This window comes from Rickettsia akari str. Hartford (assembly GCF_000018205.1).
GTDB lineage: Bacteria > Pseudomonadota > Alphaproteobacteria > Rickettsiales > Rickettsiaceae > Rickettsia > Rickettsia akari.
Genome location: NC_009881.1, coordinates 173015 through 288357 on the forward strand (window position 1 = coordinate 173015; position 115343 = coordinate 288357).

The following is a 115343-nucleotide window of genomic DNA, read 5'->3' on the forward strand; positions in this document are numbered from 1 at the left end:
GAAAATGTAAATCTTGTACTTGAAGAACTAATAAAGCTAACAGGTCCCAAAGATGTGAACGTTAAAATAAATTATAGTGATGTTCATCCTTTTCAAAAGTTGAAGGTAAGGCTTAAGAAAGAGATCGTAGCGATGAATGTTGAAGGTTTGAATGTGGATTTATTTAAAGGCGAATATATAGAGCCGAAAGATTGGGACGAATTTATCACAAAACAAAATGTTATAGTAATAGATACCCGTAATGATTATGAAGTAGAGGTTGGTACATTTAAATCGGCAATTAGTCCTAATACTAAAACATTTAAGCAGTTTCCTGCTTGGGTTCAGAAGAATCAAGGATTGCTCAAAGGTAAAAGAATTGCTATGGTTTGTACAGGTGGTATTAGGTGTGAAAAATCCACCAGCTTACTTAAAAGCATAGGTTATGATGAGGTGTATCATTTGAAAGGTGGTATATTGCAATATCTAGAAGATACGCAAAATAAGAATAATTTATGGCAAGGTGCATGTTTCGTCTTTGATGATAGAAGAGCAGTAGCGGATGATTTATCGCCCGTAGCAGGGCATTGGTTACAGAGATAGATGTCAGTGACATAGTGGTGTATATGAAAATGTATAAGATGTCATTCCATACCTGATCGTCATTGTGAGCAGCCGTAGGCTGCGTGGCAATCTCATGAAATAATAACACACTCATGAGATTGCTTCCTCAAAACTTGCAGTTTTTCTTCGCAATGACGTTATGTAAGTTTTTTATTATTAATATTATGACTAAAACCAAACAAGAAATTTATAATAAGCGTCCGATTTCGCCGCATTTAACTATATATAAGCCGCAAATAAGCTCTACTTTGTCGATTTTGCATCGTATAACCGGCGTAGCTTTGTTTTTTGCGGTGTCAATCTTGGTGTGGTGGTTGATTCTTAGTAAATATGATAATAATTATTTACAATTTGCTAAATGCTGTATTATAAAAATATGCTTAGTAGCAGTAAGCTACTCTTGGTTTTATCATTTATGTAATGGTATCCGTCATTTATTTTGGGATATCGGTTACGGATTTTCTATAAAAGCAGTGAATATCACCGGTTGGTGTGTAGTGGTAGGATCTTTATTATTAACTATGTTACTATGGGTATGAAAGTATACTTGGTGAATTTCAAAAATTGGCTACGTCGTTCTCAAAGAGCTGTGGTGCTAACGTATTAAGTGTACGTTCTGTTCCTCGCCTTATGAACTTCTTGCTCTTTGTAAAATGGACCTTAGTCTACCGATTCTTCATTTACTCGGAGTATATAGATATGATTGTAATTGTAAGGTTTTACAAAGTTTTTGGTGTCATTCCAGCGAAAGCGGGAATGACACCAATACAAAATATGTTTAGAGAAAATTAATGGTATATGATTTTAAAGTAGAAATTGTAAAAGCCAAAAATAGCGGTTCTGCTAAAAGTGGTTCTCATCGTTGGTTGTCGCAAAGAATAACGGGGATTATATTAGCTTTATGTTCTATATGGTTAATATATTTTATGCTAACTAACAAAAATAATGACATAAATATTATTATGTGGGAGCTTAAAAAGCCTTTTAACGTAGTAGCATTGTTAATTACGGTGGCTATTTCGTTGTATCATTCAATGCTTGGTATGCGTGTAGTGATTGAGGATTATATAAGTTGTCACAAATTACATAATATCTTGATTATAATAGTGCAATTATTTTGCATTGTGACTATTACTACTTTTGTAGTAGCGATGTTTTATATTGGATGAATTATAAGGTAATTTATTATGGATATAATAGTAATCGCAAAAAAGTTAATTCAGGAATGTATAGTAATGCGAGTGCGGTAGTAGCAGAAGCTTTAGGATTGATAGATAAATTTGAAAAAGCACAAAGTATTAAATGCGACTTGCTGTGTTAAGCTGTAGGTGTAGTAATATATCAAGCAGAGAATAACATATTTAGTGAGAAATCAATTTTAGATTTGATGGATGATGAGTAAGATAGTGTCTTATAACTTAACTAAAATTGCTGAAAATGATTTGCTGCAAATAAAGTATTGTAGTGCAGAAGTATTTTGGCAAGAGATAGCAAGAAAATATTTAATTCAAATACATAATAGATGTATAGAAATTTGTAATTTTCCAAATATAGGGATAAATCGTCCGGAAATTTTTAAAAATATAAAATCAATAATTTTTAATAGCAATATAATACTGTATTTCGTGATTGAAAATGAAATTAGTATACTTAGGATGTGCATAAAAATATAGATATAACTGGAATATAGAGTAACAAATTAATTTAATGAACAAAGCATATAATATCATACATCATAAATTTGACGTAGTAGTTGTAGGTGCAGGCGGAGCTGGTCTTCGTTCTGCATTTGGTATGGCTCAAGAAGGGCTAGACACCGCCTGTATAACTAAGCTATTTCCGACTCGTAGTCATACTGTGGCTGCTCAGGGCGGAATCAGTGCAGCTCTTGGGAATATGGGCGAAGATGATTGGCGTTGGCATATGTATGATACAGTAAAAGGTTCAGACTGGTTAGGTGATCAGGATGCCATCGAGTATATGTGCAAGAATGCTCCCGATGCGATTTTAGAGCTTGAGCATTACGGAGTACCTTTTTCAAGAACTAAAGAGGGAAAAATTTATCAGCGTCCTTTTGGCGGTATGACAACAGAGTACGGTAAAGGAAAAGCGGCTCAGCGTACATGTGCTGCGGCAGATCGTACTGGGCATGCCATACTCCATACGTTATATCAGCAGTCACTAAAGCATAAAGTGCAGTTTTTTGTTGAGTATTTTGCTATTGATCTATTGATGGAAGACGGCGAATGTAGAGGCGTAGTTGCTTGGAATTTAGATGATGGGAGACTGCATTGTTTTAGAGCTCATAATGTAGTGCTTGCAACGGGAGGATATGGGCGTGCTTATTTTTCAGCAACGTCTGCTCATACTTGTACGGGCGACGGGGGAGGTATGGCGATTAGAGCAGGTTTGCCGCTGCAAGATATGGAGTTTGTACAGTTCCATCCGACAGGCATATATTCGGCTGGCTGTCTTATTACCGAGGGAGCTAGAGGTGAAGGGGGATATCTTGTTAATGTAAACGGAGAGCGTTTTATGGAGCGTTACGCTCCTGCTGCAAAGGATTTAGCTTCAAGAGACGTGGTTTCAAGAGCGATGACTATCGAGATTCGTGAAGGGCGAGGAGTCGGCGAGCATAAAGATCATGTATTCCTGCATTTAAATCATTTATCGCCTGAGATTTTACATAGTCGTTTGCCAGGTATTGTGGAGACGGCTAAAATTTTTGCCGGTGTTGATGTCACTAAAGAGCCGATACCAGTACTTCCTACAGTTCATTATAATATGGGAGGGATACCGACTAATTACCACGGTCAAGTCATAATCAAAGACGGTAAAAATCACAATAGCGTAGTAAAAGGACTTATGGCAATCGGTGAAGCAGCTTGTGTATCGGTACACGGTGCTAACAGGCTTGGGTCAAATTCTTTGCTTGATTTGGTGGTATTTGGTAGAAGCTCTGCATTAAAAGCAGCTGAACTTATCAAACCGGCAAGTCCACATAAGCCATTAAAAGAAGAAAGCCTTGAGAAAATTATAAATAGATTTGATAAAATTCGTTATAATAACGGTAATATTTTAACTGCAGATTTAAGGCTTAAAATGCAAAGAACTATGCAAAGTCACGCTTCGGTATTTAGAACTCAAGAGGTACTAGACGAAGGAGCAGGAATGATTAGTGAGATAAGAAGCGGCTATAAAGATATAAAAATTAACGATAAATCTTTAATTTGGAATAGTGATTTAGTAGAAGCCTTAGAGCTAGATAATCTACTTGATCAAGCTTTGGTTACAGTATATTCGGCAGCTGCAAGGAAAGAAAGCAGAGGAGCTCATGCTAGGGAAGATTATCCTGGTCGTAATGATGAAGATTGGATGAAACATACTCTTAGTTCTATCGATGCAGCAGGTAAAGTAGTTCTTGATTATAAACCTGTAACGCTAACCACTTTAACCGATGAGATAAGTACAATTCCACCAGCAAAAAGAGTGTATTAATGTATTATATACTCGGTGAATTTCAAAAATTGGCCTCTCGTTGTTTCGTAGATATCAAATCGTCATTGTGAGGAGGCATTGTTGCGTAGACTCCCAGTCGTCATTGCTAAGAAGAATTACGTAGTAATTCGAAGAAGCAATCCGGTTAAAAAATACTAATTTATAGCATTTTTTGTTTTTTCCTAGATTGCCACGTCGCTTCGCTCCTTGCAATGACGATAAGGCTGATTCGTATTGGAATAAATCTATAATAATTTATGTTTGAGTATTTAATAAAATTTTATCCAAAAATCCTCTTTATTGTAGAGGGGACTCTAGTAACTTTAAAATATAGCATTATTGCCGTTATATTGGGTTTAGTGATAGGGATGCTGCTCGCTATTTGTAAGGTAAATAAGAATCGTGCTTTAAGGCTCTGTGCAAATTTCTATACTTCTATTTTCAGAGGTACTCCTTTATTAATTCAATTAACTATTATTTATTTTGCTTCACCTTATATCATAGGCGTTAAATTTAGTGTGTTTATGGCTGGAGCTATTGCTTTTTCCCTTAATTCGGGAGCATATGTTTCCGAAGTAATCAGGGCTGGTATTAATGCAGTTGATAAAGGGCAATTTGAAGCGGCTGAAGCTCTTGCTATTCCAAAGTTTTTAATAATGAAAGATATCATTCTGCCACAAGCAGTTAAAAATATCTTTCCGTCATTAGTAAATGAGCTTGTAAATTTGATTAAAGAATCAGCAATTATTTCTATGCTTGGAGAAATGGATTTAATGCGTAGAGCACAAATTGTATCAATTGAAACATATAATTATTTTTTTCCAATGTCTATTGCTGCTTGCTGTTATTATATTTTAGTGATGTTAATCAGCTTTATAGCGAAAATAATTGAGAAAAAAATGATTGTTAATTAAAACATACTTGCTTTTATGGAAAAAGTCATTATAATCTGAATCTAGTGTATTTTACAAATTCTTATAATTTGTATTTAGAAATTATTCAAAATAAAGGGTGGAAGTATTTTGCTCCCTTTATTTATCTGTATATATAAGTTTTTTGGAGTATTTTTTAATGCCGACATATAATCAGTTAGTACGTTTTGGGAGAAAGTCAAAAACTCGTAAGAGCAAATCTCCTGCCTTAGAATCTAATCCTTTTAAAAGTGGTGTTTGCCTAGTTGTAAAAACCGTTACCCCTAAAAAGCCTAACTCTGCACTTCGTAAGATTGCAACGGTGCGTTTAAGTAATAAAAGAACAGTAAATGCATATATTCCCGGTGAAAAGCATAGTGTAAAGGAGCATGATAGGGTATTAGTAAGAGGCGGTCAGGTGCCTGATCTTCCGGGTGTGAAATATCATATCGTACTCGGTGCATATGATATTTCTGGAGTTAAAGGACGTAAGCAAGGTCGTTCACGTTATGGTGCTCCTTGTAAACAAATTGCAGTTACAAAAAAATAAATGATTAGTTAGAGAGAAAAAATAAAATGTCACGTCGTCACGCCGCCGAAAAGCGGGTAATTTTACCTGATATGAAATATAACAGTATTTTACTGTCAAGATTTATCAATAATATTATGAAAAAAGGGAAGAAGGCCCTTGCAGAGAAAATTGTTTATTCAGCCTTTAATAAAATCGAAAAGAAGCATCGAGTCGATCCGTATCAAACCTTTAATAATGCTATGCATAACGTGAAGCCACATTTAGAAGTAACTTCGGTGAGGGTTGGAGGAGCTAATTATCAAGTTCCGACGCATGTTGATGAAAGAAGGGGGTATGCTCTTGCTAGCCGTTGGATTATTAATGCTGCGTCAAAACGTTCTGAAAAAATGATGATTGATAAACTTGCCGAAGAGCTGTTTGAAGCTTCTAATAATAGAGGCGTCGCTATTAAGAAGAAAGAAGATACTCATAAAATGGCTGAAGCGAATAAAGCTTTCTCTCATTTTAGCCCTAAAAAAATGCAATAAGGTAGGGTATATAATGAGTAAAATGAATAAACTTGAGCATATTCGTAATATAGGAATATGTGCTCACATTGATGCTGGTAAAACCACAACTACCGAACGTATTTTATATTATACAGGTAAATCACATAAAATAGGTGAAGTTCATGATGGCGGTGCTACCATGGACTGGATGGAGCAGGAGCAAGAACGCGGTATAACTATTACCTCAGCTGCTACCACTTGTAGATGGCAAGATAAGATAATTAATATTATTGATACTCCCGGACACGTTGATTTTACTATCGAAGTAGAACGTTCGCTTCGTGTTCTTGACGGTGCGGTTGCAGTATTTGACGGTGTAGCAGGTGTTGAACCTCAGTCTGAAACAGTTTGGAGGCAAGCAGATAAATATAATGTGCCTAGAATGTGTTTTGTCAATAAAATGGACAGAATGGGAGCGGATTTTTATAGATGCGTTGAAATGATCAAAGATCGTTTAGGGGCAAAACCGCTTGTTCTTCAGTTGCCTGTGGGGATTGAAGAAAATTTTAAAGGTATAATTGATCTTGTTAAAATGAAAGCAGTGATTTGGAAAGATGAATCACTTGGTGCTGAGTATTGTGAAGAAGATATACCTGCAGATATGAAAGACAAGGCTGAAGAATATCGTGCTAAATTGCTTGATATGGTTGTTGAGTTAGATGACACGATTATGGAAAAATATTTATCAGGTGAAGAAGTAACAGAAGAAGAGATTAAAAGATTAATCAGAAAAGGTACTATTTCAGCAGCATTTTATCCAGTTTTATGCGGTAGTGCTTTTAAAAATAAAGGAGTACAGCCTTTACTTGATGCTGTAGTATACTTCCTACCTTCGCCTATTGATATAGGTATAGTAAAAGGTATAGAAGTAAGTACCGGTGAAGAAAAAGATTTTCCTGTTTCGGTAATTGAGCCTTTTGCAGCTTTAGCATTTAAAATTATGAATGACCCGTTTGTCGGTTCATTAACTTTTATTAGAATATATTCAGGTAAAATTGCTTCAGGAATTACTGTTATTAATACCGTAAAGAATAAAAAAGAAAAAATCGGTAGAATGCTATTAATGCATGCTAATAATCGTGAAGACGTAAAAGAAGCATCAGCAGGTGATATAGTAGCTTTAGCAGGTCTTAAAGATACTACCACCGGTGATACGTTGTCTGATGTGGATAAGCAAGTAATCTTAGAAAGAATGGAATTTCCGGAGCCGGTTATTGAGCTTGCGGTAGAACCTAAATCAACAGCAGATCAAGAAAAAATGGGTCTAGCACTTTCTCGTTTAGCAGCTGAAGATCCATCATTTAGAGTTTCAATGGATCATGAAACAGGGCAAACAGTGATAAAAGGAATGGGAGAACTCCATTTAGAAATTATCATTGATCGTATGAGAAGAGAGTTTAAGGTCGAAGCAAATATTGGAGCTCCTCAAGTCGCATATCGTGAAACTATAACAAAAGCTTGCGAGATCGATTATACACATAAGAAACAATCCGGCGGTGCAGGACAATTTGCTCGTGTAAAAATTATTTTTGAGCCTTTAAAAGAGGTAAAAGATCTAGAAGATGAAGACAAAAATAAAACTTTTGTCTTTGCAAGTAAAATCGTTGGTGGTGCCGTGCCTAAAGAATATATACCGGGTGTTGAAAAAGGTTTAAATAATATTAGAGAAACCGGTGTTATTGCCGGTTATCCTATGATTGACTTTAAAGCGACTTTAGTTGACGGTGCGTTTCATGATGTAGATTCTAGTGTATTGGCGTTTGAAATTGCAGCAAAAGCGGCGTTTAGAGAGGGGATGCCGAAAGGTGACCCTAAATTACTTGAGCCGATTATGAAAGTTGAAGTTATCACTCCTGATGAATATATGGGTGATATTATAGGTGACTTAAATAGTCGTAGAGGACAAATTCAAAGCATGGATCCAAGAGGAAACGCTCAAGTAGTTACTGCGAACGTTCCTTTAGCAGAAATGTTTGGTTATGTTAATACGCTTAGGTCTTTATCTCAAGGTAGAGCTCAGTTTAGTATGATATTCTCTCATTATGATCAAGTGCCGAGTCAGGTAGCTGATATTATTAAAGCTAAAAAATAATTGATGGATCTAATTAGATATAATTAATGTCATGTCTTGCGAAGGTAAATGTTGTTTTACTAATGAATATTTTTAATAAATTCATTGATTTTTTATTAAAAGTATGATAGGAGTGTAGCTCAATTGGTAGAGCGCCGGTCTCCAAAACCGGAGGTTGCGGGTTCGATGCCTGTCGCTCCTGCCATGATAGGTTTAGAGTTTTTTTGCTATAAAATGTAGAATTTTTACAAAATTTGCTTATAGAGAAGCAGTTGCAAGAGATATTTCACCGCGAATTGAAGCGTACATGTTAGTATGTAAGAATTCCAGTGTTGGATCATTGTCTCTAGAAGTAGAGTGTTGTAAGAAGTCTAATAAATTACCTAACAAAAATATGTTTAAAGAATATAAAATTTATAAGTTGTGTGAACAAGTTAAACAAGAAATTTATAAGGTAGTTTGGCCAACTAAAAAAGAGCTTGTTGCTTCAACATTGGTAGTAGTAGCAGCAGTTTTTATTTTTAGCCTAATTTGTTTGGTACTTGATTATAGTATACATAACATAATGCAGCTTTTGCTTAATATCGGCAAATTAGTATAAGGAATAAATTGTGACAGAACAGAGTATAGATAATGTATTGTCTTCTTCTGAAAGAAATGTAAAGCAGTGGTATGTAGTACATACGGTATCAGGAGCAGAGAAACGTATAAAAGAAGATCTGCTGAGAAAAATCGCTAAACAGAAAATGACAGATTTTTTTGAAGATATATTAATACCTGTTTTTGGAGTTTCTGAAGTTAAACGCGGTAAAAATGTCAAGGTAGAAAAAAAACTAATGCCGAGTTATATCTTGATAAAGATGAATATAACTGATAAATCTTGGCATTTAGTAAAAAATATATCTGGGGTAACCGGCTTTTTAGGAAGTAAAACCACGCCAAAAGCTCTTACGGACAGCGAAATACAGAATATTTTTAATAATCTGGAAGCAGAAGCTAAAGAAGCAAAGAATTCTAAAGTGTATGAAGTTGGTGAAATCGTGATTGTTACAGACGGTCCTTTTGAAACTTTCACCGGTATGGTAGAAGAAATAGATCAAGAAAAAAATAGGTTAAAAGTTTCAGTATCAATATTTGGTAAAGCAACTCCAATAGAACTAAATTTTAACCAAGTAAAGAAAAATAATTAAAAGTAATTAGATTTTTGTACTAATCGGTATATTGTGTTGTATGTTGTTGCTATTGGTCTAATAAAGATCGCTGGTGTCATTCTTGTGAAAGCAGGAATCCGGCACAACGTATAAAACACTTGTTTTTAAGATATATTTTATTTTAGATTCCTGCTCTCGCAGGAATGACAAATGTATACACTATTAATTTAAGAGAAAATAAGGATATTTATAAATGTCTCAGAAGGCAATAAAAGGTTATATTAACTTGATAATTCCAGCCGGTGGCGCTACTCCTGCTCCTCCTATAGGACCGGCCCTTGGGCAAAGAAAAGTTAATATTAAAACATTTTGTGATGAATTTAATAATAGTACAAAAGATATGGACAAAGGAGTACCTTTGCCAACTTTAATTACTGTTTATGAAGATAGTAGTTTTTCTTTTAAAATCAAAACTCCTCCTGCCTCTTATTTTTTAAAGAAATATGCTAAAATTACTAAAGGTTCTAGTGCTACTAAGAAAGAAGCCGTGGTAGGTAAAGTTACTATGGATGATTGTCGTGAAATTGCAAAATTAAAAATGCCTGATTTAAATACAAAAGATATTGAAGCAGCAACAAAAATTATTTGTGGTAGCGCTGCATCTATGGGACTTGAAGTGGTAGGGAATTAATTATTATGTCAAATAAGAAAGATATTACCGTAAAAATGAGCGGCGGTAAAAAAATAAGAGAAGCTCGAGAAAAAGTAAAACCAGATACTTTATATAATTTGACAAATGCAGTTGAGCAATTAAAATCAGCATCATATGTTAAATTTGATCCAACCTTAGAAATAGTTATGAAGCTTGGAATTGATCCTAGGCATTCCGATCAAATGGTACGTGGTGTAGTTAATTTACCTGCCGGTACAGGTAAAATCGTAAGAGTTGCCGTTATTTGTAAAGAAGAAAGAGAAGAAGAAGCTAAAAGTGCAGGTGCAGATTTAGTAGGTTCAACAAATATAATTGATGAAATTAAATCAGGGAAAATTAATTTTGATGTATGTATAGCTACTCCCGATATGATGGCAGCTATAGGTTCAGTTGCAAGGATTTTAGGACCAAAAGGTTTAATGCCTAACCCTAAACTTGGTACCGTAACTTTGGATATTAAAAATGCTATTAAAAATGCTAAAAGCGGTCAGGTAGAATATAGAGCAGAGAAATCAGGTATAATTCATGCAGGGCTTGGAAAATTGTCTTTTTCAGACCAAGATTTATTAAAAAATTTAAATGCGTTTATTGAGGCAGTAATTAAAGCGAAACCTTCCGGATTAAAAGGAAGTTATTTAAAAGCAATGTATTTATCTTCTACTATGGGAGCATCGGTACAAATAGATTTGACTAGTATAGCATAATGTTTATAGCGGTTTAACGGTAGTATAGTAAAAAATTTGTTATTTAAGTATTTGTATCAGTTTAAATATATTAAACTGTGTTATAAAAGGAGAATTAAAAGGTGTTAAGATCAGAAAAACCGGTAGCAGTAGGGGATGTTGTAAATATTTATAAAGAATCGCCATCCATAATTATTACTCGTTATCATGGGTTAACCGTTAGTCAAGTGAGTTCACTTAGAGAATCACTTAAATCTAGAGAAGCAGGTTTTAAAGTAGTTAAAAATACTTTAGCAAAAATAGCTGCAAAGCAAACAGGGCTTGATAGTATTGCTAATTTATTTGCAGGCCCTACTGCTATTGTTTATTCTAAAGAACCGGTTGAGATGGCAAAATTAGTAGTTAATTTTGCTAAGTCTAATGGTAATCTCAAGATTGTTGGTGGAATAGTCGATAATCGCGTATTAGATGAATATTCAATAAAAGAACTTTCTAAGCTACCTTCACTTAATGAGCTTAGAGGTAAAATTGTTTGGTTATTACAAGCACCGTCTACTAAGGTTGTAGGTGTTTTACAAGCCCCGTCTGTGAGTATGGCGAGAGTACTACAAGCACATGCTAGTAAAAATTAATTTAAAGGTTACTGCACTAGGGATTTTAATTGATAATTAAAGAGCTTTTAGAGTGAAAATTAATAAGGTTTTGTAGGCGTGTTCTTATGTTAAAAAATCTTATCATTTGCAGCAAAAAAGAGTGTAATTAACTTTGAAATACCTGATGCAGTAATCACTCAATATAAAAAAAGTAAAAAGGAAAAAATTATGGCAGATTTAGCTAAAATTGAAGAACAATTATCATCATTAACATTAATGCAAGCAGCTGAGCTTGTGAAAATGCTAGAAGAAAAATGGTGCGTATCTGCAGCAGCACCTGTAGCTGTAGCAGCTGCCGGAGCAGCCCCTGCGGCTGAAGCAGTTGCTGAAAAAACTGAGTTTGAGATAGTTTTAATTGCTGCAGGTGATAAGAAAGTTGAAGTAATCAAAGCCGTAAAAGATATTACGGGTCTTGGTTTAATTGAAGCTAAGAAATTAGTTGATGAAGCTCCAAAGCTTATGAAAAGCAATGTGAAGAAAGCAGAAGCTGAAGAAATCAAAGGTAAGTTAGAAGCTGCCGGAGCAAAAGTTGAATTAAAATAATTATTTTTAGGTTCTTTAAAGAAAAATTAAATGATTAGTATTTTTAGATATTTTTAGGTAAAAATTAATAAGATTCTTGTTGGAGCAGTTATCTGTATTCAAAAAAATCTTGTGGTTTTTAATCGAAAATAACTAAATATAGATTAATTTTTTTACAGAACCTAATATTTTTTGCATTACATGATAAAATATTTTATAGATTTAAATTAACTTTTTAAAAGCTAAAAAGCCTTATTTTAGTAATGAAATTCGAATAAGGCTTTTTTGTTTAAAAATTATTTTAAATCTAATTTAAGTTATTTTTTTGAAATAGGTTAAAGCTATTACATTGAAAATCTTATTGATTAAAATAGTTTTGTTAGTACCATACGTCTAGAAATTTAAATTATTGAACTTTTCTAGGTGTTGTGAACATTTATAATTGATTGTTAATAAAAATTAATGAGATTTTTGAATGAATAGTACCTAATTTTTTGTAACAAACAAATAACCAAAATCAAATCTTTTTGGAAATGTTCGCAGAGCCTACACAAGATCTAAATAGGACACTTATTAGGTTTCTTTAATTTAAGTGCTATGTAAAAAAATTTAAAGCAGTATATTGTATTTTACTGCAAATTATAGGCATTTTATCGTTTAAAATATAAATAATTTAAATTTTATATACAGAACTTATGTTTTGAACACTTGTGATTAATTATTATAATTAGAAGATATTTTAAAGCAAAAATTAATAAGATTTTTGAGAGGAGAGTTTATTACTAATTTCACAAAAAACTTATGATTTACAGCTAAAAAGAGTCATAATTATAATTGTTCTATTAAAAATGCATAGGACCTAATCACTTCAATACGGGCAGTAATTTTATCAGTCGGGAGATTATATGGTTTCATTAAGGGATAATATAGAAGCACAACCCTTGTCACATAATAGAAGAATAAGAAAAAATTTCGGTCACATAAATTTAGTAGCAGATATACCAAATTTGATTGAAATTCAAAAAAATTCATATGAAAAAAACTTTCTACAGTTAAATATTAAAGATTCTGAAAGAAAAAATAAAGGTTTACAATCTATATTAAACTCAATTTTTCCTATTTCAGATTCCTCCAATATTGCTAATTTAGAATTTGTAAAATATGAATTCGATACTCCAAAATATGATGTAGAAGAATGTAGTCAAAGAAGTTTAAGTTATGCTGCTCCTCTTAAAGTTACTTTAAGGTTAAGTATTTGGGATATAGATGAGGATACCGGTACTAGAGAAATTAAAGGGATTAAAGAGCAAGAAGTATATATGGGTGATATCCCATTAATGACTAAAAACGGTACTTTTATCATTAATGGTACAGAAAGGGTAGTTGTGTCGCAAATGCATCGCTCACCTGGTGTATTCTTTTATCATGATGAAGGAAAAGTCCACTCTTCCGGCAAGCTTTTATATTCTGCTCGTGTTATTCCATATAGAGGATCTTGGCTTGATTTAGAATTCGATGCTAAAGATGTTCTTTATTTCAGGATTGATAGAAAAAGAAAGCTTTATGCTACTACTTTGCTTAGAGCTATAGGTATGAGTACTGAAGAAATTATAAAATTTTATTATAATTCAGTAACTTATAAGCTTGTTAAAAAGAAAGGTTGGGCGGTTAAATTTATACCTAAGCATATTACTGCTCATCGTTTAACCAGTGATTTAGTAGATGCAGATACTGGAAATGTTCTACTGAAGGCAGGACAAAAAATTACCCCGCGTTTGGCTCAAAAATATTGTGCTGAAGGTATTAATAATATTTTAGTAGCTCATGAAACTTTAATCGGCAAATATCTATCCGAAGATTTAAGAGATCCTGCAAGCGATGAAGTATTAGCAAAAATCGGTGAAATAATAACTAGCGATATGCTAAATGTTATTAATGATCTTAAAATTAAAAATGTTAACGTATTAGTAATCAACCCTCAGTCCGGTCCATATATAAGAAATACCTTATTTGCTGATAAGAATCAGGACCGTGAGGCAGCATTATGTGACATTTTTAGAGTTTTAAGACCAGGTGAACCTACTAATATAGAAGCGGCTGAAAGCCTGTTTTATAATTTATTCTTTGATTCTGAAAGATATGATCTTTCAGAAGTCGGACGAATAAAAATGAATTCTAGGTTAGGGCTTAGTATTTCTGAAGAAGTTACGGTTTTAACAATTGATGATATTAAAAATATCGTAAGAGTTTTGGTAGAGCTTAAAGATGGTAAAGGTATAATAGACGATATTGATCATTTAGGTAATAGAAGGGTTAGATCGGTAGGTGAATTGATAGAAAATCAATTTAGAATAGGTTTAGTCCGAATGGAAAAATCTGTAATTGAAAGGATGTCGGCAGGTGATGTTGATACCGTAATGCCTCATGATTTAGTAAATTCCAAGATTTTAGTTTCAGTCGTAAAAGAATTTTTTAGTACCTCCCAATTATCACAATTTATGGATCAAACAAATCCATTATCGGAAATAACACATAAAAGAAGGCTGTCGGCACTCGGTCCTGGAGGTCTTAGTCGAGATCGAGCAGGTTTTGAGGTGCGTGATGTACATCCTACTCATTACGGGCGTATTTGTCCTATTGAAACACCTGAAGGTCAGAATATCGGGTTAATTAACTCTATGGCTACTTACGCTAGGATAAATAAACACGGTTTTATAGAGAGTCCGTATAGAAAAGTTAAAGATGGGCGTGTAATCGATGAAGTGATATATCTTTCTGCTATTGAAGAAGGTAAATACAAAATCGGACAGGCAAATTCTAAAGTTGATCGAGATGGAAAGCTGCAAGGAGAGTTTATTAATTGTCGTGTTGAAGGCGGTAATTTTGTAATGGTAGAACCGCATGAGGTAGATTTTATTGATGTGACTCCTATGCAGGTAGTATCGGTTGCGGCTTCTCTTATACCGTTCTTAGAAAACGATGATGCTAACCGTGCTTTGATGGGGTCAAACATGCAAAGACAAGCTGTTCCTTTAATTAAAACGGATGCACCTTTTGTAGGTACCGGAGTTGAAGGGGTAGTAGCTAAAGATTCTGGAGCGTCTGTGCTTGCATTACATGACGGTATTGTTGAGCAGGTAGATTCAAATAGAATCGTGATTAGAACTCTAGAACAAAAAATTGATGGTTCTCCTTCTGTTTATATTTATAATTTATTAAAATTCCAAAAGTCCAATCATAATACTTGTATAAATCAAAAGCCTTTAGTTCAGGTTGGTCATTATGTTAAGAAAAACGATATTATAGCTGACGGTCCTAGTACGGATAACGGTGAAATTGCTTTAGGTAGAAACGTGCTTGTGGCTTTCTTACCTTGGAACGGTTACAATTTTGAAGATTCAATTTTAATATCTGAACGTATAGTAAAAGAGGATATATTTACATCGATTCATATTGAAGAATTTGAAGTAATAGCTAGAGATACACGCCTTGGTCCTGAAGAAATTACCCGTGATATACCGAATGTAAGTGAAGAAGCGTTGCGTCATCTTGATGAAGTCGGAATAATTTATGTAGGTGCAGAAGTAAAAGCCGGTGATATTTTAGTCGGAAAAGTAACACCGAAAAGTGAATCGCCTATTACTCCTGAAGAGAAGCTACTACGTGCTATTTTTGGGGAGAAAGCTTTTGATGTAAAAGATTCATCGCTGCATGTACCTTCTGGAGTGAGCGGAACTGTAGTAGAAGTAAGGGTCTTTTCTCGTAGGGGTGTAGAAAAAGACCAGCGAGCTATTGCTATTGAAAAACAACAAATTGAAAAATTAGCAAAAGACAGAGATGATGAATTAGAAATTATTGAGCATTTTGTGTTTAGTTTGCTTGAAAAGCTTTTAGTAGGGCAGGTGATTATTAACGGTCTTAAGCAAGTAAAAGCAGGACAAACTATTACTACTGAAATGCTAAAAGGTTTATCTAAAGGGCAGTTTTGGCAGCTTACTGTGGAAGATGCAAATGTAATGAATGAAATAGAGCAGATAAAGATTCATTATGATGAGAAAAAAGATGCCCTCAATAAAAGATTTGCTACTAAGGTAGAGAAATTGCAAAGCGGTGATGATTTACCTCAGGGAGCTTTAAAAGTAGTAAAAGTATTTATCGCAACTAAGCATAAATTACAGCCTGGTGATAAGATGGCAGGAAGGCACGGAAATAAAGGTGTTGTTTCACGTATCGTACCTGAAGAAGATATGCCATTTTTAGAAGATGGAACTGTGGTAGATATTGTTCTAAATCCTCTAGGTCTTCCGTCACGTATGAATATAGGACAGATTTTAGAAACGCATCTTGGGTGGGCATCAATAAATTTAGCACAAAAAATATCTACATTAGTAAAGGAATATAAAAATAAAAATATAGGTATTGAGAAAATTAAGAAATTCTTACTTGAGCTATACGGAGAGAATATTAATTATATACTTGAAAGATCTGAAGAAGAGATTATCTCCTTCTGTAATAAAGTAGGTAAAGGCGTATATTTTGCAACTCCTGTATTTGACGGAGCAAAAGTTCAGGACGTTAAAGATATGTTAAAACTTGCCGGTCAAGATCCTTCAGGACAAGTAAAATTAATTGATGGTAGAACCGGTGAATATTTTGACCGTCTAGTGACTGTTGGACAGAAATATTTGCTGAAGCTGCATCACTTAGTCGATAATAAAATTCACTCTCGTTCTATAGGACCTTATAGCTTAGTAACGCAGCAACCGCTTGGAGGTAAGTCTCATTTCGGTGGACAGCGTTTCGGAGAAATGGAATGCTGGGCATTACAAGCTTACGGTGCGGCCTATACGTTACAGGAAATGTTAACTGTTAAGTCAGATGACGTAAACGGTAGGATTAAAACTTATGATTCTATAGTACGTGGTGAAAATAATTTTGAATCAGGTATTCCTGAATCATTTAATGTGATGATAAAAGAATTTAGATCTTTATGTCTTAACGTAAAGCTTGAAGTAACTTCGAGTTAAATGTGTACTCGGTGAATTTCAAAAATTGGCTACGTCGTCTAGCAAATTTTGTGGTGCTAACGTATTAAGTATACGCTCCGCTCCTCGTCTTACGGACTCCTTGCTCTTTTTGAAATTGATCTTCGTATGCCTACTATTTATTTACTCGAAGTATGTATATTGTTCTGCATAGTATTGGTCTTGTTGCATGACTCGAAAATCGTCATTGCAAACGAACGAAGTGGGTGTGGCAATCCAGAAAAATAAATTAATGTTATCTTGTGGTCAAGCCACGGAGTGACATTTTAGAATACGAGTAATTTTTAAGGAAAAGTATTTATGAGCGTAGTAAATTTTTACGGACAATTAAGTAATACTCAACAATTTGATCAAATAAGGATTAATATAGCAAGTCCTGATCAAGTACGTTCGTGGTCTTTCGGTGAAGTAACAAAACCTGAAACAATTAACTATCGAACTTTTAAACCTGAGAAAGATGGTTTATTTTGTGCAAGAATTTTTGGTCCGGTAAAAGATTATGAATGTCTCTGCGGTAAATATAAGCGTATGAAAAACCGTGGCATTACGTGTGAGAAATGCGGTGTTGAAGTTACGGTTTCTAGAGTAAGACGTGAAAGAATGGGGCATATTGAACTTGCGGCTCCCGTTGCTCATATTTGGTTTTTAAAGTCACTACCTTCAAGAATTAGTACGCTTCTTGATATGACAATGCGAGATGTAGAAAAGATTCTTTATTTTGAAAATTATGTAGTAATTGATCCAGGGTTATCGATTTTACAAAAAGGCGAACTCTTAACAGAGGAAGAATTACAGAAAGCAAAAGATAAGTACGGTGAAGATGCGTTTACTGCTTCTATAGGTGCAGAAGTAATACAACAAATGCTTAAAGAGCTTGATTTTGCAAAGTTAAAGCACGAATTATATGAGGAATTACAAACTACTTCTTCAGAAGTCAAAAAGAAAAAAATAGTCAAGCGTTTAAAATTAGTAGAGGATTTTTTAGAGTCAGAAAACAAGCCGGAATGGATGATTATGGATGTTTTACCGGTTATTCCTCCTGAAATTAGACCGCTTGTTATGCTTGATGGTGGAAGATTTGCTACTTCAGATTTAAATGAACTCTATAGAAGAGTAATTAATAGAAATAATCGTTTAAAGAAATTAATAGAGTCAAAAGCTCCTGATATAATAGTCAGAAACGAAAAAAGAATGTTACAAGAAGCAGTGGATGCGTTATTTGATAACGGTCGTCGCGGTAGAGCAGCAAAAAATGCTAATAAGCGTCCATTTAAGTCATTAAGTGATATGCTTAAAGGTAAGCAGGGTCGTTTCCGTCAGAACCTACTTGGTAAAAGGGTTGACTATTCAGGACGTTCGGTTATCGTGGTCGGGCCTGAGCTTAAGCTCCATCAGTGCGGTTTACCTAAAAAAATGGCATTGGAGCTGTTTAAGCCGTTTATATATTCTAAGCTTGAGTTGTACGGTATTGCTACGACTATTAAAGCCGCAAAAAGAATGGTGGAAGCTGAAAAGCCTGAAGTTTGGGATGTGCTTGAAGAAGTCATAAGAGAGCATCCCGTTTTACTTAATAGAGCTCCGACATTGCATAGATTAGGTATTCAAGCATTTGAACCACTATTAATCGAGGGTAAAGCGATTCAGCTTCATCCGCTTGTTTGTGCTGCGTTTAATGCAGACTTTGACGGTGATCAGATGGCGGTACATATTCCGTTATCGATTGAAGCACAGCTTGAAGCTAGGGTATTTATGATGTCTACAAATAATATCTTAAGCCCTGCAAACGGACGTCCAATTATTGTACCGGATAAAGATATAGTACTCGGTTTATACTATCTAACCCTTGCATTTGATAATGAAGTAGGCGAAGGGATGATGTTCTCAGATTTAGCTGAGATGGAACATGCTTTATATAATAAATTTATCACTATTCATACAAAGATAAAATATCGTAGAAATCAGCTAAATGCTGAAGGTAAAATGGTCCATGTTATTATTGATACTACTTACGGTCGGTTAATGGTCGGTGAATTACTGCCTTCTAATCCTAATATAGAATTCAAGTTTATTAATAAACAACTAACTAAAAAAGATATATCATTAGTTATAGATTTAGTTTATCGCCACTGCGGTCAAAAAGCTACAGTAATTTTTGCCGATCAGCTAATGAAACTAGGTTTTAAATATGCTTGTTCTTCAGGTATTTCTTTTGGAATGGACGATATGGTAGTACCAGAATCTAAGAGTACTCATATCAATGAAACTCAGCTTGAAATAAAAGAGTTTGAACAACAATATTCAAACGGTTTAATTACTTATGGAGAGAAATACAATAAAGTAGTTGATGCTTGGTCAAGATGTACCGATAGAGTAGCAAACGACATGATGAAAGAGATTGCTACGCCACGGGTTAGTGATGAACCGAATCATCAAAAAATAAATGCTATATATATGATGGCTATCTCCGGAGCAAGAGGTTCTTTCCAGCAAATTAAGCAGTTAGGGGGTATGCGAGGGTTAATGACCAAATCAAACGGTCAAATTATACAAACTCCTATTATCTCTAACTTTAAGGAAGGATTAACTGAATTTGAGTGTTTTAATTCTGCTAACGGAATGCGTAAAGGGCAAATAGATACGGCTTTAAAAACTGCAAGCTCAGGTTACTTAACAAGAAAATTAGTAGACGTTGCACAAGATTGTATTATTACCGAAAAAGATTGTGGAACTGATAAAGGGATTGAAGTTAAGAGTGTTATTGAAGGGGGAGAAGTTATAGTACCTTCATCTGAAAAGATTTTAGGTCGTACTGCTGCTATCGATATATTTCATCCTGTAACTAATGCTCTAATTCTCAACAAAGGCGAGCTTATTAATGAAGCAAAGTTAGAACAGATTGAGTCGGCTGGACTCGACAGAATTATGATAAAATCCGTATTAACTTGTGAAAGTACTACCGGTATATGTAGCATATGTTACGGTAGGGATCTTGCTACCGGTACGTTGGTGTCGGAGGGTGAGGCAATCGGGGTTATTGCTGCTCAATCTATCGGTGAACCAGGTACGCAGCTTACAATGAGAACTTTCCATATTGGAGGAGCGGCAACAAAAGGTGCTGAAGTTTCTTCCGTTGAAGCTTCCTATGGCGCAAAAGTGAAAATTATAAGTCGTAACGTTGTTATTAATTCCGAAGAACGCAAAATTGTTATGAGCCGAAATTGTGAATTATTATTACTTGATAATAATGGTAATGAAAAGGCTCGTCATAAGATTCCATACGGTGCTAGATTACTTGTTGATGACGGCGATATGGTTGTTAAAACTCAAAAACTAGCGGAGTGGGATCCTTATACTATACCGATTATCACGGAGAAATCAGGTAAAGTTTTATTCAAAGATATGGTTGAGGGTATTTCTATTCGTGACGTAACTGACGAAGCTACTGGAATACCAAGTAAAGTTATTATTGAATCAAAGCAGTATTCACGCGGTGCAGAATTACGTCCGCGTATACAGCTTTTAGATGCTGAAGGTGCAGTTATAACCTTATCAAACGGTTTAGAAGCTAGATATTACTTACCGGTTGGAGCAGTTTTAAGCGTAGAAGATGGAGTACAAATCTCTGTAGGTGATATTATTGCACGTATACCGAAAGAATCAACCACTACTAAAGATATTACCGGTGGTTTACCGAGAGTTGCCGAGCTTGTAGAAGCAAGACGCCCTAAAGATCATGCAGTTATTGCCGAGGTTGACGGTAGAGTAGAATTCGGTAAAGACTATAAATCTAAGAGACGTATTATTATACATCCGATTGATGAAACAATGTCTATTGAGTATATGGTACCTAAAGGTAAGCATGTTGTAGTTAACGAAGGTGACTTTGTTAAAAAAGGCGATTTATTGATTGATGGTAATCCAGTACTTCAAGATATTTTAAAAGTAATGGGTGTAGAGGTTCTTGCAAATTATATTGTTAAAGAGGTTCAAGCTGTTTATCGTCTACAAGGTGTAAAGATTGATGATAAGCACATAGAGGTTATTATTCGTCAGATGTTACAAAAAGTAGAAATCACGGATTCAGGTGGAACTACCTTATTAGCAGGTGAAAAAATAGATAGACATGAATTCGAGGAGATAAATAAAAAAGCTATTAAAAACGGTTTAAAACCTGCTGCAGCACAATTAATATTACAAGGTATTACTAAAGCTTCTCTGCAAACTAGATCGTTTATCTCTGCTGCATCATTCCAAGAGACTACTAGAGTTTTAACGGAAGCAGCTATTGCGGGTAAAGTAGATAAGTTACGAGGATTAAAAGAAAATGTGATAGTTGGACGATTAGTACCTGCTGGAACCGGTTATTTTATGGATAAAATGCGTAAAGCAGCCGTGAAGCTTGATGAAGAAAATATATAAATATACTTGATGCTTGTAAGGCTTTATTGCGTGTATACTGAAAGTTGTCATTGCGAAGAACCTCATCGTTTGTTGCATGGCTCAATTTCACCACTGTTATCCCGTGGCTTTGACCCACGGGATAACAGTAAAAAGTTCTGATTGACAGAATTTTATTATTTTCTAGATTGCCACGTCGCTCTTCGCAATGACAATCTTTAGTATCTACGCGGGTATAACTATAGTACAGGAAAATTTTTATTCTATGTCATTTTTACAAAAGCGGAAATGACATAGAGAGCATTTATTAGTTCGCACAACAATGCTTTTCTAGCTAGAAGCTGAGGGGAAAACCAAGAGAAACATAATCTTCACGCATTATTGACAAAAAAGCCTACAAAAACTAAGTTTTTGTAGGCTTTTTCTTAGTTTCGTAGGAATGATTTTTTAATAACAAGCAATCATCGGTGGTGCTAAATGCTCGTAGGTTTGACCTAAATAAGATACTGATTGTTCCAAGATACACGTATTATTGTCATCATAGTTATAATCACTGCATAATTGTAATCTTGCTAAAGAATCTTCATATCGGCACGCCTGATTTTTAGATATCTGAATTTCTGCTATACAACGCTCAACACAAGTTTGCAGTGCCTCCTGACACATTTCATCACGTAAAGCTTTTAACATGAATAAGTTTAATAATGGGTTAATACCATTATTTGCATTAGTAGTAACCGTAGCTTCTTCGTGTTTTTGATTAATATACATCTCAGAAACTAAATGCTCTTCATTGTTTACTTCTACTTTCTCTATTTCAAGATTTGCTGATTTAGTATTGATTTTGTCTTCAAAATCTATCTCGGGGAACAGTGCTTTCACATCCGTTATTTCAAGCTTTTCTATTTCAAGATTTGCTGATTTAGTACTGATTTTGTCTTCAAAATCTATCTCGGGGAACAGTGCTTTCACATCCGTTATTTCAAGCTTTCCTCCTTTTTTACCTACTTCATAAGCTTTAGAAACAATTTGTTTATAAATAACGTTAATTAACTCTCGTTTTGTTTGTATTTCATCAGAATAACTAATTCCTCCTGCATTCCAAAAGTTTACTATTTTAGAGAAAGCAGGAATACATTTATCGATCTTTGCTAAAAATTTTTGCATAAATGTATGTTCAACAAGAGGGATTAATGTAGGGTTTTCTTCATATTTTTTCAATACATACTCGACAATTTTAGGTATATTCTGACCTGCTGCTGTTTCATCAGGTAAGCCGTGTAATATTTTTTTGGCTATCGCTTGATCCATCTTCTTATACAAAATATCAAACCCTATCCATGTCCATACAGGATTAGCTGTAAAACAAAGCTTTGTTACATAAAATGCTAGCGATATAGGTAGAGATAATAACTGTAAATAGTGAAGACAAGCATACCGCATTGGATGCGGCGTGAGGCTATAAACATCCTCCATATCTTTGCTTAGTTTACATGATGTTTGAATCATTGTATATCTCTGCTTAATTAGATAAGAAGTGATGTCATGTACTGTCATATTATTACTTTCTACTTAAATTAACTGAATTTCAGCAAAACAAAATATAAAAAATACTAACATTTGTCAAATGATATTTAATAGATTTTATTTTAAATCAATTAATAATACTTGCAAAGCTTTATCAAGATAAATAGAATTGTCCAAAGTCAAAAATAATATCAGGGATAAGTATGCTTAACATAAACTTTGTGAATGAAGAATCATCTATTAATCAAGGTCTAGTAGTTTTTATTGATGAACAGTTAAAGCTTGATAGTAATTTAATAGGACTTGATCAACAACATCACGGATTAATTGCTAAAACTATTCAGAATAAGCTGCAATTTACCGGTAAATATGGACAAATCAATGTGATTCCATCTGTCATTAAATCAGGTGAGGTGAAATATTTGATAATAGTAGGTCTTGGGAATGAAGAAAAATTAACTGAAGCCAAAATCGAAGAGTTAGGCGGTAAAATCTTACAGCATGCAACCGTTTGTAAAATTTCTACTATCGGCTTAAAACTTACAAATAGAATTAGTAGGTTTACATCTCAAACATTTGCATCTTTAGTCGCTAGTGGGGCGTTTCTTGCTTCTTACAGATTTGATAAATATAGAACTACCTTAAAAGAAGCAGAGAAGTTCGCAGTAGAGTCAATTGAAATTTTTACCGATAATAGCACTGAAACAGCAAAATTATTTAAAGTTAAAAAATTAATTGCTGAGGCAGTATTTTTTACAAGAGATATATGTAATGAACCGTCAAATATTAAAACTCCGCAGGTTTATGCTGAAAGAATAGTTGATATACTTGAACCATTTGGAGTAGATGTTGATGTTATCGGTGAACGTGAGATGAAAAACCTTGGTATGGGTGCATTACTTGGGGTTGGTCAAGGTTCACAAAACGAGTCAAAATTAGTAGTGATGGAATATAAAGGCGGCAGTAAAGAGGCTCCGATTATTGCTTTGGTTGGTAAAGGAGTGATTTTTGACACCGGTGGCATTTCATTAAAACCGTCAAGTAATATGCATTTAATGAGATACGATATGGGAGGTTCTGCAGCAGTCGCGGGTGCTATGATTGCGGTTGCTGGTCAAAAATTACCTGTAAATATAGTCGGTGTTATAGGGCTTGTAGAAAATATGCCGTCCGGTAATGCACAGCGTCCAGGGGATGTGGTAACTACTATGTCAGGGCAAACTGCCGAAGTTTTAAATACCGATGCAGAAGGGCGTTTAGTACTTGCTGATGCAGTTTGGTATGCACAAGAAAAATTTAAGCCTAAATACGTGATTGACGTTGCAACTCTAACAGGAGCAATAACTGTAGCACTAGGTAGTACATATGCCGGTTGTTTTTCCAATAATGATGAGTTAGCTGATAAGTTAATAAAAGTAGGGAAAGAAGTTAATGAAAAACTTTGGAGAATGCCTCTGCATGATGAGTACGATGCAATGATTAACTCCGACATAGCCGATATGGCAAATATAGGGAACGTACCTGGAGCTGCTGGCAGCTGTATTGCTGCACATTTCATTAAACGTTTCATTAAAGATGGAGTATATTGGGCTCATTTAGATATAGCAGGCGTTGCAAATAGTAATAAAGCTTCAGCACTCGGTCCGAAAGGGGCAGTGGGGTATGGTGTTAGATTACTTGAAAAGTTTATCAAAGAATATATTTAACGTGATTCTTGCTTTTAGTGGCGTTTGTGGCATGGCTCGTTTTTTTGTTGTCATACCATGGCTTGACCGCTGGATCCAATAATAATTAAGAACTTTATTAGTATTTTTAGTTGTTTTCTAGATACTGTAGTCAAGTCACGGTATGATACCGAGCAGATTTTGTTTATTCTGAATATAATTATGAACACAATAAATAAACCTTATATATTTGTTATAGGTAATGAAAAAGGCGGGGCAGGTAAAACTACCTGCTGCATGCATCTGATAATAGCTCTGCTTTATCAAAATTACTCGGTAGTAAGTATTGATACCGATTCAAGGCAAGGTTCTTTAACAAGCTATTTAAAGAATCGAGATTTATATAATCAACAAAATCCTGATAAAGCCGTATTAGTACCAAAACATTTTCATATATCTGAAGGCGAGATAGAAGAGCAAACAAAGAATTTTGAGCAGGTACTCAAAAATAATCCGGATTCCGATTATATAGTGATTGATACCCCAGGTAGTCATACTCCTTTATCAAGCGTTGCTCATTCTTACGCCGATACAATTATTACACCGATTAATGATAGTTTTCTAGATTTAGACGTAATAGCAATAATTGATAGCAATGATGAAATTATTAGCCCATCAATATATAGTCAAATGATTTGGGAACAGAAAATGGAGCGTGCTAGTCGTGATAAAATTAGTATAGATTGGGTAATACTTCGTAATCGTTTAAGTAATCTTGATGCATTAAATAAAAGACGCGTATGGAATGTATTATCTAAACTTGCTAAAAGAATTAATTTTAAACTCGTGGAAGGCTTTAGTGAACGTGTAATATATAGGGAGTTATTTTTACAAGGTCTAACATTACTTGATCTAAAAACTGCAAAATATGATAGAGCTTTTAATAGCTCACACGTGCTTGCACGTCAAGAATTACGAAATTTTTTAGCCTTTCTAGGTATTAAGGATACGTTCAAAGCGTAATTTCTCTACAAGTTTTTCTTGTATAAAGTTAAAAAATATATATAATGAGCAAAATTAATATGTTGTAATTTTATAAGAGAAACAAATGCCAAATATTGCTGAAAATATTTCCAAACTACCGGAAGAACAAGAAAAAGTTAATAAGATTGTTGATCAATACAAAAATTTAACTCCGGAAGAACAAAAAATTGTTGATAGAAAACTTAAGTTGCATTTTACAAAAGAAGAGCGAGAACAAGATGAGCTTAAATCAAGAATGCATAACATACGTAGTAATTTGTCCAATAAAGACCAAGAAAAACTACAAGCAGGTAGTAATTCTATAGGTGAAATAGCAAAAGATGTATTATCGTTAGTTAAGGGAATAATAAACCTAGTAGAAAATGTTGCAGAGATAATGAAAAACCCTAAGAAAGCAATATATGAATGGATTAAAGGTGAGTTAAATCAAGTAAAACCTCAACAACAAAATTATCCGCAACTTCCATCAAAGCCAAAAGCTGCTGCAATATCAAGATAAAACTTTAGTTGCTATTTGTAAAAATTTGCGATTTTATGTATATATAATATAGGGGAAATCTATAATAAAGAAATAGAAATGCATAAATACAGGACTCATAATTGTAGCGAATTACAAATATCCGATGTTGGGCAAGAAGTTAAATTATCCGGCTGGGTACATAGAAGAAGAGATCACGGTAATCTGGTTTTCATAGATCTGCGTGATCATTACGGTATAATTCAAATCGTATTTACCGATCAAAATCCACAGCTTATGGAGGATGCTAGCCGTTTGCGTTATGAGTCGGTAGTTACGGTACGTGGTACAGTTGTAGCAAGGTCAGAGGACACAATTAATAATACGCTGCCGACAGGTCATGTTGAAGTGCTAGCTGTAGAATTTATTGTTGAGTCAGCTGCAGACACTTTACCTTTTGTTATTAATACCGAAAAAGACGCTCCGGAAGATTCAAGGCTTAAACATCGTTTTTTAGATCTTAGACGTGAGAAATTGCATAATAATATAATACTCCGCTCACAAATTATTTCGCATATTCGTCACTTGATGATGGCAAGAGGTTTTACCGAATTTCAAACGCCAATCCTAACTGCTAGCTCTCCTGAAGGTGCTAGGGATTTCTTAGTACCGAGTAGAATGCATCCTGGTAAGTTCTATGCATTACCGCAAGCACCTCAGCAATTCAAGCAACTCTTGATGGTTTCAGGCTTTGATCGTTATTTCCAAATTGCTCCTTGCTTTCGGGATGAAGATGCAAGAGCAGATAGATCACCAGGCGAGTTTTATCAGCTAGATTTAGAAATGTCGTTTGTTACACAGGAAGATGTATTTAGTACTATTGAGCCTGTGATGTATGATTTATTTAATAAATTTACGGATAAGAAAGTATCAGCGACTCCTTTCGTTCGTATTCCATATAATGAATCTATGCTAAAATACGGCTCTGATAAACCTGACTTACGTAACACTATTATAATTTCCGATGTAACTGAGATATTTAGAGATTCCGATTTTACTATTTTCAGGGAAAATATTAGAAAAGGAAGCATAGTGCGTGCAATTCCTGCACCTAAGGCAGCTACAATGCCTCGTAGTTTCTTCGATAAAATGATAGAGTTTGCGATATCAGAAGGAGCAGGTGGACTTGGCTACATTCAGTTTAGTGAAACCGGTGAAACAAAAGGAGCGGTAGCAAAATTCTTAAGCACGCAGCAATTAGATAGTCTAAAAGCTACAGCTAGTATTAGTAACGGTGATGCCGTATTTTTTGTTAGCGATAAAAAAGAAAAAGCTGCAAGGCTTGCAGGTAAGGTTAGAATAAGACTTGGTGAAGAGCTTGATTTACTTGAAAAAGATTGCTTTAAATTCTGTTGGATTACTGATTTTCCATTTTATGAATTAAATGAAGAAACAGGTAAGATTGATTTTAGCCATAATCCATTTTCTATGCCACAAGGTGGTTTGGAAGCCTTAGAAAATGCTAAAACAACTGAAGCACTACTTGAACTTAATGCATACCAATATGATATTGTTTGTAACGGTATTGAGCTTTCCAGCGGTGCTATTAGAAACCATAAGCCAGACATTATGTATAAAGCATTTTCCATAGCAGGTTATAGTGAGGAAGAAGTTAATAAAAGATTTGGTGGTATGATTAGAGCGTTTAAGTTCGGTGCTCCACCGCATGGCGGAATAGCTCCCGGTATTGACAGAATCGTTATGCTACTCGCAGAAGCGACTAATATAAGAGAAGTAATTGCATTTCCTTTAAATCAGCAAGCTGAAGATTTACTAATGAACGCTCCAAGCTATGTAGAAGATAAAGCTCTGAAAGAGCTCAGCATTATGCTATCACCGTCAGCTAGAAAAAACGCAAAGAAAGAATAAGCATTTATAATTGTTGCTTAGGGGTTATATGACACTGTTGTATGACTAGCTCAGTCGTCATTGTGAGCAAGCATTGTTTTGCGTGGACCGGCAAAAAACCCACTGTGTCACTACGTATCCTGCTAACTAGGTCCATAAAAATAATCAACAAATACTAATGATTGTAGTATTTTAACTGGATCCCGTGATCAAGACATGGGATGACAGAGGTAAAATTGATCAACGCCTCCTTGCAATGACGTTCAAGGCATATCCTTAACAATGCCTATCTTTGTCTATGATTTTCACTTTTAGCTTGTAATTGAGAGAATGCAATTACTTTTATTGCTTCTACTCTTTTTGGCTTAATGCCTCGATTTCCTTTTTCTTGTAATATGTTGCCAATTTTTATACTTGCTGCTATCAGCTTCTGTGTATCATGAATTTTACTTAAATTGTTAGGAGAAATTTGTCTCATACAATAGTTTGCAATGTTAGATAAACCTATCTTTTCACAAAAATTTCCTACCTTGTAATATGTAGTATCTTTGACATTTAATTTGAAAGATTTAGCATTTAATAAGTTGGTTGTATTTTCGATATTATCCCAATATTTTAAATCTTTCTTTATACCCTCAATATCTTGCTCAGTAAGATACTTTTCTTTTTTTAGTGTTTTCATTATATTGTCGTAGAATTTTGTTACTTTTTTATCGGTTACGTGTTGAGTTATTGCCTGCTTTGTAAAAGCAACGATTAGTGACTCCAACTTTGCACCTACAGATTTATCTTGTTCACGCATTGATTTTACAGGATCAGTAATTTTTACTTCTACTGTATCTTTCTGAACCTCAACTTCTTTTTCTGTCCATTTTCCTTCTAAATCTTTGCACCATTGTTGTTCCTTGACTACTGCTTGTTTCAAGCCTATATAAGTGTGAATTTGGTAATTATGTTCATACGCCCAATCTTTAGCATTTATGCCTTCAATTTTAATGTTATTATATATTGCATAGAGTACCGGGTCTTTTACAGGTGAGTGAGCGAAAGCCTCTAACCAACCCCCATTATTAAATTTAGGTGAAACATTAGTGAATTTTGTTACTATCTCAGCTCCTTTGGCAATTTCTTGCATATTAATAAGATTTGCTTTTATACTGCTTTTATAGTATTGCCTCAAATCATCAAAATTGTTAATCTTAGTGGGTAACGCAACATTTTTTGGATCAAACCCAGCTTGTTTTAATTCATCAATTTTTTGATCAACTATTGCTGCCATCTGTTGCTCATCGAATTGACTTATCATTTGATTTAACGACTCGCTATATTTATCAATACTAAATGATAAATTACCTTTTTTAATAGCAGCACTGTAGCCGACTCCAGGATGTGAAAACATTCTATTTGTTGATTGTGTCATACTGCCAAAATCCTTATGAAATGCTAAAAAAGAGCGGCCATGATCAATTTTAGTTATTGTTTTACCATCCTGCACCATTAAATTACCAGCATGATAATCTGCCTCCCCCAGCATATGACAAGCAGCTATGGCTTTTTCAAACCCTTTCAGTTTTTTTAAATTTTGATCATCAGATCTGACTTTGGTGTGGTCTGATAAACCGGAAAACTCTGTTAGTGTTACAGCATTATCAAAAAATTTAGAACGTACATAAAGTGCATCAGGATGTTTTTCATCCGCTTTTACCAGCCCTTCTTTTGGTGCTCGATCATGTAATAAAAATTGATACATGGTGGAGCCTATCAATTCTTGCATCCCGTCTCTTCGGTCATCAATAGCCTGTTGTCGTGCATTATTATCTTGTATTTTTTCGCACGCAGCATGAGTTCTATAAAAATGTTTTAAAATAAAAGTATTGCCTAGCTCATCTTGAGCGACATAACCGGCAGAAACTCCTGCTGCCTTTTTTCTTTTCTTCTCAAACTCAGTTTGCTTTGCCACTTTCTTATCACGTAGCATAGCATCAATTGCTTTTTTAGGATCATTCGGATTGCTTATTTCTTCAAATTTTTTGTAATCCGAGTTATATCGGCTATTCTCTAATTCAACTTGTCGTTTAATTGACTCTTCCATAACTAAATGCTGTAAAAGAGGTGCATCGATTATTTCTCTAAATTTCCTGTATTTATCACCTGGAAATGCATCTTTTATTATTGTTGTGACTTTAGCCAAACCACGACCATCCAAATCAGCTAATGCTATTTGATTAACGTATAGACTTGCAGCAGTATGGGACTGGTCCTTAGAAAGATCAATAGCAGATGAGGCAATGGCCTCGCAGGCTCTAGATATTTTGGCATTCAATTCCGTACCTTCTGTTTTCAGGGCTTTAAAAAGCTGCTCTTGTAATAATAACTCCTGTTGAGTTTTTTCTTTATACATAAAATAACCTGATCATATTAATTAATCCCTTCTATTGCCTAAAAATTTCATTAGATATAGGAAAAGATTTATAAAATCTAAGTATAAAGTAAAGGCTGCCATAATAGAAAACTTTTGTCCTACTTCATCGTTTCCTGCCATGTAATACATAGACTTAATCTTTTGTGTGTCCCAAGCAATTAATCCCATAAATACTACTATTCCAATAAGAGAAGTAGCAAAAGAAATAGCTGAGCTTTTCAGAAACAAGTTGACTAATGAAGCAATGATAAGACCCATAAGACCCATTGCAAAAAATGAACCCATAGATGTTAAATCTCTACTTGTATTATAACCGTACAAACTCATTGCTCCAAAAACGGAAGAGCAAATAAAGAAAGTACGAGCTATTGAGGTACCGGTATAAACAAGAGCTAAATATGCAAGCGACATACCGGTTAAACCGGCATAAACCCAAAATAATATTTGTGCTGTGTTTAGGTTCATTCGTCCGAAGCCCATAAAGAAATATAACGCAATACCGAGCGGGGCAAACATTATAACAGTGCCGAAACCTGTTTGAAACATTAAATTATAAATAGGTTCAACTGATATAGTTGTTATGGCTGTTATACCGGTTAGTAAAAGTGCTAAAGCCATATAATTATATACTTTAAGCATGTATTTTCTTAAGCCTTCATCAAAAGTTTTATTCTTTGAAGTAGCAGTTAAAGTTTTTGTATAATCGATCATAAGTAACCTTAGGATTATGTTATTTACATAATAAAATATACTCTGTTAGAGCTGTTTTTGCAAGCTATAATTATAAATATCTTGCATTGAATATAAAGCTGGTGATTTATCTTGTAGCCAAATAGCGGATTTAATTGCACCAATGACAAAAGAATTTTTATTCAGAGCTTCGTGTTTTAAAGTGATTATTTCATCGTCACCTAGTAAAGATATTTCGTGTATACTGTGAACATTTCCACCACGAAGTGAGGAAATACCTATTTCTTTTTCGCTTCTTGGTCTGTTACCACGATTAAATACTATATTTAATCCTTTTTCTCTTGCAATCGTTTCAGCAAGCATAATAGCAGTTCCTGAGGGTGAATCTTTTTTATTACGGTGATGGGTTTCTAGAATTTCAATATCGTAATCATCTAGTATTTTTGTTGCCTTTTTTGCTAGATAGCTGAGCAAATTAGCCCCGGTACTCATATTTGCAGAATATAGAATAGGTAAAGTTTTAGCTGCTTTTTCTAAAAGCTTAAAATGTTTAGGCTGAAGTCCTGTGGTTCCGATTACTAATTTTGTATTATGTTTTAATGCATAATTAATTAATTTTTCTAATATTTCAGGAGTGGAAAAATCGATGATTACATCAGAATTTTTACAAAAATTATTTAAATCATCTAAATCATCAGTACTATTAAATTTTGCTGAAATTTTGCAATCTTTAAATTTATCTATTCTCGCTAGAATAGTTTTTCCCATTTTACCGGTAGAACCGCTAAGACCTATATTTATCATATTGGTAATAATATATTTTTAACAAATGCAACGAGCATACAATTTATGAAAATATAATAGAGGCTTTAAGTCATTTTTAATAGTAGTATTTATTACTTCACCGATAAATATAACATGATCACCGGCATCGTAAGAATCATATTTATTACATTCTATATGACAAGTTGCACCGTTTATTAACGGACAATCAGTTTTATTGCCAAGCTCATAAGCAATTTTTGTAAATTTATTAGGTTGTGATTTAGCAAAATGTCTTGAGATATCAATTTGATTCTCTGCTAAAATACTAACTGCAAACTTATCACTTTTTTGAAAACTGTTTATACTAAAAGAGTTTTTATTAATGCAAAATAATATTAACGGCGGTTTTAAAGATACAGAAGTAAAAGAACTAGCAGTAAAGCCAAAAAGCTCGTTGTTACAATTTGTTGTTATAATAGTCACTCCTTTAGGGAAGCGGCTCATAGCATCTTTAAATTGACTTGCTGTTACTGTCCCAGCCATTTTTTCATAATTTTATTAATGGTTCCATCTTTTTTTAATGAATCGATTGCTTCATTAACTTCACTAATTAGTCCTGAGTTTTTAGACATACCTATAGCAAAATTGGATGAAAATTCTTCTAAAGGACTGCTTTCTAAATTTGAATTATTTTCTTTTAATTTTTTGCCTTGAAATTCCTCAGAAATAATAGCATCTATGACTCTAGCTTTTAATTCTTCAACTAACATTAAATGATTTGCTAAAGAATGAACTTTAATATTCATCGTCTGTGATAGATCTTGTGCTTTTTTTTCTAAAACACTACCGAGCTGTACTCCTACTATTTTATTCTCTAGATCTTTGCTATTTTTTATATTATCACCTGTTCTATATATTATAGCAAATCTTGCAGTAGCGTAATGATCGGAAAAGCTGATATATTCGGCACGCTCAGGTGTTATAGAAAGCTCTGCCACCGCAACATCAATATTTTCACTAACTAGAGCTGCAAGTAAACCATTAAAGTCAAAGTTTTTTATAATAACTTTTTTATTTAGACGTTCGCTTATTGCTTTGATAATATCAATATCAATCCCGACAATCTCTCCGTCTTGGATGAATTCATAAGGAGGATTATCTGCGGCAGTACCAACTATTAAAGTTTTGTCAGTTTCTTTTTTGTTACAAGAAACTAATAAGAAAGATAGTAAAAATATTTTCAGAAATTTCATAAAAATAATGTTTTAAGTTTGAGTATGTCCTCTATCTAGCGAGGCATTGGTCCTGTTGTATGGTTTGAAAAACCCGTTTTGTGTCATACCGTGGCTTGACCGCGGTATGACATAGGCGAAATTGACCAGCGTTGGCAACGCCTCCTCGCAATGACGGTTCCGATATATGTATCCGTGCAACAAAGCATGATATTACCACAAACATCAAGAACTTAATTTCTCATTTAAAAGCTGATTCAGAAGCGTCGGATTAGCCTTACCGCCAGTTTTTTTCATTACTTGCCCTACAAAGAAACCGAATAATTTATCCTTACCACTTCTATAACCCTCTACCAATTCAGGATTTTCAGCTATCACCTCGTCAATGACCGTTTTTAGCACGTTATTATCCGAAACTTGTACAAGTCCTTGTTCCTCTACTATTTTATCAGGTGCTTTACCGGTTGCAAACATAATTTCAAAAACAGTTTTTGCAATTTTACCGGAAATAATACCATTTTCTATTAATTTTATTAGTTTTGCAAAGTCACTAGGAGTAATTTTGCATTCATTTATTCCAATCGATGCTTTGTTTAATTGTCCGAACAACTCACTAGTTAGCCAATTAGTAAGCATTTTAGGGTTACATTCATTTACTGCTTTCTCAAAATAGTCAGCAACTGATTCATCGGCTACTATTACTTCGGCCTCATATTTACTTAAGCCAAATTCCTTCGTATATTTTTCAATCTTTTGATCAGGTAGCTCAGGTAAATTTGCTTTTAGCTCGTCTATTAACTTATCGGAAATAACAAGCGGTAATAAATCAGGATCAGGAAAATATCTATAATCAAGTGCTTCTTCTTTGAAACGCATAGTTCTTGTTTCACCGCTATCGGCATTAAATAAGCGTGTTTCTTGAATTATTGCTTCACCGCTTTCAAGCAAATCTACTTGTCTTTTAGCTTCAAATTCTATTGCTTTAACAATATTACGAATTGAATTAATATTTTTAATTTCACATCTTGTGCCGAGTGGTTCGCCGCTACGTCGTACTGAAATATTAGCATCACAACGCATTGAGCCTTTTTCCATATCACCGTCGCAGCTGCCTATATAACGTAACAAATTTCTCAGCTTTTTTACAAATTCAGCCGCTTCATACGGTGATGATATATCAGGTTCGGTTACAATTTCCATAAGCCCAATACCGGCACGGTTTAAATCGATAAAGCTGTAATGTGGTGATTGATCATGCATAGATTTACCAGCATCTTGCTCTAAATGCAAACGGTTAATACGAATAGTTTTAAGATCGCCGGTACTAGTCGGTATTTCCATAGTGCCGTTTTGTACTATAGGATAGTAAAATTGTGAAATTTGGTAACCTTGCGGCAGATCGGCATAAAAATAATTTTTACGATCAAATACCGAATATTTATTTATTTTAGCTTTAAGCCCAAGTCCTGTTTTAATTGCTTGGTGTACACAGTGCTGATTTAATACCGGTAACATCCCGGGCATTGCTGCATCAACATAGGAAACCTGCGAATTTGGACTTGCTGCAAAAATAGTACTACTTCCTGAAAAAAGCTTAGATTTTGAGGAAATTTGAGCATGGATTTCAAGTCCTATTACATATTCCCATTTCCCCGTATTACCTTCAATATATGCCATAATTAAAAACCCATAAGAACGCCCAGTTAGCAATTACTAAAGTCATTACTAACTGAATAAAATACTTTAGGAACCAAGCTTTGAACACTCCTACGCTTGATTTCAAAGTAAAAAATTAATATACAGTACAATACATTAAATTACTAAAACTTTATAAAATCAATTACTAGCTTTGGTTAAAACCCTGCTGGCTCAAATTTAATATGTTTTACACCTGACTCAATTGTCGATGCTACTTTCAAAACATTATATTCATCTAATTGTTTACCTATAATCTGCATCCCAAGAGGTAAACCTCGTGCAGATAATCCAGCAGGAATTGATGCACAAGGTAAACCGGCTAAACTTGCGGGAATAGTAAATAAATCGTTTAAATACATAATAGTTGGATCATTTTGTTTTTCAGCAATCTTAAATGCTTCAGTCGGTGCTGCAGGTAACACAATGGCATCAACTTTTTCAAAAGCATTATTAAAATCGTTTGCAACTAAACGACGTACTTTTTGAGCTTTTAGATAATATGCATCCATACAATTAGATGAAAGCACATATGTTCCAATCATAATACGACGTTTTACTTCCTCCCCAAATCCGGCTGATCTAGTCATTTCATACATTTCGTCAAGTGTCATATTTTCACGTTCTACTCGAAGACCGTATCTAACGCCGTCATATCTAGATAAATTTGAAGAAGCTTCAGCCGGTGCTATTACGTAATAAACGGCAACACCGTATTTAGCATGCGGCAAAATAATATCCACTATTTCAGCACCGGCGTTTTTAAGTAGCTCTATGGTATCCTGCCATATTTTCATAACATCAGGTTCAATACCACCTTCACCAAGGTTAAGAGGTACGCCTATCTTTATATTTTTCATAGAACTTCCGATAGCGGATTGTAATTCTGGCACTTCTGCTTTAATCGAAGTAGAATCTTTTGCATCAAACCCCATCATCGCTTCAAGCATAATGCTACTGTCTAAAACGCTTCTAGTGAATATGCCTGCTTGATCAAGTGAGCTAGCAAACGATACCATCCCGTATCTTGAGCAACGACCATATGTCGGTTTAAATCCAACTAAACCCGTAAAGCTTGCAGGTTGACGTACCGAGCCACCAGTATCGCTACCAAGAGCCGCGGAGGCCATAAATCCACTAACTGCCGCAGCTGAACCACCTGAAGAACCGCCAGGAACTAAATCAGCATTATCATCATTTGCTTTCCAAGGGCTAATTACATTTCCGAAACAACTAGTAATATTTGCTGAACCCATCGCAAATTCATCCATATTTGTTTTGCCGAGCATCACGCCGCCCTTATCAAAAATATTTTGTGTAACGCTTGATTCATAATTAGGTACAAAATTTTTCAGTATATTAGAACATGCCGTAGTTCTAATGCCTTTTGTACAGAAAAGATCTTTAGCAGCAAATGGGATACCCTCAAGTGTTCGCGGTTGATTTTGAGCATAATTTTGATCGGCCGCTTCAGCCTGTTTTAAAGCTAAATCAAAAGTTTCGGTAACATAAGCATTTAGATTTCTATGTTTTTCTATTTGTGTAATATGTGCATTAACTAATTCTTTACTTGTAAAATCTTTATTTTTTAAACCTTTTATACTGTCTGCTACTGTTAATTTGTTTAGTTCTGTCATAATTATTCAACAACCTTTGGAGTGATAAAATATTTTACTTCTTTAGCAAGCTGCGCACTATTTCCGCTTACATTATCAAATAATTTGTTTGATAAATCAGAACTTGTAACGGCGTCCTCTCGCATTCTAGCATTCATATTAGACACTGAGGTTAGAGGCTCTATATCTTTGCAATCTATTTCATTTAAAATATCGATCATATCCATAATAGTGCCAAGCTGAGTAGAAAATTTTTCTACAGTATCTTTTTCAAATTTTAATCTAGCTAATTTTGCTATTTTTCGTGCTTCTTCTTTTGTAATCATAGTTTTATTATTTTGAGTAGTAGAATATAATGTTATTTACGTGAAGTCTTGCTTGCGTAGCTACGATGTCATGCCTGCGACTTGTACGCTAGATCTTCGATATAGCCTGTGATCCAAGATTCTATAGCCAATTTTATTCCATGAAGCCATAAAAGCTAATTAATTATTTTTTCTAAAACTATCTTATTATCAAAACCACCATTAACTTCCTTTTTTTGTTTTTTTAATATATCTTGTAGTTTATAGCCATTAATATTACAGATTGTTTCAGGTACTTCTAATATATACGCAACTTCTTCCATATACTCATCTTGTAAAAATTCCTCTACTTCTTTTAGTAGTTTATTTTTTAATAATTCTTTATACTCATATGATTCAGCAATATGAGCAACTGGTATCCGCCTGATTTTAAGATAATTTATGGAATTAAATCTCTAACTAATTTTGTCAGTATAGAGCCAATTTATGTCATTCTCTCGTAGCATTGTTGCGTGGACCGGTAAAATCAATTTTGTCACCTAGTGCGCCTGACCACAGGATGACATGTGTAACATTATCAAACAGTCATTATGTCTTGTTCTTTTTGTTTTATTGCCGAGTCAACTTTACTGCTATATTCATCAGTTAACTTTTGTACTTGTTCAGATAAGTTATGATGCTCATCTTTTGCAATAATATTATCCTTTTCTAGCTTTTTAAGTTCTTCATTGCCATCTCTTCTAATATTACGTAATGAAATTTTAGCATCCTCACCGTATTTATGAGCAAGCTTTACCAGTTCTTTACGTCTTTCTTCAGTTAAAGCCGGTATCGGTAGTCTGATTAATTGACCGTCTGTTGCTGGAGTTAAGCCAAGATTTGCTATAGTAATCCCTTTTTCTACTGAGGATACCATAGATTTGTCCCAAACCTGCACGTTAATTGTTCGTGCATCAGGGGTGGATAGAGAAGCAACTTGTGAAAGCAGCATTTTACTACCGTAAGCTTCCACGGTTACGCTATCAAGCAAATTAACTGAAGCTCTACCGGTACGTAGCCCTTTAAGCTCATGATCCAAAACTTTGAGAGCTTTATCCATTTTTTCTTGTAAAATTTTCTTTAACGTTTCTGTATCCATATTATTTGATCCGTATATTATTAATTGAGACATTGTGATGTATATTTGGAAATACCCACAATGTTACTCCCGCAAAGGCGGGAATCCAGTACTTAAAAAATACAAACATGGTAAGTTTTTAAAATCAAAAGCTCGCTTTATGCTGGATTCCCGCCTTCGCGGGAATAACATAAAGCGAGTCATGCAACAACACCATAAAAATCATACCACAATTCACACTACTGATTCCTCAATTGTCGTATATTCGCCTTTATCTTGTATTACTCTAGCAAAATTTCCTTGTTCTTTTATCGAAAATATTCTTATAGGTAATTTATTCTCTCTTGCCACTGCAATAGCTGCCGTATCCATGACTTGCAGGTTATTAGTTATAACATCTTTATAGTTAATAGTGCAATATTTTTTAGCATCAGGATTTTTTTTAGGGTCGGCATCATATACACCGTCAACCTGAGTTGCTTTTAATAACATATCACAATTCATTTCGATTGCACGAAGTACTGCGGCACTATCGGTTGTACAAAACGGGTTACCCGTACCACCGGCAAAAATTACTACACGCTTTTTTTCCATATGTCTTTTAGCTTTACGGCGAATATAAGGTTCGCACACGCTCATCATAGGAATAGCCGATAGAACTCTTGTATAGATATCTAGGCTTTCCATAACGTTCTGTAAAGTTAATGCATTAATCACCGTTGCAAGCATACCTATATAATCCGCTGAAGCTCGGTCCATACCTACTAGTGCTGCATTAATCCCACGGTAAATATTTCCGCCACCGACTACGATAGCGACTTCTACTCCTAAATCAATGACCTCCTTAATATCGCTGGAAATCTTTTTTATTACCTCATATTCATGCCCAAATTGCTTATCCCCCATTAAAGCTTCCCCTGAAACTTTAAGCAAAACTTTTTTATACTTTAGAGCATTTATATTTGATATCATTTCCTACTTCAAGTTGTTCTGTATTTTTTTAATCATTCTATCTCTTTGTAGGTCGGTAATCGATGATTTATTGAGTGCATGTACTAATAACATATTATTATTTATATCAAGTGTTACCGTACCAGGTGTTAATGTAATCGAGTTACTATAAATTACTTTACCGATTTCTTCTAGCCCTTCTGCATCAATCCATTCAAAAATCGGCTCTATCTCTATCTTTCTTTGCCAAATTATTTTGATAACCGAGAAAGCTGATTTCCATATTTCTAATAATAACCAGGGAAAATATAATATAAATTTAATTTTAGTGAGCATTAACATTGCCGGTTAATTTGATATTTGAAGTAAAAGGTATTAGTAGCATTATAAATACAAATAACAGTCCTATCATATTAAATATATTATTTATTGCAATTACAAAAGCATCATTATTTAATTTGTTTGCTAATAACAAATATGATGCTGTGTCAGGATGCAGCGCTTTTCCGCTTAATAATTCAGTATAAGAATCTAGGTATTCTAATGCAATTATAGAAGTAGACGAGATATTTTCCGATAAATATTGCATAAAGATTTTAGTATCATTAGTAAGTATAGTGCTGATTATTGCAAGCCCTACCGCTCCTCCTAAATTACGAGTAAGATTATAAAGCCCGCTAGCGTTACCTACTCGTTCTTTTGGCATATTGCCAAGCGCTACATTATTAGTCGGTATAAAACAAAACATTAAGGAAAGCCCTCTAACAACTTGAGGCAGCACAAAGGCAGCAAATTTAGAATCAGGTGTTAGAAAACTATTCAAATGGCATCCAAGAGCAAACCCTCCAAGCCCTATAATAAGCATCAGGCGTAAATCTACCCCTAGCCCTAACATCCTACCGGCAAGTGGTGCAGATAAAAATTGTGCTCCGCCCGTTACCATCATAGTAGCCCCGATTTGTAATGTATTATATCCGGCAATAGTAAAGAGAAATAGCGGCAATATATATACTGCCCCGTATAATCCAATACCCATAACGAATGAATAAAGGCAACCAAAAGTAAAGTCTTTATCAAGGAATGTTTTTAAATCTAAAATTGGATTAATACAGGTTAGTTCTCTAATGATTAATAGAATAAAACCTAAAGCTACTGCAATACTTAAGAATAATATTAAATTATCCTCAAGCCAACCTTTTTTATTTCCTTCTTCTAAAACATATTGTAATAAGCCGAGCGTTAAAGCCATTAATAATATACCGAGAAAATCAAAATTTTTCAGTAATTTATAATTTGGTTTATCAAAATCCCCATATAAAAATACTACCGTGCATACAAAAATACCGGGTATGACGTTTAGTACAAACATAAAATGCCATGATAAAATCTCTGTAATATATCCACCGAGTGTAGGTCCTAAAGTAGGGGCAACAGTTACGACAAGTCCAATTAAGATAGTAACAGTAGGACGTTGTGATGCAGGAAAAATTATAAAAACGGTACTAAAGACCGTTGGTATCATAGCACCGCCAAAAAATCCTTGTAATGCTCTAAAGATAATAATGGATTCAATATTAGTTGCAAGCGCACATAACACGCTCATAACAGTAAACCCTAAAGCTGCAATGAAATAAGAAACTCTAGTAGAAAGTAACCTTGCTAAAAAGCCGGTAATAGGAATAATGATAACTTCAGCTATTAAGTAAGATGTTTGAACCCAAGAAAGTTCATCGCTTGAAGCGGCAAGACCTGCAGCTATTACAGATAATGAGCTAGCGACAATTTGAATATCAAGTACCGACATGAACATTCCGACAACCATACCAAAAAAAGCAAACAATTGCTTTTTAGAAAGGGCAGGTGGTTGTAAATTATCATTTGACATAATTAAATTATACAGTTTGCATTAAATAAAGTTAATAAGTGACATCAAAATATATGTTTAAAATAAAAAATTGTTGTACAACTTTTAATTTTTAATCTAACTATTTATTAGGATATAAGTAGACAAGACCTATGTATAATCGTTTTATTTATATTTAGCAAATAATAAATATGTAATTGATTTATTAAAAAATATTTACTACAATGCCAAGATTTATTAACTATAATTGATTTATCAATATGCAAAGTCCAGCACAAAAAGTGATATCTTTTTCAGAGCATAAATCTGATATAGAACGCATAACGAAATCAATAGAAGAAGGGTGGGCGATAGTAAAGCTAGTACCTAATAAAGACCGTTTTATCGGACTTTTAGAAAAGATTTCGCATGCTGAAGATGAAACAATCTATATTCCTCCAATAAAAAAGATAATAGTTAATTAATACAAATAGTGAGTTATTACATAATCTGCTATTCGGCTAAAAAGTTGAATATAAAAGGTGAAAGGTAGATTCCATCTTTTATACAAAGCTGAGTATATATTATTTTTTAGCAAAAACTTGTAATTCTTTACAAAGTATAATAGAATTGCCTAAAAAGTGATTTTGTTTATACTTTTCTTAAAAAGATCTTATTATCATTCGCGTGTAGCATTATTGTGTGGACCTGTAAGACCCATTGTGTCACCTAGTTCGCTTGACCATGTAGTCCATAAAAACAATAAAAAAGACTAAGGTCCTTGCTATCTTATTCTCAATCTTCTGCTCTAACCTCGACAAAGCATTGTCATTTACTTCCTTTATTTCTAGTTCCGTGAGTTGCTCTATTGTTATTTAAGGCTTGTATCTCTTTTAAATAAGGTGATTTTATTTTTTTAGATAAGGTATTACTTTTTCTCTTAGTGCAGATATCATAATTGCTATATTAACTAAACAAGAGTATGTATAAATATGAACACAACTTTTATCTAGATTTATAAATGTTTTAATAAATGGTAATATAATATCAAAATCTATTTTTTTTAAATCTGATTACTATATAAATCAATCCTTGAAAAGCAGTTTTATATATTTATTCACTTGCTTTTGTTGCAAGAAAATGCAGGTACACCTCTAATGCTTCTTTAAATTTAAAGAATTTTGACAAAAACTTAAAATAAACTCTATTTTTTCTTCATCATTATTTAAGTAGAGCATTAATGTTTTATCTGTATATCTCGTTAAAATTTTTCCAGTCAAAAAATCAATTCCATTTTTAAAATATTCCAAATAAATCTTTCTTCTTAATCTTATTACATGGTAAGTAATCTGCTATAAGGTATCTTGAGTTTCATATGATATTCTCTCATTTTTACTATTTAAGTTGTTGAACAAAATTAGGTAATATTAATTTTGCTTTAATATTGCTAAACCTAAAAGCTAAGATTCTTAAAGTTTGAAGTGCCGCAGCTTGTATTAATGTGCCGATTTGGGATGAACAATCAATCGCCTTTAGTCGAATGTAAGATATAATGAAGTTGCCTTGGCGGACGAATTTATAAAGAGATATGAGAAGTTATAGAAAAAAAATAGCCATATCCAGTATGATTTAAAAGTACACAATATGTGGGTACCAAAGTATAGCAAGAGTGTATTAACGTGAAAGGTAGCGAAGAGAGATCTAGAGATTTATTTAGGAGTATTTGTATGGAACATGAAGTACAGATAATTTCAGGCAAAGTAGCTTGTGATCATGTTCATATGTTTATCTAGTATAGACCGCAAATAACACCTAGCAAACTTGTGCAGTATTGAAAATGCAGTAGCTCAAGAATATTATTGCAAGAATTTGCTTATTTGAGAAAGCAGTATTGGGGCAATCATTTTTGGGCTAGAGGTTATATGGCAGTTAATTTGGGTAATATTACTGATGAAATGATACAGCAGTATATTGATGAGCAAGAAGGTGAAACTATTAATGATGACCTATTTCTAATCGATTACACTTCTATTTATAACATCTCAGCTTATAGCCGAGAGTTGTTTAGTTATTCAGGATGATTTTAATTTTTAATAATACAATCCATTGCTGCATCATAATTTTCATAATGCCCTACACTTATTATATAATAGAAAGATTTTTCCCATTTTGGAAGATTAATCACATCAGATTGCTTAATAAATGCTTCTTCGTTAACTATCATAACTAATGTCATTATTGTATCATTTTACCATTATATTTTAATAACCATTATTTATATTTTTCAGGTAATCTAGCTTGAATCAATTTTTCAAAACTTTTTATTGTTTCTAAGTGAGTATGTACTTCCGTTTATTTTATTTTTTATCATTATTAGTATTTTAAGTTATTTGTCTGGATACTGTGAAAGGAGCACGGTATGACACGAACGCGTTAGGTTCTACACGTCTATCACAAAATATGGCTATAGTTTTATTTAGAAAATGGTGCCAATGTGGGGATTTGAACCCCAGACCTACGCATTACGAATGCGCCGCTCTACCAGCTGAGCTACATCGGCTGAAATGTAGTTATGTTATTTGTGATATGTCATTCCTGTGAGGTATTGTTGCGTGGACTGGCTTTGTTGTCATTGCAAGAAGAATTACATAGTAATTCGACGAAGTAATCCAGTCAAAAATCCTGATTTACAGAATGTTTTTAATTATTTTTTGGATTGCCACGTCGCTTTGCTCCTCGCAACGATGATTTGGCACCCATGCAACAACGTAGACGAGCCACGAGGTGACAATGAAGCGTTTTTATAAATGCGTCGAAAACCTTAAATGGAAGTGCTGCGTATCATCGTATTTCTTCTTCTTAACCGGGAAGCCCCAATCCATTCTAATCGGTGCAAAACGTGTTACCCAAATAAAGCCGAAACCAATGGAAGTTCTAAGCGATTTGTCGTTATAAAAACCGTTTGGAGTTTTATATTGTTTCTTATTTAGACCTACCCCCCAAACACTTCCTAAATCCATAAAGACTGCACCGGTTAAATTAAATTCCTCAGGTACAGGAGTAGGAAAATTAAGCTCTGTTGAGAATGTATAATACCTCTCACCGCCAAGCCCTTCATTAGTGTTTTTTTCACGAGGTCCGACACCACCGCTTGCAAAACCTCTTAAACTATAATCACCTAAATTAAAACGATCTGAGATTCTAACGATTTTTCCTCCAAGCCCTGCAATATCACCACCGGCAGCAGATAGTTTTAAAGTAAGCTTGTTATGTATGAAAGATTTATAATATTTACCGTCAACTTCATGTTTTATATATTTATTATCGCCTCCAACGCCAGCAAATTCTTGCGTGCCGCTTATCAAATAACCGTTCTTTGGAACAATTTTACTATCGGTTTGATCATAAGTAATAGTATGTCCTATAGCAGAAGTGATAAATCTTCCCATTTGCTCATTTAAGAATATTGAGCTTGATTGGGATGGGGCACTTAAAATATCACGTTTGATTAAATAATCTATTTCGTGACCTAAAGTTTCTTTAATTTCATAACCAAGAGAGATTTTGACTCCTGTAGAGTTTAATTTATAGTTTTGATCTGTTGTATTTAATACACTGGCACCGCGCCCGGTATAGTTTCTAAATGCGTTTACACCAAGTGATAAATCGCGATCTAAAAAATTGGGTTCAGTAATACCGCCATAATAGCTTGTACTGTTTTTACTTACTTGTACACCGGTGTTAAGAAGTTTACCGGTACCGACCAAATTACGCTCTAGGAAAGAGAAACGTCCGAATAAACCACCGGCAGTATTATATCCTAAATCAAAACCTATAGAGGAAGTAGATTTTTCATCAACTTCAACATCAACATCATATTTATCTTTAGCTTTAGTCGGAGCCAAGCTAATTGCTACTTTCTCAAAATAATCTAAATTTCTAAGATTACGCTCACCTTTTTCAATATATGAACGGTTAATTATGTCACCTTCTTCTGTTTTAAATTCTCTTCTTATAACATAGTCTTCGGTTTTAAGGTTATTAATAATATTAATTTTATTAATATAAACCTTATCGGCTTTCTCAATAATAAATTTAATATCTGCAGTATGATTAGCATTTTTTATTATATCCGGATAAACATTTACAGCATGGTAACCGTTTGCCGTAAAATATTCTCCGATTTTTTTAGCCATATCATCAACCGTTTTCATATTGAAAACCTTACCTTGCTTAATAGTAACAATTTTATTAAGCGATGTTATATTTATATTAGGTAATTTATTGTCTATCGTAACATTACCGAAGCTATATTTTTCTCCCTCGTCAATGGAGTAGGTAATGGTGAAATATTCTTTAGTATTATTGAGTTCTGCCGATGCTGAAATTACTCTAAAATCTGCAAAACCTACAGATTGATAAAACTCTCTCAGTAATTCTTGATCATATTCCACTCTATCAGGATCGTACGTATCGTTACTTTCTAAAAAACGAAACCAACGAGATTCTTTAGTTAAGATAACAGATTTAAGTTCTGAATCACTATAATTTTCATTACCACTAAAATAAATATACTTAATAGCGGTTTTTGGCCCTTCTGCTATATCAAAAATAACCTTAACTCTGTTGTTTTCTAAATGTTCGATTTTAGGTGTTACTGTAGTAGCAAAACGTCCGCTACGTTTATAAATTTCTAATATTTTTTTTACGTCTAATTCGATTTTAGCTTGGCTAAGAGATTCGCCAGACATTGTATAAATTTCTTTAGCGAGCATATGGGTTTTGATTTTAGAATTACCGCTAAATACTACACTACTTATAAAAGGAGTTTCAGTAACGCCAACTATTAAATTACCCTCATTTGTTATATGCATATTTATATTTCTAAAAAGTGAGGTGGCATATAAACGTTTTATTGCCTCATCTTCTTTAGAATTATTATAGGTTTCTCCTACCTTAAGCTTTAAATAGCTCTCAATAGTAGAACGCTCAACCCTATGGTTACCTTCGATAGTTATTTTATGAATTACAGAGTCAGCTAATGCAATATGATAATAAAAAATTGTTAATAATAAAATTGTTAACTTACTACTCATTGATCTGATTTTCACCTAAAACCTTCTTTAAGATTTAATTTAAATTTCTAATGTTATAAATACGATGTCATACCGGGGCTTGATCATGGTATCCAAAAATAATAAATTAGACACTGCGATCAAGTCGCGGTGTGACAAGAACTGGAGTCCCGCTTACGTGGGAATGACATTGAACACGTACAACAATACCAGCCACTCCACGGGATGACAGGTGCATTTAAACGTAATTAATGTACCCCACTATAGTAGATAATATAAACGAGAGCAAGCAAATCTATAATTTAGGAAAGTAAATTTTGTATATCGTTGAAAACAGAGAGTATAATAAGAAAAATTATTATTGCTGCTCCTAATTGTAACAAAATATTTTTAGTTTGAGGATTCGGTAATCTATCGGTAATTGCTTCATAGATTATAAATATCAAATGTCCGCCGTCAAGCACCGGTATAGGTAGTAAGTTCAGTAATCCTAAGTTAACGGAAAGCATAGCTATAAATAATAGATACATTTGGGTTCCACCCGCTATAGATTTTCCTGACTCTTTAGCAATAGCTACCGGCCCTCCTATCTCATCTAATGAACGTTTTCCTACAATCATTTGCGATATTGCTTTTAGAGTTAAAGCGGACATATCTATAGTAGTATTAATAGCTTCCCAAAATCCTCTTAAAATTCCTATTTTAGTATGAATAGGTTCATTTTTAGCTATAATACCGATGTGAAGAGTTTTCTTAACTTTCTTTTCTTCGTGAGGCGATATAATTATTTCTTGAGGCATTATATTAACAGTAAATTCCTCACTTTTTCTTTCTATAGTTAAAGTAGAAGAGCTAAAGCCGTTAATTAATATTTCTTTCTGTACGTCCACGAAATCTTTAACAGATTTATTGTTAACCTTAACAATTTTATCTCCTTCTCTTAAGTCTGCTCTTTCTGCCGGTGATAAAGCTACTACATCGCTTATTATAGGAGGAATCTCGGTTTTTCCAAAGTAACAATAAAAACCTGCAAATATTATTATGGCAAGTAAATAATTAATTAACGGACCTGCCGCAACTATTAAAAAACGTTCTAAACAAGATTTAGCATAAAAAGCTACTTTTTCGTTAACTTCTTTAGTCTGCTCCACAAGGCTGCGATCATAGCCGTAAATCTTGACATAACCACCAAGAGGTATAAGACAAATCTTCCACCTAACTCCTTTTGTATCGGTAATGCCTATTAGTTCTTTACCGAAACCTATCGAGAAATCTTCAACTTTTACATTGAAATATCTAGCAATACAATAATGCCCAAATTCATGGATAAATACCAAGATGCTGATGGTTATAATAAACCCGATTATAGATAGCATAAAAATTTTATAAGTTTACTAATAAATTAGTTTAAGGTATAAATTGTAAGGTTATAGATGTCATTGCGTTGTTGTGATTGCTATTGTTACTGTTTGGTGATGTAATTCCCGCTTAGGCGGGAATGACATCAAGCCATCTCATACTCACAATAACGAAAATTAAATTTTAAATTGCTTTCTTTATGAGTTCAAATAAAATTAATAAAAAATCGATTGCACGTATTGCAGCAGTGCAAGCTATTTATCAAAACATATTGCAAAATAACGACGATATGGATGATATCATGCAAAATGTACTTTCTTTTTATCGAAATGATAGTTCTATAACAAATTTAACGGGCAATTTAAAAATATCATTAAGTATAAGTCATTTTAAAATCCTGGTAAAGTCAGTATTTGAAAATATTAATAAACTAGACGAAATTATCGACAATCATTTGACAAATGATAAAGATCCCGCACATATGCCGATCTTACTACGAGCTTTATTGCGTGCTGGTATATATGAGCTATTGTTCTATCCTACTACGCCTGCTAAAGTAGTAATTAACGAATATACGGATATAGCAAATGATATGTTAAATGGATACGAGATCGGTTTTGTTAATTCGGTATTAGACACAATAGCCAAAGAGAAGAATAAAATTTCATGACAAATAATTTAAGCGGCTATAGAAATAAATTCGTTAGAGTTAAGACTTCTAAAAAACGTACTGTTTCTTCTGGTAATTGGCTTAGACGCCAATTAAACGATCCATATGTTGCAAAAGCACGTATAGAAGGCTTTAGGTCGAGAGCGGCATATAAACTACTTGAAATTCATGAAAAATTTAAACTTTTTACTCCTAATATGAAAATTGTTGATCTAGGAGCAGCCCCTGGGGGATGGAGCCAAGTAGCTTCCAAGCTCATTAAAGCTTCGGATAATAGCCTCAATAATAAAATAATCTCTATCGATTTGTTAGAAATCGAACCTATTATCGGAGTTGAGTTTCTTCAAAAAGACTTTTTTGAAGAAAATACGGAAGAATTAATTATTCAGGTTTTAGACGGTAAAGCTGATATAGTAATGAGTGATATGGCATCAAATACCACAGGTCATAAAGCTACAGACCACATACGAACCTTACTGTTATGTGAGCAAGCTTTTGAATTTGCTTTAAAAGTATTAAAGCCATCTGGTCATTTTATTGCTAAAATTTTTCGTGGCGGTGCAGAAAATGAATTATTAAATAAAGTGAAGTGTGAATTTAAAACGGTAAAACATTTTAAACCTTCGTCCAGCCGCAGCGAATCTACAGAAATATATTTAGTTGCTATAAATAAAAAATAACATATATAAATTTACTATATATATGTTATTTTTTTATTTAACATACTAGATGATAATTACTTATATCCCCCGTTGTTTTGACTTCCTGAGCATATTCTTGACTGCAGCTTTGAAAATTATTATATATCTCAACTAAATTAGCTCCGGTTTCAGTTTCAACTATTTGATTATATAAATTTTTTTTAAAATTTAGAGTATGTTTAGCATATTTTTGTGTTTCTGTTTCCCAATCATCTATGGTCAAAGTAATATTCTGTTTCAAATCAGAAAAATTAACAAGCCCATGCCTACTGATCCCGGCTATTATTTCCTCAAAGCCTTCGACTATTCCATTAATTCCTAGATATTTTATAGCTTTTTGCTTGGCAAAATTGTATAAATATGATGCCCATGCTTCTAATTGTGATAGTTCTGTTGTTTTACTAGGAAGAACCATTATTGTTTTCCCCAAATGCTTATTAGTAATATTAACAAGATTATGTTTTGCATTATATATTTTAGAATGGGTAGCTAGCTCCTCTATTGGAGTTGTTACTTTTTCTGTAAAGACATTTTTTTTGATGGCTCTTTCAATGATCGGTTTTGAGCCAGGGCTGTCAAAAGTTGTAGATTTATTAAAAGGTAGGTTACGAGAATGTATTTCTACCAAGCTTAAATCTGCATATATTGCTCCAAGTGAATGACCGCTAGTATTAAAAATATATTCTGTGGCTTTATTTAAGCCGCCTAATTTATTAATTACTTCATTAACAAATTCCTGAAGTGGAGTTAGTTTAGTAGGTAAATAATGAAGAGCGATTAGTAAGTCGTCTAGGAAATCAGATATATTGAATTTTGTACCGGCACTAGTAATATGAACTTCTTTAGTTTCTTTATTTATAAATGCAACGGCTTTATAACCATATTTAGCGGTGTTGACATAATCACATGAAGCAGTTAATATTTCCCAGCCGCTATCTGTTAATTGTGCATTGACCTTTGATGCTTCTAGATTATAAGTATTTAAATCATCTGTTTTATATGCGAGGTCTAACCCTATATAAGCAAGCTTTTTAGTACTAATATGTTTAGAATTTTTGTACTTAGACATATCTGCCTCTTTATTTATCGGTATTACCATAAAATGTGGTTTTTTCTAAAAAATGTCAAGTATTAATACTCATTAAACTTATTATTAAATAAAGGTTTACATTATAAACAAAACCATAAAACATGGTAATTAAAAACAAGGATATAGGCTATGTTGACATTATTAGTACGTAATTTATTCGTAAGTAATAAACCTATTACTTACGTATCTTTAATAGCAAAAGCAAAAGCAGATTATAGTTTTTATACGAAATTAGCATCAGGAAGCTTTCTGGCAGGAATAGGTAGTTTTTTTCATCTAGTAGTTGGCTAAGCAAAATACCTTTAATAACAGGGGCTTTTTTTGGTACTAGTTATTGGGCAAAAGGCATTATGGATAGTAATGAACAAATAAAGCTTTTTACTAAAGCTCATGAAGCAACTAAATCTGAAGAGTATTTAGCTACTTCGTCGTTAGGAAGTTTTGTATACGGTACTGCTGTAGATAAAAACGGTGTAGATCAATTGACTGGTAAATATATTGAAGGAACAAACGGTAAGATAATATCTAATGCAATAACTCGTGTACCAACCTTAAGTTTAACGGAAGACGGCGTTGGTTACAAGCATAATGGTGGTTATGAAATAGTAGAATCAACAGATCGTGCGTTATATCAGGAAATACCTGGCGTGAAAGGACAATATACAAATAAATTAGTTATGGATACCAGTATTCTTTCTTTACATGGTTGTATTATTCAGCAGTTAATACAAAATTGCTATTCAAGCGACGATATTGAAAAAGCTTTAAGTTTAGGAACTATTGAAAAGAGAGAAAGTTATAAAAATAAGAAATTAGCAGAATACAAGCCAAATTTGACAAGTACGCTATGGCATGGTACAGAGCAAGCTATGAAAAATAAAGAAGTAGAACTTTCACAAGAAATACAGAAATATGCCGCAATAAATGAAGCTTATAAAGCATTATTTAATTATCATACTTCCGGTACTAGCGAAGAACAAGAAGAGCAGTTTTATAGCCTTGATTATAATAATCTTAATGATGATCAAACTCAAATCTTAGGAGATGAGGGAGATGAAGGATATATATCTGATATTGCCTAGTCACTAGATACAAAATTTTCTAGAGAGTAATGTTATAGATCTATAACATTACTCTGTTTTATTTAATAACCTCTTTAGCTCTCTTTTCAAAAGCTATAATCATTTTTTCGGTTGCTTTGCTAAAATAAGTGCCGATTAATTTATCCAGTATTACGGATTTCATTTTAAAATCAATAAAGAATTTTAATTCCGTTCCTGCTGTGCATGGAACAAATTGCCAAGTACTTGTTAAATATTCAAAAGGTCCTGAAATAGCTACCGTATTAATCAAATATATTCCATCATCTGTTATTTCGCTTGTAACTCGTGAGTTATATTTTTCTGAAAAGCCTTTTAACTGAATTACTAATTCAGCAATAACCTCTTGATTGTTTGCTGAAATGATTCTAGAAGCAGAACACCAAGGTAAGAATTTAGGATAAGACTCTACATCCCACACCAAATCAAACAATTTCTGCAGTTGGTAAGGTAAAACCTTAATTTGCTCAAATGATGCCATAATATTAGAAATCAGTGACTTTACCTTTATGTTGCCAATCGTCGTATCTTGTCGGTTCTAGACCTTTCACACCGCCGATTTCTTTTGCTTTTGGTACAGCGTCATTCACAAAGCTTGATACAGGCGAATTTTTGGAGTTAAGTCTGTACTCACGGACATAAGTACGCTCCGTAGATTTACTCTTAAATTCATCCTGTCTGAAGCTTTCTGAATTTAGCTGTAAATTGTCTTCTTCTGATATATTATTATATTTTTCATTCGTCATGGTAATAATATGAGATTTAATCGTATTTATATTAATAGTCGTTTAGCTGAAAATAGCAAGATAGAATTAGCAAGTGATCATGTTCATTATGTTAAAACGGTGCTACGCCTTAAAGTAAATGATGGTTTGCGTATCTTTAACGGTACGGAAGGAGAATTTTTAGCACACATTACCGCTATAGGTAAGCATAACATATCGGTTAGGCTTAAAGAACAGTTAAAAAAGCCTTATACAGAATCTGCATTAACTCTTGCTGTTGCTATAATAAAGCAAGATAAATTAATGCTTGCAATAAATATGGCTACGCAACTCGGTATAACTAAAATTATTCCGTTAATTACTAGTCGGTGTCAATTTAGAACAGTAAATATAGAACGTTTAACGAAATGTGTTATTGAGGCTACAGAGCAATCAGAACGTCTTATTCCCCCGATAATTGAAAAAGCTATCACAATACAAGATTGTCTTAAAAAGCATAATAATTTTATGTTATATGCTAATGAACATGAAAAAGAAGAAAATTCTATATTACGAATTTCATCATTACTGGATAATAATATAGCTATTATTATTGGACCGGAGGGAGGTTTTACTAATGATGAACTGGAACTTCTTGCTTCATACAAGAATACAAAATCCGTCAGTTTAGGAAGTAATATATTACGTGCTGAAACAGCAGTAATAACTGCTATAGTACAAGTGAAGTTGTTAGGTCGTAATTGCGAGGAGCAAAGCGACGTGGTAATCCAGAAAAATAATAAAAAAATGCTATAAATTAGCATTTTTTACTGGATTGCTTCGTCGAATTACTGTGTAATTCTTCTCGTAATGACGAAAAGGTAGAGTTACTTCGCTTTCTCTATTACGGGTTTACAAAATAGTTGACCTAAATAAAGGCAAGCATATACAGCACAAAAGCCTATAATTATATAAAGTATTGTAACAATAATTGGAAATGAGCCAAATAAAAGTGTTACTAAATTAAAATTAAATAACCCGACTAAGCCACAATTTATAGCACCTATGGAAGATAATAAATGTATAGTAGTAAATAAGCGGATTATTAGAAGTATTTATTAACATATTTTGACCTCATATTCATTAAACGTAAAAGAATCATTTCTAATTTTGAGCTATATGTCTACTAAATTTTATAATTCTATAAGTTATTAATCCTTCTTAACAGTTTGATATATTAAAGGTATAACAAAAATTGTAAATATAGTACTGATGCTTAATCCTCCAACTATTAACAAGCCTATAGAATTACGAGCAGCAGCAACGGCTCCATCCGCAAAGACTAGAGGTAAAGCTCCGACTACAGCAGCCACGGTAGTCATAATAATTGGACGCAAGCGAAGTCTTGAGGATTCTATTATATCTTCTTGAAGATTTACTCATTTTTCTCTTAGTTGATTAGCAAATTCTACTATCATAATAGAATTCTTAGTAATTAACCCAATTAAAGTAATAAGTCCGATATTAATATACATATTAAGGCTATTACCGGGAAGCTAGAGAGCAAGTACACCGCCGGTTATTGAGAAAGGTACGGCTAGTAATATTAATAAAGGGTCAGTAAAGCTTTCAAATTGAGCTGCAAGCACTAAATAGATAAATACAAGAGCAAACACAAATGTAAGCATATTACTGTCTGCATCTCTCATTTGTTTAATCTCACCGATATATTCAATTATAGTATTACTAGGGTCGAGTAACTTAGCGGCTATTTTATTGATTTCATTAATTGCATCATTAATTTTTCCGTCAGGAGCAAGATCAGAAGAAATAGTAACGGATTTTGAATTATTATAATGACTATATGATTTTATTGATATTTTTTTCCGTAATATTAGCTATTGATTCAAGCGGTAACATATTATTATTTTTTGCTCTAATTGAAATTTTACTAAAATCGCTAATATTTTTGTGATCTTTTTGATTAAAGTGCAATATAACGTCATATAAATCATTACCCATTCTAAAATCCCCAATTTGTTGACCTGCAAGTAAATATTGTACCGTTTTGCCTATATTGGCCAAATCCATTCCGTATCAATAAGCCTTATCACGGTTGACTTCTATACTTATAGTCGGCATTGCTGATTGTAAATTTCTATTGACGTTTAAGAAAATAGGATTTGTTTTCATTATATCAATAAATTGTTGTGATATTTTATCTAAATCATCATATTTAAGGTTTGTTTGAATAGTAAACTCAATAGGACTACTTGCATTACCGCTAACCATTGAACGTGGATCCATAGCGAAAATCGACATGCCCGGTATTTCGGAAAACTGATTATTTAACATATTTTTAACAGTTGCTTGGGAACGAGAACGCTCACCCCAATCTTTTAACTGAATAAATCCAAAAACATTATCACTACCGCCTGCACCTATTACCATCAGATAACCTAATATATCTTGATAATTAGCAAGGATTTTTTCGGCTTCTTTCACTACTTTAGTAGAAGATTCTAAACTAGAACCCTCAGGACCTTTAAGAGAAACTTGTAAAAATCCATCATCTTTTTGTGGTACGAAAATTTTTTGAGTAAATTTAAAACTAATAATCAGCACTATAAATGATGATACAATAATGATCACAAATTTCTTTTTATTGTCAAAAGTTAGCTTGAGATAGTAAATAATATTTATTTTGAATAAATTGTAGAATGTCGTGAAACTTTACTAAGAATTTCGATAAGTCCGTATTATGTTTTGTAACCATACGACTTGACATCATTGGAGTTAAAGCAACAAATCCTGAAAACAAAACGCAAAATGCTACAGTCCAAGCAAATTCAATAAATAATTTTCCGATAAAACCCTCTATAAAACCGACGGGTAAAAATACGGCAGCAATGGTAATAGTCATAGCAATGATTGCAAAGCCGATTTCTTTAGAAGCAAGTAAAACTGCTTCCATGGGTTTATTCCCCATTTCATTATATCTAAAAATGTTTTCAAGCATAACTATCGCATCATCGACAACTAAACATATAGCAAGTATCATAGCAAGGAGCGTAAAGATATTAATAGAAAATCCAAAAATATACATTACGCTACAAGTACCGATCAACGATACCGGAATCGTCACAAACGGAATTAAGGTAATTTTAGCAGAAGCAAGAAATAAATATGTGACTAAAAATACTAATATTACAGATTCAAAAATTGTTTGAAATATCGCATAAATTGATGCTTTTACAGGGATTGCTCCATCATATGCGATATCCATGTGTATTCCTTTGGGCATTGATTCTTTAATTCTTTCTAGCTCTTTAGTTACTTCATTTGATAAATCTATGACATTAGCTTTTGATGCTTTTATAAGACCAAGAGCAATGGAGCTTTTTCCGTTATATCGGAAAATTATGTCCTCATCGTGAGAAGTGAAAGATATTTTCGCTATATCGCGTAATTTTATGATACCTCCGTTTTGTACTTTTAGCATAATATTGCCGAATTCTTCCGGTGTAGATAAAGAGCCTTCAAGCGTTACTATAAAATTATTACTTTTTGTTTTAATTATACCTATTGGCTAATCTTTATTTTGCTCTTTTATTGCAGATTCAATCTTCAATAAAGAAATTTTATGTTGATATAATTTTTTGGAATCTGGTTCTATTCTCATTATATATTCCCGATAGCCGTAAATTTGCGATTGTCCTAGGCTTTCAAGTTTATCTAACGGTCTTTGTAGATTATATTCGACGATCTTTGTCAATTCTAAATCGCTATATTGATCACTTTCAACACTTATGAAGAGGCTTGTCAAACTATCGGCATCAAGTTTTGCAACTGATGGGGCTTTCATATCTTGCGGGAACATATAAGTGATATCCGATATTTTAGAACGCACATCGTTTAATGCTACTGCGATATCGGTAGATAATAGAAACGATAAAGTAATACTATTTGCGTCTGTAGAACTTTGAGAAGTTATATAATCTAAGTTTTAACCGTCTTTAAAGCTTTTTCTATACGTGTCGTTATTTCTTTTTTCATATATGAAGCACCGGCACATGCATAATGAGCTTCGACGTTATATAATGGGCACTGAAATATCACGAGTTCCTCTAATTTGTAGTTTGGTAAAAATTGTCACAAGAGCTAGATAACCAAACTCAAAACTGTAGCAAAGACAGGGCGTTTAATACAAATTTCAGACAATAACATTGGATTTAATATATTTTGCCTTAAAAATTTTATTCTAAATTAATGTGAATAGCCGCATTATTACATAAATCTGCCATTTGGTTAGAAATATTCTATATAAAAAGTGAAAGATGGTTTCCAACTTATTATATAAATTAAGTATATATTGTTTTTTATGTAAAACTTATAATTTTTTACAAAGTAGAAAATTAGCTTTTGTAATTTACTACTGACAATAAATTAGGGTTTGAATGATAAATTTTCACTTTAGTTACTTGATTAAGATAGTCTTAACAGTATTACTGATGTAAAATGGCTACATTTTTTTATAAATTAATATAATAACGTATATATTTTAAACTTTGTAAATAACTGGTATTTGCAGTATGTGGGTAGTTTGTTATAATTAACTCACATAAAAAATATATTGATGTATATTATTGCCAGTTGTATATATTGTTTTATAAAAAAACATCAATACATATTAACCCATTAAAGGAGAGTTGATTTTATTATGAGTACACATAACAAAAGCGAACCAAAAAAAATGAATAAAACCGAATTTATAGCATTTATGACAGACCATGCTCATAATCATAAACATGCTTCACATAAAACATTAACAAAAGCTGATGCTGAGAAAGCACTTAATTTAGTTCTTGATAGTGTGATTAGTGCTATAAGGAGCCACTATAATATTAATATAACAGGTTTTGGTTCATTTGAAATACATCATAGAAAAGCACGTGAGGGCCGTAACCCAAAAACTGGAGCAAAAATGAAAATAGATGCTTACAATCAACCTACTTTTAGAGCTGGAAGAAAAATGAAAGAAGCTTGTAATTAAAAAAGTAACTTATTACAGTACTGATAGTTTCCAAACCACGTTATAAGTTTGCAGGGTGATACTAGAAAAACCGGCTCATGCAACAATGCTCTGCAAAAGCCGGAATGATATAGAACAATTCTTAACGATATTACAACCATTGATAATTGAACGCCTAAAGTTTAACTTAAAGCATAATAAGCTATATCATAGTTGGCTTATCGAAGCTGAAAATATAGAGCAAGCTTTAAAAGATTTAGAAGATTTCGTATATAGTACGCTTTTTAAGAATAGCATTCCGCTTGAAAACAATCCTGATTATCATTTTATCTCTAGAGAAACTTCATATACATCTAATGCTAAAAATATTTCTATTGAACAAATAAGAAAATTACAAGACTTCTTAAGTAAAACTTCTGCAATCTCAGGTTATAAAGTTGTAGTAATTTATGCGGCAGATCTTATGAATTTGAATGCAGCGAATTCATGTTTAAAAATTCTTGAAGATGCACCAAAGAATAGTTACATTTTTTTAATTACTTCAAGAGCTGCAAGTATTATATCTACGATTAGATCAAGATGTTTTAAAGTTAATATTAGATCTACTCTACCTCATGCTCGAAATGACTTATATCTTCAGTTTATTCAACCGATAGCAGATAATGAAACATTAGATTTTATTCATCGTTTTACTAATAAAGACCGAGAATTATGGCTAGATTTTATTGACAATTTATTATTATTAATGAATAGAATGCTTAAAAAAGCTGCTAACGTTAATATTGAACTGCTAGATTTAGAAAATAAGATTTTTAATAAATTATCAAATAAGCATCCTTCCTATTTACTACAAAAATTTACCGGTATAAAAAAGTTAATATATAATACCATTGATTATGATTTGGACTTAAAAACAAGTTATATATTAGTGGTGAATGAGTTTACTAGTAATTAACACGACATCACTACGTTCCTTTCAATGTTATTCATAAAAGGCGTTATTGTATGGATAGGTAAAATCAGTTGTGTCACCCTGTGGCTCGACCACTTTGTCCATAAAAACAACTTGCAATACTAATAATTTTAGTATTTTTAACTGGATCCCGCGATCAAGTTAATTAGGATGACAACGGAAAATCGATTCATGCAACAACGCCTACATAAAACCATAAAATATTATTGTTGCTAAAACATATTGGGCAAAATATATTAGAACTTTATAAATTAAATTACTTACATGTTTAAAACTTTAACACAAAATTTAACGAAGATTTTTGATAAATTAGCCAGTTCAGGCATTTTAACGGAAGCTCAAATAGATAACGCTATGCGTGATATCAGAGTGGCTCTTTTAGAGTCGGATGTTGCATTACCGGTGATAAAAGATTTTATAGCAGAAGTTAAAAAGAACGCTTTAGGGCATGAGGTTATTAAATCCGTTTCACCGGGGCAGATGATAATTAAAATTATTCATGAAGAGATGATAAATCTCTTAGCTTCAAGTGAAAGTGAGACAAAGCTAAATTTAAATTCAAAGCCGCCCATAAATTTCCTAATGGTAGGGCTGCAAGGGAGCGGTAAAACTACCGCAAGTGGCAAGCTTGCTCTGCGACTTAAAAATCAAAATAAAAAAGTTTTACTTGTTTCTTTGGATACTTACAGACCGGCCGCCCAAGAGCAACTTGCTATACTGGCAAACTCAGTACAGATTAATTCATTACCTATTGTGCAAGGTGAGCAACCTCTTGATATTGTCACAAGAGCTATTGCCGAGGCTAAAATTTCTGCTTATGACGTTGTAATTTATGATACGGCAGGTCGTACACAAATTGATCAAGAGATGATGGAGGAAGCGCTTGCAATAAAAAATATAGTGGAGCCTACAGAAACTTTGCTAGTAATTGATAGTATGACAGGGCAGGATGCGGTAGTTACGGCAAGCAACTTTAATAAAAAGTTAGAAATTTCAGGATTAATTTTATCTAGAATTGACGGCGATTCTAAAGGCGGTGCAGCACTTAGTGTAAAATATATTACTAAAAAGCCGATTAAATTTTTAAGTAGCGGTGAAAAACTAACTGATTTAGAAGAATTCAATGCTGAACGTTTAGCTTCTCGAATACTTGATATGGGCGATATTATATCTTTTGTTGAAAAAGCAGCTAGTATCGTTGATAGAGAAGAAGCTGAAAAAACTGCAGCTAAATTAAAAAAAGGTAAGTTTGATTTAAATGATTATCTTCAGCAAATGAGAAGTATAAAAAAAATGGGAGGTTTTGGAAGTATACTTAGTATGTTACCGGGTAGCGGTAAAATTATGGATCAAATAGATCAATCAAAATTAAATAGTAAAATAATTGAACATCAAGAAGCAATGATTTTATCTATGACTCTGAAAGAACGTAAGAATCCGGATATAATTAATGCATCTCGTAGAAAACGTATAGCTGCTGGAGCAGGGACTACAGTACAAAAAGTCAATATTTTGCTAAAGCAATATAAGCAAATAAGTGAGATGATGAAAAAAGCCAGTAAAATGAATCCTAAAAATCTATTACGTAGCGGAATTGGAAAATTGTTTTCATAAAACGGCATTATTGCCTGGAGTGGTAAAATCCACTGTGTCACCCCGTGGCTTGACAAAGGTGAAATTAATCCACACGGGCAATGCACACGTGAAGTAAAATTTAATTAATTTTCAATTTCAAAGCATTTGCAAAAAATGTATAGATTTTGATAAAATAATTGGCACTATCTTTTAAATCACTAACACTACAATGCCAACTATCTCAACTTTCTAGAAAGTAAGTTCTAGTATTTGAGTTTTGCTCAAGTACATACTCAAAAATTCTTCCATGCCATGTGGTTTACACGCTGATCTAATACTGAATCTGTAACTAACACAGTTGGGTATTTGTACGTTAAAGATAAATTCTCTAGCGGTGCATTTTTTAATATGTACTAAATCATTTGGATTGTCCGGATCTCCATATTCAGTTATCCATGAATGTCCTGCTTCGAATTTTTTATAGCGTACCATATCAAGTATAGGTACTTCACACGTTATAGCTCCAAATAAATCGGTACGCTGCGTCATAGCAACACTTACTAACAATCCGCCATTACTTCCTCCTTTAATTCCTAAATATTCAGTGCTAGTAATATTTTGCTTTATTAAATCCTCTGCTATTGCAATTAAATCATTAAAGCTGGTTTTGACGTTTTATTCCTTGAGCCGCCTTATGCCACTCAGGACCAAATTCTCCGCCGCCTCTGATATTAGTAAGTACATTAACGCCGCCATTTTAAACCCATAGTTCATTTACTCTAGAACAATACGGAGAATTTATTACTTGAAATACTCCATATGCGGTGAGTAATGTTGGGTTTTACCGTCAAATTTTGTACCTTTCTTATAAACAACAAAATACGGTATTTGGACTCCATCAAAGTTTGCCATTTTCTCTTTCTGAGCTACAACATAATTTTTACTATCAAACGGATATAAATCTTGCCTCATTATGCTTAATTGGTTAGTTGTGTCCCATAAATATATAGTTGGTGGCACTATAGAATTTTCTATAGTAATTAATACATCTTATGCCTGGTCATCAGAATATATACCAAAAATTGTGTTCTCATAAGGCAATTTTAAGGTTACCGTTTTTGTCCATTTGCTATTTTCTAAAGTAAACGTAATAACTTTTGAAATAACATTCTCGTAGCTAGCCAACAATACTGTATCTTTAGTTACTACTATAGAATCAAAAACCTCACGGTCAGTTTATGACAATAAAATTTTAAAACTAGCCTTATCGCTATCAGCCTTTAGTAAATCTTACCCATGTAAGGCAACAAGCGCAGCGCTTTATATTATTACCTTGAAATTTCCAATCATAACGTAGCAACCAAAATACATATTCTTTAAAAGAACCTTGAGGAGTTGCATCTGATGGCATATTTATTTTTTGTAATTTTAAGTTCTCATCTTTAGTATCTAAAATATTATTATCATAATTATAAAAAGCCTTATCTGCAGATATAAATATTAAAGATGAAGAAATATTATCGGATCAACGCTTACCGGCTGACACTAGTATATATTCTTTTGGTATTTCAAATATTTTTTTGCTTTCTCTACAGGTTATCCTCGCTTCCATATGTAGAGCGAGTTAGGATATAAAGAGTCGGTAACATCCTCTTTATGCAAAACTGGATTAAATATAATAGTATCTTGGTCGATCAAAGCATGATAAGTAAATTTGCCTTCTAATAATTTTCTGCTACTTGTTGTTGGTTCAAAGCAATTTTTTACAAAATCTTTTTTGTCTAAATCCCATATTCTCTAAAGAATATCTCATCCTTATCACCAAAGGACATAGTAATTAAGTAACGCTTAGGGTTTTGAAAACAATCACTTCCACCTCGATACATTACTTTTTTACCGAGTTTTTTGGATAATTTATCAAAATCGATTAGAACTTCCCAATTTGGTTTATCTTTAGAGTAATTCTCAACTAATAATGTCCTACGCCATAACCCTTGCGGATTTTTATCATCTATCCCAAAATGATACACATAACCTTTACAGATAATACCATATGGAATTTTTCTTTGGTCATAAAATATTGATTCTATTTCTTTTTTGATCGGTTTATATTCCGGCATAGATTGGAAAGCTTGTTCTTTTTTATCAGTATGCTCTTTTGTCCATTTTAGAGCTTCAGCTCCTTCAGAGTCTTCTAGAATTTGGTATTTTTCGTGTGATATAATTTGTGCCTTATTATTCCCATAGCTTGAACACAAAAAGTTAATAAAATAATTATAAAATAGCAGGTAAGTTTTTTCATCATTTTAATAATATCTCTGAAATTAAAAATATTGATTATTGAAATCTCGGCCAATCGATTTTATTCTATGTACATAATATATTTATCCTTATAATCTTCTGGTACAAGAATTGTATATTTGAGTGATATATATTGGATTAATAAACAAAAATTGTAAAGCTGAGTTTACTTCAATTTATACTTATAAAAGTAATATTAATGATGTACTGATAATGGTAGTATATCATTGATATTTATGTCTAAAAACCTTAAGCATGATGAGATGATATGAAGTGCATTGGAAAATCCAATGGTAGCCAAAGAGTTTTTTCAAATGCACTTACCATCACGTATATAAAGTTTGGTTTCTTTTAAAACCATTAAAATGGAAAAAGATAGTTTTGTAGATAAAACAGTTAAGAAATCCATATTAGATATTGTATTTTCTGTTAAATTTGATAGTGAAGACGGTTACGTATTTTTATTATTAGAACATCAAAGTAAACCTGATTATTATATATATGGATTTTCGCTTGTTTAACTACACGTTAAACATTGCCGAGTATTGTATGAAAGCAATAAAAAGCAAGAAATGTCCTTGCATGTATCATTTAGTATTTGATAATGGTATACAACAATATAATGTTTCTCGAAATCTTTGGGAAGTATTTAAAAATAGCGAATTGGTAAAAGCTACTTGGAGTAATGATTAACGTGCATGATATATATGAACAAGCATTGAAAGAAAATGCTCTGTCGGGTATTTTGCAATTTTTTATGAAGCATATTCACGAACGAGATTTACTAAAAATATGGCAAGAAGTAGCTGATCTTTTACCTAAATTTGCTAAGGTTAACATAGGCATTGATTATATAGAGCTAATTTTATTCTATACTTTGACCAAAATTAGGCAAAGTGATATTCTAGAAGTAGAAAGGATGCTCAAGTCACATTTAAATCCTAAGAAAAGAGAAAAAATTATTGGCAGTATCGCACATTATTGGGAAAAGCAAGCTATAGACAAGGGGATAAGAAAAGAAAAAATGATTATAGCAAAAAATTTAATCAAAGCCGGTTTAAAAACTGAATTAATAATTGCATTAATCGGATTAAAAAAAGAAGAGATTGAGAAATTAGAGCAAATTGCCTAAATTCTTTAAAAATATGAAAGTTATGGCAGATGATTTAAGCATTTATATTCATTGGCCTTTTTGTTTATCAAAATGTCCGTATTGTGATTTTAATTCTCATGTGGCTAGCACTATAGATCATAATCAATGGATTAAATCGTATGAAACCGAAATTGAGTATTTTAAGAATATTATTCAAAATAAATATATAAAATCCATTTTTTTTGGTGGCGGAACTCCTTCATTAATGAATCCCGTATTAGTTGAATTGATAATCAATAAAATCAATAATCTAGCAATTCTTGATAATCGAACTGAAATAACTCTAGAAACCAATCCCACATCATTTGAAACTGAAAAATTTAAAGCGTTCAAATCTGCCGGAATTAACCGTGTGTCCATTGGAGTACAATCCTTAAAAGAAGACGATTTAAAAAAATTAGGCAGAACTCATGATGCTTTGCAAGCCATCAAAACAATTGAGCAGGCAAATGGGATTTTTCCAAGAGTTTCATTCGATTTAATATATGCACGTAGCGGTCAAAAATTAAAAGACTGGCAAGAAGAATTAAAGCAAGCTATGCAACTCGCAAATGGGCATATCTCTCTTTATCAATTGACTATCGAAAAAGGTACACCTTTTTATAAATTATTTAATGAGGGTAATCTGATTGTGCCGCATTCAGATGCGGCAGCTGAAATGTACGAATGGACAAATCATTATCTAGCATCTAAAAAATATTTTAGATATGAGATATCTAATTATGCTCTAGCAAATCAGAAATGTTTGCATAATTTGACTTATTGGCATTATAATAGTTGCTTAGGTATAGGTCCCGGGGCTCATAGTAGAATCATTGAACCGTCAGGTTCGGTAGCGGCAATTATGATGTGGCACAAGCCAGAAAAATGGTTAGACTCAGTTAAAACAAAAAATGTCGGTATTCAAACTAACGCTAAGCTAACACATCAAGAAATAATCGAAGAGATTTTAATGATGGGTTTACGTCTTAGCAAAGGCATAAATATTTCTACATTAGAGCAGAAAATAAACGCAAAATTAATGGATATTTTAGACATGAATAACCTTAAACATTATCAAGCGTTAGATTTAATTAAACTAGATAAAAATATCTATCTTACCGACAAAGGTTTAATGCTACATAGTTACATAGTACCTAGATTAATTATATGAAAATTATTCAAGCAATTTTAAAGTTTATAATTATTTTTCTAGATTGCCACGTTGCTTTGCACATCGTCAGGCATTGCACACGACGTTTTTATATGATTTCCATACAATCGCCATATTTATTATACCCATATCCAAGGTTGAGCAGAATTTGCTAATATACCTTGGTTTATATCTTCACTGAATATATTCTAATAAAATAATGGTCTTTTCCATCCCATTTATGGCTATAGCTATCTCTTTTATGTACAACCGTTTTATTGCTTAATACAACAATATTACCGGAAGTAACATATATATAGTTTTGCATAGATTCTTGATCTACAATTTCTCTAATTTTATTTAAAAACCCTGCTGCTCTTTGTGTTTCAGGAATAGCATCAATTGTTATTCTGCTATAATAGCCGGTAGCGTATTCTACTAATAAAGGTATGTTGTTGCTTAATATTTTACATGAAAAAGAATCTGCCCTTGTTACTGTAAATTCATTACTACACCCGATTAAGATATCTTGGTAGCTCAATTGATTTAATATATCTTTAAGGCTAATATATATTATAGCTAGATTATCATGTCCTTTATGTAGAATCCCAAAAATTAAATAAAATATAAGAGATCAGTTATCACTCTTATCTGCTATTGGACGGTATGCAGCATCTACATTCCGATCTCAATCATTATACGTCGATTGAGAACTACATTCATTATAAGAATTATGTTTTGGTGCTGCTTCTCTAATAATATTCGTATCTCCATCTTTAATATAATACAGGGAAACTACCAATTATCCCTATTTACTCTAAATTAGCTCTTCTATTACGCTAACCCGTACCTCACCGTCATATGGAGTAATTATATTATAATTTTTTTGATCAATATTGTTTATATGTATAATTTCTGCATTATTATTTAGAGCGTCTTTAATTTCTTTTGTATAATTTACATATTTTTTTCTAAAAAATGTTTAAAAAATACAATAGATTTATATGGATTTTAGTAAAATTGTTTAAAACCTCATCGCTATTAATATTAAAATTTTTTAGATAAATTTCCTTTCTAATAATACACAGTCATTATCTTTAAATCTTTTTTATAACTGAGTTCCAATTTTTAGAAGCATTAATAATGCCGCAAGGATCTACATATTGTATATATACTAAATATAAATCTTTTTTTCTTTCAACCAGCTAATTAATCTAATGATTTTATTGTTTAAATTTTCTAATTTTGCTATACAAGTTTTTTCATCTAAAGTTTTCCTCCAAACATCATAACAAGCATTATTATGATCACTATTAGTATCTTCAATGATGAAATAATCCCATTTTTTCAAGATATTATTATGAAAATATTCTAAAATACCTATCATATTAATATGAGTATCTTCTATTAAAAGTATGGGATGTACTCTTTCAGATATTTTTTCTTTTAGGAAGATGGCCTATACTTTATGGGAATCGCCTTGCAAACATTCTATTCTATTATCACCTTTTACGGCTTGATCAATATTTCAAAATCGATATCTATAAAAATCAAGTAAATAAATAGGGAGAGTATTGTTTGTTAATACCCAAGCCGTCATTATAAGCGTGCATATTGCATAGATATCACTACGTCATTGCTAGTAGTCGTAGTACTCGCGTAGCAATCTCATGAAATAATAAGAAACTCCTGAGATTGTGGACGAAACTTATAGTTTTTCCTCGCAATGATGGCCTTTAGTATCCATGCAACGATGCCTATAGTCAAGAATATCCGACCTCATTAAGATAAATATACTTCCTTATCTAAAGTATTTTCGCTGTTATCTATAATCATAGTAATTGTTGCATCGCCGGTAATATTGATAGTAGTACGTAGCATATCAAGTATTCGATCAATACCGGCAATAATTGCGACTCCCTCTATAGGTAAGTGAACGGAAGAAAGCACCATTGGAAGCATTATCAAAGAGGCACCTGGAATACCTGCACCGCCGATAGATCCAAGTGTTGAGGTGAGAATAATTACTAAATAGTCGTGAGGAGCAAGCGTTACTCCCATCATTTGAGCAAAGAATATAGTAGTAAGAGATAAATTTATAGCAAAACCGTCCATATTAATTGATGCCCCTATCGGAAGTACGAACGAAGTACTAGACTCTGAAATTCCAAGCTTTGCACGACAAACTTGCATAGTAGTTGCAAGAGTAGCTTTGCTACTTGAAGTAGAAAAAGCAAGTATCTGATACTCAAAACTTTTCTTATAAAACGGTATAGGTGAAACACGACAAAATACATATATAAGTAAACCAAAAACTAAATATTGGAATGTCATTGCCACAACTACCGCTACAACAAGTTTTGATAAACTAATCATGACTTCAATTCCCTGCATCCCTACAATCCAGCCAGTTAAAGCAAAAGCACCGTAAGGGGATAATTGAATAACAAACGATATCATTTTTAATATTAATTTTGACATTACATGAATTAAATCAGTCACAGGCCCACCGATAGATTTCATTTTGTTTAAGGTAATCCCAACAAAAATAGCAAAAAATACAACTTGCAAGACATCACCGTTTGCAAAAGCACCAACCGCATTCTCAGGGACGATATTGACAAAAAAATCAACTATATTAAATGCAGTTCTATTTGTCATTCCTGAATAGGTAAAATCTATATGTATGCCTACTCCCGGCTTTAATACTAAGGCAACAGTGAGTCCAAAAACCGTAGCAAAAAAAGTAGTACCTAAAAAAGCAGCTACCGCTTTCATTCCTACTCTACCCAGGGCAGAAGTATCATTCATACTAGTGATACCTGAAACCAAACTAAAGAAAATTAAAGGGGTAATGATCATTTTTATCAAACGTAAGAAAATGTCACCGATAGGTTTAATATAACTAACATATTGTGGTAAGTATATACCAAATATAATACCTAAGCTTAACCCTAAGGTAACTTTTTGCCATAATTTCATAATTTACTTACTTAATTTTAAATTTATTTACTATTTTGATCAATCCACTCTAAGTACTTTTGAAAGCCATACGCAATACTTATTTTTATTATTTGTGGCAATTCATAATTGTGAATTTCAAGGATTTTATTTTCAATTTTGTTATAATTAGCAGATTTTGTTTTAATTACAAGTCTATATTCGGTTGCTAAAGTTATTCTACTATCCCATCTAAAGTAACTTTTGACATCGTCAATTTGAATGCAGGCAGCAAGATTTAATTCTAACAAAACAGATGCTATTTTCTCGGCAATTTGCAAATCATTAGTAGTTGTTAAAATTAAACAGCAATCTTGCATGCTTAAACCTCAACAAAACAATTAGGTGTTTCATATAGTTTGAGGCTTGCTACGAAGAAGTTTTGACCTACGAACAGTTTAGGCAAAATTTCATTCTTTAAATGTGTCGCTATATTTTCTGCAGTCGGGTTATTTTGCATGTAATATATTTTTTGACCGGTACAATTTGCTATTTGCTGCCCCATTTCCTTATCGTCTTGATGTAGAATTAAGCTATGATCGAAATGTTCGTCAATCCATTTTTTAGCTAAATCCTTAATTAAACCAAAATCTACTATCATACCGAGTTTATCGGTTTCGTGTGCGGCTATAGTTATCTCAAGAACATAGCGATGACCGTGCAGGAACTGACATTTATTTTGATGTCCTATAATTCTATGTCCTGCATCGAACTCAATACGACGAGTACATTTGATCATTATTATATACTTTTTTTCTATTGTCATGCTGTGGCTCACCGATACCGTATGTTTCTCATTTATGTCAATCCCGCGTAGGCGGATATTCAAGGCTTTGGGGTGGCACCCTATGGCTTGACCACGGCATGACAATTTTTTACAAATTCAGTAGTAACTTCTCAGGGTTCTCAATAAGCTGCTTAATTTTTACCAAGAACGATACTCCTTCTTTTCCGTCAATTATACGATGATCGTAAGATAAAGCTATATACATCATCGGATGTATTTCAATTTTACCGTCTATAACTACAGCTCTTTCCTCAGTTTTATGTAATCCTAAAATACCTGATTGAGGAGGATTAATAATCGGTGTAGATAATAATGAGCCATATACGCCTCCGTTAGAAATCGAAAATGTTCCCCCTGACAAATCAGCCATAGAAAGTTTACCCTCACGAGCTTTTTTAGCCAAAGTTCCTATAGCTTTTTCTACCTCAGCAAATCCCATTTGATCGGCATCCCTAACAACCGGTACAACAAGTCCTTGCTCTGTTCCGACAGCTACACCTATATCATAGTAATTTTTATATACTAAATCATCACCATCTATTTCAGCATTGACCGATGGAATAAGCTTTAAAGCTTCAATTGTTGCTTTAACAAAAAACGACATAAAGCCAAGTTTCACATCGTGCTTTTTCTCGAACTCTTCCTTATATTGATTACGCAATGCAATTACTTTTGACATATCGATTTCATTAAAAGTAGTCAAAATAGCTGCTGTATTTTGTGAATCTTTTAAACGCTGTGCAATAGTTTTACGTAAGCGTGACATACGAACACGCTGTACTCTTTCTTCGTTAGTTTTGTTTACTGTAGTAGAAGTAGCAGCAGACTTTGTGTTTATTGTTTCAAGCACGTCGCTTTTGGTAATTCTAGCATCTTTACCTGTTCCTTTTATATTATTGGGGTCAAGCTTATTTTCGGTAACTAATTTTTGTACGGAAGGAGCAAGAATATTATTAACCATGGCAGGTCTGTCTACAGGCTTTTCTGAAGTAGGTTGCGTAACTTCTTGAGCTTTAGCAGATTCAGTATGAGTACCGGCAGTATTAACAGCTGCACCTTCATTTATATCTCCTATTTCTTCTCCAACTGCTACATTTGCACCATCAGTTTTCGATATTTTACCTATAGTACCGTTACAAGGAGCATTAACTTCTAAAGTCACTTTTTCGGTTTCAATTTCTAACAGTAATTCATCGGTTTTAACCGAATCACCTTCTTTCTTATACCATTTGGCAATAGTTGCTTCTGTTACGGACTCTCCAAGCAACGGTACTATAATTTTAACGCTCATAATTTATTTTACTCCTAAAAAATCGAAAAACGTATTCGGTATTATCCCGTGGATTGTTGCATGGATCGGTAAAACCCACGGGGTGAAACAGACGTTTTTACCGATCCATGAATCAATCCACGGGATAACACTAAGAATCACATCCCCAATGCTTCCCTTAATAGCTTCTCTTGCTGCTTATTATGTACTTGCAGCGAACCTACTGCCGGAGAAGCTGATTCCTCTCTACCTACATATTTAAATTCATTATTAATTCCTGCTTCTTTTAAAGCATCATTTAAGTAAGAAGCTATATAACGCCAAGCGCCCATATTCTTTGGTTCTTCCTGACACCAAACAAATTCCTGCGTCCTATTATATTTTTTTAATAGCGATGCTACAAGTTTTTTTTCAAAAGGGTATAATTGCTCAAGCCTGACAATTACTATATTACTATTATTGCCACGCATTTCAAATAGATCGTAATATACCTTACCGCTACATAAAATGACTTTAGTAATATTGTTTGTATCTATTTTAGTTACTTCATCTAAAACCGGTAAGAAAGCAGTATTGTCGCCTAGCTCATCAAGTTTAGATACGGCATATTTATGACGTAATAATGATTTCGGCGACATTACGATTAACGGTTTGCGTGTATCACCAAGTATTTGACGACGTAGCAGGTGGAAAATCGAGGCAGGAGTAGTTGGATATGTAACATACATATTATCCTCAGCTGCTAGCTGCAAGAGCCTCTCAAGTCTTGCTGAACTATGCTCCGGTCCTTGTCCTTCAAATGCATGCGGAAGTAGTACCACAAGCCCGCTCATACGAAGCCATTTAGTTTCGCCGCTTGAAATAAACTGGTCAAAAATAATCTGAGCTCCATTAGCAAAATCACCGAATTGTGCTTCCCATAAAACTAAATTTTTTGGATTTGCAAGTGAATAACCATACTCAAAACCAAGCACCGCATATTCAGATAAATTACTATCGGCTACCTCATATTTTGCTTGTTCTTTAGATAAATTATTGAGAGGTATATAGGTAGTATCGTCACTTTGGTTATGCAATACTGAATGACGATGCGAGAAAGTACCGCGTCCGCAGTCTTGTCCGGTTAGTCTGATATTTGTACCTGAAGCAAGCAAGCTTGCAAAAGCTAGCTGCTCAGCTGTTGCCCAATCAATAGGCTGATCAGCTATTAGATTGGCTTTTCGTGCTTCAAATAGTTTTACAAGTTTTGGATTAACGACAAAATCTTTCGGTATTTCGCATAGTTTAGTTCCTAAATCTTGTAATGTTTTTTTTTCGACGCCAGTTATTGCAGCTTGTGTAGATGTGCGAGAAATGCCTTGCCATAACCCACCTAAGAAATGTACTTCCGGCTTATAACTTTGTGCCTGTTCATATTCCTTATCTAGTCTTGTTTTAAATTCTTCTTTTAACTTAGCATAATAATTATTATCAATTATACCGCGTTTTACTAACTCATTTGCGTAAATATTTCCAGGAGTAGGTTTGCTTTTAATAATGTTATACATCTTGCCTTGAGTATACATCGGCTCATCGCCCTCATTATGCCCGTATTTACGGTAACAAATAATTTCTACTACAACATCCTTACTGAATTTTTGCCTATATTCTAACGCAATATTGGTGGCTTTTAACACTGCTTCTATATCATCACCGTTAACGTGTAAAATCGGAGCAGCACTGATTTTAGCAAACTCTGTAGAATATCTGCTAGCTCTAGTATCCGTAGCATTAGCCGTAAAACCTAGCTGATTGTTAATAACGAAATGTAATATTCCGCCGATATCATAAGCAGTGAGCTGTGACATTGATAGACTTTCAGCAACTACGCCTTGACCGCAAAAAGCAGCATCACCATGCACTAAAATAGCCTTAACTTTACTGCGTTGAGTATCTAAAAGAATATCCTGTTTTGCTCTTACTTTGCCTGCAACTATAGGATTTACTGCTTCCAAATGTGATGGATTATAGGCAAGCGATAAATGTATTTTCTTATCCTCTATGACTCTATCTGATGAATAGCCTAAGTGATATTTCACATCACCTGAAACATTTAGCTCATCAGGAAATACACTACTGTTTATGAAACCCGCAATAACAGCTTTATATGGTTTACCTACTACTTTAGTCAGAGTGTTTAATCTCCCTCGATGTGCCATACCGATAACGATTTCTTCAATGCCTTGATTCATGGATAAATCTATAGCTTTACTCATAGCAACTATAGCAGCATCCCCACCCTCAACAGAAAAACGCTTAGCTCCGGGAAATTTTGTATGTAGATATTGCTCAAACCCTTCTACCTCTACTAAATCATTTAAGATAGTTTTATTGTCTTCAGCAGAAAATGTAATGTCGTTTTCTATCTGACTATATAACCAGCTTTTTTCTTCTACATTTTCTATTTGTTCAAATTCAACCCCGATAGAACCTGTATAAACTTTATCGAGCTTGGTAACTAATGCAGATAATTTACAGTTCCAAGTACCGACAAATTCATCCGTAATATTGATATTTTCTTCTAACTGGCTACTATCAAGACCAAAAGTTTCTATATTAAGTTTTAAATCATTTTTTGTTTTACGTAGCTCAAGACCAAGCGGGTCAAGATTCGCTAAGTAATGAGCATGCTTGCGATAAGCATTAATCATTTCCTTAGCTTTTAAACTACTTAGGACTGCAGAAGATAGATTATTATGTAACGGCTCTTTTTTTATTTCATAAGGAATAATTATCTTGGCCGTACTTTTATTAAGCACAGCACTATTATCCTTAATACCGGCAAAAAATTCTTGCCAAGTTTGATCAACCGAGGCGGAATTGGCTAAATATTGCCTATATAGCTCTTCAACAAAAACAGCGTTCCCAGCAAATAAATAACCTGTTTTTTTTAAATATTCTTCCATATTATTGTTTCTATTATTTGTTTGTGGCATAAGCCGTCATTGCGAGCGACTGTAAGGAGCGTGGCAATCTCAGGAATTTGTGAGCTTGCTTCATCAATTTACTATAGTCAATTTCCTCGCAATGACGATTTATTACTATAAATATTTCTCCTCTAAATACCTTATATACACTTCAGGGTTAATTTTTTCCTCACCGCTTGCTGCTTTTAGTAAATCAGCGGAATTTTTTAATGAACCTAGATTTCTAAAATTCTTATTTAGATAATTATTTATATTACTAAAATCGCCTTTTAATATATTATCTTTTATATTAGAATGCCTCTCTTTTACTTTCTTCATCACCATTGATGCGATAATTGCACCGTTTGTATAGGCGGGAAAGTAACCGAAATTTCCATGTGACCAGTGAATATCTTGAAGACAGCCGTTACTGAAATTTACCGGTTTAACGCCTAAATATTCCTGCATCTTACTATCCCAAAAGCTTGGTAACTCATCAAGATTCAAGTCACCATTGATAAGCATTTCCTCTATCTCAAAACGTAATATTACATGCATCGGGTAAGTTAGCTCATCTGCATCCACTCTTATAACATCAGGTTTAACTCTAGTAATTTTTCTATATAAATTTTCTGCTGAATATTCTTCGCTTTTTAAAGCAAAGTCATCTCGAAGTAATTTAGCTAAAAATGCTGTAAACTCTCGTGATCTACCTACTTGCATTTCCATAAATAAAGATTGGCTCTCATGGAAGGCAATACCTTTAGCCAGGCCAACCGGCTGTCCTTTATACATTTCCGGTAGATTCTGTTCATATAAAGCATGTCCTGTTTCGTGAATAATTCCCATTAAACCGCTTATGAAATTATCTTTATCATACCTAGTAGTTAAACGTATATCATTTGGCGTTCCGCCGCAAAAAGGATGAGTCGATTCGTCTAATCGTCCTTTTTTTAGATCAAACTGCATAATTGCCATCATGCGTTTTCCGATACGCTTTTGCATTTCAGGAGCTAGTTCGATGTTCTTTACTAACTCTTTCGCGTTTTTCTGTTTTTCTAAAACTTTATTTATAAGCTGTGGGAGTTCTTTTTTAAGTACTGAAAAAATTTGTTTGATTTCGCTACTTTTTCTGCTTGGATCAAACATATCGATTAATGAGTCGTATAATTCGCAATTAAAAACATCTGCTCGTACTTTAGCAACCTCTTGCATATAATCTAAAACTTTTTGTAAATGCGGTTTGAATAAATTATAGTCATTATTTTTTCTTGCTTCTCGCCAAACAAGTTCGGCTTTAGTGGTAGCAGCAACCAATTGCTTTTGCAGCTGTTCGTCAATACAATTTGCATCTGTTATTTTTCTTTCAATCTCTCTAATATTAACATTCTGCCATTCATCAAGGTTCGTTGATTCTTCTTTTGCCTTGCTAAGTAACTCTTTTAGTATAGGGGATTTGAGCATAGAATGAACAATCGACGTTAAAGTTACTATTTCATTTGTTCTGCTCTCACCTGAGCCTATAGGCATATTTACGGCAACATCCCAGTATAATATGCTTAAGATATTATTAAAATGTGAGATGGTCGCAAACTCGTTTTCTAATTTTGTGTAGTTGTTCATATGTTCCTTGTTTTGTGTCATTGCTAGTGGACATAATCCGCATTGATACCAAATCGTCATTGCGAGAATAATTACGTAACAATTCGACGAACCAATCTAGTTAAAAACTCTGTAAATCAGAATTTTTTAATTATTGGTCTGGATTGCCGTGTCGTTTCGCTCCTCGCAATGACGTTGATTACAAATGCAATAACTCCTTTGCTGCTTTTAAACTTGCCTCGGTGATTGTTTTACCTGAAATCATGCGAGCGAGTTCCTCCTGTCTTTCAGCTGAATTTAAAGTTTTTACCGTGACTTTCGTTTCTTTCTCTAGCTGTGTTTTCTCGATTTTTATATGCAAATCCGCTTTACCTGCTATTTGCGGCTGGTGCGTAATAACTATTACCTGAGTAACTGAGCTAAGCTTTTTTAACCGCTCACCTACTTTATCTGCGACCTCTCCGCTAATCCCGACATCTATTTCATCAAATATAATAGCCGGTTTTACCATTTTATCAAACAAAGAAGTTTTTAAAGCAAGCATGAACCTTGATAATTCACCGCCGGAAGCGATTTTATTCATTGCTTCCGCTCTTGTTCCTGGGTTAGTAGAAGCTTTAAACACAATATCGTCATTGCCGCTGGCTGTCGGCTCTTTTTTAGCTTCTATCTTAATCTCAAAAATTGCTTTCGCCATTTTAAGCTGTTTTAGCTCCTGATGCAACGATTCTTCTAGACGTTTTGCGGCAATAAGACGCTTTGCAGATAAATCGCTCGCTAGTTCATAATATTGTTTCTGTAATAGCACTTCTTGAGCTTTTAACTCGTTACTATTTGCTATTTTATTTTTTAATATACCGAGCTGTTCTGAAGCTTTATCTAAAAATACGCCTAACTCATCCGCAGGAACATTATATTTACGGCTAATAGCTTTGATTAAAAATAATCGTTCTTCTGTTTCTTCAAGATTATATTCTTCATAATTAAAACTATCCAACAGATTTGATAATTCTTGGCGTGCTTCTTCTAGATTATTATATGCTTCCTCTAAACTTGTAGCGACAGCTTCAAAATGCTCATTATTGCCTTGCCTTGCTAATAATTTCTCTGCTCTATTAATCGATGTATTTATTTCAGGGTTATTAATCTGTTCCAGAATATCTTTTATTAGCTGTAAATCCTTATCTTTATTTTTCAAATTTTTTCGTAGATTTGTTAATTTTTCCTCCTCTCCTGTTTGAATGTTCAGTTTAGTTAATTCTTCCGTTGCAAAGCTCAAATAATCAATTTCCTGTTCTATAGCATTTTGTTTAAGTGTTATTTCGGCAATTTCGTTTTTGATATTTTGCCAAGTTTGATAGCATTTGGAAAGTCTTGCACGAAAATCCAAAAAATTTCCATAACTATCTAAAATATCACGCTGCGTACTTGCTTCTAGAAGGGAAATATTATTATTTTGTCCATGCAGTTCGAATAAATAAGTAGCTAATTGCTGCATTATAGCCTTATTAACTACTTGATTATTAATGAAAAATTTTTTTCGTCCTTTGGCTTTTTGCAAACATTTTACAAGCAATAATTCTTCAGGTTCAATCAAATTTTGAATCAGAAAATTTTTTATTTCCTCATTTAAAGAGAATATTATATTAACAACAGCGTAGTCTTTTCCACGCTTTATTATATTATTTGAAGTTTTATAACCAAGGCAAAATAAAATAGCATCAAGTAAAATAGATTTACCGGCTCCCGTTTCGCCGGTAATAACGCATAAACCTTTATTAAACTCAATTTCCAGCTCGTCTATCAGAATGAAGTGTTTAACTGAGAGACTATGAAACATACACTACTCTTTAATTTTTATAAGTGTTATTGCATGGATCGTTTTTTTTACCGTCATCCCGTGACTTGACCACGGGGTCCAGTTTAAAATACTAAGTTATTAGTATTTTCAAGTTGTTTTTATGGATCACGTTGTCAAGCCACGGGATGACATCTAGTGGGTTTTAAGCACTATGAATATCTCACTACTTAACCAACTTATATGCATAACTATACCACGGACTATCAGGATAGTTATAACCTAGCACCGAGGCATATTTTTGTGCTTCATCAGGTAACCCAAGCATCATATAGATTTCGACTAAACGGTAAAGAGCTTCTACTGAGTGAGAAGTAGTTTGATAATTATCAATTACCTCTTCAAATCTATTAATAGCTGCCATTGGGTTCTGTTTCTTTAAGTAAAACCGACCTACCATCATCTCTTTACCTGCTAAATGATCGTTTACTAGGTCGATTTTTAAAGATGAATCAATAGCATATTTAGTATTTGGGAATCTCGCTATTACGTCTTCAAAACTATCTTTAGCTAAGGAAGTTCTAGATTGATCATGATTTACGTCTGAAACTAACATATAATATGATAATGCTTTAAGGTAATACGCATAAGCAATGTCAACATTTGCAGGGTGCAAATTAATGAACATCTCAAGTACATCAACCGCTTCTTCATATTGAGCGGCAAGGAACAAAGAATAAGCCTGCATCAATTCGGCTTGCGGCGTCATTGCATTACCTGGATGCTGGTAAAATACTCTTCCGAATTCTTCCGCAGCTTTCTTATATTTTTGCTTTGCTAACAAAGTAACACCTTCGTTATAAAGAGTTGGAATAGGAACTACTATGTCATCACTGGTTTTTTTGCTTTTACACCCGCTAAAAACTAATCCTATAACCAAAAGAGTACTCAATAATTTTGTTAATTTCATAAGAACTTAAATTCAGTTAATAACTAAATATACATATAGGCTTAAAGAATTTCAAGGATTCAATTTAAAATCTTACTAACTTATAAATTAGATCTATTCAGAAACGAAGATTTAGGAAAGAATTTGAAGGAGACACGGAAATGCTTACCACAGAAGCGTACACTTGTACGCAAGGATTCGAGTACTGCATTGACATACAAATTACCACTAGAAGGAATAGGTCTATATTCTTGGACTTATTTTTCTACCCAGTGTTCTTTATCATTTTTATGATATTTTTTCTACGGTTGACCATGCTAATTTATGAGCAACTGCCTCTTTAGAGCCATTTCCACGTTTTTTATCGGCATCCTTATATTGTGCAAATGCATGATTAAAAGCTTCGCGATAAATATCCTTAGCATGACTTGGAAGATGATTTTTAACTGAATTAGGTAAATCGTTATTATTGTTATAAGGCATAGAGACCTACGGATCATATTATGCAAATAGACTTCTTGCGTAACATCCTTCTAAAGGTAATTTATACATCAATCCGGTACCCGAATCTGTGCGATTGTTTATATACGCTGTGATGCTGCGCTCCGTGTTTCCTTCAAATCGCTCTTTACAAGATAGGTTCTACAAGAAGCATAATAATATTTTATAACATCGGAGGTTTATTTCTATATGAAAGTTAAATAAAATTCATGACCATAGACTTTTCATTTTATTAAAAAAGCTGCCGTCATTTTCTTTTTCACTTATGGATTCTTTTTTGAATTCTTCTAGTAACTCACATTGTCTTTTAGATAAATTTTTAGGTACCTCAATATGAATATGTGTAATCATATCACCCCTAATAGTTGATCTCATTTTAGGCATACCTTTGCTGCGTAACCTTAATTGATCACCGTTTTGTGTTCCTGCTGGAATTGTTAAGTTGACTTTCCTTCCTTCAATTACCGGTACTTCTATCTCCCCTCCAAGAGCGGCATTCACAAAACTAATAGGTAGTTTACAATGTAGATTTGCTCCGTCTACCTTATAAATATCATGTGGTGTTATTGCTATATCAACATATAAATCACCACTATTTCCTCCTCTAATACCTGCTTCTCCTTCTCCGGTATGTCTTATTCTAGTACCGTTTTCAACACCGGCAGGAATATTTACCGATAAATTTCGTTGTTTATGGCAACGTCCCATGCCATGACATTTTTTACAAGGATTTTTTATAATTTGTCCGTTACCTTTGCATTTATGACAAGCTTGTTCGATTGTAAAGAATCCTTGCTGAATTCTAGTCGCTCCAACACCGCCGCAAGCATCGCAAGTAGTGACTGTTTCACCTTTTTCAGAACCGCTACCATGGCAAGTATCGCATTTTACTTCGCTAGAAAAACTAATATTTTTTTCTATACCGTGAAACGCTTCCTCTAGGTTAATTGTCAGATCATATTTTAAATCCGAACCTCTAGCCTTACTTGATGTAGGCTTTCTTCTACCACCCCCCATAAAATCACTAAAGAAGTCGCCGAAAATATCGTTAATATCATGATGAAAACCAGCGTGACTTCCTCCGCCACCTCGTGACTGTTGATTTTGAAAAGTATCATGCCCAAAGCGGTCGTAAGCTGCTCTTTTTTGTTCGTCTTTTAGAACATCATAAGCACGATTTATTTCTTTAAATTTCTTTTCAGCATCTTTATCGTCAGTAGTATCAGGATGATATTGCTTGGCTAATTTGAGATAGGCTTTTTTAAGATCCGCTTGGCTAGCTGTCTTACTAACGCCTAGTATTTTGTAATAATCTTGTGACATAATTTAATTTATAAAATTGGTTGTCATCGGAGCAGCCTTCTTGTCATTGCAAGGAAATTACGAAGGAATGGACTAAGCAATCCAGTTAAAAAATGCTAATTTATAGTCTTTTTTATTATTTTTTCTGGATTGCCACGGCTCATTGCAGTCGCTCGTAATGACGTTAATGACGTTTTGTGCAATAGTCTTTACTTCTTCGCTACATCCTGAAAATCGGCATCTACTACTTTGTCATCGTTAGCAGTATTTTCGCCAGCAGGCTGATTTTCGCTTTGTGCTTTATACATTGCTTCACCGATTTTCATACTAGCTGCAGTTAATCTCTCTGTCTTTTCTTTAATTAAAGCAGCATCTTCCGATTCAAGAACAGCTTTTAAAGCAGATAGTGCTTCTTCAGCAGCGCCTTTATCTTCTGATGATAATTTATCACCGTACTCCGTAAGACTCTTTTCAGTAGAATAAACTAAACTATCTGCAGCATTTTTCGCTTCAATAAGTTCCTTACGTTTTTTATCTTCATAGGCATTCTGTTCAGCATCTTTAACCATTTGTTCGATTTCGGCATCGCTAAGACCGCCGGAAGCCTGAATAGTTACTTTCTGCTCCTTACCGCTTGCTTTATCTTTAGCTGAAACATGCACTATTCCATTAACGTCAATATCAAATGTTACCTCTATTTGTGGAACACCTCTCGGTGCAGGAGGTATGCCTTCAAGATTAAATTGACCAAGTAATTTATTACTCGCTGCCATTTCACGTTCACCTTGAAACACTCTAATAGTTACGGCATGCTGATTATCATCCGCAGTTGAGAATACCTGACTTTTTTTAGTAGGTATAGTAGTATTACGATCGATTAACCTTGTAAATACGCCGCCAAGGGTTTCAATACCAAGGGATAGAGGCGTAACGTCTAATAATAATATATCCGTTACTTCTTTATTAAGTACCCCTCCCTGAATAGCAGCACCAAGAGCTACAACCTCATCAGGATTCACGCCCTTATGAGGTTCGCGCCCAAAAAATTTCTTTACAGCTTCTTGTACTTTCGGCATTCTAGTCATACCGCCGACAAGCACTACCTCCTGAATATCAGAAGCCTTTAAACCTGCATCCTTTAATGCTGTAATACAAGGCTCAACGGTTTTTTCAATTAAATCATCTACTAATTTTTCGAATTCTGCTCTAGTAAATTTAATATTTAAATGTTTTGGTCCTGTACTATCAGCTGTAATATAAGGTAAATTAATATCAGTAGTTACTGCGGAAGATAGCTCTTTTTTAGCCTTTTCTGCCGCTTCTTTTAAACGTTGAAGTGCTAAAGGATCATTACGTAAATCTATACCGCTTTCTTTTTTGAATACATCTATTAAATGGTTTAATATTCTTGTATCAAAATCCTCGCCGCCAAGGAATGTATCACCGTTCGTTGATTTTACTTCAAAAACACCGTCACCGATTTCAAGAATTGAAACATCGAACGTTCCGCCGCCAAGATCGTATACTGCAATAGTTTTACTGGCCGCTTTATCGAAACCGTAAGCAAGAGCTGCGGCAGTCGGCTCGTTAATTATTCTAAGTACCTCAAGACCTGCTATTTTACCTGCATCTTTCGTTGCTTGACGCTGTGCATCATTAAAATAAGCAGGTACGGTAATTACTGCTTGCGTTACTTTTTCGCCTAAATAATTTTCGGCAGTTTCTTTCATTTTTTGTAAAATAAAAGCACTAATTTGGCTTGGTGAATATTTATTGCTATCCGCTTCGACCCATGCGTCACCGTTATCGGCTTTAACTATATTATATGGTACGATATCCTGGTCTTTCTTAACCATAGGATCGGTAAAATTTCTACCGATTAATCGCTTTACCGCATATATAGTATTGCTAGGATTGGTTACTGCTTGTCTCTTAGCTGATTGTCCAACTAATTTTTCGCCATTTGCAAAAGCTATTATTGACGGCGTAGTTCTCTCACCTTCTGCATTTTCTATTACTTTCGGCTCTTTACCTTCCATGACTGCAACACAAGAGTTAGTAGTCCCAAGGTCAATACCTATTACTTTTCCCATAAGATTCCTCGTTTTCTTTTTTATTTTTGCTTATTATTCAGCGTTGTGCTTCGTATGTCATTCCCGCGTAGGTAGGTGGTAATCTAGAAAACAAACTTAATATTGCCTGTTGACAAAATAAACCTAAAAAACAAGTTTTTACAAGTTCTACTGGCTTCCCACCTACGCGGGAATGACGCCGTGTGCAACAAGCCATTTATTATTGTGCTATGACTTTTCATTTGATATAGTACGGCTTAAATGATTTTACAAGAGGTGAAAATGAAAAAACTATCGATTTTACTAAAACTTGTATGTATTATTAATTTAGTTTTCATAAATAATATAGTTTTAGCATCTTTTGAAGCAAGCAGTGCTATATTTGAAAAAGCGAAGAAAGCAATCGTAACGATTGATACTAGAATTGCTGTATCGGCATATGATGATACAAGTAGTTGGACAGGAACAGGATTTATTAATGATAAGAACAACGGTTATATAATTACTAATACTCATGTTGTCGGCGGTGCATCTATCGGAACTTATTTTGTGACGTTTTATAATGGTGAGCAGGCAGAAGCAAAACTTATCTATTACGATATTTGGCAAGATTATGCCGTTTTAAAAGTAGAGAGCAAAGATATACCGGCATCGGCAACACAAATATCTTTCTCAAATGAGATTTCAACATTAAATCAAAAAGTTTTTGTAGTCGGTAACATGGAAGCAAAAGGCTTTTCTTTCCATACAGGTTATTTGTCTGATCTTTATAATATTGAAGGTTTAATGCCGCAATGTACTTATGTTATTAACCTAAATAGTACCGGTGGTGCTAGCGGTTCACCGGTATTAAACGATAAAATTGAGGCTATAGGAGTATTATACGGCGGTGGTAAAACTCATTCTCTAGCACTGCACGGTGATTACGTAGCTCGTACCTTAGAAAGTTTAAAGAATAATAAACAACCAAGCAGAAAACATATAGGAATAATAAGCGAGTTATATTCTTTAAATAAAGCAGTTAGACATCATAATTTCCCTAAAGAAGAAATGGATAAATATATAAATAAGTTTCCTGACAGTAGAAATAGGGTGATAAGTGTTAAGGCAGTTTTGGCCGGTTCGCCTGCTGAAAAATCTTTAAAAGCTGGTGATATTATTTGGGCAGTTAATGATAAGGAACTTGGCGGTAATCTAGCATTATTTGATAGAGAAATGGATAATTTTAAAGGAATAGCTATTAAACTGACTATATTTCGTGATGGAAAAAAGCTAGAACAAGCAGTAGATTTATATGATGTGAACAATAATAAAATCGCTAAAATGATAAATTTCGGTGGTGCGGTATTTTTTGAAGCCGATGATTATTTTAGTAATAAATCAGGCATTCCACTTAAAGCTTTAAGTATAGCTTCCGTTCAATCTGGTAGTAGCTTTAGCTCTATACCGACATTCTTTACCAAAGATTATAAAAATGTTTATAGATTACAAATTTTTGAGATGAAAGATTTCGCTTTAAGTAATCTTGATGATTTGGTGAAATTCTTACCTGCTATTACTAAAGAGAATTTTATAACGGTTAGATTTAAAAATTATCAACCTTATTACGCTAATTTCGGTTATAATGAAATCATATCATCGCATGATGATATGATTGCAGATGTAACTCTAGATTCTATAGATACTAAGCCTTATATATTAAAGTATAATACTATTTCTCATGATTGGGATATGGAAAATATACAACTTCAGTAACTAATCGATTTTGATAAATTAACAATTCTTAATCAATTTAACTCGGTTTGTTGCGTTATTACTCCTAAATTTATAATCTTAATTTTAGGAGAATTGCAAATTAGCTAAGTGTTATTCGCTATACTATAATATTCCTACGTGGATACTGGAGTCATCATTGCGAGCAGCCATAGGCTGCGTGCAATCTCATGAATAATAACAAATTTCTTAGATTGCTGCGTCAAATTACTATATAATTTTCCTCGCAATGACGTGGTGGTATCCACGTGGGCAATGGCATCAATCCAGCACTAATTAACAATGCTTCCTAAAATAATTAATCAATTTAGGAAAATTCATGAGAAAACAAACAGTACCTACTTTATATACATCAGATGTAAGTCAATATAAAACTCCACGCCTAAATGCCCTCGATTCAGAGAGAGAAATGAAACCTGCATCGGTAAAGACTGATATAGAGGCGCTGGAAGTGTTATTTAAAGATAAAACAAAAAGCGGCATAAAAGCTTTTAATAGTGCATTAAAGGTATACCTTGACAATAATTCTAATGCTTTATTACACGAAGCAGTTGAACAGGGTAAAAAAGATTTAGTAATAGAGATCTTAAAAGTAAATCGGGATTCTATAGAGTCTACGACTCCTCAGGGTTTATCGGTATTACATTCGGTAATTGCAGGAGTTAATAATAAATACGTCATTGAAATACTATTACAGGTAAAACCTACTTTAGTAACACCAAAAGATGCTTCAGGTCTTACTCCGTCATTTTATAACACTAATCAAGAAATAATAGCAATATATTACAACATTATGAACGAGATGTTATAGACCGGCTTAATATAAAGCAATGGAAAGGTTTGGAAAAAGATATGCAAGAATATTTAAAAAATGAGATGCTTATAATTGGAAACACTAAGTATATAATAAATGGAGATTGCATAGAAAATTTGTAAATTATTACACAAACATCTTCCTTGCAAATCTAATGCTCTATATTAAATTTGCAAGGAAGATGTAGAGAATTCTTTAACAAAAAACGGTAAGCATGTAAAACTTATCCACAAAATATTTTAAGCGCAAAAATTATAACTCAGTGACAGGTATTTCCTGTCCTAGGGGTCCAACATAATATTTTGTTATAGTGTCATAATCATCATAACTAATTGATGTTTGGGATGATAGTTTTTGTGCTAATATTATTAATTTTTCTTCATATAACTCAAAAGATTTTTCGCAATCCTCTTTTGTAATCTTTACAATTTTAGCTTCATCTGTATCTGCTTTGAGTGCTTTAATATTTTCTGTTGAGTTATATTTTATTAAAGATATTTGTGCTTTTTTAGGAAAGAAAAGATGATATGATTTTATTTTTGTCCATGCTGTTTTCACTTCTATTGCAATACCTAGGACGAGTTTATCTAGTGACATCTAAGACCTTAAAATTATTAAAAGCAGCACATCATATATAAGTCTTATTTATAAATGTCAACATAAATTAATACATTATTACTATAAGTATTAACAAATACTAATTATTATAATTTTCTTTCACAAAAGCGAAATTAACTGTTATTAATATAAAAAATCAATTTTAATCTAGTATATGCGTTCTTTATTTGTAGTAATTATATTCTTTCTAATGAGTAGTTGTAATTTAAAACCGGTATATAGTGAAAAATACAGTAGAAATAATGATTTAGAAGCTATTAAAGTTGAACCGATTAGAACAATTGAAGGAGCTGAGTTTTATCATCGTTTAACTAGTATTTTACCTCAGAAAGCAAAAGCAAAATACTTGCTTAAAGCAGAGCTTATCGCAACAACTATGCCTGCTACGATTGAAAAAAACACCAATGTTTTAATGGAATATATTAATAAATTAGTTAGGTATAAATTAATTGATATAGAAAGCCAAAAGGTTTTAATTGCAGAGAAGTTTTACCAAAACACGTCATATAATGCTCTTTTTACACCATATGCCACAAATGTTGAAGGAGATGAAACAGGAATAGACTTAGCATATCAAGCAGCAGAAGAAATTCGTAGCAGATTAATTTTATATTTTACACGAAAATAGTTAAGCTATGAAATTTTATTTTTCACAAATAGGTAGATTATTTGCACTAATAAAAGCCGGAAAGATTAGAGCGCTTTTACTATATGGTCCTGATAAAGGGTATATAGAAAAAATTTGTAAGCACTTAGTAAAAAGCTTAAATATGCTACAAACTTGTATAGAATACGCAGATCTTAATATTTCATCTGTAGAAATATTACTTAATTCGCCTAATTTTTTTGGTCAAAAAGAATTAATTAAAATTAGATCAATTGGGAATTCACTCGATAATAATTTAAAAACAATTCTAAGCAGTGATTATATAAATTTTCCTGTATTTATAGGGGAAGAAATTACTGCAAGTGGAAGCATTAGAAAGTTTTTTGAAACAGAAGAATATTTAGCAGCAGTTGCTTGTTATCATGACGATGAAGCAAAAATTGAACGGATTATTTTAGATAAAGTAGAAAAAACTAATAAAGTTATAAGTAAAGAAGCTATCACTTATTTAAAAGCTCATTTAAAAGGTGATCATGATTTAATTTGTAGCGAAATAAATAAATTGATATATTTTGTTCATGACGCACGCGAAATTACTTTAAACGATGTTCTAAAAGTTATAAGTAGCGAAATTACGGCAAACGGCAGTGATTTAGCAATGTATTTTTCAAAAAAAGATTATAGTAATTTTCTGCAAGAGCTGGAAATATTAAAAAAACAAAATATCAATGAAGTGTTAATTATTAGAGCCTTAATAAGGCATTATTTAAATTTATATATAGTTTTGTTGAAAGTAAAAAACGGTGTGCGTTTGGAACTCGCAATAAAATCATTATCTCCACCGATTTTTTATCAATATATTAATGATTTTACAAAGATAGCAACCAGTCTTAGTCTAACTGAATGTTTAGAGACTTTAAAACTGTTACAACAAGCGGAGGTGGATTATAAATTAAATCCTGCTGGTTTTGATTTACTTCAGAAAGTTATTGATGTCATTCCCGCGTAGGCGGGACTCCGGAAAACACAACTTTAATATTGATTATAAAATTATATTTTTGATAAAATAAACATATAAAAACTAAATTTTTTATATGTTCTAATGGATTCCTGCTTTTGAGGGAGTGACATAAACGAGCCATGCAACAACGCATATATAATGCAGAGATGCATAAATTATTTAAAAGGAAAATATAAGTAGCAAATGTATGCCCAAGCCTGATTTTTCTGACCCTGACAAACAAATTCACGAAATAATTAGAGTTAATCATGCTGGAGAGTATGGGGCAAAGAGAATTTGTCAAGGACAACTAAAATATATCACATCTCAAAATGATCATACATTAATTAAAGAAATGCTTGATCACGAAGAGGTACATCTAAATTATTTTGAAAAAAAATTACTAGAAAAAGAAGTAAGACCCACGTTTTTATTATTTTTTTGGCATCATTGCGGATTTTTACTGGGTGCTTTATCTTCCTTGATTGGAATAAAAACGGCGATGCTTGTTACCGAGAGTGTCGAAGAAGTAATAGAAAAACATTATGAACAGCAAATAAATTATTTAGAAAATAAAAATGTTGAGCAGGAATTATTAAATAATATTATTAAATTTCGACTTGATGAAATTAAACATAAAAATATTGCTATAATGAATGATAGTACTGAGGCAATATTTGCAGAAATAACTAGTAAAATAGTGAAGATAATTTGTCATATCTCTATAATTTTAAGTCAGAAAATTTAGAGTTAACAGCCTGATTAGTTGAAAAATCTAGAAATATTTTACTTCTAAGATCTTAAGAAGAGCATACAAAAACATTAATAATATTATTAGAAATGCTGATGAAAATAAAAACTTTTTTCTAAATTTTTCTTTATTTTTTGCATTTGTATTTTTTAGAATCAATAAATCTTTATTTTTATTAAACATAAGCTAATACTACTCGCAAATCCTTTATTTTATTTATGCCTAACCCTAATTTAGAATGAATAAATAAAGGTGCCAAGGGTTAAGCTCCGTTGCTGTTAGACAACAACCTCCATTATACTTCATGATTTTACTCACTCATAATAATAGACAACTGGCATAACTTAATATTAAGTTTTGACAGACTTGTCCTGCAACAATGGAGCTTAAACATTACTAGCGGTCTATATATTAGTTGAATAATATATAGAGTCAAGCAATTTAGTTGTCATGAATAATAAATATAATCTGTTTCTAGAATTTGCTTTTACATCAATAATAATTTATATTCATTGATATACTAGGATAGAACTTGAAAAATTTGCTATCTCGTTTTTGTAAGTCATCGAATACTGAATGTTTATTATACGCTCCGCTCCTCGACTTATAGACTCATTACTCTCTTTTTCAAGTGGATCTTCGTATATCTATTCGTAAGTATAATGAGAAAATGATAAAATATGAATCCAAATTCACATCCTATGACTAAATCACACTTATTCCATATAGTAGACCCAAGCCCTTGGCCCGTCCTAACCTCTTTTGCTTTACTTCTTTTGGTTATAGGCGGCGTCTCGTTCATGCATGGCTACAAATTTGATATATATATTTTATCTGCAGGAGTTATTTCATTATGTTACTGTTTATATTCTTGGTGGAGAGATGTAGTGAAAGAAGGAATAATCGAACATCAGCATACTAGTCCTGTTAGAAAAGGTTTACAAATAGGTATGGCGTTATTTATTTTAACAGAAATAGTATTTTTTGGTGTATTTTTTGCTTCTTTTTTTAAATCAAGTCTATCACCCGTAGGTATTTTGGACGGTGTATGGGTTGTAAAGCAGGGAATTTGGCCTCCACCTACAATTAAAACTTTTGATCCATTTGATATTCCTTTTATCAATACTTTAATACTACTCTTATCGGGTACTACCGTTACTTGGGCTCACTATGCATTAGAAGAAAAAAACCAAAAAGATTGCGTAACTGCACTTGCTCTAACCATATTGCTTGGAATATTTTTTACAACTATGCAAGCATATGAATATTATCATGCGGCGTTTAAATTCACTGATGGTATATATGCTTCTAATTTTTATTTAGCCACGGGTTTTCATGGAGTTCATGTAATTATAGGTACTATATTTCTAATAGTTTGCTACTTTAGAGCAAAAAGAGGAGACTTTACTACAGAAGGTAATGGACATTTAGGATTTGAATTTACTGCATGGTACTGGCATTTTGTGGACGTGGTTTGGTTATTTTTATTTACGTTTGTTTATATATTTGGAAGCTAAATTATACTATATGTGATTATAATGTTACTTAAAATCAGTGTTTTTAAAATATTTTTGCATCTTAATTAAGATTGCATGTATTTAGGAGTTGATTTATATGTAAATAAATTATACATTATCTTTTGAATGCTAATTATTTTATTGAGGTAAAACATATGAACTTTCCTATTCGTAAATTAAACGAAGAATTAGTCGATTATAATCTATCATTACGCATACTATTTACTATTTTAAGCGTGGCTATTATTATGGTAGCTTTTGATAGCTTAGGTAGTAGTGTCGGCGATCCTGTAGGTGATGCATTGTGTAAGTTAATTAAAGTATTCAGAGGCAATACTGCGAAAGGTATAGCTGTTGTCGGTATAATTGTGCTTGGCATTCAAACATTAAGAGGCAAATTGCAGTGGGAAGTAGCGTTAGTAGTAGTTACTGCAATCATTATATTGTTTAAAGCTCCGGATATTGTTAATATGGTATCAAGTGATAGTAATAGCTCGAATTGTGGTGTTTCCTAATACGATAATAAAAGTTATTATATCTTTAAAAATACCCATAAGTTTCGGCTTATGGGTATTTTTAAGTGACGTTGTCACATAGACTAAACATATTGCCCGTGTGGATACCAAGTCGTCATTGCTAGGAGGCATTGTTGAGTGGATACTGATGTAATTCCTGTGAAAGCAGGAATCCAGCATAAAACGAGATAAATCGAACTTGTGGTTTTACACATTTTCTGTATTTATACTTTTTTCTGGATTCTCGCTTTTAGCTAAGAATGATATAAAGAGCATTTATCGGTCCACGCAACAGTCTTTACTTAAATAAAAGCCCTAATCTATTACCTATAGCAATATCAATATATTTTGCTGTAACAGGGATCCCTTCAATATTCATTTCTAGGTATATTGCTTGTTTTGCAGGGATGTTTGTTTGTAGTTTTGTAATTGATGCATATTCATCTAAAGCTTGATGATTACTATCCATGACTCTAACTTTGATTATAGGATCAGAAATTAAATAATCAGACTGATTAGATACTTTATAAAATATCTTCATACCGCCTATATAGCGAGATTTTCCTAAATTAATTTCTTCTATCTTTAATTGATCATAGTTACCTAAAAATTCAAAACTATCTATTAGTAATATCACTAAACCAAAAATTATAAAGCTAGTCCATAATATTGGAAATATATTATATTTTTTCTTATTAGGAATATACGGTAAAATAACTGGCACATTAGCATTATAATGATTTTTAATAGTTTCCGTGTTGACTTTATCTTTAAAATCGTTTAACGTGGCAGTGTTGTTGTCTAGTTTTTGATACCAAGAATGGCTACATTTGGAGCATTTTACTCGTCGGCCGTTAATACCTATTTGATTGCTTGTAACAATAAATCTTGTTTGGCAATTTGGGCAAGTAATATACATAGTTAATTATAATTATTATGTTTGACTGCATATGCATATGATAGCCTTATTTATTATTTTTTGCAATAAAACAGTGAAAAGATATGTCATCTCTTATTAAAGAAATTGAAGAAGCTTGGCAAATTAAGGGCCAACTTCTTCAAGATTCTTCAAAGCTTATAATGTTAAAAAAAACACTTAATGATGTTATAGCAAGCTTAAATCAAGGTGCAATTCGTGTTTGTGAAAAGAAAGAAAATAGTTGGGAAGTTAATGAATGGGTAAAGAAAGCTATATTGCTATATTTTATCACTACAGAATCACAACTGTATAATAACAATTATAATAGTTGGTATGACAAAGTTGCTCCTAAATTTTCTGTGGATACTGATGAAAATATATTCAAAGAAGCAGCTATACGTAAAGTTCCCGGAGCTGTTGTCAGAACCGGTACTTATATAGCTAAAAATGTTGTAATTATGCCTTCTTTCATTAATATAGGTGCTTATATAGATGAGGGAACAATGATTGATACATGGGCTACTATCGGCTCATGTGCTCAAATCGGTAAGCATTGCCATATTTCAGGTGGTACAGGAATAGGAGGGGTGCTTGAACCTCTACAAGCAAAGCCCGTGATCATTGAAGATAATTGTTTTATCGGTGCAAGATCGGAAATAGCAGAAGGGGTAATAGTAGAAGAAGGAGCAGTAATTAGTATGGGAGTGTTTATCGGTAGCTCTACAAAAATAATATACAGAGATACAGGTGAAATTATTTATGGTAGAATTCCGGCTTATTCTGTTGTAGTTCCAGGAGTATTACCTGCTAAGGAAGCAGGCAAGCCTGGGCTTTACTGCGCCGTCATCATAAAGCAAGTCGATAAAACTACTAGATCTAAAGTAAGTATTAATGATTTGTTAAGGTGATGGTCCACTGTCACCTAGTTCGTTTGACCAGCGTTGTTGCATGGCTCAAGAAAAGTACTCGGTGTCATTCCTGCGGAAGCAGGAATCCAGCATAAAGCGAGATAAATCAAGCTTTTAATTCCAAAAATTTGCTGTATTTATACTTTTTTTGGATGCCTGCTTTCGCAGGAATGACATAAGAACCATGCAACAAGACCAGCTTGACTTGACCATAGGATGATAAAGAGGAATAATAAGTAGCTCAACACTAGTAAACTGTCACGGATCAATAATATCGACTATTATATCTTTAAAATACTCCTGTCTTTGTTGTTGTTATGAAGTATCTGTTTGTGAAATTGAATTATTATTGGGGTTTCCTAAGAAAATATTGTATGCCGTAAGTACTGAATTTTGTTGTTTTTGAGGATCATGTAAAACGCCGTCTGCTTTAAAATATGATTCTGCAGCGTCTGTTTCCTGTTATTTTTGAAAGTGAAGTGCGTTTCCTTGGTCCATATATTAAATCATATTTTTTATAGGCTTGTCAGCCTTATCTATAAGACTTCTAATATAGAGTCTAATTTATTATTATTTCTATAAAATATGATAGCTGAATCTTCACGTCCTAAGTTAAATAGCATATCACTGATTTTATCATACATTTCTTTAAGCTCTTTATTATATGTTAGGCTGCATTATAATTAGCTAAAGCTCCATTATAATCTGATTCTTCGCTTAATATATCGCCTATTTTAGAGTGGCAGCTAGTGATAGTTTGCATTACTACCGTCTTGTCAGGATATTTACTTAAGCACTTTATGGCTTCTTGATAATATTGCACCGGTTGATTACTTTCAGGTTTTATATTTTTTATAGAAGATAGATAGTTATTTTGTACAAATAAATCACATATTTTAATTAAGGAATTATAACACTTATTGGATTGAGAGCATGTTGTAGATAGCATTTCTTAAAATAATGATAATTCTTTAATGTGTAGGTTTAATACATATCGGTAGGCTTGAATAAGCGGCTTATTATCCATGAATTCATCAATAGAGTCTAAAATTTGAAATATTGCCTCTATAAGGTTATTATCGTGTTTGTTTGATATAATAGTTTGAAGTTCCGATAATTGTGTTAATCCCTCAAAATAAGAAAGAGTTTTTTATAGCTGGATATTTTATTGAAGAACTTGGTCAATATGGTTTTAACATACTCATCATAGTTATTATTATCTGAAAATTTTACACAGCTAAGAGATGTAGATATATTAAAATCTTTGAAAATTGATTGGATAGTATTAGTTATATATTATACATTTATCTGTATTTGTATATATAAATTTTCTATAAGACTGTCTTGTTCCTTTAGAAATGAACTTAGATTCTTTAGCTCTAAATTTTGTACTATTGCTATCTCTTCTAGAGATTTTAGTTCTAGGGTGATCTTTATTGCTTAATCTTGAGAAGTAGGTTTATAGAAAAATTTTATATTAGAGGATGCTAATATATCTTTGTTAATATCAATGCTATTTTGTAACATTAATATAATGTTTTCATGATGTTGGGTTATTACATATGTAAAATTTCCTCTTAATTTTTTGTATTCTTCTAAATGGAAAAACTTTTTAAAGTCTTTTATGATCCTGTTAAAGATATTAGGGGATTTTACAGTCTCTTCTTTTGCTACTATGATAAATTTTAATTTATCGGTCATTTGAACTAGCTTTTTAATGAAAAATACATTGATTAACTCTTGAACTGGATCTGGTATTCCGTTTGAGTATTACCAAAATACTTTTTCTGCAATTTCAAATTTTTGGGGCTAATATATAGCTGGTTCATATTTATGATTAATTTCCGGCGTTGTTTCAAAATCAAATAATTTATCAAAGGTAAATTCTTCACCGTTTTCGATAATTTTGAGGTTGTTTTCAAGAGCATTTAAAAATGTGTTTTTTCGCTATAAGGTAATCCTATTACTTACTGTAGCTTTTGATGTTTTTCATGCTTGTATTCGTGAATAATTAACTTCAGTCAATCAATTTAGAATATTTTCTTTTTTAAAGAATCAAGAGCAGTTTCTTCTTATGTTAAAGATTTAATATCAAGTTCTGTGGGCATTGTAGATTTCATATATAACCACTAATTTATTCTTTAATATAAATTTTTATACTGTCGTTTTCTCCGCTATCACTGATAGCTCTAATAATAAATTCACCGGTTTTTGCTTTCCATATTACAGGTTCGTTTGATTTTGCGGTTGCTATTAATTCATTATCTACAAACCAAAAAATGTTATTGGTTTTATTATCGCTAATCGCACTAAAAGTAATATTATCACTATCTTTAATTGAATGTATGGAATTTCTTAACGGATATATAATTTTAGGTTTCTGATGATGCCAATTTATCAACCTATTGCAATGGTTTGTGGGTATCGGTTTCGGTAATATATGTATTCCTGCTTTTTGGTAAACCGAAATCATATCTGCCGGCCATAAATTTACGGTTTTATATTCTGTTTGTCCTTGAATAAAGTGGCAAGCAGGCATACCGGTTTTTAAATCTATCAACATTTTTCTATAAATACCGGATTGTTTTATCGGTGATTTGCCTTTAATAAATAAGGATTCTGCTTTAAGTGGACACATATCGTTATCGATATCTCCCGTATCTGCACAAACTTTTACTTTAGTAATATTTAGTTTATTAATTTTTGAAAGGATTAAATCCTTATCTTTATTTGGCTCGGCTATTGATTCTATAATATTAAAGAATAAAGGGGCCGCAGAAATATTACCTGTAAATGTTCCGTGAGTTTGCCCTTTGAAATCTCCAACCCAAACGGCAAGTACGTATTTGCTGAATATTCCTATACTCAGTGCGTCTCTAAATGAGCTAGAAGTACCTGTTTTCCAATAAATCGGTAAGTTATGCTTTGTATTGTTATAGGTAATAGGACGAGTTGTATCTTTTATAATATCAAGAGTTAAATAGCTTGCTTCGGGGGATATCATTGTTGTTGCGAGCATTTGCTCGGAGCGTGGCAATCTAGTAGAGTTTGTATTATTTTGTTCTAGAGTGCCGCGCCCTCGTTGTGCTTCTCCGTGTAATGACGTAGAAAGCATTTTCCTAAGCGGTTTATAAGTACCGAAATTAGCAAGCATAGCATAAAGAGTAGTTAACTCTTCAAGAGTAATTTCTGCTGTGCCGAGTACTATAGATAAGCCGTAATGTTCAGGTTTTTGTAAGCCACTAATTTTTGCTTGTTGTAAGAACTCATAAAAATTCGGATTTTTTAACTTAGACGCCAGAAATATTACAGGTACGTTGCGGCTCCTTATTAATGATTCTCTGACACTTAATCCTCCTGTAAATCTGCTATCAAAATTTTCCGGTTTATAATGATCGTAGTAAGTAGGTGTATCCTTTAGTAAAGTTAACGGATGTATTAGCGATTGATCAAAACTAAGTGCATAGACAAATGGTTTTAAAGCGGAGCCTGGAGATCGATGGCTTTTAGTGCCGTTAATCTGTCCGCAAATATCGTTATTAAAAAAATCACCTGAACCAACGCTTGCAAGCACTTCCATAGTAGTAAAATCAATAAGAATTACGGAAGCATTATTAATGCCGTATTTTTTCAGGTTATTAATATATAGCTGCACCTGCTTTTCTATAGTAGTTTGCAAATTCTTATCTATAGTAGTACGTATAATAGGACTATCATTATTTGCCAGGATATCTAAAGTGAAATGCGGTGCTATAAAAGGAAGATTTTTATTTTGATTAAATTTAATCGGCAAACTAATTAACTTATTATAAATAATATCTTGTGGGTGAGTAGTTAGCCACTCAGTAAATAGATATTTACGCGCTTGAAAAATATTCATATCATTCCCGCCTCTTTTAAGAGGATTTTGTGGGATTACTGCAAGGCTTAGAATATCGAGCAAATTTAAATCTTTTAGGTCACGATTGAAATAAATATAACTGCTGGCTGTTATCCCTTCAATATTACTACCGTAAGGCACTAGGTTTAGATAAGCTTCTAGGATTTCATTTTTTGAATAATGTAGCTCTACATGAATAGCTTTAATGATTTGATGGATTTTACCAAGAATAGTAGAAGAGTTTATCCCATATCTTAAACGTGCTATTTGCATTGTTATAGTAGAGCCGCCTATTTTACGATTATTCTGTAAATAAGTATAATAAAAAGCTTTGGCTAAAGAAATTGGGTTAATGCCGCAATGTTTATAAAAATGCCTATCTTCATATAACAATACTGCTTCTATAAAACTTGCTGGTATTTCACGTATAGGAGTGAATATTCTATATTTATCGTCTTTAGAAAGCGAAATACGCATTAACTCGCCGCTTCGGTCAAATACTCTTTGTGAGAAGCTTATGTCTTTAAGCAATGGAGCAGGAGGAATAGCAAAATATAATATTATAATGCCGCTGATTGTAATAAAAAGTAATTTGGTTTTGATAGTCAAAGTATATACCTTATAGTTTAATGTCATTCCCGCGTAGGCGGGAAAGCCAGTAAAGTATATAAAAAACTTATTTTTATATACTTATTTTATCAAATATGTAACTTCTACATCAATAGTGCAGTTATTTTTATGAATTACCGCCTACGCTGGAATGACATAACACTCCGAAGCTTAATAATATCACCCTACATGCAATAACCATTATAAAGCATTTTAAAAATAATGAACATTTTAATAATATAGCTTGCATGTATAGAAGTAATATTATATTGTACACCACAAGACATTAACAAATTAACTAACTACTAACAAAAATTAAACATTACGATTATTATAAATATTAAATTATCATATAAAATCTACGTCACTACCCCGCATTATAACACATCAATATAAATTTCTTGATATAATATTTTTTTTCGTGTTAAATTATTTTTAACAATTACTTATTACTTAAATATTAATATCCTTAAGTAATTATTAATATTTATTCAATGAGAATTAGATATTATGACAAAAAATATAAATTCTAAACTTACCAAATTATTCTTACTTAGCTGTGCTAATGCGGCTATTATGACAGCTATGCCTATAAATGAAGATATAACTATTGCTGATATTTTAACTAAAAATGCATCATATACAGCTTTAACTGGACAAGCTCAGTGTGAAGGTATAAAAAATTTGGTAGCGAATGTAAATTTTAAAACAGTTTTAGAACCAGATCGTAGAGTATTACAAGAAATTGTTATAAGAGATTTTGATACTCACAATACCAACTTAGGAGATATATTGCTCTTAGAGCAGAAAAAGATGCCTTAATAAAAGGTATTGATGATGCTCCAAGAGAAAGTAGTTAGAAATAACAGAATCGGATGTCCAATGGTGGGGAATGCCAGCTCATGAACCTGCAGCAAGGAATCTAGAGGTTGGTGCATGGTTTAATAAACCTAAAACTGCGATTGAAGAAAATGAAATTTGAAACACTATCTTAAAAGATAATTATTTAGTTGGTAAATTAAAAGAATATTATAATTTATTTACAGAATTTGAGAAAAATAAATGAGCAATACAAAAAGAGAGAAATGAATAAAAAGCAGAATTAGCTAAACAAAAATAAGCAAGAAGACAACAAAAAGAAGCGGATTTATTAGCAGCAGAGTAAGTAAATTTTAATGGATTAACTGAAGCAGAAAAACAACAATATGAAGCTGATAAAGAAGCAAAAGCAACATATGCATTACTAATGAAAGATCAAGAGCTGAATCAAGGAGCTAGAGCTATAGTAGCTAATGAAGATTTGTTTGCTAATTTATTAAATGACGAAGAGCAGAAAGCTATAGGATTAGATTGGGTCTTTAAAAATGTGCATGAATCTATGCAAAAACTGATTACTAAAGAAAAAGTAAAAACGGCAACCTTATTAGCATTAGAAAAAATAGCACCGGTTATTGATAGAATAGAGTTTATAAATACGAAATCTGAAATTTTAGTAGAAGGTTTGCTAAATAATCAAGGCAAAGATATTGTTAATAAATTCAATGATTTATCCTTTAGTGATTAAATCAATTTAATAGTTAATAAATCTTTTAATAACAAAATTAATACAGTAGAACCTCAAACCTTAACTGAAATTAACTATGTTGATTTAAAAGCAATTGAAAAAAACCGAAAGTAAGTGTAAACCAATTAATGAATTTCTATAACATATTAGCTGTAACTAAAGCAAATTTAATGGATAGCACGACTGACTTAGCGTTAACACGAATTTCAGAAAATGAAATAACTGATCAAATACAAAAAGCTTTTAGTAAAGTATTATCGTCTGAGCAAGATAGAAATGCAAATCGTATCACAACTTTATATGATAAAAAAGTTATATGGACTTTAGTAAGTAGCATTAATTCTAAGAATTTACTAAAAAAGTTTGATGAATTGAAAAATCAAAATCGTATTGCTGATTTAGATGGTATTAAATATGCTATAGATAAGCTTAAAAAATCTGAAAATAATTGAGATGATAGAAGAAAGGAAGTTAGAGCAGCAACAGCTCATGTAGTTGTGGTTGTACCTGGTGCAGTTCAGGAAATTGAGTCAGACATAGAGAAGAAAATTTAAAGTTTAATGTGGATCGCACGAGCAGAAGCAGTGGTAGCTCATAATAACGGTAGACAAACTGCAGCAGCTGAGCAAATGAGACTCAAAGCCTAAACTCCAAAAGTAATTAATAAAGTTTTAGCACCTGCACTAAGCAAATCTGAAATAGATAAAGCAATGGTAGATAACGGCAATTGCGATGAAGAAACTTTAGGCAGAATAACTAAAGAAGTCGCAAGAGTTTTGGATCATGAGTATCAAGGCGATAAAATGCACTTTTTATAAATATGGAAAATATGTTAAATGAGCAATATATAATTCTATTCATGATATTATCACGCAAATGAACCGCAATGTTATATCGCATAGAATGTTCTCTAGTGCTGCTGGTGATGAAGATGAAAGAGTGTCAGATCATGATATTTTGGTTGCAAGTACTATTGCAATCGGTACATATAAGAATAATAATTATAGCGTTGCAATCTTATTAAGTTATAATCATCTTATGAATGGCGGTATTACTCTTACTCCAAATCTTGGGATCAGATACGGTTGCTTCGAAAGACGGCACCTCCCAAGAAAGTAATGTAGGTATTCAGCATTTGAGTATTGTTTCTAAAAAGCAGCATTTATGCAGCGGTATTTTAGGCGGTAGTGTAGCTTGAGCACCGGCAAATAGCTGAAGGTTTTAGTGTTATGCCTGCACTTCAAGCTTCTGTAGAATATTACTTTAATAATAAGAGTAAAACGCTTAATGCTAAAGTACAATTGCAAGATAAAGAAATTAATGAAACTATCGCATTACTAAAACAGCCTAAAGTCTTTTATCTCGTGTGGTATTGTTGCGTGGATACCTAATCGTCATTGCGAGGAGCGAAGCGACGCGTTAGTCTAGTCAAAAATTCTGTAAATCAGAAATTTTGACTGGATTGCTGCGTCGAATTACTACGTAATTCTTCTCTCAATGACGGGAAAGAAGGTCCGCGCAACAATGTATTGCGGGAATGACGTAAGAACCATAAATAATACTTATTACTCGTCTCTTACTACTAAAACTGATATATCTGAATGACGGACGATTTTAGAAGCATTAGGTCCAAGCATATAATCTTTTAATTGTAGTCTTACTGCAGAGATTATTATTAAATCGGCTTTAATTTCATTAGAGTGCTTAATTATTTCATCATAAACAGCACCGCTAGCTATATAATAATCTGTTTCAATTTCATCAGGAATATATTGTTTGATCAGTTCTTTGATTTGAGTCCGATACTTTGCTTTTTTCTCGGTTCTCCAATTTTGAGGTAAATAATCTTCAAACATTTTCGTACCGAATTCAGGAATTACATACATAAAATGTAATTTTGCTTGAAAGTGCGTTGCAAGCATTAAAGCCTTAGAAAGAATACCTTTTATAGATTTTTTATCATTTAAATCTATAGGTATAAGTATATTTTTAAATATAGTATTTTCAGACATAAGATATTGTTAGTTTTTATTTCTTACTGAAGCATGTTTTGGTAGAACAAAATTTTTAGTATCCGCAAAATAGTGAAGATCGAGGTTATTTAATAAGTAATTAGAAAGTTTAAAATTTGCTACGTTTCTATGAAAAGCTCCGATAAATTTATCTAAAATATCACGATTCGCCTCATCTCTAGTTACTAGAATTGCCGATACTTTTACTGTAGTTTGATCATCGGTAATCCCTGGATATAAGCCCTTGTGAAGTATAGCTTTATGAAACGCTCTATTTTGTTTTATTAATTCTGCTATTTTATCATTTTCAACTGAAACGAAATCCACTTCACACTTATTAGCTATTAAATTTACTAAGTGGTTAGAGTGGCCAACCATCATTATTATAGCATCTATTTCCTTATTACAGAATTTATCAATAGAATCTTCATAATTAATGTGTAGCTCTTCCGGTTCTTTAGAAAATTTATATAAAGAACGTATAGCATCATAGGTAATATTACTACTGGCAAATGCCGGACCGTTAGTTATTTTTTTTCCGTCAATATCAGCAAAAACTTTTATTTTATCCTCATCTTTTACAATAACCGTAAAAAACTCATCATGTAGATTAAGTACCTGACGTAAATTTTGCATTTTTTCTTGATCGTGATAATAACCTATGCCTTCATATGCTTCTACTGCAATATTAGCTTGCACTAGAGCTAAATCAATTTTGCCTTGTTGTAATAATTTTAAATTTTCTATACTGCCGTTTGTTGCAATAACTTCGCATTTAATATGTTCATTATTTTTAGTATCATTTGTAATAGTCTTGCATAAATCAAGTCCAATAGCATAATATCCTTTTAAAATAGAGCCGGTACCGATTTTAATGACTTTTGGAGCAGCATAAATATTACTGCAAATAAGAAATAGGCTAATAATAGTAGCGAGTCTAAAATTATTCATAAAACTAATTTGGATTATTTTCGGTGTTTTGGGCTTCTTTATGTTTACCAAGTTTTAGTTCTAGTAAATTAATAGAACCGATATTGATTCCTTTGTCTGAAAACTCAATATCAAACTTAGCTTTTTCTATATTGTTATAAGCCGAATTTGCATCATTTTGATCTGTATTTAATTGCTCGTTGGAAGTTTGATTAATTGCTTTAGCAATAATTGTTTTAATTATTTGCTTAGAAAAAATAATATTATTCGGTAATAATTTATCAACTATGGAATTATAATTTTCCAGCTCAAAATATAATTTTCCTTTCGGTAATTTATTGGCAAAGAATTGTAAAGCACCGTTTAAATTAACTTTATAATCATTATCACAAGTAAAAATAAATCTTTCTATATTAAAATTTTGTAAAATAGCTGCATCTTCTTCATCTTCAGCAAATTTTACAGAAGCAGCAATATCTAAATTAGCATTTTTAAAATTTAAAATATCTTTTTCTGAATAATAATTCATATTTAAGAATAAGGATATACTTTCCTCACTTGCTAGATGCTGTTTTTTGATCAGAAATGCTAAATCATTAATTTTAAAGACTTTTTGATTATCTTTAAATATCGATAATGCTTTATTATTTAACTGAATTGATTTTAATATTTCTTTTAAATTATCATCTTTTGATATTTTATATAAAGGTTTATTAAATTTTCCTATACCATTTATGTCATCATCGCTGCGTATATTATAGGTAAATGTTTTATCGCCGTAATTATCGACTTCTTTAATAAAAGGACCGAAATTAAGAGCGGCTCTTTTAGTACTAAAAGCTATATTCAGGACAATATTTTTGCATGTAAATTCTTTAGAATTTACATGATCAATGAATTTTACTTTAGGATCAGTTATTGTAATTTTCCAATTAAACGGATAGCCTGAAAACTTAATCGCATTATAAGATATCTTACGATTATCGGATCCAGAATTTTTAATTAAACTTACAACGTTATTTTTTATAGTATATGCAGTGGAAAACCATACTGTAGTAAAGGCTAAAAACACAAAAAGAAGTATTTTACGTATCACTTTTTTAATCCATTATAATTTTATATTACGAGTAGCAGAAGGAAGGCGTACTTTTATTCCGTCTAACGCTTCGGTTAAAATAATTTGACATCCCAATCTAGAAGTATCGGTAAGACCGAAGGCTAAGTCAAGCATATCTTCCTCTGCTTCCGTAGGTTTTTTTAATTTGTTGTAAAATTCGTCTTCTAAAATAACGTGACAAGTAGCACAAGCAAGCGATCCTTCACAAGCTCCTTCAAGATCTAGATCATTACTATGGGCAATTTCTAAAATAGAAAGCCCTATCGGTGCTTCTACTGTTTTTTCTTCTCCATCATTTATAATAAATGTTACTTTTATTTTTCCTGACATTCTGCTTATTTTTCCTTATCTAAATTAGTTCGATGATATATAATATTTTATATAACTGAGATTATTGAATTTGATTGATATTTTTGCCTTTTAGTACACCATTAATTATTATATTAAGATTTGTATCCATAGATTTATTTATTTTGGATTTAAACTCTTTAATAGAATTATTAATTAAGATCCGATCTCTAGCTTTTGCAGCTGCTTTTATATTATCTAATAAAGAATTAATTACAGATATCTCACTTTCCGATAATAAAGTTGTTAATTCTGCCATAGCACCCTCTATGCTAGAGATTAAAGCCTCTGCTTCAATTATTGCTTCTTGTAATAATCTTGTAGTATAATCTATTTGAGCATTTTTATAAGCATTTTCTAACATAATATCAATCTCTGTGTTATCAATACCGTGATTTGGTTTTACTTCTATAGTATGTGATGTATTGCTGATTTTCTCATAAGCAGAAACGGATAATATACCGTCTGCATCAATAGCAAAAGTCACTTCAGCTCTAATGTTTCCTGCTTTCATAGGAGGAAGTCCCTTTAACTCAAATCTGGCTAAACTGCGGCAATCGACAGCCATTTCACGTTCACCTTGCAATATATGAAATTGTATACCGGTTTGATTATCGGCATAAGTCGTAAATTCTTTTACTACCGCAATAGGAATCGGAGTATTACGCATAATGATTTTTTCAACTATACCTCCATATAATTCCATACCCAGCGATAAAGGTACTACATCAATCAATAATGAATTTGTATGTGGTGCTATTAAATTGTCTGCTTGTAATGCAGCTCCCCATACAACTGCTTTATCAGGATCAATATCTGATAGAATATCTACTTTAAATGCTTTATATAATTCGTCTTTTATTAAAGGAATGCGTGTTACACCTCCTACTAAAATAACTCCGTCTATATTTGGATTTCCTGCTTGTGCTAAACATTCTTGAGCTATATTGATAGTGTATTCTACTAAAGGTAAAATTAATTGTTCTAATATTTGCCTATTAATTGATATATTATCATTATTAAAACTATCTTTGTATGTTAAAGTTTCTTTTGCTTTTTTTGCAAGTTGTAAAGTATCGATAGAATTAGGTAAATCAAATTTATTACAAAGATATTGTGTAATTACTACATCTATATCGTCGCCACCAAGCATATTATCGCCGCTTGTTGCTATAACTTGAAAAATACCTTCTTGTATATTAAGAATAGATACGTCAAAAGTGCCGCCGCCTAGGTCATATACTAAATAACAACCTTTTTGGTTGTTATTTAAGCCGTAAGCATAGGCAGCTGCAGTAGGTTCGGCAATGAGCCTTAATACTTCAAAACCTGCTATTTTAGCAGCAAGCATTACTTCGCCTCTTGCTGCATCGTTAAAATGTGCAGGTACGGTTATAACTGCTTTAGTTATGTGAGTCTTTAATTGCTCTTCTGCTTGATTTTTTAGGTAAATAAAAACTTCTGCTGCAATTTCACAAATCCTTATCCTTCTATTGGCAAAATTTAGCTTAAGCTCATTACTATTTACGTCTAAATAATCTTTAACTAACGAAAAAAGTGCTGGAGTATTCAGAATTTCTTTTAATGTTTTACCGAATAGTCTTTTAATAGACCGGAGTCCTTTATTATTACCTATAGTAAAATTGTTACTTGTAAAATCTATAGTAGTTGGGGTTATTTCTTTATCATCTATAGATTTAATAACTTTAACTTTTCTATCAGTTGCAATAGCTATTAATGAGTTAGTAGTACCAAAATCGATACCGACTGCGATTTGCTGTTTTTGCTTAAAATCAGTTTGCTCCGGTTCCCTAATTTCTATTATTTGCATGATTTTATTTTTTTTTGCAATTTATGCAGCAACGTCCCAATATATTTAAGCTTGCTAGTTTTTATAGTTGCGTCTGATAGATTTTGTTCTTTGAAAGCTTGTTTTAAAGAATCAATTTCTTGCTTTTGCATTAATTCATACTTATCTTTTATTTTTTCTAAATCACTAAATAAGGTAGTATTTTCGATTATTTCCATTTCATTCCAAAATATGCTTAATTCTAGCGGCGAAAGTACACTACGTGTTTTTTCGTCATTTAAATTTATATTTTGTAAAAGCAGCATATATTCAGCGCGCTTTAAGGCATTTTTAAGAGTAGAGTAAGCATTATTTAATTCAGCCGCAGTAATTAGATTATGTTCCTTTTCCTGCAAAGTTTTTGCTTTATCGGGATGATATTTTACCTGCATAGCAAAATATTGCTTTTCTAATATCTTTAAATCAATATCATAATCTTGTGGAAGTCCTAATAATTGAAAATAATTTTGCACTTTAAAATTCTATATTATTTTAGGTTTTATTGTATGGCTCATTTATGTCACGCCTGCGAAAGCTGGAATGACATAATCCATGCAGCGATATCAATTTTTTAAATTAAGCTAGTATACATTAAAAATTAAAAAAATACAATTATGGAAGTAGACCTATTACATTTTGAAAAAAAATATCATAACTATATTGTAGCAGGTATAGATGAAGCAGGTAGAGGACCCCTAGCAGGTCCGGTGGTCGCAAGTGCCGTTATAATAGATAACGCTAATATTATACATGGCATTAAGGATTCTAAAAAGCTTTCTAAAAAGAAAAGAGCATTACTATATGAGCAAATAACTAGTAATTATGTTTGGGCAGTTGCTATTATTACCCACACCGAAATTGATAAGATCAATATATTAGAGGCAACTAAAAAAGCTTGTTCTATTGCTGCAGCAAATCTTAATGTTAAGCCTGAAATAGTTTTAGTTGACGGTAATATGCAGTTTAGTGATGAAAGATTTATCAGTATAGTTAACGGTGATAATTTATCGTTATCAATTGCAGCAGCTTCTATTATCGCAAAAGTTACTAGGGATCGTTTGATGCTAGAATTAAGTGCTAAATTTCCACAATATTTATGGCACAAAAATTCCGGTTACGGTACCAAAGAGCATCTAGAAGCTATTAATAAATACGGCTTATCACCGTATCATAGAAAAAGCTTTAAGTGTTGTTAATGTGCGTTGTTGTATGGATAGAAAAACCTTCTGGGGGTCATCCCGTGGCTTGACCACGGGATCCAGAAAAAAGCGAAATAAATCGAGCTTTTAGTTTTAAGAAATTGTTATATTTATATTTTTTACTGGATCCCGTGGTCAAGCCACGGGATGACAATCGGTTTTAGCTTAACTCACGTGCTGCCGCTTCTAGAGTTTTTAGCTGATCTCGAAGTTTTGCGGCTTGTTCAAATTCAAGATTACTTGCGGCTTTAAGCATTTCTTTGTTTAGTTTGTTGATATTAGCTTTTAACTTAGCAGTGTTATCAAATAAAGTATGAGCTTGTTTTGTATCACACTTACTATCGACTCTTTCAAGTGTTGCTAAAGCGTGAATAGCACGGTTGATAGTCTTTGGAATTATGCCGTGTTTTTCATTATATTCCTGCTGAATTTGTCTTCTACGCAACGTTTCACTAAGAGCTTTATCGATCGATTTAGTCATTTTATCGGCATAAAGTATGACTCTGCCCTCACTATTTCTTGCAGCTCTTCCGATCGTTTGTATTAACGATACTTCCGACCGTAAAAATCCCTCTTTATCTGCATCAAGTATAGCAACTAAGCCGCATTCAGGGATATCAAGCCCCTCTCTTAATAGATTAATACCGACTAAAATATCGATAGTACCTTGTCTTAAATCTTGTAAAATCTCGATGCGTTCTAGAGTATGCACGTTAGAATGCAAGTAGGAAGTTTTATATTTTAGTTCCTGCAAATAGGCGGTTAAATCTTCAGCCATTTTTTTAGTTAAGGTGGTGACTAAGACACGTAAGCCTTTAGCGACAGTGGCTTGAATTTCGCTAATTAAATCCTCAACCTGTTTGGTGGCCGGCTTTATAATACATTCAGGATCAAGCAGTCCCGTAGGTCTGATAATCAGCTCTACTACAGTGCCTCCGGTTTCTTCTAACTCGAACGGTCCCGGGGTTGCCGATACAAAAACGGTTTGCGGTCTAAATTTTTCCCATTCTTCAAATTTTAAAGGTCTGTTATCAAGAGCAGAAGGCAGACGAAACCCATGCTCTACCAATACTTCTTTCCTTGCTCGATCGCTGTTATACATCGCTTTAATTTGTGGTACGGATACGTGGCTTTCATCAACAAATAATAACGCATCTTTCGGCAAGTATTCGAATAATGTCGGTGGTGGCTCACCGGCATTACGACCGGTAAAGAATCTTGAATAATTTTCAACGCCTTTACAGCTGCCTGTTTCCGTTAACATTTCAAGATCATATTGAGTACGTTGATTTAGCCTTTGAGTTTCAAGCAGTTTATTTTGCGACTTTAAGAACTCTAAGCGTTTTTGTAATTCTTCCTCAATACCTGATATGGCATTATTGACCGTATCTTGTGGCATCACAAAGTGTGAATGACCAAAGACTATAGCTTTATCAAGCTTAGCAAGTTTTTCACCTGTTAGTGGGTCAAATTCGTGGATATATTCGAGTTCATTACTGAAAAACGATAAACGCCAAGCTTTATCACTATAATGTGAGGGGAAAATATCAATGTTGTCGCCTTTAACCCTAAAGCAGCCACGCTCAAACCCCATATCGTTACGTTTATATTGTAGATTTATCAAATCATTTAGTAGTTTATCACGAGGGTAGCTTTTACCAGGTTCTAGATTAACGGTCATTTGGTAATATAGATCAGGAGAGCCAAGTCCGTAAATACAGGAAACGGAAGCAACTACTATAACATCACGACGCTCTAATAACGATCTTGTAGCAGAATGACGCATTAAATCAATGTGTTCATTAATTGATGAATCTTTTTCGATAAAAGTATCGGTGCGTGCTATATAAGCTTCGGGTTGGTAGTAATCATAATATGAGACAAAATATTCAACGGCGTTCTTTGGAAAAATCGACTTCATTTCTGAATAAATTTGAGCAGCTAAAGTTTTATTATGTGCCATTATAAGAGTAGGGCGATTAGTTCTCTCTATAATATTTGCCATAGTAAATGTTTTGCCTGACCCCGTAATACCAAGCAACATTTGTGAGCGTTTTTTACTATTTAATCCTGCTATAATTTCATCTATTGCTTTTGGTTGATCGCCTGCCGGTTTATATTCTGAGATAAGAGAAAAATGATTCATACATTTTTACTTGCTTAAAAAACTATAGTTTAAGATAATATATTAAAACCTAACAAAAAAATATAACATTATGAATAAAGCTATATTACACACAATTATTATTTATACTCTCGTGAGTTGTCCTTATTGCATAAAAGCTAAAGCATTGCTTGATGAGCAAAATATTGCTTATGAGGAAATTGAAGTAAGTAATTTGACTCAGGCAGAGAAAGAAAAATTTATTAAGAAATCCGGTGGTAAAGGAACTGTTCCACAGATATTTATAGATAATATGCATGTTGGCGGGTGTGATGATTTATTTGATCTTGAAAAAGAGGGGAGGCTAGATAAGTTGCTGGAAGGGCAACCGAAGAAGAGTATTTAAAATGTCATCCCGCGGCTTGACCGCGGGATCCAAAACAATATACAAGCAACTTGTGTTATAAAATGAAAGAATATTACGTTTATATACTTTCTAATAAATGTAATGGTACGTTGTATGTTGGTGTGACTTCTAATAATTATAAGGCGTATTTGGCAACATCAACAGAAGTTCACAAAAAGTTTTACCACAAAATACGATATAGATAAATTAGTTTGAGCAGTTTAATGATATAAACCTTGCAATTGGTTGTGAAAAACGTTTAAAAGAATATAAAAAAAATGTGAGTTTAATTTAATTAATTCTAGTAATCCTGATTTGAAGGATTTACACGAAGAATTTTTAAAGTAAATTTTTGGATACCGCGATCAAGTCGCGGTATGACACTGAATAACAATGCCTAACCACAACAACCACAAAAATTCATTCTATCTACTTCTGCCCTATTTATGGTCGAAAGGTTTTGATATACGCCTGTGTATTGTTGCCTATCTTATCTGTCGAGTCATAGCTAAAGTAATAAATATTTTAGTTCCGATTGTTTATAAATATATAATAGACGATCTAAATAAAAATTTTGCTCCTTCTGGTATTATCGGTATTATTATTGCATATGGCGGAACAAAAATACTTGTTCAAATTTTCAGTGAATTACGAAATATTTTTTTCTCAAAAGTAGGGCATCAAGCAACCCGCTGAGTTGCTCTAAATGTCTTTAAGCACATGCATAATTTAAGTATGCGTTTTTACATTACTAGAAAAACAGGTGGCTTAAGTATGTCAATAGAGAGTTGTACTAAAGGTATTGAAATGGTGATAAGGTTGTCGTTATTTAATATCGTTCCAACAGGTGTAGAAATAATACGTGTAAGCGGGATCTTGTGGTATGTGTATGGTATTTAGTTTGCCGTGACTATCTTAATAACCATGATAGTTTATGTTTGTTATACTTTCAAAATCAGTACTTGGCACATTTCTGTTGCATGAGCAATGAACCACAGCGACAACACAGCCAATAATAGAGCGAGCGATAGTTTACTGAATTTTGAGACTGTAAAATATTGCGGAAATGAAGAATATGAGGCACAGAAATTTGATGCAGCAATGCAAATTTATGAAAAAGTTTCAACTAAAACCACTAACAGTTTATCGATTTTAAATGTAGGGTAGGCTGTTATTATCTCGCTTGGTCTTGTGGCTTTAATGATACTTTCAGTAAATGCTGTTCATAAGAATAAAATGACCGTCGGTGATTTAATTATGATTAATACTTACCTGTTCCAGTTATCAATTCCGCTTTCAATGCGCGGCTTTGCTTATAGAGAGATTAAAAGTGCTTTAATCAGCATGGAAGATATGTTTAAGCTGTTAGATATACCGGCAGAAGTACAAGATGCGGTAGATGCTAAGGAGATAATTATCTAAGAAGGTGAAGTGAGTTTCGAGAATGTTAGATTCGCTTATAATCAGGAACGTCTGATTTTGCATAATATAAGCTTTACGATTAAGAGCAGTAAAACACTCGCAGTAGTCGGTAGTAGCGGTGCAGGTAAATCGACTATATCACGCTTGTTGTTCAGATTGTACGATATCAACAGTGGTAGCATTACTATAGATAATCAAGATATACGCGAAGTCACGCAACGAACGCTACGTAAATCTATCGTAATTGTCCCGCAAGAGACGGTATTGTTTAATGAGATGATATATTAGAATATCGCATACGGTAATAATGCAGCACGCTATGACGAAGTTATAGCAGCCTCAAAAAATGCTCATATTCATAAGTTTATTAGCACGCTACCCGAAGGTTGTGAGATGCAGGTAGGAGAGCGAGGTTTGAAGCTTTCGGGCGGTGAAAAACAGCGTATTGTAATCGCAAGAACGTTACTCAAAAATCCGTCACTATATGTTTTTGATGAAGCAACAAATTCGCTTGATACTAAAACCGACAAGCTAATTCAAGCAAGTCTTAAAGAGATCTTAGCCCACCATACTACTCTTAATCATTGCTCATAGACTATCCACTATTATAGATACAGACGAGATTATTGTTTTAGATAACGTCTATATAGTTGAACGAGGCAAGCATAAAATCTTACTCCGGCACAAAGGCTATTACGCTGAACTTTGGTATAAATATCAGGAAGAAGAACATTCTTAAAATTTATCATTATATCACCTATAAGTTTTATTAAGTGGTTTGGTCACACCGGCTCAATGTTATTCCCGCGGAAGCGGGAATCCAGAAAAAGTATAAAATACAACAAATTTTTGAAATTAAAAGTTCGATTTATCTCGCTTTATGCTGGATTTCTGCTTTCGCAGGAATTACATTGGTAGCTTAGAAACAATGTAACAATTATAAATACACGCAATCCTTGAAAGAAATTTATTATGTCTCTATAATTAAATATGATTTATTAAATTTAAGGCTAAGTAATCGTGACTGATAAATATTCTTCTAATTTAGTGCCGGTAAATATCGAAGATGAGATGAAAGTATCTTATCTTGATTATGCTATGAGCGTTATAGTAAGTAGAGCTATACCGGATGTTCGGGACGGCTTAAAGCCGGTACATCGCCGAATTATCTATTCCATGCATGAAGCCGGTAATCATGCTAGCAAACCTTATAGAAAATCCGCAAGAATAGTTGGTGACGTGATGGGTAAATACCATCCGCACGGTGATAGTGCTATTTATGATTCGTTAGTACGTATGGCACAAGCCTTTTCCTTGCGTTTGCCACTTGTCGACGGGCAAGGTAATTTTGGATCGATGGATGGTGATGCAGCGGCAGCGATGAGATATACCGAATCTCGAATGGCCAAAGTTTCGCATAAGCTCGTAGAGGATATCGATAAAGAGACTGTTAGCTTTAACCCTAATTATGACGGTTCTGAAAAAGAGCCTTCCGTACTTCCTGCAATGTTTCCAAATTTATTGGTTAACGGTAGTGGAGGTATTGCGGTCGGTATGGCAACTAATATCCCTCCTCATAATCTTGGTGAGGTTATCGATGCGTGCTGTTTATATATAGATAATAATGATATAGAAATATTAGATTTACTCGAAGTCGTTAAAGGACCGGATTTTCCTACAGGTTCAATGATTTTAGGTATTAGCGGTATTAGATCGGCATATCTTACCGGTAGAGGTAGTATCATTATGCGAGGTCGAGCCGAGATTGAGAATATCGGTAATAGCCGTCAAGCAATTATTATTACCGAAATACCGTATATGGTAAATAAGGCCAGGCTCGTTGAGAAAATTGCTGAAATGGTTAAGGAAAAGCGAATAGAAGGTATAAGTGATTTACGTGACGAATCGAATAAAAACGGTGTAAGGATTTTTATTGAGTTAAAGAAAGACGTAGTTGCGGAAGTAGTCTTAAATCAAATATACGCATGTACGCAGTTACAAACTAGCTTCGGTGTTATTATGCTTGCTCTTAAAGACGGGCTACCGAAAGTGATGAATTTGAAAGAAGTAATTGCGGCTTTCGTTAGTTTTAGAGAAGTGGTAATTACTAACCGTACTATATATTTACTAAATAAAGCAAGAGATAAAGCACATATTTTACTAGGACTAACTATTGCCGTTAGTAATATCGATGAAATAATACGTATTATTAAAGCTGCAAATGACACGAATGCAGCTAAACAAGAATTAATGGCACGCAGCTGGGAAGCATTAAAGATCCTACCTCTTGTAAAGCTGGTTGATGATAAGGCAATGTTAAATGAGCAAGACAAATGTAGTTTTACTGAGTTGCAAGCTAAGGCAATCTTAGAAATGAGACTACAGCGTCTAACCGCTATGGAGAAAAACAAGCTTGAAGAGGAGTTAAAGAACCTCGCTACGGAGATCACAGAATATATTAATATACTCGGCTCTCGTACGAGATTACTTGAAATTTTAAAAGAAGAGTTAATTAAAGTTAAAGAAGAGTTTGCGACTCCTCGTCTGACTTCAATTGAATTCGGTGAGTTTGATCAAGATATAGAAGATTTAATTCAACGTGAAGAAATGGTAGTAACAGTAACGCTTGGTGGGTATATCAAGCGTGTACCTCTAAGTAGCTATCGTTCACAAAAACGAGGCGGTAAAGGAAGATCCGGGCTTTCAATGCGTGATGAAGATATTACCACGCGAATTTTTGTCGGTAGTACTCATACTCCGATGTTGTTCTTCTCAAATATCGGTCAGGTTTATAGTTTAAAACTGTATAAATTACCTTTAAGTAATCCGCAAGGTAAAGGAAGACCAATGGTTAATATATTACCGCTGAAAGAAAATGAGCATATTACGAATATTATGCCGCTACCTGAAAATCAGGATGAATGGGATAATTTAAACATTATGTTCGCAACTGCAAAGGGTAATATCAGAAGAAGCGATTTATTAGATTTTAAAAAGATTCAGTCGAGCGGTAAAATTGCTATTAGGCTTGATGATGATGATAAATTAATAGACGTAAAACCATGTAAAGAAGACGAGCACATTTTACTTGCCACTAAAGCCGGTAAAGCTTTAAGATTCCCTGTTGAATCGCTGCGTGTTATTAAGAGCCGTACTTCCGACGGGGTACGAGGTATGAAACTTGCTAAGGAGGATTCCGTAATTTCTATGACCGTGCTTAAAGGCATTAACAGTACAAAAGAGGATAGAGATGCTTATTTCACAGTGCCATGGGCAAAAAGGCTTGAGATTGCGAAAGGTGAGGAGTTTAACCTCGAAGAGTTAGGTGTAACTTTGACTGCAGATTCTATTTTAAAAATGGCAAATTCCGAAGAATTCATCTTAACAGTTACAGAGAACGGTTTCGGAAAAAGAAGCTCGGCATATGGCTATAGAATTACCGATCGAGGCGGTAGCGGCATAATCAATATGGATATTAACGACAAAACCGGCTTGGTCGTCGGTGTTATGCCGGTTAAAATAGATGATGAGCTAATGCTGATTACCAATAGCGGTAAGTTAATTCGCTGTAAACTTGAGTCAGTGCGTATTACGGGACGTAACACTAGCGGCGTAATCCTATTTAAGTTAGATGACGGTGAAAAAGTCGTATCTGTCTCTTTAATTGCTGAAACTTCTGAAAGCGCAGAAGATAGTGAGTTAGAGGAAGATGGGTAGTAGTTGTTAAGTTGGATGGTTATGTTGTTTTTGTAAAAAGACTCCAAGTGTTTCAGTGTCATACCGCGACTTGATCGCTGTATCCAGTTAAAAATACTGGTATTTTTATTGTTTTGATAGATCCCGTGGTTAAGCTACGGGATAACACTGGAAAAACTGAACCACGCAACAATGCCGTCCTGCTTTCGCTTGGATGACATTAAGGATTTTTTAAAAAATGTTCGGTACTATAGACAATCTTAGGAAATAACAACAAATTTCTGCGATTGTCGCGTCCACTTACTCTGTAATTTTTTTCGCAATAAAGTTAATTTATTAACTACTCTGCTTTTAATTAGCAATACCTCCTAAAGAACTTCTAGAAAATTATTGCAACACTAATTTTGCTCTCTATAATAACCGTATATTGAATTTATGAATATGCAAATATTAACTTTCCAGTCTTGCTGTACTACTACAACCGGTGCAAGCCGGTAACAATATCTCTATATTTTTCTTTTAAGTATATCCACCCCTTTAAATTAACTAATTATTATTAGGTAAGTTTTATGTTTCGTAAAATGCCACTTATTTTAATGGCTATTATCATAGCTATCATATTATTCAACCCACTAATGAGTTTAGAAGTAACAAGGTTATTATATTCAATAAGTCTATCTATTAAATCTATAATTGGATTATTTCTTCCTTTAATTATTTTTGGCTTACTTTTTAAATCTGTTGTAATGCTAACCAAAGATGCAACACGTATAGTTTTCTTAATATTATTACTAGTATGTGGGTCTAATTTTATTCTACTTTCATAAGTCATTATGTAGGTATATACATATATCAATTCGATTTATCAATGATCTCTCCTATAGAAAATAATAGCTTAAAGCTTTTATGGTTACTTAATTTTCCTAATATTAATGATAAAATCCTATTTAGTAGTATTATCTTAGGCTTTATATCCTCAAAATTTTGTGCTGAGATTGCAAGCGGATTGGCTTGCAAGATAGAAGCATTTGTTGCAAAAATATTGCGATTGTTTATCTATATAATTCCTTTATTTATAATGGGCTTTATCGTAAAACTACAGTTTGATGAAGTATTAGGTATAATTATTAAAGATTATATGTTTATTTTTGTCACAATCGCATTTGCTCAGTTTGGTTATATCTTTCTTGCTTATTTTATTTTAAGTAACTTTCGAGTTAAGGAATTCATAGCTAGCCTCAGTAATATGATGCCAGCATCTATAAGTGGATTTATTGCAATGTCTAGTGTTATAAGTATGCCACTTAGTATAATATGAGCGGAAAATAATACAAATAATAAAGCACTTGCTCGTACCGTTGTACCAATAACAGTAAATATTCATTTTGTTGGTAATTGTTTCGTTGTACCGATTTTGGCTTATGCTATACTAAAAAGTTATGGATTAGCTGAACCTACTTTATTTAATTATCTTATTTTTACTTTTTATTTTGTATTGGCAAAATTTTCAGTAGCATCTATACCAGGTGGCGGAATTATTGTAATGCTCCCTATACTTGAACAATATCTAGGTTTGAATACTAATATGATGTCTCTGATGACAGCTCTTTATATCTTGTTTGATGCTGTAATCACTTGTGCTAATGTTTTAGGAAATGGTGCTTTTGTTAAACTGATAGATAATATATATAGTGTAACTTAGAAAGCTTAGATTAGGTTTCTCAAAATACTCTAGGTTCTTGCGTGCAGCAAATTAAATTATTTGTATTTTTAGATATTTTTAAGCGGAAATTAATAAGAACGCAAGAACCTAATATATCTTTTGCTTTTAAAGTCATTGCTGAATTACCTATTATTTGATAAATTAGATGTTTGTGTCCCTAGAATTGTTATTTGTTATAAAGAATTAATTAATTTTTTAACTAAATTTCAAATATTAATTAGATAATTGATTTAAAACAGAAAAAGCATATAATCTTTATGTCTGAAACTATATATTGAGTAATAAATTATGACGTGGTTGTTAATTGCGATTGGTTTAACCGTTTTGGTTCTTATTATAGGGGTAGTGTCGATGGCTATTGGAGGAAAGTTTGATAAGAAATTTAGTTCAAAGTTCATGACTTTCAGGGTTTTTTTTCAGGCAGTTTCTATATTTTTATTGATTATAATATATTTTTATAAAGCTAATTGATAAATGCCTGAAAATAACTCAAAAGCTACTTAATCGATTTCTCTAATTTTTTCGCGTCATTCTTCACATTTGTCTAAAATTTCTTCTAATGTAACTTCTTCGACTTTTCCATCTTCATCTTCAAAGTCCTTTAAATCTCTAATCAGTTTCTCTAGCTTTAATAATGAAATTTTTTCATTATACTGATTGCTACAATGTTTTTCGAGTTGTTCGGCAATTTCTTCAATATCACCCAAATGCATTGCTATTCCTCCTTAATTTTATGCAAGCCTTATTTATTAACATGTTATCTGATATTTGCTATTATTTATTAAAATTACTAAATATTATTAATTCGACAAATTATTATAAATAGGTGAGTTTATTGTACAACTATCGCCGGAATTAGGTAGGTTTGCTTTCTTTACATTTTATTGGTTTTATGGTATATTAATGCAAAATATTAAGATTTGATTATGTCAATATTACCGATAGTAACAGCACCTGATGATAGATTAAAGCAGAAATCTCAACCTGTTTTAGAGTTTACAGATCAAACACGAAAATTTATGGATGATATGCTTAAAACTATGTACCATGAAGACGGTGCAGGACTCGCAGCAGTACAAGTAGGGGTATTGAAACGTATTTTAGTAATTGATATAAAAGATCATGATTCGGTAGAAAGACCAAAAGATTTTTATCCGCTTTTTATAGTGAATCCTGAAATGATAGAAAAATCAGAAGAGCTAATTAAGTCTAATGAAGGTTGTATCTCAGTACCGGGGCAACGTATTGAGGTTGCAAGACCGGAATCGATAAAGATTAGGTATTTAGACTATCATGGTAAATCGCAAGAGCTTAAAGCAAATGATTGGCTCGCAAGAGTTATCCAGCATGAGTATGATCATTTAGAAGGTAAGCTCATGATTGATTATTTAAGTAATTTAAAACGAGATGTGGTGCTTCGTAAGCTCAAGAAACTTAAAAATAATATAGTGTGAAAGTAATCTTTATGGGAACGCCTGAATTTGCAGTCCCAGCTCTTAAAAAACTTATAATGCATCATGAAGTTAAAGTTGTTTTTACCCAGCAACCTAAAGCTAAGGGCAGAGGACTTGACTTAGTTAAATCCCCAATACATCAGTTAGCATTTGAGCATCAAATTCCTGTTTATACTCCCTCTACACTTCGTAATGATGACATAGTTAATCTAATTAATAAGATTAATGCAGATATTATAGTTGTTATTGCATATGGTTTTATTTTGCCAAAAGCTATATTAGAGGATAAAAAATACGGCTGTCTTAATATCCATCCATCTGATTTGCCTCGTCATAGAGGAGCAGCACCGCTGCAGCGTACTATTATAGAGGGTGACCGGAAAAGTAGTGTATGTATTATGCGTATGGATACAGGAATTGATACAGGTGATATATTGATGAAAGAAGATTTTTATTTAGAAAGAAGAACAACATTGGAGGAATTGCACAATAAATGTGCTAATTTAGGAGCTGCATTACTAATAAGAACACTTGCAAATATTGATAATATAGTACCGATAAAACAGTCAAGTGAGGGCGTTACGTATGCTAATAAATTAACTAAAGAAGAAGGAAAAATTAATTGGCATGAATCCGCATATAAAATAGATTGTAAAATAAGGGGTATGAATCCCTGGCCCGGAGCATATTTTAGTTATAATGATAAAGTAATTAAAATCCTTGAAGCAGAATATTTAAATACGAATCATCACGTTACTGCCGGCACCGTTATTAGCGATAAGCTGGAAATAGCTTGTGGAAGCGGTATATTGCAAGTGAAAAAACTTCAGCAAGAGAGTAAAAAAGCTTTGAATGTAGAAGAATTTTTACGTGGTACAAATATTTTAAAAGCTACAATATTAAAATAATAGTATTAATTATGAGTAAAGGTAAACAAGAAGTTAGGTTTAACGATAATTTAGACGTTAAGTAGTTTAGCTTAAAGTTTGAAAACAATAGTGATATTTATTCTGTAAAAAGGCAAGTGATTAATATAGTAGATGATGAAGTAGAAGATCAAACTAAGCTATTTACAGAAACTCAATTTCTTGTACAAAAACTCCGTACGGTAAAAATCTCAATATAAAATTAGCGGCTTTATTAACAAAGCAGGTGAACATACAAGCGATCCAAAGCAAGTAAAAGAAATTTCAAAATGACACGCTCATGCCGCATTTGCTGATTTACAGAAAAATATTTTAGGTAAATTTGATAAGAACGGTAATTTAAGATGAAAATCTAGTCTTTAGAAAAGATGGTAAATTATTTTTTGTTAAAACTCAAATCGTTTTTATCAACAGAGAAGGAGAAATGAAAGCAGTAAATCATGTTTTACAAAAAGGCAGATTCTTTTTTGAAGATTTAGGTGGTACGGCAGAGACAAAATTCAGGACTGCAAATCTAAACAAAAAGCCAACAAATCACATTTTAAAAAGAGGTTCAAATAACTTTGAGCCACCTCATAAGAAATAAATCATAAGAAATAAAATTGAAATTATTTAAAATTAGTGTTTGACAAGCTTTAAAAATATATATATAAAATGACCACGCAAAGTTTGCAACGTAAAACTTTGTAGCTGTTTAAAAAGTTGATAAAGCTAAAAACTAAATACACTGCGATAATAAAAGTTTATATCGTGAGTAGATACTGAAAATAATTGTGAAATTAATTCTGTATGCATTGTGTAATCTCAAGTTAAAAGCGTTAAGTAAATATAATAAGAGCATTTGGTGAATGCCTTGGCACTAGAAGGCGATGAAGGACGTAATACGCTGCGATAAGCTTCGGGGAGTTGCGAATAAACTTTGATCCGAAGATTTCCGAATGGGGAAACCTACCTAATTTATTGGGTATTGTATAGTGAATACATAGCTATATAAGGCAAACCCAGCGAACTGAAATATCTAAGTAGCT

Annotated in this window: 98 protein-coding genes, 2 tRNA genes, 1 rRNA gene and 10 pseudogenes (2 of these 111 running past the window's edge); 60 read left to right on the forward strand and 51 right to left on the reverse strand. The window is 32.9% G+C overall.

The features are described 5' to 3' along the window. The 19 genes from trhO to rpoC all read left to right on the forward strand — a co-directional run. Positions 1–582, forward strand: the 3' portion of a protein-coding gene (gene trhO, locus A1C_RS00845; protein ID WP_012013385.1) for an oxygen-dependent tRNA uridine(34) hydroxylase TrhO. 162 nt of this gene lie to the left of the window's left edge; only the last 582 of its 744 coding nucleotides appear in the window; its start codon lies off the left edge, out of view; it ends in the stop codon at positions 580–582. Between the two features lie 185 nt (positions 583–767). Then, entirely contained in the window at positions 768–1142 is a 375-nt protein-coding gene (sdhC, locus tag A1C_RS00850; RefSeq protein WP_012013386.1) for a succinate dehydrogenase, cytochrome b556 subunit, read from the forward strand. A gap of 252 nt (positions 1143–1394) precedes the next feature. Further along, entirely contained in the window at positions 1395–1772 is a 378-nt protein-coding gene (sdhD, locus tag A1C_RS00855; RefSeq protein WP_012013388.1) for a succinate dehydrogenase, hydrophobic membrane anchor protein, read from the forward strand. Continuing rightward, positions 1769–1924 (forward strand): hypothetical protein, encoded by a 156-nt coding sequence (locus A1C_RS08340; protein ID WP_012013389.1) that lies wholly within the window; start codon positions 1769–1771, stop codon positions 1922–1924. Before sdhD ends, A1C_RS08340 begins: the two co-directional genes overlap by 4 nt. An 85-nt stretch (positions 1925–2009) precedes the next feature. Continuing rightward, positions 2010–2276 (forward strand): type II toxin-antitoxin system RelE/ParE family toxin, encoded by a 267-nt coding sequence (locus A1C_RS00865; RefSeq protein ID WP_012013390.1) that lies wholly within the window; start codon positions 2010–2012, stop codon positions 2274–2276. Positions 2277–2310: 34 nt separating this feature from the next. Beyond that, positions 2311–4101: a succinate dehydrogenase flavoprotein subunit gene (gene sdhA, locus A1C_RS00870; protein WP_012013391.1), complete on the forward strand. Its 1791-nt coding sequence runs from the start codon at positions 2311–2313 to the stop codon at positions 4099–4101. Positions 4102–4358: 257 nt separating this feature from the next. Next, positions 4359–5015 (forward strand): amino acid ABC transporter permease, encoded by a 657-nt coding sequence (locus A1C_RS00875; protein WP_012013392.1) that lies wholly within the window; start codon positions 4359–4361, stop codon positions 5013–5015. Between the two features lie 157 nt (positions 5016–5172). After that, positions 5173–5562: a 30S ribosomal protein S12 gene (rpsL, locus tag A1C_RS00880; protein ID WP_012013393.1), complete on the forward strand. Its 390-nt coding sequence runs from the start codon at positions 5173–5175 to the stop codon at positions 5560–5562. A 26-nt stretch (positions 5563–5588) separates the two neighbouring features. After that, entirely contained in the window at positions 5589–6071 is a 483-nt protein-coding gene (gene rpsG, locus A1C_RS00885; protein ID WP_012013394.1) for a 30S ribosomal protein S7, read from the forward strand. A 13-nt stretch (positions 6072–6084) separates the two neighbouring features. Beyond that, entirely contained in the window at positions 6085–8184 is a 2100-nt protein-coding gene (gene fusA, locus A1C_RS00890; RefSeq protein ID WP_012013395.1) for an elongation factor G, read from the forward strand. A gap of 108 nt (positions 8185–8292) precedes the next feature. Next, positions 8293–8368, forward strand: a tRNA-Trp gene (locus A1C_RS00895). Between the two features lie 189 nt (positions 8369–8557). Further along, a complete protein-coding gene (secE, locus tag A1C_RS00900; protein ID WP_012013396.1) occupies positions 8558–8764 on the forward strand; it encodes a preprotein translocase subunit SecE in 207 nt (68 codons plus the stop codon). Between the two features lie 10 nt (positions 8765–8774). Then, a complete protein-coding gene (gene nusG / locus A1C_RS00905) occupies positions 8775–9353 on the forward strand; it encodes a transcription termination/antitermination protein NusG (protein WP_012013397.1) in 579 nt (192 codons plus the stop codon). A 214-nt stretch (positions 9354–9567) separates the two neighbouring features. Next, a complete protein-coding gene (gene rplK / locus A1C_RS00910) occupies positions 9568–10005 on the forward strand; it encodes a 50S ribosomal protein L11 (protein WP_012013398.1) in 438 nt (145 codons plus the stop codon). A 5-nt stretch (positions 10006–10010) separates the two neighbouring features. Continuing rightward, entirely contained in the window at positions 10011–10730 is a 720-nt protein-coding gene (gene rplA / locus A1C_RS00915; protein WP_012013399.1) for a 50S ribosomal protein L1, read from the forward strand. 101 nt (positions 10731–10831) lie between these two features. Continuing rightward, positions 10832–11341, forward strand: a complete 510-nt coding sequence (gene rplJ, locus A1C_RS00920) for a 50S ribosomal protein L10 (protein WP_012013400.1) — start codon at positions 10832–10834, stop codon at positions 11339–11341. Between the two features lie 189 nt (positions 11342–11530). Then, positions 11531–11905 carry a 50S ribosomal protein L7/L12 gene (rplL, locus tag A1C_RS00925; RefSeq protein WP_012013401.1) on the forward strand — a complete coding sequence of 125 codons (375 nt, stop codon included), beginning with the start codon at positions 11531–11533 and terminating at the stop codon, positions 11903–11905. An 884-nt stretch (positions 11906–12789) separates the two neighbouring features. Further along, positions 12790–16911, forward strand: coding sequence for a DNA-directed RNA polymerase subunit beta (rpoB, locus tag A1C_RS00930; RefSeq protein ID WP_012013402.1), 4122 nt, complete (start codon positions 12790–12792; stop codon positions 16909–16911). 318 nt (positions 16912–17229) lie between these two features. Further along, entirely contained in the window at positions 17230–21348 is a 4119-nt protein-coding gene (rpoC, locus tag A1C_RS00935) for a DNA-directed RNA polymerase subunit beta' (protein WP_012013403.1), read from the forward strand. Positions 21349–21774: 426 nt separating this feature from the next. Here the strand turns inward: rpoC and A1C_RS00940 are convergent, their stop codons facing one another. Next, a complete protein-coding gene (locus A1C_RS00940; RefSeq protein WP_041816739.1) occupies positions 21775–22884 on the reverse strand; it encodes a hypothetical protein in 1110 nt (369 codons plus the stop codon). A 173-nt stretch (positions 22885–23057) separates the two neighbouring features. Here A1C_RS00940 and A1C_RS00945 point away from each other — a divergent pair, with 173 nt between their 5' ends. The 4 genes from A1C_RS00945 to aspS all read left to right on the forward strand — a co-directional run bounded on the left by A1C_RS00945 (position 23058) and on the right by aspS (position 27948). After that, positions 23058–24560, forward strand: coding sequence for a leucyl aminopeptidase (locus A1C_RS00945; protein WP_041816740.1), 1503 nt, complete (start codon positions 23058–23060; stop codon positions 24558–24560). A gap of 180 nt (positions 24561–24740) precedes the next feature. After that, a complete protein-coding gene (locus A1C_RS00950) occupies positions 24741–25541 on the forward strand; it encodes a division plane positioning ATPase MipZ (RefSeq protein WP_012013406.1) in 801 nt (266 codons plus the stop codon). An 85-nt stretch (positions 25542–25626) separates the two neighbouring features. Further along, a complete protein-coding gene (locus tag A1C_RS00955) occupies positions 25627–26061 on the forward strand; it encodes a DUF3106 domain-containing protein (protein ID WP_012013407.1) in 435 nt (144 codons plus the stop codon). A 78-nt stretch (positions 26062–26139) separates the two neighbouring features. After that, positions 26140–27948: an aspartate--tRNA ligase gene (aspS, locus tag A1C_RS00960; RefSeq protein WP_012013408.1), complete on the forward strand. Its 1809-nt coding sequence runs from the start codon at positions 26140–26142 to the stop codon at positions 27946–27948. A 265-nt stretch (positions 27949–28213) separates the two neighbouring features. Here the strand turns inward: aspS and risK1 are convergent, their stop codons facing one another. From risK1 to A1C_RS01020, 13 genes are all read right to left on the reverse strand, one after another. Continuing rightward, positions 28214–30328 (reverse strand): T4SS effector phosphatidylinositol 3-Kinase RisK1, encoded by a 2115-nt coding sequence (gene risK1 / locus A1C_RS00965; protein ID WP_012013409.1) that lies wholly within the window; start codon positions 30326–30328, stop codon positions 28214–28216. A 21-nt stretch (positions 30329–30349) separates the two neighbouring features. Then, a complete protein-coding gene (locus A1C_RS00970) occupies positions 30350–31060 on the reverse strand; it encodes a Bax inhibitor-1/YccA family protein (protein ID WP_012013410.1) in 711 nt (236 codons plus the stop codon). 45 nt (positions 31061–31105) lie between these two features. Continuing rightward, positions 31106–31843 carry a 4-hydroxy-tetrahydrodipicolinate reductase gene (dapB, locus tag A1C_RS00975; RefSeq protein WP_012013411.1) on the reverse strand — a complete coding sequence of 246 codons (738 nt, stop codon included), beginning with the start codon at positions 31841–31843 and terminating at the stop codon, positions 31106–31108. Positions 31844–31861: 18 nt separating this feature from the next. Continuing rightward, on the reverse strand, positions 31862–32347 hold the full coding sequence (locus A1C_RS00980) for a flavin reductase family protein (protein ID WP_012013412.1): 486 nt from the start codon (positions 32345–32347) through the stop codon (positions 31862–31864). Next, positions 32332–33057: an ABC transporter substrate-binding protein gene (locus A1C_RS00985; RefSeq protein WP_012013413.1), complete on the reverse strand. Its 726-nt coding sequence runs from the start codon at positions 33055–33057 to the stop codon at positions 32332–32334. Before A1C_RS00985 ends, A1C_RS00980 begins: the two co-directional genes overlap by 16 nt. 204 nt (positions 33058–33261) lie before the next feature. Further along, entirely contained in the window at positions 33262–34713 is a 1452-nt protein-coding gene (gene gatB / locus A1C_RS00990; protein ID WP_012013414.1) for an Asp-tRNA(Asn)/Glu-tRNA(Gln) amidotransferase subunit GatB, read from the reverse strand. A 176-nt stretch (positions 34714–34889) separates the two neighbouring features. After that, the gene (gene gatA / locus A1C_RS00995; protein ID WP_012013415.1) at positions 34890–36368 is read right to left on the reverse strand and encodes an Asp-tRNA(Asn)/Glu-tRNA(Gln) amidotransferase subunit GatA; all 1479 of its coding nucleotides are present in this window, start codon (positions 36366–36368) and stop codon (positions 34890–34892) included. A 2-nt stretch (positions 36369–36370) separates the two neighbouring features. Further along, positions 36371–36673 (reverse strand): Asp-tRNA(Asn)/Glu-tRNA(Gln) amidotransferase subunit GatC, encoded by a 303-nt coding sequence (gatC, locus tag A1C_RS01000; RefSeq protein ID WP_012013416.1) that lies wholly within the window; start codon positions 36671–36673, stop codon positions 36371–36373. Positions 36674–36828: 155 nt separating this feature from the next. Further along, the gene (locus tag A1C_RS07575; protein WP_012013417.1) at positions 36829–36975 is read right to left on the reverse strand and encodes a nucleoside triphosphate pyrophosphohydrolase family protein; all 147 of its coding nucleotides are present in this window, start codon (positions 36973–36975) and stop codon (positions 36829–36831) included. A gap of 254 nt (positions 36976–37229) precedes the next feature. Further along, on the reverse strand, positions 37230–37790 hold the full coding sequence (frr, locus tag A1C_RS01005; RefSeq protein WP_012013418.1) for a ribosome recycling factor: 561 nt from the start codon (positions 37788–37790) through the stop codon (positions 37230–37232). Between the two features lie 213 nt (positions 37791–38003). Then, positions 38004–38741, reverse strand: coding sequence for a UMP kinase (pyrH, locus tag A1C_RS01010; protein WP_012013419.1), 738 nt, complete (start codon positions 38739–38741; stop codon positions 38004–38006). A 3-nt stretch (positions 38742–38744) separates the two neighbouring features. Continuing rightward, entirely contained in the window at positions 38745–39062 is a 318-nt protein-coding gene (locus A1C_RS01015; protein ID WP_012013420.1) for a monovalent cation/H+ antiporter subunit E, read from the reverse strand. After that, the gene (locus A1C_RS01020) at positions 39046–40605 is read right to left on the reverse strand and encodes a DHA2 family efflux MFS transporter permease subunit (protein WP_012013421.1); all 1560 of its coding nucleotides are present in this window, start codon (positions 40603–40605) and stop codon (positions 39046–39048) included. Before A1C_RS01020 ends, A1C_RS01015 begins: the two co-directional genes overlap by 17 nt. Positions 40606–40844: 239 nt before the next feature. On the opposite strand from A1C_RS01020, the gene A1C_RS01025 reads away from it, so the two are divergent. Together A1C_RS01025 and tnpA are read left to right on the forward strand one after the other, a co-directional pair. After that, positions 40845–41048, forward strand: coding sequence for a DUF2674 domain-containing protein (locus tag A1C_RS01025; RefSeq protein WP_012013422.1), 204 nt, complete (start codon positions 40845–40847; stop codon positions 41046–41048). A gap of 1103 nt (positions 41049–42151) precedes the next feature. Then, positions 42152–42644, forward strand: a pseudogene (gene tnpA, locus A1C_RS06455) (IS200/IS605 family transposase). Positions 42645–42646: 2 nt separating this feature from the next. Here the strand turns inward: tnpA and A1C_RS07580 are convergent. From A1C_RS07580 to rseP, 4 genes are all read right to left on the reverse strand, one after another. Then, positions 42647–42799, reverse strand: coding sequence for a hypothetical protein (locus A1C_RS07580; protein ID WP_012013424.1), 153 nt, complete (start codon positions 42797–42799; stop codon positions 42647–42649). Between the two features lie 248 nt (positions 42800–43047). Further along, a tRNA-Thr gene (locus tag A1C_RS01035) sits at positions 43048–43123 on the reverse strand. 241 nt (positions 43124–43364) lie between these two features. After that, the gene (gene bamA, locus A1C_RS01040) at positions 43365–45674 is read right to left on the reverse strand and encodes an outer membrane protein assembly factor BamA (protein WP_041816741.1); all 2310 of its coding nucleotides are present in this window, start codon (positions 45672–45674) and stop codon (positions 43365–43367) included. A 266-nt stretch (positions 45675–45940) separates the two neighbouring features. Next, on the reverse strand, positions 45941–47014 hold the full coding sequence (gene rseP, locus A1C_RS01045; RefSeq protein WP_012013426.1) for an RIP metalloprotease RseP: 1074 nt from the start codon (positions 47012–47014) through the stop codon (positions 45941–45943). A gap of 182 nt (positions 47015–47196) precedes the next feature. Between rseP and nusB the strand changes: the two genes are divergently transcribed. Together nusB and A1C_RS01055 are read left to right on the forward strand one after the other, a co-directional pair. After that, positions 47197–47667 carry a transcription antitermination factor NusB gene (nusB, locus tag A1C_RS01050; RefSeq protein WP_012013427.1) on the forward strand — a complete coding sequence of 157 codons (471 nt, stop codon included), beginning with the start codon at positions 47197–47199 and terminating at the stop codon, positions 47665–47667. Beyond that, positions 47664–48347, forward strand: coding sequence for an RlmE family RNA methyltransferase (locus A1C_RS01055; protein WP_012013428.1), 684 nt, complete (start codon positions 47664–47666; stop codon positions 48345–48347). Before nusB ends, A1C_RS01055 begins: the two co-directional genes overlap by 4 nt. A gap of 37 nt (positions 48348–48384) precedes the next feature. Here the strand turns inward: A1C_RS01055 and A1C_RS01060 are convergent, their stop codons facing one another. Continuing rightward, on the reverse strand, positions 48385–49437 hold the full coding sequence (locus tag A1C_RS01060; RefSeq protein WP_041816809.1) for a hypothetical protein: 1053 nt from the start codon (positions 49435–49437) through the stop codon (positions 48385–48387). A 150-nt stretch (positions 49438–49587) separates the two neighbouring features. Here A1C_RS01060 and A1C_RS01065 point away from each other — a divergent pair. After that, positions 49588–50540 (forward strand): annotated as a pseudogene (locus A1C_RS01065) (hypothetical protein). Between the two features lie 58 nt (positions 50541–50598). On the opposite strand, the gene A1C_RS01070 reads toward A1C_RS01065, so the two are convergent. Both A1C_RS01070 and A1C_RS01075 read right to left on the reverse strand, forming a co-directional pair. Then, positions 50599–51039 (reverse strand): type II toxin-antitoxin system RatA family toxin, encoded by a 441-nt coding sequence (locus A1C_RS01070; protein WP_012013432.1) that lies wholly within the window; start codon positions 51037–51039, stop codon positions 50599–50601. A gap of 4 nt (positions 51040–51043) precedes the next feature. Further along, positions 51044–51304 carry a DUF1674 domain-containing protein gene (locus A1C_RS01075; protein ID WP_012013433.1) on the reverse strand — a complete coding sequence of 87 codons (261 nt, stop codon included), beginning with the start codon at positions 51302–51304 and terminating at the stop codon, positions 51044–51046. 9 nt (positions 51305–51313) lie between these two features. Here A1C_RS01075 and A1C_RS01080 point away from each other — a divergent pair, with 9 nt between their 5' ends. Further along, entirely contained in the window at positions 51314–52078 is a 765-nt protein-coding gene (locus A1C_RS01080; RefSeq protein ID WP_012013434.1) for a 16S rRNA (uracil(1498)-N(3))-methyltransferase, read from the forward strand. A gap of 71 nt (positions 52079–52149) precedes the next feature. On the opposite strand, the pseudogene A1C_RS06465 reads toward A1C_RS01080, so the two are convergent. Both A1C_RS06465 and A1C_RS06160 read right to left on the reverse strand, forming a co-directional pair. After that, positions 52150–52387 (reverse strand): annotated as a pseudogene (locus A1C_RS06465) (DUF378 domain-containing protein). 86 nt (positions 52388–52473) lie between these two features. Further along, positions 52474–55489 (reverse strand): annotated as a pseudogene (locus A1C_RS06160) (efflux RND transporter permease subunit). Positions 55490–55982: 493 nt separating this feature from the next. On the opposite strand from A1C_RS06160, the gene A1C_RS01095 reads away from it, so the two are divergent. From A1C_RS01095 to ffh, 3 genes are all read left to right on the forward strand, one after another. Further along, positions 55983–56315, forward strand: a complete 333-nt coding sequence (locus tag A1C_RS01095; RefSeq protein ID WP_012013438.1) for an HU family DNA-binding protein — start codon at positions 55983–55985, stop codon at positions 56313–56315. Between the two features lie 139 nt (positions 56316–56454). Next, entirely contained in the window at positions 56455–57249 is a 795-nt protein-coding gene (locus A1C_RS01100; RefSeq protein WP_041816810.1) for a DNA polymerase III subunit delta', read from the forward strand. Between the two features lie 282 nt (positions 57250–57531). Beyond that, positions 57532–58881 carry a signal recognition particle protein gene (gene ffh / locus A1C_RS01105; RefSeq protein ID WP_012013440.1) on the forward strand — a complete coding sequence of 450 codons (1350 nt, stop codon included), beginning with the start codon at positions 57532–57534 and terminating at the stop codon, positions 58879–58881. A gap of 100 nt (positions 58882–58981) precedes the next feature. Here the strand turns inward: ffh and A1C_RS08345 are convergent. Next, positions 58982–61144: pseudogene (locus tag A1C_RS08345) on the reverse strand (prolyl oligopeptidase family serine peptidase). 340 nt (positions 61145–61484) lie between these two features. Here A1C_RS08345 and A1C_RS09060 point away from each other — a divergent pair. From A1C_RS09060 to hemW, 4 genes are read left to right on the forward strand one after another with little or no spacing between them, the layout of a single operon-like run. Further along, positions 61485–61664, forward strand: coding sequence for an Rpn family recombination-promoting nuclease/putative transposase (locus A1C_RS09060; RefSeq protein WP_269479051.1), 180 nt, complete (start codon positions 61485–61487; stop codon positions 61662–61664). Between the two features lie 28 nt (positions 61665–61692). Continuing rightward, a complete protein-coding gene (locus A1C_RS09065; RefSeq protein WP_269479052.1) occupies positions 61693–61836 on the forward strand; it encodes a hypothetical protein in 144 nt (47 codons plus the stop codon). After that, positions 61829–62275, forward strand: coding sequence for an RpnC/YadD family protein (locus tag A1C_RS08355; RefSeq protein ID WP_041816744.1), 447 nt, complete (start codon positions 61829–61831; stop codon positions 62273–62275). Before A1C_RS09065 ends, A1C_RS08355 begins: the two co-directional genes overlap by 8 nt. A 13-nt stretch (positions 62276–62288) precedes the next feature. Beyond that, positions 62289–63449 carry a radical SAM family heme chaperone HemW gene (gene hemW / locus A1C_RS01140; RefSeq protein WP_041816745.1) on the forward strand — a complete coding sequence of 387 codons (1161 nt, stop codon included), beginning with the start codon at positions 62289–62291 and terminating at the stop codon, positions 63447–63449. A gap of 166 nt (positions 63450–63615) precedes the next feature. Here the strand turns inward: hemW and A1C_RS08360 are convergent, their stop codons facing one another. From A1C_RS08360 to dnaK, 13 genes are all read right to left on the reverse strand, one after another. Then, a complete protein-coding gene (locus tag A1C_RS08360) occupies positions 63616–63969 on the reverse strand; it encodes a Fe(II)-2OG oxygenase family protein (protein ID WP_012013442.1) in 354 nt (117 codons plus the stop codon). Positions 63970–64602: 633 nt separating this feature from the next. Continuing rightward, the gene (locus tag A1C_RS08365) at positions 64603–64815 is read right to left on the reverse strand and encodes a hypothetical protein (RefSeq protein ID WP_012013443.1); all 213 of its coding nucleotides are present in this window, start codon (positions 64813–64815) and stop codon (positions 64603–64605) included. Between the two features lie 395 nt (positions 64816–65210). After that, on the reverse strand, positions 65211–66410 hold the full coding sequence (locus A1C_RS01155) for a dicarboxylate/amino acid:cation symporter (RefSeq protein WP_012013444.1): 1200 nt from the start codon (positions 66408–66410) through the stop codon (positions 65211–65213). Positions 66411–66433: 23 nt separating this feature from the next. Beyond that, complete coding sequence (gene cutA / locus A1C_RS01160) at positions 66434–66748, reverse strand: divalent-cation tolerance protein CutA (protein WP_012013445.1); 315 nt, start codon at positions 66746–66748, stop codon at positions 66434–66436. Positions 66749–66750: 2 nt separating this feature from the next. Further along, a complete protein-coding gene (locus A1C_RS01165; protein ID WP_041816813.1) occupies positions 66751–67167 on the reverse strand; it encodes a 6-pyruvoyl trahydropterin synthase family protein in 417 nt (138 codons plus the stop codon). 136 nt (positions 67168–67303) lie between these two features. Further along, complete coding sequence (odhB, locus tag A1C_RS01170; RefSeq protein WP_012013447.1) at positions 67304–68506, reverse strand: 2-oxoglutarate dehydrogenase complex dihydrolipoyllysine-residue succinyltransferase; 1203 nt, start codon at positions 68504–68506, stop codon at positions 67304–67306. Positions 68507–68643: 137 nt separating this feature from the next. Continuing rightward, positions 68644–71430: a 2-oxoglutarate dehydrogenase E1 component gene (locus A1C_RS01175; RefSeq protein WP_012013448.1), complete on the reverse strand. Its 2787-nt coding sequence runs from the start codon at positions 71428–71430 to the stop codon at positions 68644–68646. A gap of 135 nt (positions 71431–71565) precedes the next feature. Then, positions 71566–73053: a carboxypeptidase M32 gene (locus A1C_RS01180; RefSeq protein WP_012013449.1), complete on the reverse strand. Its 1488-nt coding sequence runs from the start codon at positions 73051–73053 to the stop codon at positions 71566–71568. Positions 73054–73231: 178 nt separating this feature from the next. Beyond that, on the reverse strand, positions 73232–74872 hold the full coding sequence (recN, locus tag A1C_RS01185; RefSeq protein ID WP_012013450.1) for a DNA repair protein RecN: 1641 nt from the start codon (positions 74870–74872) through the stop codon (positions 73232–73234). Positions 74873–75056: 184 nt separating this feature from the next. Further along, positions 75057–75800 carry an outer membrane protein assembly factor BamD gene (locus tag A1C_RS01190; RefSeq protein ID WP_012013451.1) on the reverse strand — a complete coding sequence of 248 codons (744 nt, stop codon included), beginning with the start codon at positions 75798–75800 and terminating at the stop codon, positions 75057–75059. Between the two features lie 267 nt (positions 75801–76067). After that, positions 76068–76262: a ChaB family protein gene (locus A1C_RS01195; protein ID WP_012013452.1), complete on the reverse strand. Its 195-nt coding sequence runs from the start codon at positions 76260–76262 to the stop codon at positions 76068–76070. 225 nt (positions 76263–76487) lie between these two features. Beyond that, positions 76488–77603, reverse strand: coding sequence for a molecular chaperone DnaJ (gene dnaJ / locus A1C_RS01200; RefSeq protein ID WP_012013453.1), 1116 nt, complete (start codon positions 77601–77603; stop codon positions 76488–76490). A gap of 188 nt (positions 77604–77791) precedes the next feature. After that, entirely contained in the window at positions 77792–79675 is a 1884-nt protein-coding gene (gene dnaK, locus A1C_RS01205) for a molecular chaperone DnaK (RefSeq protein ID WP_012013454.1), read from the reverse strand. A gap of 240 nt (positions 79676–79915) precedes the next feature. Here dnaK and A1C_RS01210 point away from each other — a divergent pair, with 240 nt between their 5' ends. Next, positions 79916–81409: a S1C family serine protease gene (locus tag A1C_RS01210; RefSeq protein WP_012013455.1), complete on the forward strand. Its 1494-nt coding sequence runs from the start codon at positions 79916–79918 to the stop codon at positions 81407–81409. A gap of 337 nt (positions 81410–81746) precedes the next feature. Continuing rightward, positions 81747–82238: an ankyrin repeat domain-containing protein gene (locus A1C_RS06170; RefSeq protein WP_012013456.1), complete on the forward strand. Its 492-nt coding sequence runs from the start codon at positions 81747–81749 to the stop codon at positions 82236–82238. Between the two features lie 255 nt (positions 82239–82493). On the opposite strand, the gene A1C_RS01225 is transcribed toward A1C_RS06170, so the two are convergent. Then, positions 82494–82838 (reverse strand): hypothetical protein, encoded by a 345-nt coding sequence (locus A1C_RS01225; RefSeq protein WP_012013457.1) that lies wholly within the window; start codon positions 82836–82838, stop codon positions 82494–82496. Between the two features lie 175 nt (positions 82839–83013). Between A1C_RS01225 and A1C_RS01230 the strand changes: the two genes are divergently transcribed. The 5 genes from A1C_RS01230 (at position 83014) to A1C_RS01250 (ending at position 87249) form a co-directional block, all read left to right on the forward strand. Beyond that, positions 83014–83487, forward strand: a complete 474-nt coding sequence (locus A1C_RS01230) for a hypothetical protein (RefSeq protein ID WP_012013458.1) — start codon at positions 83014–83016, stop codon at positions 83485–83487. A 7-nt stretch (positions 83488–83494) separates the two neighbouring features. After that, positions 83495–84475: a DNA polymerase III subunit delta gene (gene holA, locus A1C_RS01235; RefSeq protein WP_012013459.1), complete on the forward strand. Its 981-nt coding sequence runs from the start codon at positions 83495–83497 to the stop codon at positions 84473–84475. A gap of 199 nt (positions 84476–84674) precedes the next feature. Continuing rightward, entirely contained in the window at positions 84675–85214 is a 540-nt protein-coding gene (locus A1C_RS01240) for a demethoxyubiquinone hydroxylase family protein (protein WP_012013460.1), read from the forward strand. 683 nt (positions 85215–85897) lie between these two features. Further along, positions 85898–86734, forward strand: a complete 837-nt coding sequence (locus A1C_RS01245; protein WP_012013462.1) for a cytochrome c oxidase subunit 3 — start codon at positions 85898–85900, stop codon at positions 86732–86734. 155 nt (positions 86735–86889) lie between these two features. Beyond that, positions 86890–87249, forward strand: a complete 360-nt coding sequence (locus A1C_RS01250) for a TrbC/VirB2 family type IV secretion system protein (protein WP_012013463.1) — start codon at positions 86890–86892, stop codon at positions 87247–87249. Between the two features lie 298 nt (positions 87250–87547). On the opposite strand, the gene A1C_RS01255 is transcribed toward A1C_RS01250, so the two are convergent. Further along, positions 87548–88168 carry an MJ0042-type zinc finger domain-containing protein gene (locus A1C_RS01255; RefSeq protein ID WP_012013464.1) on the reverse strand — a complete coding sequence of 207 codons (621 nt, stop codon included), beginning with the start codon at positions 88166–88168 and terminating at the stop codon, positions 87548–87550. An 83-nt stretch (positions 88169–88251) separates the two neighbouring features. Between A1C_RS01255 and dapD the strand changes: the two genes are divergently transcribed. Continuing rightward, on the forward strand, positions 88252–89076 hold the full coding sequence (gene dapD, locus A1C_RS01260) for a 2,3,4,5-tetrahydropyridine-2,6-dicarboxylate N-succinyltransferase (protein WP_012013465.1): 825 nt from the start codon (positions 88252–88254) through the stop codon (positions 89074–89076). Positions 89077–89743: 667 nt separating this feature from the next. Here the strand turns inward: dapD and A1C_RS01265 are convergent. The 3 genes and pseudogenes from A1C_RS01265 to pbpC form a co-directional block, all read right to left on the reverse strand. Then, positions 89744–90025, reverse strand: coding sequence for a hypothetical protein (locus tag A1C_RS01265; protein WP_012013467.1), 282 nt, complete (start codon positions 90023–90025; stop codon positions 89744–89746). A 538-nt stretch (positions 90026–90563) separates the two neighbouring features. Beyond that, positions 90564–90777, reverse strand: a pseudogene (locus A1C_RS08005) (hypothetical protein). A gap of 433 nt (positions 90778–91210) precedes the next feature. Then, complete coding sequence (gene pbpC / locus A1C_RS01275; RefSeq protein WP_012013470.1) at positions 91211–93565, reverse strand: penicillin-binding protein 1C; 2355 nt, start codon at positions 93563–93565, stop codon at positions 91211–91213. 510 nt (positions 93566–94075) lie between these two features. Between pbpC and A1C_RS08010 the strand changes: the two genes are divergently transcribed. The 5 genes from A1C_RS08010 (at position 94076) to A1C_RS07605 (ending at position 96520) form a co-directional block, all read left to right on the forward strand. Continuing rightward, positions 94076–94387: a hypothetical protein gene (locus tag A1C_RS08010; protein ID WP_012013471.1), complete on the forward strand. Its 312-nt coding sequence runs from the start codon at positions 94076–94078 to the stop codon at positions 94385–94387. Between the two features lie 424 nt (positions 94388–94811). Beyond that, positions 94812–95129, forward strand: a complete 318-nt coding sequence (locus A1C_RS01285; RefSeq protein ID WP_012013473.1) for a hypothetical protein — start codon at positions 94812–94814, stop codon at positions 95127–95129. Between the two features lie 128 nt (positions 95130–95257). Continuing rightward, entirely contained in the window at positions 95258–95581 is a 324-nt protein-coding gene (locus A1C_RS01290) for a hypothetical protein (protein ID WP_012013474.1), read from the forward strand. A 424-nt stretch (positions 95582–96005) separates the two neighbouring features. Next, complete coding sequence (locus tag A1C_RS07600; RefSeq protein WP_232279059.1) at positions 96006–96248, forward strand: hypothetical protein; 243 nt, start codon at positions 96006–96008, stop codon at positions 96246–96248. A 110-nt stretch (positions 96249–96358) separates the two neighbouring features. Continuing rightward, the gene (locus A1C_RS07605) at positions 96359–96520 is read left to right on the forward strand and encodes a hypothetical protein (RefSeq protein ID WP_012149242.1); all 162 of its coding nucleotides are present in this window, start codon (positions 96359–96361) and stop codon (positions 96518–96520) included. 174 nt (positions 96521–96694) lie between these two features. On the opposite strand, the gene A1C_RS01300 is transcribed toward A1C_RS07605, so the two are convergent. The 6 genes from A1C_RS01300 to hscB form a co-directional block, all read right to left on the reverse strand. Beyond that, positions 96695–97141 (reverse strand): universal stress protein, encoded by a 447-nt coding sequence (locus A1C_RS01300; RefSeq protein WP_012149243.1) that lies wholly within the window; start codon positions 97139–97141, stop codon positions 96695–96697. A gap of 9 nt (positions 97142–97150) precedes the next feature. After that, entirely contained in the window at positions 97151–98092 is a 942-nt protein-coding gene (locus A1C_RS01305) for a TAXI family TRAP transporter solute-binding subunit (protein WP_012149244.1), read from the reverse strand. A 4-nt stretch (positions 98093–98096) separates the two neighbouring features. After that, the gene (locus A1C_RS01310) at positions 98097–99167 is read right to left on the reverse strand and encodes an RP198 family tick cell line-upregulated protein (RefSeq protein ID WP_012149245.1); all 1071 of its coding nucleotides are present in this window, start codon (positions 99165–99167) and stop codon (positions 98097–98099) included. 12 nt (positions 99168–99179) lie between these two features. Continuing rightward, positions 99180–99518, reverse strand: a complete 339-nt coding sequence (locus A1C_RS01315; protein ID WP_012149246.1) for a ferredoxin family 2Fe-2S iron-sulfur cluster binding protein — start codon at positions 99516–99518, stop codon at positions 99180–99182. A 61-nt stretch (positions 99519–99579) separates the two neighbouring features. Continuing rightward, a complete protein-coding gene (gene hscA / locus A1C_RS01320; RefSeq protein ID WP_012149247.1) occupies positions 99580–101367 on the reverse strand; it encodes a Fe-S protein assembly chaperone HscA in 1788 nt (595 codons plus the stop codon). Beyond that, positions 101358–101858 (reverse strand): Fe-S protein assembly co-chaperone HscB, encoded by a 501-nt coding sequence (gene hscB, locus A1C_RS01325; RefSeq protein WP_012149248.1) that lies wholly within the window; start codon positions 101856–101858, stop codon positions 101358–101360. Before hscB ends, hscA begins: the two co-directional genes overlap by 10 nt. 141 nt (positions 101859–101999) lie before the next feature. Between hscB and A1C_RS01330 the strand changes: the two genes are divergently transcribed. Further along, entirely contained in the window at positions 102000–102581 is a 582-nt protein-coding gene (locus tag A1C_RS01330; protein ID WP_012149249.1) for a ribonuclease HII, read from the forward strand. Positions 102582–102744: 163 nt separating this feature from the next. On the opposite strand, the gene uvrB is transcribed toward A1C_RS01330, so the two are convergent. Further along, positions 102745–104730 carry an excinuclease ABC subunit UvrB gene (gene uvrB / locus A1C_RS01335; RefSeq protein ID WP_012149250.1) on the reverse strand — a complete coding sequence of 662 codons (1986 nt, stop codon included), beginning with the start codon at positions 104728–104730 and terminating at the stop codon, positions 102745–102747. 70 nt (positions 104731–104800) lie between these two features. On the opposite strand from uvrB, the gene grxC reads away from it, so the two are divergent. The 3 genes and pseudogenes from grxC (at position 104801) to gyrA (ending at position 110233) form a co-directional block, all read left to right on the forward strand. Further along, entirely contained in the window at positions 104801–105094 is a 294-nt protein-coding gene (gene grxC / locus A1C_RS01340) for a glutaredoxin 3 (protein ID WP_012149251.1), read from the forward strand. Positions 105095–105487: 393 nt separating this feature from the next. Continuing rightward, positions 105488–107255: pseudogene (locus A1C_RS01345) on the forward strand (ABCB family ABC transporter ATP-binding protein/permease). 281 nt (positions 107256–107536) lie between these two features. Further along, positions 107537–110233 carry a DNA topoisomerase (ATP-hydrolyzing) subunit A gene (gyrA, locus tag A1C_RS01350; protein ID WP_012149252.1) on the forward strand — a complete coding sequence of 899 codons (2697 nt, stop codon included), beginning with the start codon at positions 107537–107539 and terminating at the stop codon, positions 110231–110233. A 535-nt stretch (positions 110234–110768) separates the two neighbouring features. Here the strand turns inward: gyrA and A1C_RS01355 are convergent. Then, positions 110769–111044, reverse strand: a complete 276-nt coding sequence (locus A1C_RS01355) for a hypothetical protein (RefSeq protein ID WP_012149253.1) — start codon at positions 111042–111044, stop codon at positions 110769–110771. Between the two features lie 36 nt (positions 111045–111080). On the opposite strand from A1C_RS01355, the pseudogene A1C_RS08380 reads away from it, so the two are divergent. From A1C_RS08380 to A1C_RS01380, 3 genes and pseudogenes are all read left to right on the forward strand, one after another. After that, positions 111081–111914: pseudogene (locus A1C_RS08380) on the forward strand (cation:dicarboxylate symporter family transporter). A 41-nt stretch (positions 111915–111955) separates the two neighbouring features. Further along, positions 111956–112094 (forward strand): annotated as a pseudogene (locus tag A1C_RS08385) (peptide deformylase); the annotation flags it as partial. Between the two features lie 129 nt (positions 112095–112223). Continuing rightward, a complete protein-coding gene (locus A1C_RS01380; protein ID WP_012149255.1) occupies positions 112224–112406 on the forward strand; it encodes a twin transmembrane helix small protein in 183 nt (60 codons plus the stop codon). Positions 112407–112462: 56 nt separating this feature from the next. On the opposite strand, the gene A1C_RS01385 is transcribed toward A1C_RS01380, so the two are convergent. Continuing rightward, complete coding sequence (locus A1C_RS01385) at positions 112463–112648, reverse strand: Fe-S cluster assembly protein IscX (protein WP_012149256.1); 186 nt, start codon at positions 112646–112648, stop codon at positions 112463–112465. Between the two features lie 213 nt (positions 112649–112861). Here A1C_RS01385 and def point away from each other — a divergent pair, with 213 nt between their 5' ends. The 4 genes and pseudogenes from def to A1C_RS01405 form a co-directional block, all read left to right on the forward strand. Beyond that, positions 112862–113389: a peptide deformylase gene (gene def, locus A1C_RS01390; RefSeq protein WP_012149257.1), complete on the forward strand. Its 528-nt coding sequence runs from the start codon at positions 112862–112864 to the stop codon at positions 113387–113389. Then, complete coding sequence (fmt, locus tag A1C_RS01395) at positions 113386–114297, forward strand: methionyl-tRNA formyltransferase (protein ID WP_041816746.1); 912 nt, start codon at positions 113386–113388, stop codon at positions 114295–114297. Before def ends, fmt begins: the two co-directional genes overlap by 4 nt. Positions 114298–114472: 175 nt before the next feature. Then, positions 114473–114901 (forward strand): annotated as a pseudogene (locus tag A1C_RS06540) (hypothetical protein). Between the two features lie 234 nt (positions 114902–115135). Beyond that, positions 115136–115343 (forward strand): 23S ribosomal RNA (locus A1C_RS01405) (it continues 2550 nt past the right edge of the window).

Bases quoted from the DNA above. Each gene is read 5' to 3' on its own strand.
- A1C_RS01265 (WP_012013467.1), bottom strand. From the start codon at position 90,025: ATGCTATCTACAACATGCTCTCAATCCAATAAGTGTTATAATTCCTTA.
- A1C_RS09065 (WP_269479052.1), top strand. From the start codon at position 61,693: ATGAAAGCAATAAAAAGCAAGAAATGTCCTTGCATGTATCATTTAGTA.
- A1C_RS01190 (WP_012013451.1), bottom strand. From the start codon at position 75,800: ATGAAATTAACAAAATTATTGAGTACTCTTTTGGTTATAGGATTAGTT.
- dnaJ (WP_012013453.1), bottom strand. From the start codon at position 77,603: ATGTCACAAGATTATTACAAAATACTAGGCGTTAGTAAGACAGCTAGC.
- A1C_RS01330 (WP_012149249.1), top strand. From the start codon at position 102,000: ATGGAAGTAGACCTATTACATTTTGAAAAAAAATATCATAACTATATT.
- A1C_RS01315 (WP_012149246.1), bottom strand. From the start codon at position 99,518: ATGTCAGGAAAAATAAAAGTAACATTTATTATAAATGATGGAGAAGAA.
- A1C_RS01300 (WP_012149243.1), bottom strand. From the start codon at position 97,141: ATGTCTGAAAATACTATATTTAAAAATATACTTATACCTATAGATTTA.
- A1C_RS01255 (WP_012013464.1), bottom strand. From the start codon at position 88,168: ATGTATATTACTTGCCCAAATTGCCAAACAAGATTTATTGTTACAAGC.
- A1C_RS01180 (WP_012013449.1), bottom strand. From the start codon at position 73,053: ATGAACAACTACACAAAATTAGAAAACGAGTTTGCGACCATCTCACAT.
- A1C_RS00950 (WP_012013406.1), top strand. From the start codon at position 24,741: ATGAACACAATAAATAAACCTTATATATTTGTTATAGGTAATGAAAAA.
- A1C_RS07580 (WP_012013424.1), bottom strand. From the start codon at position 42,799: ATGACATTAGTTATGATAGTTAACGAAGAAGCATTTATTAAGCAATCT.
- hscA (WP_012149247.1), bottom strand. From the start codon at position 101,367: ATGCAAATAATAGAAATTAGGGAACCGGAGCAAACTGATTTTAAGCAA.
- A1C_RS00970 (WP_012013410.1), bottom strand. From the start codon at position 31,060: ATGATCGATTATACAAAAACTTTAACTGCTACTTCAAAGAATAAAACT.
- fusA (WP_012013395.1), top strand. From the start codon at position 6,085: ATGAGTAAAATGAATAAACTTGAGCATATTCGTAATATAGGAATATGT.
- A1C_RS00955 (WP_012013407.1), top strand. From the start codon at position 25,627: ATGCCAAATATTGCTGAAAATATTTCCAAACTACCGGAAGAACAAGAA.
- aspS (WP_012013408.1), top strand. From the start codon at position 26,140: ATGCATAAATACAGGACTCATAATTGTAGCGAATTACAAATATCCGAT.
- sdhA (WP_012013391.1), top strand. From the start codon at position 2,311: ATGAACAAAGCATATAATATCATACATCATAAATTTGACGTAGTAGTT.
- A1C_RS01175 (WP_012013448.1), bottom strand. From the start codon at position 71,430: ATGGAAGAATATTTAAAAAAAACAGGTTATTTATTTGCTGGGAACGCT.
- odhB (WP_012013447.1), bottom strand. From the start codon at position 68,506: ATGAGCGTTAAAATTATAGTACCGTTGCTTGGAGAGTCCGTAACAGAA.
- uvrB (WP_012149250.1), bottom strand. From the start codon at position 104,730: ATGAATCATTTTTCTCTTATCTCAGAATATAAACCGGCAGGCGATCAA.
- A1C_RS01060 (WP_041816809.1), bottom strand. From the start codon at position 49,437: ATGTCTAAGTACAAAAATTCTAAACATATTAGTACTAAAAAGCTTGCT.
- A1C_RS01195 (WP_012013452.1), bottom strand. From the start codon at position 76,262: ATGCCTTATAACAATAATAACGATTTACCTAATTCAGTTAAAAATCAT.
- dapB (WP_012013411.1), bottom strand. From the start codon at position 31,843: ATGATAAATATAGGTCTTAGCGGTTCTACCGGTAAAATGGGAAAAACT.
- A1C_RS01015 (WP_012013420.1), bottom strand. From the start codon at position 39,062: ATGTTAATGCTCACTAAAATTAAATTTATATTATATTTTCCCTGGTTA.
- A1C_RS01230 (WP_012013458.1), top strand. From the start codon at position 83,014: ATGCGTTCTTTATTTGTAGTAATTATATTCTTTCTAATGAGTAGTTGT.
- A1C_RS08340 (WP_012013389.1), top strand. From the start codon at position 1,769: ATGAATTATAAGGTAATTTATTATGGATATAATAGTAATCGCAAAAAA.
- frr (WP_012013418.1), bottom strand. From the start codon at position 37,790: ATGGATACAGAAACGTTAAAGAAAATTTTACAAGAAAAAATGGATAAA.
- rseP (WP_012013426.1), bottom strand. From the start codon at position 47,014: ATGCTATCTATAATCGGGTTTATTATAACCATCAGCATCTTGGTATTT.
- risK1 (WP_012013409.1), bottom strand. From the start codon at position 30,328: ATGTATAAAGAAAAAACTCAACAGGAGTTATTATTACAAGAGCAGCTT.
- A1C_RS00985 (WP_012013413.1), bottom strand. From the start codon at position 33,057: ATGAAATTTCTGAAAATATTTTTACTATCTTTCTTATTAGTTTCTTGT.
- A1C_RS01210 (WP_012013455.1), top strand. From the start codon at position 79,916: ATGATTTTACAAGAGGTGAAAATGAAAAAACTATCGATTTTACTAAAA.
- A1C_RS01250 (WP_012013463.1), top strand. From the start codon at position 86,890: ATGAACTTTCCTATTCGTAAATTAAACGAAGAATTAGTCGATTATAAT.
- A1C_RS01075 (WP_012013433.1), bottom strand. From the start codon at position 51,304: ATGACGAATGAAAAATATAATAATATATCAGAAGAAGACAATTTACAG.
- dapD (WP_012013465.1), top strand. From the start codon at position 88,252: ATGTCATCTCTTATTAAAGAAATTGAAGAAGCTTGGCAAATTAAGGGC.
- rplA (WP_012013399.1), top strand. From the start codon at position 10,011: ATGTCAAATAAGAAAGATATTACCGTAAAAATGAGCGGCGGTAAAAAA.
- A1C_RS01385 (WP_012149256.1), bottom strand. From the start codon at position 112,648: ATGCATTTGGGTGATATTGAAGAAATTGCCGAACAACTCGAAAAACAT.
- hemW (WP_041816745.1), top strand. From the start codon at position 62,289: ATGAAAGTTATGGCAGATGATTTAAGCATTTATATTCATTGGCCTTTT.
- rpsL (WP_012013393.1), top strand. From the start codon at position 5,173: ATGCCGACATATAATCAGTTAGTACGTTTTGGGAGAAAGTCAAAAACT.
- A1C_RS01290 (WP_012013474.1), top strand. From the start codon at position 95,258: ATGAATTTCTATAACATATTAGCTGTAACTAAAGCAAATTTAATGGAT.
- rplK (WP_012013398.1), top strand. From the start codon at position 9,568: ATGTCTCAGAAGGCAATAAAAGGTTATATTAACTTGATAATTCCAGCC.
- A1C_RS08365 (WP_012013443.1), bottom strand. From the start codon at position 64,815: ATGATAGGTATTTTAGAATATTTTCATAATAATATCTTGAAAAAATGG.
- A1C_RS01070 (WP_012013432.1), bottom strand. From the start codon at position 51,039: ATGGCATCATTTGAGCAAATTAAGGTTTTACCTTACCAACTGCAGAAA.
- A1C_RS01355 (WP_012149253.1), bottom strand. From the start codon at position 111,044: ATGACTTATGAAAGTAGAATAAAATTAGACCCACATACTAGTAATAAT.
- rplL (WP_012013401.1), top strand. From the start codon at position 11,531: ATGGCAGATTTAGCTAAAATTGAAGAACAATTATCATCATTAACATTA.
- A1C_RS06170 (WP_012013456.1), top strand. From the start codon at position 81,747: ATGAGAAAACAAACAGTACCTACTTTATATACATCAGATGTAAGTCAA.
- A1C_RS01155 (WP_012013444.1), bottom strand. From the start codon at position 66,410: ATGAAATTATGGCAAAAAGTTACCTTAGGGTTAAGCTTAGGTATTATA.
- A1C_RS01240 (WP_012013460.1), top strand. From the start codon at position 84,675: ATGCCCAAGCCTGATTTTTCTGACCCTGACAAACAAATTCACGAAATA.
- A1C_RS01305 (WP_012149244.1), bottom strand. From the start codon at position 98,092: ATGAATAATTTTAGACTCGCTACTATTATTAGCCTATTTCTTATTTGC.
- A1C_RS00945 (WP_041816740.1), top strand. From the start codon at position 23,058: ATGCTTAACATAAACTTTGTGAATGAAGAATCATCTATTAATCAAGGT.
- sdhD (WP_012013388.1), top strand. From the start codon at position 1,395: ATGGTATATGATTTTAAAGTAGAAATTGTAAAAGCCAAAAATAGCGGT.
- A1C_RS01225 (WP_012013457.1), bottom strand. From the start codon at position 82,838: ATGTCACTAGATAAACTCGTCCTAGGTATTGCAATAGAAGTGAAAACA.
- rpsG (WP_012013394.1), top strand. From the start codon at position 5,589: ATGTCACGTCGTCACGCCGCCGAAAAGCGGGTAATTTTACCTGATATG.
- holA (WP_012013459.1), top strand. From the start codon at position 83,495: ATGAAATTTTATTTTTCACAAATAGGTAGATTATTTGCACTAATAAAA.
- A1C_RS08010 (WP_012013471.1), top strand. From the start codon at position 94,076: ATGACAAAAAATATAAATTCTAAACTTACCAAATTATTCTTACTTAGC.
- recN (WP_012013450.1), bottom strand. From the start codon at position 74,872: ATGTTTCATAGTCTCTCAGTTAAACACTTCATTCTGATAGACGAGCTG.
- A1C_RS08355 (WP_041816744.1), top strand. From the start codon at position 61,829: ATGATTAACGTGCATGATATATATGAACAAGCATTGAAAGAAAATGCT.
- A1C_RS01380 (WP_012149255.1), top strand. From the start codon at position 112,224: ATGACGTGGTTGTTAATTGCGATTGGTTTAACCGTTTTGGTTCTTATT.
- A1C_RS01025 (WP_012013422.1), top strand. From the start codon at position 40,845: ATGCAAAGTCCAGCACAAAAAGTGATATCTTTTTCAGAGCATAAATCT.
- dnaK (WP_012013454.1), bottom strand. From the start codon at position 79,675: ATGGGAAAAGTAATAGGTATTGACCTTGGGACTACTAACTCTTGTGTT.
- gatC (WP_012013416.1), bottom strand. From the start codon at position 36,673: ATGATTACAAAAGAAGAAGCACGAAAAATAGCAAAATTAGCTAGATTA.
- gatB (WP_012013414.1), bottom strand. From the start codon at position 34,713: ATGGCATATATTGAAGGTAATACGGGGAAATGGGAATATGTAATAGGA.
- nusB (WP_012013427.1), top strand. From the start codon at position 47,197: ATGAGTTCAAATAAAATTAATAAAAAATCGATTGCACGTATTGCAGCA.
- rpoB (WP_012013402.1), top strand. From the start codon at position 12,790: ATGGTTTCATTAAGGGATAATATAGAAGCACAACCCTTGTCACATAAT.
- A1C_RS01080 (WP_012013434.1), top strand. From the start codon at position 51,314: ATGAGATTTAATCGTATTTATATTAATAGTCGTTTAGCTGAAAATAGC.
- A1C_RS01165 (WP_041816813.1), bottom strand. From the start codon at position 67,167: ATGATCAAATGTACTCGTCGTATTGAGTTCGATGCAGGACATAGAATT.
- A1C_RS01245 (WP_012013462.1), top strand. From the start codon at position 85,898: ATGAATCCAAATTCACATCCTATGACTAAATCACACTTATTCCATATA.
- pyrH (WP_012013419.1), bottom strand. From the start codon at position 38,741: ATGATATCAAATATAAATGCTCTAAAGTATAAAAAAGTTTTGCTTAAA.
- A1C_RS01020 (WP_012013421.1), bottom strand. From the start codon at position 40,605: ATGTCAAATGATAATTTACAACCACCTGCCCTTTCTAAAAAGCAATTG.
- secE (WP_012013396.1), top strand. From the start codon at position 8,558: ATGTTTAAAGAATATAAAATTTATAAGTTGTGTGAACAAGTTAAACAA.
- A1C_RS07605 (WP_012149242.1), top strand. From the start codon at position 96,359: ATGCCTGCACTTCAAGCTTCTGTAGAATATTACTTTAATAATAAGAGT.
- cutA (WP_012013445.1), bottom strand. From the start codon at position 66,748: ATGCAAGATTGCTGTTTAATTTTAACAACTACTAATGATTTGCAAATT.
- def (WP_012149257.1), top strand. From the start codon at position 112,862: ATGTCAATATTACCGATAGTAACAGCACCTGATGATAGATTAAAGCAG.
- rpoC (WP_012013403.1), top strand. From the start codon at position 17,230: ATGAGCGTAGTAAATTTTTACGGACAATTAAGTAATACTCAACAATTT.
- grxC (WP_012149251.1), top strand. From the start codon at position 104,801: ATGAATAAAGCTATATTACACACAATTATTATTTATACTCTCGTGAGT.
- A1C_RS00875 (WP_012013392.1), top strand. From the start codon at position 4,359: ATGTTTGAGTATTTAATAAAATTTTATCCAAAAATCCTCTTTATTGTA.
- A1C_RS01285 (WP_012013473.1), top strand. From the start codon at position 94,812: ATGAAAGATCAAGAGCTGAATCAAGGAGCTAGAGCTATAGTAGCTAAT.
- A1C_RS01055 (WP_012013428.1), top strand. From the start codon at position 47,664: ATGACAAATAATTTAAGCGGCTATAGAAATAAATTCGTTAGAGTTAAG.
- A1C_RS00980 (WP_012013412.1), bottom strand. From the start codon at position 32,347: ATGGCTGGGACAGTAACAGCAAGTCAATTTAAAGATGCTATGAGCCGC.
- A1C_RS00940 (WP_041816739.1), bottom strand. From the start codon at position 22,884: ATGACAGTACATGACATCACTTCTTATCTAATTAAGCAGAGATATACA.
- A1C_RS01095 (WP_012013438.1), top strand. From the start codon at position 55,983: ATGAGTACACATAACAAAAGCGAACCAAAAAAAATGAATAAAACCGAA.
- A1C_RS07600 (WP_232279059.1), top strand. From the start codon at position 96,006: ATGAACCGCAATGTTATATCGCATAGAATGTTCTCTAGTGCTGCTGGT.
- sdhC (WP_012013386.1), top strand. From the start codon at position 768: ATGACTAAAACCAAACAAGAAATTTATAATAAGCGTCCGATTTCGCCG.
- ffh (WP_012013440.1), top strand. From the start codon at position 57,532: ATGTTTAAAACTTTAACACAAAATTTAACGAAGATTTTTGATAAATTA.
- A1C_RS07575 (WP_012013417.1), bottom strand. From the start codon at position 36,975: ATGGAAGAAGTTGCGTATATATTAGAAGTACCTGAAACAATCTGTAAT.
- gatA (WP_012013415.1), bottom strand. From the start codon at position 36,368: ATGACAGAACTAAACAAATTAACAGTAGCAGACAGTATAAAAGGTTTA.